The organism is Marinomonas sp. THO17 (assembly GCF_040436405.1).
Lineage (GTDB): Bacteria > Pseudomonadota > Gammaproteobacteria > Pseudomonadales > Marinomonadaceae > Marinomonas.
In genome coordinates, this window is the sequence record NZ_AP031575.1 from 3768187 (window position 1) to 3883529 (window position 115343).

The 115343-nt window shown below is 43.6% G+C and carries 120 protein-coding genes (2 of these 120 only partly in view); 85 read left to right on the forward strand and 35 right to left on the reverse strand.

Features of this window, described 5'->3' with window-relative positions; all coding sequences use genetic code 11:
* Both ABXS85_RS17705 and ABXS85_RS17710 read right to left on the reverse strand, forming a co-directional pair.
* Positions 1-28, reverse strand: the beginning of a protein-coding gene (locus ABXS85_RS17705) for a TRAP transporter substrate-binding protein (RefSeq protein WP_353667849.1). The gene continues 1046 nt to the left of window position 1, outside the view; 28 of the gene's 1074 nt are visible here — the first part of the coding sequence; its start codon is at positions 26-28; its stop codon lies off the left edge, out of view.
* A 526-nt stretch (positions 29-554) separates the two neighbouring features.
* Entirely contained in the window at positions 555-1445 is an 891-nt protein-coding gene (locus tag ABXS85_RS17710) for a helix-turn-helix domain-containing protein (RefSeq protein WP_353667850.1), read from the reverse strand.
* Positions 1446-1597: 152 nt separating this feature from the next.
* Here ABXS85_RS17710 and ABXS85_RS17715 point away from each other — a divergent pair, with 152 nt between their 5' ends.
* The 22 genes from ABXS85_RS17715 to arsN2 all read left to right on the forward strand — a co-directional run bounded on the left by ABXS85_RS17715 (position 1598) and on the right by arsN2 (position 20541).
* Complete coding sequence (locus tag ABXS85_RS17715; RefSeq protein ID WP_353667851.1) at positions 1598-3103, forward strand: aldehyde dehydrogenase; 1506 nt, start codon at positions 1598-1600, stop codon at positions 3101-3103.
* 71 nt (positions 3104-3174) lie between these two features.
* Complete coding sequence (locus ABXS85_RS17720; protein WP_353667852.1) at positions 3175-4467, forward strand: ABC transporter substrate-binding protein; 1293 nt, start codon at positions 3175-3177, stop codon at positions 4465-4467.
* Between the two features lie 10 nt (positions 4468-4477).
* Positions 4478-5224, forward strand: a complete 747-nt coding sequence (locus ABXS85_RS17725; protein WP_353667853.1) for an ABC transporter ATP-binding protein — start codon at positions 4478-4480, stop codon at positions 5222-5224.
* Complete coding sequence (locus ABXS85_RS17730) at positions 5211-5930, forward strand: ABC transporter ATP-binding protein (RefSeq protein WP_353667854.1); 720 nt, start codon at positions 5211-5213, stop codon at positions 5928-5930. The genes ABXS85_RS17725 and ABXS85_RS17730 overlap by 14 nt, the downstream gene beginning before the upstream one ends.
* Positions 5927-6829 carry a branched-chain amino acid ABC transporter permease gene (locus ABXS85_RS17735; protein ID WP_353667855.1) on the forward strand — a complete coding sequence of 301 codons (903 nt, stop codon included), beginning with the start codon at positions 5927-5929 and terminating at the stop codon, positions 6827-6829. The genes ABXS85_RS17730 and ABXS85_RS17735 overlap by 4 nt, the downstream gene beginning before the upstream one ends.
* A complete protein-coding gene (locus tag ABXS85_RS17740; RefSeq protein WP_353667856.1) occupies positions 6826-7851 on the forward strand; it encodes a branched-chain amino acid ABC transporter permease in 1026 nt (341 codons plus the stop codon). The genes ABXS85_RS17735 and ABXS85_RS17740 overlap by 4 nt, the downstream gene beginning before the upstream one ends.
* Positions 7851-8639 (forward strand): coniferyl-alcohol dehydrogenase, encoded by a 789-nt coding sequence (locus ABXS85_RS17745; RefSeq protein WP_353667857.1) that lies wholly within the window; start codon positions 7851-7853, stop codon positions 8637-8639. Before ABXS85_RS17740 ends, ABXS85_RS17745 begins: the two co-directional genes overlap by 1 nt.
* Positions 8640-8667: 28 nt before the next feature.
* Positions 8668-10116, forward strand: coding sequence for an aldehyde dehydrogenase (locus ABXS85_RS17750; protein ID WP_353667858.1), 1449 nt, complete (start codon positions 8668-8670; stop codon positions 10114-10116).
* A gap of 384 nt (positions 10117-10500) precedes the next feature.
* On the forward strand, positions 10501-11079 hold the full coding sequence (gene nudK / locus ABXS85_RS17755) for a GDP-mannose pyrophosphatase NudK (RefSeq protein ID WP_353667859.1): 579 nt from the start codon (positions 10501-10503) through the stop codon (positions 11077-11079).
* Between the two features lie 129 nt (positions 11080-11208).
* Entirely contained in the window at positions 11209-12024 is an 816-nt protein-coding gene (locus ABXS85_RS17760; RefSeq protein ID WP_353667860.1) for an AraC family transcriptional regulator, read from the forward strand.
* Positions 12025-12101: 77 nt separating this feature from the next.
* Entirely contained in the window at positions 12102-12662 is a 561-nt protein-coding gene (locus ABXS85_RS17765; RefSeq protein ID WP_353667861.1) for a YbhB/YbcL family Raf kinase inhibitor-like protein, read from the forward strand.
* Between the two features lie 214 nt (positions 12663-12876).
* Positions 12877-13188, forward strand: a complete 312-nt coding sequence (locus ABXS85_RS17770) for a 4a-hydroxytetrahydrobiopterin dehydratase (protein ID WP_353667862.1) — start codon at positions 12877-12879, stop codon at positions 13186-13188.
* A gap of 310 nt (positions 13189-13498) precedes the next feature.
* Positions 13499-14545: a mannose-1-phosphate guanylyltransferase/mannose-6-phosphate isomerase gene (locus ABXS85_RS17775; protein ID WP_353667863.1), complete on the forward strand. Its 1047-nt coding sequence runs from the start codon at positions 13499-13501 to the stop codon at positions 14543-14545.
* A gap of 51 nt (positions 14546-14596) precedes the next feature.
* Positions 14597-15082 (forward strand): GNAT family N-acetyltransferase, encoded by a 486-nt coding sequence (locus ABXS85_RS17780; protein WP_353667864.1) that lies wholly within the window; start codon positions 14597-14599, stop codon positions 15080-15082.
* A gap of 106 nt (positions 15083-15188) precedes the next feature.
* Positions 15189-15623 (forward strand): BLUF domain-containing protein, encoded by a 435-nt coding sequence (locus ABXS85_RS17785; RefSeq protein WP_353667865.1) that lies wholly within the window; start codon positions 15189-15191, stop codon positions 15621-15623.
* A gap of 494 nt (positions 15624-16117) precedes the next feature.
* On the forward strand, positions 16118-16534 hold the full coding sequence (locus ABXS85_RS17790) for a VOC family protein (RefSeq protein ID WP_353667866.1): 417 nt from the start codon (positions 16118-16120) through the stop codon (positions 16532-16534).
* A gap of 60 nt (positions 16535-16594) precedes the next feature.
* Entirely contained in the window at positions 16595-17065 is a 471-nt protein-coding gene (locus tag ABXS85_RS17795; protein WP_353667867.1) for a GNAT family N-acetyltransferase, read from the forward strand.
* Between the two features lie 33 nt (positions 17066-17098).
* Positions 17099-17716: a LysE family translocator gene (locus ABXS85_RS17800; RefSeq protein WP_353667868.1), complete on the forward strand. Its 618-nt coding sequence runs from the start codon at positions 17099-17101 to the stop codon at positions 17714-17716.
* A 43-nt stretch (positions 17717-17759) separates the two neighbouring features.
* Positions 17760-18227, forward strand: a complete 468-nt coding sequence (locus tag ABXS85_RS17805; protein WP_353667869.1) for a GNAT family N-acetyltransferase — start codon at positions 17760-17762, stop codon at positions 18225-18227.
* A gap of 30 nt (positions 18228-18257) precedes the next feature.
* The gene (locus ABXS85_RS17810; RefSeq protein ID WP_353667870.1) at positions 18258-18608 is read left to right on the forward strand and encodes a hypothetical protein; all 351 of its coding nucleotides are present in this window, start codon (positions 18258-18260) and stop codon (positions 18606-18608) included.
* Between the two features lie 83 nt (positions 18609-18691).
* Entirely contained in the window at positions 18692-19966 is a 1275-nt protein-coding gene (locus ABXS85_RS17815) for an aminotransferase class I/II-fold pyridoxal phosphate-dependent enzyme (protein ID WP_353667871.1), read from the forward strand.
* 143 nt (positions 19967-20109) lie between these two features.
* Positions 20110-20541: an arsenic resistance N-acetyltransferase ArsN2 gene (gene arsN2 / locus ABXS85_RS17820; protein ID WP_353667872.1), complete on the forward strand. Its 432-nt coding sequence runs from the start codon at positions 20110-20112 to the stop codon at positions 20539-20541.
* A 106-nt stretch (positions 20542-20647) separates the two neighbouring features.
* On the opposite strand, the gene ABXS85_RS17825 is transcribed toward arsN2, so the two are convergent.
* The gene (locus ABXS85_RS17825; protein ID WP_353667873.1) at positions 20648-21547 is read right to left on the reverse strand and encodes an alpha/beta hydrolase; all 900 of its coding nucleotides are present in this window, start codon (positions 21545-21547) and stop codon (positions 20648-20650) included.
* Positions 21548-21896: 349 nt separating this feature from the next.
* Here ABXS85_RS17825 and ABXS85_RS17830 point away from each other — a divergent pair, with 349 nt between their 5' ends.
* The 16 genes from ABXS85_RS17830 (at position 21897) to ABXS85_RS17905 (ending at position 35166) form a co-directional block, all read left to right on the forward strand.
* Positions 21897-23471, forward strand: coding sequence for a cytochrome ubiquinol oxidase subunit I (locus ABXS85_RS17830; protein WP_353667874.1), 1575 nt, complete (start codon positions 21897-21899; stop codon positions 23469-23471).
* A 1-nt stretch (position 23472) separates the two neighbouring features.
* Entirely contained in the window at positions 23473-24609 is a 1137-nt protein-coding gene (cydB, locus tag ABXS85_RS17835; RefSeq protein WP_353667875.1) for a cytochrome d ubiquinol oxidase subunit II, read from the forward strand.
* Between the two features lie 96 nt (positions 24610-24705).
* Positions 24706-24816 carry a cytochrome bd-I oxidase subunit CydX gene (cydX, locus tag ABXS85_RS17840; protein WP_353667876.1) on the forward strand — a complete coding sequence of 37 codons (111 nt, stop codon included), beginning with the start codon at positions 24706-24708 and terminating at the stop codon, positions 24814-24816.
* 2 nt (positions 24817-24818) lie between these two features.
* Positions 24819-26639, forward strand: a complete 1821-nt coding sequence (gene cydD / locus ABXS85_RS17845; protein ID WP_353667877.1) for a thiol reductant ABC exporter subunit CydD — start codon at positions 24819-24821, stop codon at positions 26637-26639.
* Entirely contained in the window at positions 26636-28318 is a 1683-nt protein-coding gene (locus ABXS85_RS17850) for an ATP-binding cassette domain-containing protein (RefSeq protein ID WP_353667878.1), read from the forward strand. The genes cydD and ABXS85_RS17850 overlap by 4 nt, the downstream gene beginning before the upstream one ends.
* A gap of 808 nt (positions 28319-29126) precedes the next feature.
* Positions 29127-29390, forward strand: coding sequence for a BrnT family toxin (locus tag ABXS85_RS17855; RefSeq protein ID WP_353667879.1), 264 nt, complete (start codon positions 29127-29129; stop codon positions 29388-29390).
* Positions 29380-29625: a CopG family transcriptional regulator gene (locus tag ABXS85_RS17860; protein WP_353667880.1), complete on the forward strand. Its 246-nt coding sequence runs from the start codon at positions 29380-29382 to the stop codon at positions 29623-29625. The genes ABXS85_RS17855 and ABXS85_RS17860 overlap by 11 nt, the downstream gene beginning before the upstream one ends.
* 751 nt (positions 29626-30376) lie before the next feature.
* Complete coding sequence (locus ABXS85_RS17865) at positions 30377-30685, forward strand: hypothetical protein (RefSeq protein ID WP_353667881.1); 309 nt, start codon at positions 30377-30379, stop codon at positions 30683-30685.
* Positions 30686-30793: 108 nt separating this feature from the next.
* Positions 30794-31252 carry a hypothetical protein gene (locus ABXS85_RS17870; protein WP_353667882.1) on the forward strand — a complete coding sequence of 153 codons (459 nt, stop codon included), beginning with the start codon at positions 30794-30796 and terminating at the stop codon, positions 31250-31252.
* A 293-nt stretch (positions 31253-31545) separates the two neighbouring features.
* Entirely contained in the window at positions 31546-32004 is a 459-nt protein-coding gene (locus ABXS85_RS17875; RefSeq protein WP_353667883.1) for a GNAT family N-acetyltransferase, read from the forward strand.
* Positions 32005-32058: 54 nt separating this feature from the next.
* Positions 32059-32382 carry a hypothetical protein gene (locus ABXS85_RS17880; protein WP_353667884.1) on the forward strand — a complete coding sequence of 108 codons (324 nt, stop codon included), beginning with the start codon at positions 32059-32061 and terminating at the stop codon, positions 32380-32382.
* Between the two features lie 139 nt (positions 32383-32521).
* Entirely contained in the window at positions 32522-32953 is a 432-nt protein-coding gene (locus ABXS85_RS17885; RefSeq protein ID WP_353667885.1) for a GFA family protein, read from the forward strand.
* A gap of 65 nt (positions 32954-33018) precedes the next feature.
* Positions 33019-33372, forward strand: a complete 354-nt coding sequence (locus ABXS85_RS17890; protein WP_353667886.1) for a GFA family protein — start codon at positions 33019-33021, stop codon at positions 33370-33372.
* A 139-nt stretch (positions 33373-33511) separates the two neighbouring features.
* Entirely contained in the window at positions 33512-34150 is a 639-nt protein-coding gene (locus ABXS85_RS17895; RefSeq protein WP_353667887.1) for a LysE family translocator, read from the forward strand.
* A 139-nt stretch (positions 34151-34289) separates the two neighbouring features.
* Complete coding sequence (locus tag ABXS85_RS17900) at positions 34290-34643, forward strand: hypothetical protein (RefSeq protein WP_353667888.1); 354 nt, start codon at positions 34290-34292, stop codon at positions 34641-34643.
* A 151-nt stretch (positions 34644-34794) separates the two neighbouring features.
* Positions 34795-35166: a DoxX family protein gene (locus ABXS85_RS17905; RefSeq protein ID WP_353667889.1), complete on the forward strand. Its 372-nt coding sequence runs from the start codon at positions 34795-34797 to the stop codon at positions 35164-35166.
* Between the two features lie 188 nt (positions 35167-35354).
* On the opposite strand, the gene ABXS85_RS17910 is transcribed toward ABXS85_RS17905, so the two are convergent.
* Entirely contained in the window at positions 35355-36458 is a 1104-nt protein-coding gene (locus ABXS85_RS17910) for an MbnH family di-heme enzyme (RefSeq protein ID WP_353667890.1), read from the reverse strand.
* 309 nt (positions 36459-36767) lie between these two features.
* On the opposite strand from ABXS85_RS17910, the gene ABXS85_RS17915 reads away from it, so the two are divergent.
* From ABXS85_RS17915 to ABXS85_RS17980, 14 genes are all read left to right on the forward strand, one after another.
* Entirely contained in the window at positions 36768-37148 is a 381-nt protein-coding gene (locus ABXS85_RS17915) for a DUF4430 domain-containing protein (protein WP_353667891.1), read from the forward strand.
* Between the two features lie 154 nt (positions 37149-37302).
* Positions 37303-37614, forward strand: coding sequence for a putative quinol monooxygenase (locus ABXS85_RS17920; protein WP_353667892.1), 312 nt, complete (start codon positions 37303-37305; stop codon positions 37612-37614).
* 11 nt (positions 37615-37625) lie between these two features.
* Positions 37626-38081 (forward strand): GNAT family N-acetyltransferase, encoded by a 456-nt coding sequence (locus ABXS85_RS17925; protein WP_353667893.1) that lies wholly within the window; start codon positions 37626-37628, stop codon positions 38079-38081.
* Between the two features lie 440 nt (positions 38082-38521).
* On the forward strand, positions 38522-40144 hold the full coding sequence (locus ABXS85_RS17930; RefSeq protein ID WP_353667894.1) for a Na/Pi cotransporter family protein: 1623 nt from the start codon (positions 38522-38524) through the stop codon (positions 40142-40144).
* A 209-nt stretch (positions 40145-40353) separates the two neighbouring features.
* Positions 40354-40800: a pyridoxamine 5'-phosphate oxidase family protein gene (locus ABXS85_RS17935; protein ID WP_353667895.1), complete on the forward strand. Its 447-nt coding sequence runs from the start codon at positions 40354-40356 to the stop codon at positions 40798-40800.
* Positions 40790-40924, forward strand: coding sequence for a hypothetical protein (locus ABXS85_RS17940; protein ID WP_353667896.1), 135 nt, complete (start codon positions 40790-40792; stop codon positions 40922-40924). Before ABXS85_RS17935 ends, ABXS85_RS17940 begins: the two co-directional genes overlap by 11 nt.
* A 97-nt stretch (positions 40925-41021) precedes the next feature.
* On the forward strand, positions 41022-41342 hold the full coding sequence (locus ABXS85_RS17945) for a DUF2834 domain-containing protein (protein WP_353667897.1): 321 nt from the start codon (positions 41022-41024) through the stop codon (positions 41340-41342).
* A 226-nt stretch (positions 41343-41568) separates the two neighbouring features.
* Entirely contained in the window at positions 41569-42000 is a 432-nt protein-coding gene (locus tag ABXS85_RS17950; RefSeq protein ID WP_353667898.1) for a GNAT family N-acetyltransferase, read from the forward strand.
* Positions 42001-42283: 283 nt separating this feature from the next.
* Complete coding sequence (locus ABXS85_RS17955; protein ID WP_353667899.1) at positions 42284-42931, forward strand: hypothetical protein; 648 nt, start codon at positions 42284-42286, stop codon at positions 42929-42931.
* A gap of 289 nt (positions 42932-43220) precedes the next feature.
* Positions 43221-43520 carry a DUF6765 family protein gene (locus ABXS85_RS17960; protein WP_353667900.1) on the forward strand — a complete coding sequence of 100 codons (300 nt, stop codon included), beginning with the start codon at positions 43221-43223 and terminating at the stop codon, positions 43518-43520.
* Positions 43468-43659: a hypothetical protein gene (locus ABXS85_RS17965; RefSeq protein ID WP_353669795.1), complete on the forward strand. Its 192-nt coding sequence runs from the start codon at positions 43468-43470 to the stop codon at positions 43657-43659. Before ABXS85_RS17960 ends, ABXS85_RS17965 begins: the two co-directional genes overlap by 53 nt.
* Positions 43660-43850: 191 nt before the next feature.
* The gene (locus ABXS85_RS17970) at positions 43851-44033 is read left to right on the forward strand and encodes a hypothetical protein (protein WP_353667901.1); all 183 of its coding nucleotides are present in this window, start codon (positions 43851-43853) and stop codon (positions 44031-44033) included.
* Positions 44030-44434: a GFA family protein gene (locus tag ABXS85_RS17975; protein ID WP_353667902.1), complete on the forward strand. Its 405-nt coding sequence runs from the start codon at positions 44030-44032 to the stop codon at positions 44432-44434. The genes ABXS85_RS17970 and ABXS85_RS17975 overlap by 4 nt, the downstream gene beginning before the upstream one ends.
* Positions 44435-44547: 113 nt before the next feature.
* The gene (locus tag ABXS85_RS17980) at positions 44548-45207 is read left to right on the forward strand and encodes an NAD(P)H-dependent oxidoreductase (protein ID WP_353669792.1); all 660 of its coding nucleotides are present in this window, start codon (positions 44548-44550) and stop codon (positions 45205-45207) included.
* Between the two features lie 59 nt (positions 45208-45266).
* Here the strand turns inward: ABXS85_RS17980 and ABXS85_RS17985 are convergent, their stop codons facing one another.
* Complete coding sequence (locus ABXS85_RS17985) at positions 45267-46214, reverse strand: AraC family transcriptional regulator (protein WP_353667903.1); 948 nt, start codon at positions 46212-46214, stop codon at positions 45267-45269.
* 147 nt (positions 46215-46361) lie between these two features.
* Between ABXS85_RS17985 and ABXS85_RS17990 the strand changes: the two genes are divergently transcribed.
* Positions 46362-47576, forward strand: a complete 1215-nt coding sequence (locus tag ABXS85_RS17990) for an FAD-dependent monooxygenase (protein WP_353667904.1) — start codon at positions 46362-46364, stop codon at positions 47574-47576.
* Positions 47577-47806: 230 nt separating this feature from the next.
* Here the strand turns inward: ABXS85_RS17990 and ABXS85_RS17995 are convergent, their stop codons facing one another.
* From ABXS85_RS17995 to rnt, 3 genes are all read right to left on the reverse strand, one after another.
* Complete coding sequence (locus tag ABXS85_RS17995; protein WP_353667905.1) at positions 47807-48067, reverse strand: DUF465 domain-containing protein; 261 nt, start codon at positions 48065-48067, stop codon at positions 47807-47809.
* A 471-nt stretch (positions 48068-48538) separates the two neighbouring features.
* Positions 48539-48919, reverse strand: a complete 381-nt coding sequence (locus ABXS85_RS18000) for a YbaN family protein (protein ID WP_353667906.1) — start codon at positions 48917-48919, stop codon at positions 48539-48541.
* Positions 48920-48982: 63 nt separating this feature from the next.
* Positions 48983-49651: a ribonuclease T gene (rnt, locus tag ABXS85_RS18005; RefSeq protein ID WP_353667907.1), complete on the reverse strand. Its 669-nt coding sequence runs from the start codon at positions 49649-49651 to the stop codon at positions 48983-48985.
* Between the two features lie 56 nt (positions 49652-49707).
* On the opposite strand from rnt, the gene ABXS85_RS18010 reads away from it, so the two are divergent.
* The 5 genes from ABXS85_RS18010 to ABXS85_RS18030 all read left to right on the forward strand — a co-directional run bounded on the left by ABXS85_RS18010 (position 49708) and on the right by ABXS85_RS18030 (position 55120).
* Positions 49708-50628, forward strand: a complete 921-nt coding sequence (locus tag ABXS85_RS18010) for an OmpA family protein (protein ID WP_353667908.1) — start codon at positions 49708-49710, stop codon at positions 50626-50628.
* Positions 50629-50859: 231 nt separating this feature from the next.
* On the forward strand, positions 50860-52089 hold the full coding sequence (locus ABXS85_RS18015; protein ID WP_353667909.1) for an argininosuccinate synthase: 1230 nt from the start codon (positions 50860-50862) through the stop codon (positions 52087-52089).
* Positions 52090-52288: 199 nt separating this feature from the next.
* Complete coding sequence (locus ABXS85_RS18020; RefSeq protein ID WP_353667910.1) at positions 52289-53185, forward strand: ribokinase; 897 nt, start codon at positions 52289-52291, stop codon at positions 53183-53185.
* 31 nt (positions 53186-53216) lie between these two features.
* Positions 53217-54158, forward strand: a complete 942-nt coding sequence (locus ABXS85_RS18025) for a nucleoside hydrolase (protein ID WP_353667911.1) — start codon at positions 53217-53219, stop codon at positions 54156-54158.
* 131 nt (positions 54159-54289) lie between these two features.
* Complete coding sequence (locus ABXS85_RS18030) at positions 54290-55120, forward strand: hypothetical protein (protein WP_353667912.1); 831 nt, start codon at positions 54290-54292, stop codon at positions 55118-55120.
* Between the two features lie 77 nt (positions 55121-55197).
* Here ABXS85_RS18030 and ABXS85_RS18035 read toward each other — a convergent pair whose 3' ends face one another.
* Both ABXS85_RS18035 and ABXS85_RS18040 read right to left on the reverse strand, forming a co-directional pair.
* Positions 55198-55524 carry a hypothetical protein gene (locus ABXS85_RS18035; RefSeq protein ID WP_353667913.1) on the reverse strand — a complete coding sequence of 109 codons (327 nt, stop codon included), beginning with the start codon at positions 55522-55524 and terminating at the stop codon, positions 55198-55200.
* A gap of 146 nt (positions 55525-55670) precedes the next feature.
* A complete protein-coding gene (locus ABXS85_RS18040) occupies positions 55671-57008 on the reverse strand; it encodes an aspartate aminotransferase family protein (RefSeq protein WP_353667914.1) in 1338 nt (445 codons plus the stop codon).
* Between the two features lie 536 nt (positions 57009-57544).
* Here ABXS85_RS18040 and cqsA point away from each other — a divergent pair.
* On the forward strand, positions 57545-58768 hold the full coding sequence (gene cqsA, locus ABXS85_RS18045; protein WP_353667915.1) for an alpha-hydroxyketone-type quorum-sensing autoinducer synthase: 1224 nt from the start codon (positions 57545-57547) through the stop codon (positions 58766-58768).
* A gap of 75 nt (positions 58769-58843) precedes the next feature.
* Here cqsA and ABXS85_RS18050 read toward each other — a convergent pair whose 3' ends face one another.
* The 10 genes from ABXS85_RS18050 to metG form a co-directional block, all read right to left on the reverse strand.
* A complete protein-coding gene (locus ABXS85_RS18050) occupies positions 58844-59830 on the reverse strand; it encodes a DNA-binding response regulator (protein WP_353667916.1) in 987 nt (328 codons plus the stop codon).
* Positions 59831-59860: 30 nt separating this feature from the next.
* Positions 59861-61174, reverse strand: coding sequence for a HAMP domain-containing sensor histidine kinase (locus ABXS85_RS18055; protein ID WP_353667917.1), 1314 nt, complete (start codon positions 61172-61174; stop codon positions 59861-59863).
* Between the two features lie 250 nt (positions 61175-61424).
* Positions 61425-62060 carry an endonuclease III gene (gene nth, locus ABXS85_RS18060; RefSeq protein WP_353667918.1) on the reverse strand — a complete coding sequence of 212 codons (636 nt, stop codon included), beginning with the start codon at positions 62058-62060 and terminating at the stop codon, positions 61425-61427.
* Between the two features lie 48 nt (positions 62061-62108).
* Positions 62109-62888, reverse strand: coding sequence for an electron transport complex subunit E (locus tag ABXS85_RS18065; protein ID WP_353667919.1), 780 nt, complete (start codon positions 62886-62888; stop codon positions 62109-62111).
* A gap of 15 nt (positions 62889-62903) precedes the next feature.
* Positions 62904-63521 (reverse strand): electron transport complex subunit RsxG, encoded by a 618-nt coding sequence (rsxG, locus tag ABXS85_RS18070; RefSeq protein ID WP_353667920.1) that lies wholly within the window; start codon positions 63519-63521, stop codon positions 62904-62906.
* Complete coding sequence (gene rsxD / locus ABXS85_RS18075) at positions 63522-64580, reverse strand: electron transport complex subunit RsxD (protein ID WP_353667921.1); 1059 nt, start codon at positions 64578-64580, stop codon at positions 63522-63524.
* Positions 64581-67697 (reverse strand): electron transport complex subunit RsxC, encoded by a 3117-nt coding sequence (gene rsxC, locus ABXS85_RS18080; RefSeq protein WP_353667922.1) that lies wholly within the window; start codon positions 67695-67697, stop codon positions 64581-64583.
* Positions 67697-68293, reverse strand: a complete 597-nt coding sequence (gene rsxB, locus ABXS85_RS18085) for an electron transport complex subunit RsxB (RefSeq protein ID WP_353667923.1) — start codon at positions 68291-68293, stop codon at positions 67697-67699. Before rsxB ends, rsxC begins: the two co-directional genes overlap by 1 nt.
* A gap of 10 nt (positions 68294-68303) precedes the next feature.
* Positions 68304-68885 carry an electron transport complex subunit RsxA gene (gene rsxA, locus ABXS85_RS18090; protein WP_353667924.1) on the reverse strand — a complete coding sequence of 194 codons (582 nt, stop codon included), beginning with the start codon at positions 68883-68885 and terminating at the stop codon, positions 68304-68306.
* A 370-nt stretch (positions 68886-69255) separates the two neighbouring features.
* On the reverse strand, positions 69256-71319 hold the full coding sequence (gene metG / locus ABXS85_RS18095; protein ID WP_353667925.1) for a methionine--tRNA ligase: 2064 nt from the start codon (positions 71317-71319) through the stop codon (positions 69256-69258).
* Positions 71320-71841: 522 nt separating this feature from the next.
* Here metG and apbC point away from each other — a divergent pair.
* The 3 genes from apbC to ABXS85_RS18110 are packed head-to-tail and all read left to right on the forward strand — an operon-like array spanning position 71842 to position 74557.
* Positions 71842-72921: an iron-sulfur cluster carrier protein ApbC gene (gene apbC / locus ABXS85_RS18100; protein WP_353667926.1), complete on the forward strand. Its 1080-nt coding sequence runs from the start codon at positions 71842-71844 to the stop codon at positions 72919-72921.
* Positions 72922-72930: 9 nt separating this feature from the next.
* The gene (gene dcd, locus ABXS85_RS18105; RefSeq protein WP_353667927.1) at positions 72931-73521 is read left to right on the forward strand and encodes a dCTP deaminase; all 591 of its coding nucleotides are present in this window, start codon (positions 72931-72933) and stop codon (positions 73519-73521) included.
* 7 nt (positions 73522-73528) lie between these two features.
* The gene (locus ABXS85_RS18110; protein WP_353667928.1) at positions 73529-74557 is read left to right on the forward strand and encodes a GTP-binding protein; all 1029 of its coding nucleotides are present in this window, start codon (positions 73529-73531) and stop codon (positions 74555-74557) included.
* Here the strand turns inward: ABXS85_RS18110 and ABXS85_RS18115 are convergent.
* Both ABXS85_RS18115 and ABXS85_RS18120 read right to left on the reverse strand, forming a co-directional pair.
* Positions 74535-76265 carry a transporter substrate-binding domain-containing protein gene (locus tag ABXS85_RS18115; protein WP_353667929.1) on the reverse strand — a complete coding sequence of 577 codons (1731 nt, stop codon included), beginning with the start codon at positions 76263-76265 and terminating at the stop codon, positions 74535-74537. The genes ABXS85_RS18110 and ABXS85_RS18115 overlap by 23 nt on opposite strands.
* Positions 76266-76637: 372 nt before the next feature.
* Positions 76638-77243: a nitroreductase family protein gene (locus ABXS85_RS18120; RefSeq protein ID WP_353667930.1), complete on the reverse strand. Its 606-nt coding sequence runs from the start codon at positions 77241-77243 to the stop codon at positions 76638-76640.
* A gap of 137 nt (positions 77244-77380) precedes the next feature.
* Here ABXS85_RS18120 and ABXS85_RS18125 point away from each other — a divergent pair, with 137 nt between their 5' ends.
* The 4 genes from ABXS85_RS18125 (at position 77381) to ABXS85_RS18140 (ending at position 81533) form a co-directional block, all read left to right on the forward strand.
* Entirely contained in the window at positions 77381-78283 is a 903-nt protein-coding gene (locus tag ABXS85_RS18125) for a LysR family transcriptional regulator (RefSeq protein ID WP_353667931.1), read from the forward strand.
* Positions 78284-78623: 340 nt separating this feature from the next.
* Positions 78624-80462, forward strand: coding sequence for an NAD nucleotidase (gene nadN, locus ABXS85_RS18130; RefSeq protein WP_353667932.1), 1839 nt, complete (start codon positions 78624-78626; stop codon positions 80460-80462).
* A 132-nt stretch (positions 80463-80594) separates the two neighbouring features.
* Positions 80595-81014, forward strand: a complete 420-nt coding sequence (locus tag ABXS85_RS18135) for a GNAT family acetyltransferase (protein ID WP_353667933.1) — start codon at positions 80595-80597, stop codon at positions 81012-81014.
* Positions 81015-81029: 15 nt separating this feature from the next.
* Positions 81030-81533, forward strand: coding sequence for an ASCH domain-containing protein (locus tag ABXS85_RS18140; RefSeq protein ID WP_353667934.1), 504 nt, complete (start codon positions 81030-81032; stop codon positions 81531-81533).
* On the opposite strand, the gene ABXS85_RS18145 is transcribed toward ABXS85_RS18140, so the two are convergent.
* Entirely contained in the window at positions 81505-82530 is a 1026-nt protein-coding gene (locus ABXS85_RS18145; RefSeq protein WP_353667935.1) for an AraC family transcriptional regulator, read from the reverse strand. The two genes, ABXS85_RS18140 and ABXS85_RS18145, sit on opposite strands and share 29 nt — an antisense overlap.
* Positions 82531-82681: 151 nt before the next feature.
* Between ABXS85_RS18145 and ABXS85_RS18150 the strand changes: the two genes are divergently transcribed.
* Positions 82682-83518, forward strand: a complete 837-nt coding sequence (locus ABXS85_RS18150) for an NAD(P)H-binding protein (protein ID WP_353667936.1) — start codon at positions 82682-82684, stop codon at positions 83516-83518.
* Positions 83518-83973, forward strand: coding sequence for an anthrone oxygenase family protein (locus ABXS85_RS18155; protein WP_353667937.1), 456 nt, complete (start codon positions 83518-83520; stop codon positions 83971-83973). The genes ABXS85_RS18150 and ABXS85_RS18155 overlap by 1 nt, the downstream gene beginning before the upstream one ends.
* A gap of 89 nt (positions 83974-84062) precedes the next feature.
* On the opposite strand, the gene ABXS85_RS18160 is transcribed toward ABXS85_RS18155, so the two are convergent.
* Positions 84063-84953 carry a nuclear transport factor 2 family protein gene (locus tag ABXS85_RS18160; protein WP_353667938.1) on the reverse strand — a complete coding sequence of 297 codons (891 nt, stop codon included), beginning with the start codon at positions 84951-84953 and terminating at the stop codon, positions 84063-84065.
* Positions 84954-85077: 124 nt separating this feature from the next.
* Positions 85078-85977 (reverse strand): helix-turn-helix transcriptional regulator, encoded by a 900-nt coding sequence (locus tag ABXS85_RS18165; RefSeq protein ID WP_353667939.1) that lies wholly within the window; start codon positions 85975-85977, stop codon positions 85078-85080.
* A 196-nt stretch (positions 85978-86173) separates the two neighbouring features.
* On the opposite strand from ABXS85_RS18165, the gene ABXS85_RS18170 reads away from it, so the two are divergent.
* The 3 genes from ABXS85_RS18170 (at position 86174) to ABXS85_RS18180 (ending at position 88114) form a co-directional block, all read left to right on the forward strand.
* The gene (locus tag ABXS85_RS18170) at positions 86174-86566 is read left to right on the forward strand and encodes a DUF1499 domain-containing protein (protein ID WP_353667940.1); all 393 of its coding nucleotides are present in this window, start codon (positions 86174-86176) and stop codon (positions 86564-86566) included.
* A gap of 27 nt (positions 86567-86593) precedes the next feature.
* The gene (locus tag ABXS85_RS18175) at positions 86594-86881 is read left to right on the forward strand and encodes a DUF1294 domain-containing protein (protein WP_353667941.1); all 288 of its coding nucleotides are present in this window, start codon (positions 86594-86596) and stop codon (positions 86879-86881) included.
* Between the two features lie 234 nt (positions 86882-87115).
* A complete protein-coding gene (locus tag ABXS85_RS18180; protein WP_353667942.1) occupies positions 87116-88114 on the forward strand; it encodes a branched-chain amino acid aminotransferase in 999 nt (332 codons plus the stop codon).
* Positions 88115-88194: 80 nt separating this feature from the next.
* Here ABXS85_RS18180 and ABXS85_RS18185 read toward each other — a convergent pair whose 3' ends face one another.
* Entirely contained in the window at positions 88195-88737 is a 543-nt protein-coding gene (locus ABXS85_RS18185) for a hypothetical protein (protein WP_353667943.1), read from the reverse strand.
* 198 nt (positions 88738-88935) lie between these two features.
* Here ABXS85_RS18185 and ABXS85_RS18190 point away from each other — a divergent pair, with 198 nt between their 5' ends.
* On the forward strand, positions 88936-89214 hold the full coding sequence (locus ABXS85_RS18190; protein ID WP_353667944.1) for a hypothetical protein: 279 nt from the start codon (positions 88936-88938) through the stop codon (positions 89212-89214).
* Between the two features lie 65 nt (positions 89215-89279).
* Here the strand turns inward: ABXS85_RS18190 and ABXS85_RS18195 are convergent, their stop codons facing one another.
* Positions 89280-89786 carry a CpxP family protein gene (locus ABXS85_RS18195; protein WP_353667945.1) on the reverse strand — a complete coding sequence of 169 codons (507 nt, stop codon included), beginning with the start codon at positions 89784-89786 and terminating at the stop codon, positions 89280-89282.
* A 180-nt stretch (positions 89787-89966) separates the two neighbouring features.
* Between ABXS85_RS18195 and ABXS85_RS18200 the strand changes: the two genes are divergently transcribed.
* Both ABXS85_RS18200 and cpxA read left to right on the forward strand, forming a co-directional pair.
* Positions 89967-90662: a response regulator gene (locus tag ABXS85_RS18200; RefSeq protein WP_353667946.1), complete on the forward strand. Its 696-nt coding sequence runs from the start codon at positions 89967-89969 to the stop codon at positions 90660-90662.
* The gene (cpxA, locus tag ABXS85_RS18205; protein WP_353667947.1) at positions 90662-92047 is read left to right on the forward strand and encodes an envelope stress sensor histidine kinase CpxA; all 1386 of its coding nucleotides are present in this window, start codon (positions 90662-90664) and stop codon (positions 92045-92047) included. Before ABXS85_RS18200 ends, cpxA begins: the two co-directional genes overlap by 1 nt.
* 90 nt (positions 92048-92137) lie before the next feature.
* On the opposite strand, the gene ABXS85_RS18210 is transcribed toward cpxA, so the two are convergent.
* The 4 genes from ABXS85_RS18210 to ABXS85_RS18225 all read right to left on the reverse strand — a co-directional run bounded on the left by ABXS85_RS18210 (position 92138) and on the right by ABXS85_RS18225 (position 96186).
* Positions 92138-93430, reverse strand: coding sequence for an NCS2 family permease (locus tag ABXS85_RS18210; RefSeq protein WP_353667948.1), 1293 nt, complete (start codon positions 93428-93430; stop codon positions 92138-92140).
* Positions 93431-93546: 116 nt separating this feature from the next.
* Complete coding sequence (locus ABXS85_RS18215) at positions 93547-93837, reverse strand: Dabb family protein (protein ID WP_353667949.1); 291 nt, start codon at positions 93835-93837, stop codon at positions 93547-93549.
* 19 nt (positions 93838-93856) lie between these two features.
* A complete protein-coding gene (locus ABXS85_RS18220; RefSeq protein WP_353667950.1) occupies positions 93857-95209 on the reverse strand; it encodes a flavin-dependent oxidoreductase in 1353 nt (450 codons plus the stop codon).
* An 83-nt stretch (positions 95210-95292) separates the two neighbouring features.
* A complete protein-coding gene (locus ABXS85_RS18225) occupies positions 95293-96186 on the reverse strand; it encodes a TraB/GumN family protein (protein ID WP_353667951.1) in 894 nt (297 codons plus the stop codon).
* A gap of 383 nt (positions 96187-96569) precedes the next feature.
* On the opposite strand from ABXS85_RS18225, the gene ABXS85_RS18230 reads away from it, so the two are divergent.
* From ABXS85_RS18230 to ABXS85_RS18275, 10 genes are all read left to right on the forward strand, one after another.
* Positions 96570-98375: an acyl-CoA dehydrogenase C-terminal domain-containing protein gene (locus ABXS85_RS18230; RefSeq protein WP_353667952.1), complete on the forward strand. Its 1806-nt coding sequence runs from the start codon at positions 96570-96572 to the stop codon at positions 98373-98375.
* A gap of 60 nt (positions 98376-98435) precedes the next feature.
* Complete coding sequence (locus ABXS85_RS18235; RefSeq protein WP_353667953.1) at positions 98436-98750, forward strand: SCP2 sterol-binding domain-containing protein; 315 nt, start codon at positions 98436-98438, stop codon at positions 98748-98750.
* A 100-nt stretch (positions 98751-98850) separates the two neighbouring features.
* Positions 98851-100545, forward strand: coding sequence for an AMP-binding protein (locus ABXS85_RS18240; protein WP_353667954.1), 1695 nt, complete (start codon positions 98851-98853; stop codon positions 100543-100545).
* An 84-nt stretch (positions 100546-100629) separates the two neighbouring features.
* On the forward strand, positions 100630-101190 hold the full coding sequence (locus ABXS85_RS18245; RefSeq protein ID WP_353667955.1) for a DUF2889 domain-containing protein: 561 nt from the start codon (positions 100630-100632) through the stop codon (positions 101188-101190).
* Positions 101190-101942: an enoyl-CoA hydratase-related protein gene (locus ABXS85_RS18250; RefSeq protein ID WP_353667956.1), complete on the forward strand. Its 753-nt coding sequence runs from the start codon at positions 101190-101192 to the stop codon at positions 101940-101942. The genes ABXS85_RS18245 and ABXS85_RS18250 overlap by 1 nt, the downstream gene beginning before the upstream one ends.
* 253 nt (positions 101943-102195) lie before the next feature.
* The gene (locus tag ABXS85_RS18255) at positions 102196-102948 is read left to right on the forward strand and encodes an electron transfer flavoprotein subunit beta/FixA family protein (RefSeq protein ID WP_353667957.1); all 753 of its coding nucleotides are present in this window, start codon (positions 102196-102198) and stop codon (positions 102946-102948) included.
* Entirely contained in the window at positions 102945-103874 is a 930-nt protein-coding gene (locus ABXS85_RS18260) for an FAD-binding protein (protein ID WP_353667958.1), read from the forward strand. The genes ABXS85_RS18255 and ABXS85_RS18260 overlap by 4 nt, the downstream gene beginning before the upstream one ends.
* 83 nt (positions 103875-103957) lie before the next feature.
* Positions 103958-106108 (forward strand): fatty acid oxidation complex subunit alpha FadB, encoded by a 2151-nt coding sequence (gene fadB, locus ABXS85_RS18265; protein ID WP_353667959.1) that lies wholly within the window; start codon positions 103958-103960, stop codon positions 106106-106108.
* 26 nt (positions 106109-106134) lie between these two features.
* On the forward strand, positions 106135-107310 hold the full coding sequence (gene fadA, locus ABXS85_RS18270) for an acetyl-CoA C-acyltransferase FadA (RefSeq protein ID WP_353667960.1): 1176 nt from the start codon (positions 106135-106137) through the stop codon (positions 107308-107310).
* Between the two features lie 174 nt (positions 107311-107484).
* Complete coding sequence (locus tag ABXS85_RS18275; protein WP_353667961.1) at positions 107485-108450, forward strand: D-2-hydroxyacid dehydrogenase family protein; 966 nt, start codon at positions 107485-107487, stop codon at positions 108448-108450.
* Positions 108451-108457: 7 nt separating this feature from the next.
* Here ABXS85_RS18275 and ABXS85_RS18280 read toward each other — a convergent pair whose 3' ends face one another.
* The 4 genes from ABXS85_RS18280 to codB all read right to left on the reverse strand — a co-directional run bounded on the left by ABXS85_RS18280 (position 108458) and on the right by codB (position 114371).
* A complete protein-coding gene (locus ABXS85_RS18280; protein WP_353667962.1) occupies positions 108458-110494 on the reverse strand; it encodes a methyl-accepting chemotaxis protein in 2037 nt (678 codons plus the stop codon).
* A gap of 126 nt (positions 110495-110620) precedes the next feature.
* Entirely contained in the window at positions 110621-111868 is a 1248-nt protein-coding gene (gene codA, locus ABXS85_RS18285) for a cytosine deaminase (protein WP_353667963.1), read from the reverse strand.
* Positions 111869-111876: 8 nt separating this feature from the next.
* Positions 111877-113118 carry a PucR family transcriptional regulator ligand-binding domain-containing protein gene (locus ABXS85_RS18290; protein WP_353667964.1) on the reverse strand — a complete coding sequence of 414 codons (1242 nt, stop codon included), beginning with the start codon at positions 113116-113118 and terminating at the stop codon, positions 111877-111879.
* Positions 113115-114371 (reverse strand): cytosine permease, encoded by a 1257-nt coding sequence (gene codB / locus ABXS85_RS18295; RefSeq protein ID WP_353667965.1) that lies wholly within the window; start codon positions 114369-114371, stop codon positions 113115-113117. The genes ABXS85_RS18290 and codB overlap by 4 nt, the downstream gene beginning before the upstream one ends.
* Positions 114372-114748: 377 nt before the next feature.
* Here codB and katG point away from each other — a divergent pair, with 377 nt between their 5' ends.
* On the forward strand, positions 114749-115343 hold the 5' portion of the coding sequence (katG, locus tag ABXS85_RS18300; protein WP_353667966.1) for a catalase/peroxidase HPI. Its footprint extends 1607 nt past the window's final position; the window shows 595 of its 2202 coding nt (coding positions 1-595); it begins with the start codon at positions 114749-114751; its stop codon lies off the right edge, out of view.

Below are 115343 nucleotides of genomic sequence, written 5' to 3' on the forward strand. Positions count from 1 at the left end.
TTTTGATTGACGTAGTTATAGGTTGCATGACTTTACCTCGTAAGTGTACCAGTTTGAAGCTGGAAATTATTTTTATATTTTCACACTAAATTGCCATATCGATACGATATTTATCATTATTAAACATTTCCAAATAGTCAACTAAATTTTTGTTAAAATGATATGAAATGTATCGATATAATGTTTTTTCGATGCGTTTACTTTTCGTAAATATCTATGTATGCGTTTGATTTAAAATGGTTTTTAAGAAATTTTTATGATCGTTAAAGTGATACTAAGAAGTGAGAAAATTTTTGAATTTGATCTAATCTAGAAATGGATCTTGATAGTGCTGACAACAAACTTAAGTTTATGATTTGTCCCAAACAGAATGGAACTTGATGGTGATTTATGGCGAAACCATTGCGATTCGAGGATTAGGCTTTATTGCTCTTCATAGAAACCTTTGTCTACAAAATGTATAACCCTTTTCGCATCCTCTAGGGAGGGTGCGAATCAGTGTTCTTGCCTCTTTCTCTGTTTTGACACTCGGGCTCAAATGACCATTTGTATGCTTAAGGCCAGTCTGAAAAGTTGTATTCGTAATGAGATCTTTTTATAGAACCTATTGCGGCGTTGTTTTTACGGAATTGATTAGGGGATAGACCGGTTTCTTTTTTAAAGAAATGGCTAAATTGGCTGGCATCGTTATAACCCAATTGATTGGCAATCGTTTGTACCGAATCAGACGCTTTTTTTAAACGGGTAGTGGCTTCTATCAGCACACGGTTGTTGATCAAGTGTAATGGCGGTTTTTGTAGGTTGCGTTGGCAAATAGCGTGCAATCTATCATAGGTGACATTCAGTTCCTGACAGTAATAACGCACGGTTTTACGGTTTTTAAATTCGATTTCCACAAGCTGTCTAAAACGCTGTAACACCAATTCATCCGGTGAGTCATTTAGTTTAATGGATTGGATATTAGTGAGACGATAGGTGTTGATAAGCAAAATACGAATGATGGCACAAATGATGGTTTGAGAGCGGTTTTTGGTAAAGCTTATTTCCAAATTCAGCAGCTTTAACAGAGGGAAAAAAACGTCATAAATATCGCTTTTCTGACACTGGGTAAGAGTCAGTTGCTGCATTAAGATTTCTAGCTTAGTGCTATCCAATTCTGTTCCCATAACCAAATTGGTCAATTCATTGCTGTAGCCAATCAGCCAAATTTGACTGCCAGCGGGCACTAAAATTTTTGCAATGGCTTTGTGGGGCAGACAAAAGATTGAGGACTCCATGACAGAGTGTTGTTCGTCTTTATAGAGGATAGAAATATCACCTCGCTGTACCACTCCAATCAAATTAAAGTCAGTAAAATTACCAGTGCCAGCGCTAAAAGTACGAGCTTGTAATCCTGGTTGGATTTCTTCAAAGCGCACCATAGAGCCAATAATATTCGTCAGCATTTTCTAACCTTTTATGAAAAATACCCATCAATAAACCATTATTTAACAATAATAACCCATAAATTGACATTTTTATCAGAAAGATAACTGTTAGTCTTTTGTTATTAGCTCATCTACCTACAAAAAAATCTAATAATAGGGAGCATGACATTTTGAATATTGCCAGTGAAAGCTTGGGGTCTTGTTCTGTTCCTGAGGTGAATTTATTCGTTGATGGTCAGTACCAGCCAGCCATGTCTGGAAGCTATTTTGATCGCCTGGACCCAAGCAATGATTTGCTTGCTTCTCACGTGGCGGGTGGACGGCGTGAAGACGCGGAGCATATGATCGCTGTTGCAACGGCAAGTTTCCCCGTTTGGTCAGCGCTTCAGGTTGAGGAACGAGCAGCCATTTTACGACGCGCTAAATCTCTGATGCCTAAATATCGCGATCGCTTTGCTGATTGTATGTTGAGGGAGATTGGTGCAACCCATGAATGGGTAGACTTTAATATTGAAGTGGCTATTGAGGCCATTGATGCTGCTGTAGATCTTGCTGTATTCCACCAATCTAATCAATCCACAACAGAAAAAGTTTCAGTCCACTCTCAGCAGAGTGCATTTCATCAAACTCAAGACTCTTATATTGTTCGTAAACCCGCAGGCGTTTGTCTTGCCATTGCGCCATGGAATGCACCTATCGCACTTGGTATGAGAGCCGTCGTATTTCCCCTTGCCTTTGGTAATACGGTGATCTTAAAAACGTCTGAACTTTCTCCTGGTGCTCATGTGTTGTTAGCTGAGTTGCTACATGAAGCTGGTATTCCAAATGGTGTGATCGGGGCCATAACGAATGCCCCAGAACATTCCGAAGAAGTAATTACTAGCTTAATTTCAAATCCATCGATACGTCGAGTGAACTTTACGGGTTCCACTCGAGTGGGAAAAATCATTGCCGGTATTGCTGCCAAATATCTCAAACGTTGCCTTTTAGAACTGGGAGGCAAGTCGCCTTTAATTGTATTGAAAGATGCCAATTTAGCTTTGGCTGCGAAAGAGGCTGCCTACGGAGCTTTTCTCAATCAAGGTCAAATTTGTATGGCAACGGACAGAATCATAGTCGAGCAAAGTATCGCCGATGAATTTATTAGCCTATTGACTGATATCGCTGCTCAATTAGTGGCTGGAGATCCACGTCGTAAAGGAGTAAGGCTTGGTCCTGTTGCCAGCCCTTATGTTGTCTCGCGGTTATCTGCGCTGATTGACGATGCCATAGATAAAGGCGCTAGCTTACTAACAGGAGCGTCCCGTCGTGGGCAATTCATAGATGCGACGCTACTTGATCATATCACCCCCATGATGCGCATTTATTCAGAGGAAAGCTTTGGTCCCATTGCAGGTATCTATCGCGTTGATTCTCCAGAAGAAGCCATTACGGTAGCAAATGATTGTGAGTATGGCTTAACGGCAGCAATTTTTACCAATGACTTGGCATTAGCTGAAAGGTTAGTGGATCAGCTTGAATCTGGCATCTGTCATATTAATGGTGCCACGGTAAAAGATGATCCTTACATGCCGTTCGGTGGACTTAAGTCGAGCGGTTATGGTCGTTTTGGCGGCGACGCCTGTGTTGATGAGTTTACCGAGGTGCGCTGGATTACAGTGAACCGACAGGCTTAATTGTGGTGTTTTAAGAGCATGGAATTAAGTCAATAAAAATACCTTAACTAAAAAAATAACAAGAGGTTTTTATGAAAACTAATAAACGAAATTGTCTTAAGACTGGATTGTCCAAGTTACTGACTTCGGCATTAGTGGCTACTGGCTTGATTTTATCTAGTCATGTCGCAGCGGCAGACGACAATACCATTAATATAGGTTTTATTAGTCCAAGGACAGGGCCGCTTGCTAGCTTTGGTAAAACCGATGGTTTTATTTTGGAGCAAGCTCGTAAAGCTTTGGAAGATGGTATGACCATTCAAGGAAAGCATTACAAGATCAATATTCTTGATCGTGATAGCCAATCGGATCCGGCACGAGCAGGTCAATTAGCGAAGGAACTGATTAACCAAGGAGTGGATTTGATGCTGGCGGTTTCAACCCCAGAAGTTATTAACCCAGTGGCCGATGCTGGTGAAGCCGCTGGGGTTCCTACCTTATCCACAGTGATGCCATGGGAAGCTTGGTATTACGGTCGTGGTGCGAAACCGGGTGAACCTAGTCCGTTTAAATGGACTTATCATTTTGGCTTTGGAACGGATGAATTCTACAGAGCCTATATGTCTCAATGGTCATTACTCGATACCAATAAAAAACTGGGTGTAATGTACCCAAATGATGCGGATGGCAGTGCGATTCGTAGGGCTTTAGTGCCACGCTTTAAAGAAGCGGGCTATACGGTCATAGACCCGGGTGCCTACGAAACAGGGACAACAGACTTTTCCAGTCAGATTGCAAAATTCAAAGCAGAAAAAGTTGAAATTATTAATACTTTCCCAATTCCACCGGATTTTGCGGCTTTCTGGCGTCAGGCTGCACAACAGGGGCTTAATCGTCAGGTAAAGATTATCCAAGTGGCTAAGACGGGATTGTTTCCTGCAGACATTGAAGTGCTAGGGTCATTAGGGCTAAAAATTGCTTCTGCTGCCTATTGGCATAAAAGCTTTCCATACACTTCGACATTAACCGGCCAAAATGGTACGCAGCTGGCGGATTTATGGGAGCAAGAGACAGGTGAGCAATGGACTCAACAGCTAGGAGCAACCTTATCCTTATTGGATGCCGCCACGGAAGCCTTAAAGCGCGCTAAAAACCCCAAATCACATGCGGATATTCGCGATGCGATTGCCACATTAAACGTGACAACCATAGGCGGAAAGGTCGATTTTACCTCTGGCCCCGTGCCTAATGTATCGCCTGGTCCAATTTTGGGGGCGCAATGGGTGAAAGGGACAGGAAAACATAAATTGGATTATGTGATTACTGAAAATGCAACAGATACAAATGTACCTGTTAGTCACAAACTTCTCCCTTATAACCGTTAGGGAGTATTCCGTGGAAAATATCTCTTATTCACAACTACAAGCGACAGGACTTCATAAGTCGTTCGGTCGAGTGCAAGTGTTGAATGGAATTGATTTCGCTATGGACACCAACGATGCCATTGGCATCGTTGGGCCTAATGGGGCAGGAAAGTCTACCTTGTTGAGTGTTTTGTCGGGAGCCCAGGCCCCAAGTAAAGGCGAGATTATTCTTAATAATCAAAACATTACCCATTCTCCAGCTCGTCAACGGGCGAAGCAGGGATTGGTTAGAACACATCAAATTCCCAAGCCCTTTTCGGGCATTACTGTGTTTGAAAATGTTTTTGTCGCGGCGATTCATGCGGCGACAAAAAATCGTGAAGAGGCTTACGACATAGCGTTAGAGTCAATCAAGTTATGCGGTATGTTGCACCTTGCTAATCGGGATGCAGACAGCATAGGTCTGTTAGATCGTAAGCGGTTGGAATTAGCTCGTGCTTTGGCCACGCAACCTAAGCTTTTGTTTTTGGATGAAATTGGTGGCGGTCTCACTGAGGCCGAAGCCCTCGCATTAGTGGATACCATTTTGATCTTAAAAGAGCGCGGTATTGGCATAGTGTGGATTGAACACATTGTGCATATTTTGCTGCGCGTCGTTAAACGTCTCATTTGCATGGATAACGGCCAGATCATTGCGCAAGGTGATCCTCAAGCTGTGATGTCTGATCAAGCCGTAATAAAAGCTTACATGGGGGGGAGCATTGATGTTGTCGGTTAAAGACTTAGATGTACGTTATGGGCAATTTAGAGCAGTGCGCGGGGTATCCTTAGATGTTAAGCAGGGCGAAAAAATTGCGCTGATCGGTGCCAATGGTGCCGGTAAATCTACTATGTTACGAGCCATTGCTGGCGCTTTACCGATTCACTCCGGAACCTTGTCTTTTAAAGATCAGCCCATTACGCACTTGCCTTCTTGTGATCGAGTCAAACAAGGATTATCACTGGTGCCGGAAGGGCGTCGTTTGTTTGCTGAGATGACCATAGAAGAGAATTTATTATTAGGAAAGTCCACCAATAGAACAGGGGACTGGGATCTCGAACGTATATTTGCAACCTTTCCTAATTTAGTCAAACGGCGTCATGCCAAAGCGGGCAGTTTATCGGGAGGCGAGCAACAAGCTACCGCCATTGGTCGTTCTTTGATGTCCAACCCAGAACTGCTGATTTTAGATGAGGTGAGTCTAGGTTTATCTCCCTTAGTGGTTGATCAAGTGTATGCCTCAATAGAAAAACTGCGTGGTAGCGGCACCACGATTATCCTAGTAGAGCAAGCATTAGATAGGGCAATAAGCTTTGCTGAACGAGCTGTTTGTATGCTGGAAGGTCGAATTGTGTTGGATAAACTCACGGAAGAAACCAATCGCAATGAAATTACTCAGGCCTATTTTGGTTTGCAAAATAATGCGACGCAGGAGGCCTCATGATTCATAGTCTGGTACAAGCGATTTTGTTAGGTGGCTATTATGCGCTGATTGCCTGTGGTCTGGCCTTTATGTTTCAAGTCATGCGCATCATTAATTTAGCGCACGGCTCACTGGCCATTTTAAGTGCTTATCTGGTGTGGATAATTACCGATGCCCAAGCCTTATCCCCTTTTATTTCTCTATTAATAGTATTGCCCATCATGGCGATGATTGGTTGGTTATTACAGCGCGCTATTTTAGAGCGTGCTACTAAGGGGGGAGAACTATTGCCGGTGTTGAGTACCTTTGGTCTCTCGATTGTTATTGATAACTTATTATTCCAACACTTTGGCGCCAACACTCGTACCCTAGCATCTTATGTCGGCGACTTAAGTTGGGAATCCTATCAATTGTTTGACCTATGGATTGGCAAGCTGCCCGTGATCATTTTTGTTACTGCGATTATCGTGATTGGCGGATTGGATTTTGTGTTGCGTTTTACTTCTCTTGGGCGACAAATTCGAGCGACGGCGTTTGATTCTGATACCGCGGGACTGGTCGGTATTGATGCTCGTAAAACGGCAGCGATTGCCGCAGCGATTGCCATGATGACAGTGGCTATTTCGGGGAGTGCGTTAGGGTTAAGAGGGACTTTTGATGCCTATGCTGGTGCGCCACAGCTCTTATTTGCGTTTGAAGCAACCATTATCGGCGGTGTGAGGTCTCTATGGGGAGTATTTCTTGGCGGCATTGTATTGGCGATAGCGCAAAGTATTGGTGCTTTGATCCATCCTCAAGGCTTTCTCTTAGGCGGTCATTTTGTTTTCTTACTGTTTTTATTCGTCAGAATTTACCTCAATCGTGACTTTTTTAATTTAGGACATTGGCTCGGCAAAAAGAGTAAGGGTGAATCGCAATGATTATTAAACGCTCAAATGCCTATTCAAAGGTGACTATTATCACTGTCATGCTGTTATTAATGGTACTAATCATTACTCCCTTTATGGCATCAGATAATGTCTTAGAACGACTTACTGTACTGTTTATTTACATCATAATGGCGGCCATGTGGAATACCTTAGCGGGTTTTGGGGGCTTGGTATCAATTGGCCAGCAATTATTTTTTGGCTTAGGGGCCTACGCCACTATCCGTTTAGCTCATCTGGGGATGCCTCCTTTTACTGCCGTATTCATGGCAGCGGTTCTGGTCGGTTTGCTTAGTTGGCCAATTTCTAAGTTTATGTTGCGCTTAAAAGCGGCTGAATTTGGTATTGGCATGTGGGTATTAGCTTCGGTTGGACATTTGTTGGTGAATCTTGATCCCTTAATACAAGGGGAAACGGGCACCTCATTGATTTCCCTGAATGTTTATCAAATAGAAACGCGTCGTGTGTTGATTTATCTTGCTGCGTTAATCTGCATGTCTGGGTTGTTAATTGGACTTTTTTATCTACTACGTTCAAAAGCTGGCATCGCGATGCAAGCTATTCGTGATAATGAGGAAGCGGCTGACTCGATTGGTGTCGATGCCCAAACCGTCAAAAAGTGGTTCTTTATTTTTGCCGCCTTTGGTACGGCATTGGCTGGAGCCTTATGGTTAGCACAAGCACTATCTTTCCAACCTAAAACCTATTTTTCCGTGCAATGGACCGCTTACATGATTTTCATGGTGCTTGTCGGTGGCATTGGACGTTTTGAAGGTGCGATTCTTGGCGCTTTATTGTTTTTTGCCGTAGAAACATGGTTTGCCGATACGGGCGTTTGGTATCTGGTGGGCTTGGGTGGGGTTGCTGTTCTCTGCTCTTTATTTTTTCCAAAAGGGCTGTGGGGAGCGATTGAGTCACGTTGGGGGCTACGTCTTGTTTCAGTAGGCTACCAAGTAACAGAGGAAACATTAAACCAATTAAGCCCTAAAAATAAAATAACAAGTAGGAGTGAGTGATGATGTTATTCGGTAAAACCATTGTCATAACAGGCGTCTCCAGTGGTATTGGCCGACGCACCGCAGAGCTTGCTGCACAAATGGGAGCTGAGGTGATTGGCATTGATCTGGTGAAGCCAGAGCAAGTCATCGGGCGTTTTATAGAGGCTGATATCTCTTCGCAAGAGGGAGTAGATCAACTGATTCTGCAACTACCTGCTGACCTTGATGCCTTGTGTAATATCGCTGGTGTGTCTGGTCAATCAGGTGCAGCTAAGACACTGGCGATTAATTTTTTTGGCCTGAAGGCATTGTCAGAAGGTCTGATTTCGAAACTTCGAACGGGTGGTTGCATAGTCAATGTCGCGTCGATAGCAGGTTTTGGCTGGAGAGAAAGCAGTCAAGGTGCCAGTGCTATTGCTAAGTTGTCCGGTTTCCCTGATGCCCATCAGGTGGTGAAAGATTTCAATATTCCAAATGAAGCTGGCTACCCAATTTCAAAAGAGGTTCTTTTAGTGTGGACCATGTTGGCTTGCCAACAGGAATCTTTTAGATCTCGTCACATTCGTGTCAATGCGGTATCTCCTGGTCCAGTAGAAACCCCCATATTGACTCAATTTCGTCAAGTACTAGGTGATGAGAGAGTGAATTCCGATGTTGAGCGTGTAGGGCGTGCTGGTAAGGTTGGGGACATTGCCCCGGCCATTCTCTTTCTATGCTCTGATGCTGCGCGCTGGATTAATGGCAATAATCTTGCCACTGACGGCGGCTTAGAAGCCTCGTTAACTATTGAACAATTTAACCTATAACCTTTAATACCTAGAAAGGAGTCACGTAATGACAACCGTTTTATTAAGCATTGGTGGTAAAGACAGTTTGGCAAGCAATGCAAAGACTTATACCCGTTTGGATCCAGTTACCAGAGAGGTGGCGTCTGTCTGTGCGGCTGCTTCATTAGAAGATGTGGCGAGTGTTGCCAAAGCGGCAGATGAAGCTTTTACCAACTGGTCAACAGTTGCTCCTGCTGAGCGTCGAGCTTTGTTAAATAAAGCCGCAGATATTTTGCAATCAAGAACAGATGATTTTATCAGTGCAATGCTCACTGAAACTGGAGCAACCGGCCCTTGGGCAGGCTTTAATGTCAAACTTGCGGCAGACCATATTCGTGAAGCAGCAGCATTAACGACACAAGTAGGGGGCGAGGTGATTCCAGCCAATAAACCGGGAACCCTAGCCATGTCAGTAAACAAACCCAAGGGTGTGTGTTTGGCTATAGCGCCTTGGAATGCACCCGTTATTCTGGGTGCCCGTGCGATTGCCACACCGCTGGCCTGTGGTAATACCGTTATTCTTAAAAGCTCGGAGTGTTGTCCACAGACCCACAGATTAATCATTGATTGCTTTATCGAAGCCGGTTTTCCTGCTGGGGTGGTTAATTTGCTATCAAATGATCCAAGTGATGCAGCAGAGATAGTGAAGGCATTGATTGAGGCACCAGAAGTGCGCCATGTGAACTTTACTGGATCCAGCTCAGTAGGGCGTGTAATTGGTCGCTTAGCGGGAGAAAACTTAAAACCTGCTTTGCTTGAATTAGGCGGTAAAGCGCCATTGGTTGTATTGTCCGATGCGGACATTGAGGGCGCAGTGAACGCTGCAATCTTTGGGGCTTTTATGAACCAAGGACAAATTTGTATGTCGACGGAACGACTTATTGTGGATGACAGCATCGCAGATGAGTTTGTTGCTTTGCTGGTGGAAAAAGCGTCGAAATTACCTTGGGGGAACCCTCGTGATCAGGTTGTTCTTGGTTCTCTGGTAAACCCTGAGTCGGCAGATAAAATGCGCCACTTGATAGACGATGCTCTAGCAAAAGGGGCTAAGTTAGTTTGTGGCGGAGAAAATGATGGTGCGATTTTCTCAGCGACTCTATTGGATGGTGTAAATGATCAAATGCGCATTTACAGTGAAGAAAGTTTTGGTCCAGTGAAGTCGATTATACGTGTCAATGGCGATGCAGAAGCCATTAAAGTAGCTAATGATAGTGAGTATGGCTTATCGGCGGCTCTGTTCTCGCAAAACATAAATCGAGCGCTGGCTTGTGCTAATGCGATAAAAAGCGGTATCTGTCACATTAATGGACCAACTTTGGCTGATGAACCACAAATGCCGTTTGGAGGCGTTGGTGATTCGGGCTATGGTTGTTTTGGTGGCAAAGCAGGGATTGCCGAATTCACGGATCTTCGTTGGATTACTATTGAAGATCCAGCACAGCATTATCCTTTCTAAGGATTAATTTGGTGGTCAAGTGAAACAGTTTTATTGAACACTTCACTTTGACCACCTTACTCTTCATGTGTATTTGGGTCTCTAAATAAGAGTTCTACCAAATCTAGTCTCGCTGCCAAGAAAAACCGCTGGTTAGCAAAAAAAGACGGTCAGATTAACAGCGCCAGAAGAAGCAATTGGGCTTTGTCTGGATAGTCACAAATTATGTGACTTTTGCTTCCTTGTTGATGTGTCTAAAAATGAGCGAAAGCTCTGACAAAGTGGGGTTGGAAAACCTTATCTCCCGTTATGGAGAAAGAGGAATGTGACTTAATTGCCGTGGGGCTGTTAAGAAATTGCTGTTTTTCGTTAGAATGGCAATGACCTCATAAACAGGAGACGGCGATGAGCGGTAAGATAAGAAATGTGGAAAAAACCTTGTTATCCGATAACTGGTATACCCTAAATAAATATTCTTATGACTACCAGAACCCAAAAGGAGAATGGGAGCGCCATGAAAGAGAAGCTTATGATAGAGGCAATGGCTCAACCATCTTGCTGTATCATCCTCAAAAACGCACGGTTATTTTAACCCGTCAATTTCGTTTACCCAGCTATGTGAATGGCAATTCTGATGGCATGTTGATCGAAACCTGTGCTGGTTTGCTGGACGAAGATAACCCAGAAGAATGCATTCGCAAAGAAGCGGAAGAAGAAACAGGATTTCGCCTTGAGAAGGTGAAAAAAGTCTATGAAGCTTATATGTCACCGGGTTCGGTGACCGAGGTACTGCATTTTTTTGTTGCTGAATACCATGATGCCATGAAAGTGTCGGCAGGTGGTGGCCTAGACGAAGAGCAAGAACACATTGAAGTATTGGAACTTGAATTGACCAAAGCACTTGAAATGGTAGCGGCAGGGGAAATCAAAGACGGAAAAACCATTATGTTACTGCAATATGCACAATTACAGGGGCTTTGTTAAGTCATTTTAAGTGCATAGTAATTTAAGTGCATAGTAATCTTTGTTATTTTTGCACTATGGTTTCAAGGTTTGGGTGTTCTAATTATAAAAGCGTCATTTTTATGATGCTTTAATCAAGATGTTCTTGTCATGCAGAAACTTATTGAAGTCACAAAAAGTGTGTTAGAGGAAAGGGCAGATTTGCCTTTTTCTGTTTATTCCTCATCAGCAGAACAATTTATGCTGAATGTTCCTGTGGCTAAGCCGCTGTTAATTTTTGTCCTATCTGGCAATAAAACACTGGGGGTAAAGAATGAAATAGATTGCCCTTCAGGAAGTTTTGTTTTTCTTTCCAATACACCCAATATTGCGATGAGAAATGTACCTAATGATGTGGAGTACTTCGCTATATTAATTGAGTTTTCCTATGCGGATTTTGAAGGAATCAGACAAAACAGAGATAGCTCAGAAGCGTATTTTAAAGGGCCAATTGAGCCTCGGCTGAGGCAAACATTACAGCAGTTTATTGAGTGGTCAGCTTTTGCTCCCAAGGAATTATGGCATCTTAGACGTCAAGAAATACTGCATGTTTTGCTTTCACTGGATTTTGATCAGGTACGATCCATTGTGGAGCCACCGACCTTAAGTCATAAGGTGCACACTATTATCAGTGATGATCTGTCAAACGATTTGAGTGCTGAGACTCTCTCTTCCATGTTGGCGATGAGTGAGTCTACCCTAAGACGCAAATTGCTGGCCGAAGGGGCGAGCTTGCAACAGATTAAGGACAGAGCAAGGCTAGGCTATGGCTTGCACTTGGTACAGACCAGTTTTGAGCCCATTGGATTGATCGCGGAAAAGTGCGGCTATGCATCCCAATCACGTTTTACCGACAAATTTAAACAACTTTTTGATATTACTCCGACCGCATTAAGAAAGACCAGATTGACGGTTTTGGGCGAATAAATGGACTAATAAGGACTAAAGTTAAAGGGCAAGTAAGACTAGGATAATGTCTTTAAATCAGCTTAAAGGAAATACAGATGAATATGAAAGCCGTTAAATTGCGTTGTTATTTTTGGTCCATCATGCTTATGTCAGGTTCGGTATTGGCGGAGTCATTTACCCTAAACAGTGCCGACATAGAACATGGCTCCTTTATGGGAAAAGCTCAAGAATTTGAAGGTTTTGGGTGCAGTGGAGGCAATCAGTCGCCACAGCTCTCATGGAGTGGTGCACCAGAAGGCACCAAAGCATTTGCGATCACTGTTTATGACCCTGATGCGCCAACGGGAAGTGGTTGGTGGCATTGGCAGGTGGTAAATATTCCGAGCAATGTTGCTAGCTTGCCATCTGGAGCAGGCAATGCCAATAACCGTTTCATACCTAAAGGCAGCAGACAAATCAGTAATGATTACGGTGTGACTGGTTTTGGTGGCGCTTGTCCTCCACCAGGTGATGGTGCACACCGTTACCAATTTACCGTCCATGCACTATCACAGACATTGGATTTGCCTGAGGATCCTTCAGGTGCATTGACGGGGTACATGATTAATGCCTATTCATTAGACTCAGCGACACTGGAAGCCCTTTATAAGCGTTAAGCTGATCTTGGTAAGGTATGAATGGGGTTTTTGAACCCTGTTCATATCTTTTCTGGATAGTATAGGTCTGGATAGCACACTTTTGGATTGTACATTTTTGGATTGTACATTTTTGGATTGTACATTTTTGGATAGTACACTTTGTTTTTTTTATGATAGCCTCAGTAGAAGGATTCTTTGCCTATAATTGATAAGTGAATTGCAAGGAGGGGTTATGCAAGTAGAACAATATGAACAAGCTGACATCCAGTTGCTTATTGAAGAATTGAACGCAGGCAGTGATGGCTGGTCTCTAGAGGAGGGAAAACTCACTAAGCAGTTCGTGTTCAGCGATTTTGCCTCAGCCTTTGGTTTTATGTCTATGGCAGCCCTGTATGCGGAAAAAATAAATCATCACCCAGAATGGTTTAATGTTTACAACAGGGTCAAAGTCCAACTCATGACCCATGATGTTTCTGGTATCTCCCTCAAAGATGAAGACATGGCAAAGCAAATGGATGCTTATGCCAAGGCGTTTATTAAATAATAGTCACGCTACATATCACGCATCACATCTTGATTGTTACAGGGTTACTTTGGCCTAAAAAAATCCCTCAATGAAGGTCATAAAAGAAACTGACCATCCATTTCTCCCAATTCGGTTAGCTCATCAGGGTTATTATGAATTACGCACAGTGCTAAAAGATCTGACTAAGTGAGACTTTTGCTTGGCAAGAGAATAGGCGTGATGTGAGCGGTTGAGAGTGTTTAAAATGGGGGAAGATGGAACAAAAAACGAAGGGTAATCTGTTAGACTTAGGCGTTTTTCGTATTTAGACCCTATGCAGGACATTGCGGTGAAAATTATACCTATTCTTTTATCTGGCGGTGTTGGTCGCCGTCTCTGGCCTCTTTCCCGTGAAGCATTACCTAAACAATGTTTGCCCTTGGTTGATCAAGAACTCAGTCTCTTTCAACAGACCTTGCTTCGTACCAAGGCACTTGAGGTAGCCGACCCCATTGTGGTGTGCAATGAAGATCATAGATTTTTGATCGCTCAGCAATTACAAGCCATAGGGGTAAAAAAATCGACTATCTTGCTAGAGCCTGAAGGTCGCAATACGGCACCTGCTATTGCATTAGCGGCTTTGGAAGTGCAACAGAAATACCCTGCGGATGCGCTGATGCTGGTTCTGCCGGTCGATCATTTAATGACAGATACAGCGGCTTTTGCTGCCAGTGTATATAAAGCCACAGAGTTTGCTAATCAAGGAGCCCTAGTGACTTTTGGCGTGTCGCCAACTCGTGCGGAAACGGGGTATGGTTACATTCGCTCAGCCGCGGATCATCAAGTCATAGACTTTGTTGAAAAGCCCAATTTAGCCAGCGCTGAAGCGTTTCTTGCTGCTGGGAATTATCTGTGGAACAGTGGTATGTTTTTATTCCAAGCAAACGCCTATCTCGGAGAATTATCCACTTATCAACCCGCCATTGCAGATGCCGTTTTAGCTGCCTATGAAGAACGCAATGAAGATAGGGATTTTGTCCGAATTGATGCTCAATGCTTTGCGCAGTGTCCTGAAGCATCGATTGACTGTGCTGTGATGGAGTTAACTAATAAAGCCAAAGTGGTTCCTTATAAGGGTGATTGGAGTGATATTGGTGCTTGGGACGCAGTGTATGAGTATTCAGTCAAGGACGCCCATCAAAATGTCTTATGTGGTGAGGTATTAGTGAAGGCGACCCGCAACAGCTTGATTCGCTCGGAATCTCGATTAGTTGCTGTGGTTGGCGTGGATAATTTGGTCGTTGTAGAAACGGCTGACGCTGTACTGGTAATGGATAAGAATCAAGCGCAAGAGGTTAAAAATTTGCTGACCGATTGGCAAGATGATAGCTTGTGACTTATTAACAGGTCTTAATCTGGTTGCTAGGGTTATTTGGAGAGAAGTATTGTGATTCGAGAAATGACAAAGTCTGATTTTGACGCCTTTTGGCCCACTTTTGCTGAGATAGTGGCAGCGCAAGAAACCTACGCGTTTGATCCTAATATGACTCAGCAAGAGGCCTATGCACTTTGGTGCGAGTCACCAATGGCAACCTATGTACTGGTTGAAAATGATGTGATTCTGGGCAGTTTTTATATCAAACCTAATGCTATGGGGCCGAGTCGTCACATTAGTAACTGCGGCTATATGGTGTCCGCCCATGCAAGAGGAAAAGGCGTGGCGCGTCGTATGTGTGAACACTCTCAGCAAGTCGCGAGGACGTTGGGTTTTGAGGCAATGCAGTTTAATAGTGTGGTCTCTACCAATGAAGTCGCTGTTCGGCTTTGGGAAAAGCTGGGTTTTACTATTATTGGCACCATTCCCAAAGCATACCAACATAAGCAATTGGGCTATGTTGATAGTTATATTATGTTTAAATGGCTCCTTGATTAAATGGCTCCTGTCTTAATTGACTAGTCGTATTCTTGCACTCTCATAATGTTGAGCTAAATTATTACAAAAAGAAAAGTTCATAATTTAGCGAATATTAAGGGTGGTTATGAGTCTAGTTTGTTTGCTTTATGCTAGTACAATCAGTGAAAACTTTTCCCCAGATGACATAAAACAAATTTTGTCATCCGCCGAACGCAATAATGGTAAGCAGCATGTGACAGGGATGCTGACCTTTGATCGGCGATATTTTCTTCAGTGCCTTGAAGGGGGCCGAGAAAATGTCAATCAGGTCTATCACCGTATCGCTCGTGATCCTCGCCATCAGCGGCTTGAAATTCTGGATTATCAATGTGTGCCCCATCGAGCCTTTGCTAATTGGAACATGGGGTATTTGCAAAATACACAAACCTTAATTGAACTCTTTTATAAATACAGTCCCAGTAACCAGTTTGATCCTTATCAAATGTCTCCAGAGGGGGCCTTTATGCTCTTGCTTGATATCAAACAGGAGATACAGCAAGCGCTGCAATCAGAATCGTGAGTTGAAGGTATTTGTTGACCAAGAGAGTAGCAAGATGGGCTTGTCTTCTTGGTTTAGCAAGATCCTGAGTCTGCTCAAAAATAGGGTTCGTGCTATTGTCTAACTGAGTGTCTAATTAAGGGTGTGACGTCACTGCTTTGGGGTCAAAACCGATTAAGGCTATCATGCCATAACGAATTAAAGTGATATGTCAATTTCTCAGAGGAAGTACATTGATCCTCATTCTACTCTGCTATCTATCACCCTCATTGGATGTTGCAAAAATGATTACTCACTCTGCCTAAGGTTAAATAGCTTTATATCTGTGTGTGGTCTTTTGGGTCCAGATTTGTGTTTTTTGGTGTGATATATTTTGTTGCCTATAATTCACTTTAAAAAAGATTCTGTACCATTATTTTTAACATTTTCTTTATGTAAGATGAATGAGTGAAGGATATTCGAATTCATTATAAAAACCTGTTTATGTTAGTATGCTTTTGTCAAAGGGGAGTTTTGTGAAGCAAAATATTGTGCACATTTCACTGGTTGTGAAAGACTATGATGAAGCCATTGATTTTTATGTGAACAAACTCAAGTTTGAATTAATTGAAGATACGTATCAGCCTGAACAGGACAAACGTTGGGTGGTTGTGGCGCCACCGAATTCTCATGGTGTGACACTCTTATTGGCTCGAGCATCAAAGCCAGAGCAATTTGATTTCATTGGCAATCAAGCGGGTGGGCGCGTCTTTCTGTTTTTAAATACCGATGATTTTTGGCGTGATTACGAACGTATGAAAGCCATTGGTATTCATTTTGTACGAGAGCCCCAGCAACAGGATTATGGCACAGTGGCTGTTTTCGCTGATTTATATGGCAACTTATGGGATCTTCTGCAGTTGAATCCAGATCATCCTATGGCGAATCGATAGCTTTGAGTTTCATTGCGAGTGCATTTTAAGAAATGGGATGAATAGGGAGTAGGAGGTGGAATGCAAATTCGACAAATGGCATATCAAGACAGGGCTGTTTGGGCGCAAATGCGTTCTGCCTTATGGCCAGAATACGATGAAGACCATTTACCTGAGTTGGACAAGTATTTTGATGGAAAAAGTAAGGATATCCTAGTTGCTTATATTGCCGAACAGGATGACAAGGCTTTAGGCTTTATTGAACTCAATATACGCTCCTTCGTGGAGGGCAGTCACCAAGATGCCGTGCCTTTCATTGAAGCCTGGTTTGTAACGTCAGAATATCGTGGTCGAGGCGTAGGCAAGGCGCTGATGTTAACAGCACAAGAATGGGCCTTGAGTTTGGGGTATTCTGAACTGGGCAGTGATACAAATGAATCCAATACATTAAGTATTCGTTTGCATCAAGAGTTTGGTTTTGAGGAGACGGCACGAGTCGTGTGTTTTCTGAAAAAGTTATCGGCGCAGGATACGTCAGATAAAATATCATAAACTGTTTATATATTTACAAGGAGGTTATGGTTAATGAGCTACTTTGTGTTTGTTTGTTTTTGCTTGGTGGCCACTTTTACACCGGGACCAGCGGTACTCTTAGTGGTTAAGAATTCGGCAAAATTTGGTTTTAAAAAGGCCTTGCTGGGCATTTCTGGAAATGTGGCGGCAGTAATGACATTGGCGATCTTATCCGTCATAGGTCTAAGCGCTGTGATATTGGCATCGGAGTCGGCTTTTGTCATTATGAAGTTGCTCGGTGGGGGTTATCTTATTTATCTTGGTCTGAATGCGTGGCGATCAAAAAACCATTTTGTGGTTATTTCGTCGGAAAAAAAACCTCTTGTTTCTTCCCGAACCTTGTTTATTGAAGCTTATGTCACAGGGATATCGAATCCAAAAGCCTTGGCATTTTATACAGCTGTTTTTCCCCAGTTTATTTCGCTCCAAGAAAGTGCTTTTGCCCAGTTTAGTCTCTTGGCGTTGACCTTTGCGATTTGTTCTTTTGTCGCGTTATCTGCATATGCTTGGTTTGCCTTGTTGGGCAGCAAACATTTAGCAAAAGAGGTTGTGGTGACCTGGTTTCATCGACTCACAGGTGGCTTATTCATTGGTTTTGGTAGTGCATTATTGTTGAGTAACAGAACATAAAAATAGCAAAGGAAATAGGTAAGTAGAGTGAAGGAGCAAGTGTTTGGCAACGGTAATTAGAAGGGCTGAGTTAACCGATACAAAGGCGGTAACGGATTGCGTTAAAGCGGCATTCGAGCACTATATTGAAAGAATAGGGAGACCGCCGGGCCCTATGATGGAAGATTATTATCGGGTCATTTATCAGCATAGAGTGTTTGTTATTTTAGTCGATGATGACTTGGTTGGCGTACTGGTGTTGAAAGAGCGTGAATCCAGTATGTTGTTGGATAATATTGCGATTCGACCAGATCAACAGGGCAAAGGTTATGGCATGCAATTGCTTAATTTAGCCGAAATAGAAGCCTTGAAAGCGGAGTTTCCTAGGCTGACCTTGTCGACTCATGTCAATATGCATGAAAGTATTCAACTGTATCAATCTCTTGGATATGTTGAGACAGAGCGTAAGAATAACGATGGCTACCAACGTGTTTTTATGAAGAAAGATTTGTTATCACTAAAGGCCACTTAACCAATAAGATGAATTATCGAAGTGAATAACATGATGACAGAAAAAACGGATGAAGAAATTTATCGTATTGGCAAACCTATGATTGACGAGGTGATTGCAGGCTCAAATAGCAAAGATTGGGCATTATTCTCGAAGTACCAAACGGACGAAGAGCGATACGACCCGAATAACAGAAAGAATGTTGAGGCACAATGGCAAGACAATGCATTCTTAACCAGCTTAAACCCGGAGTGGCCACTATTGACCATAATACGTCGTGGTGAAGTGGCAATGTTAGTGTGGAAGCAAACCAGTACCCTGATGGCAGGAGAGGTGCTGGCTTGCTATTCCATCCAACAATTCGGTGACGAGGTAAAAGAGGTAGGTTTTCGCATTCTCTAATTTGATTCTTGTCATGTTACTTTATCTGCTGACTCTGGTTGAGTATTATTCTCATCTCAAAAAACAACAATGGGCAATAAAGCATGAAGTTAGAATCCCTTGCACTTCACCACGGTTATAAGTCTGAAGAAACCACCAAAGCAGCTGCCGTACCAATTTACCAAACCACTTCTTATACTTTTGATGATACTCAACATGGTGCGGATCTGTTTGATCTTAAGGTTCAAGGCAATATTTACACTCGCATCATGAACCCAACCACAGATGTGTTGGAACAGCGAGTAGCGGCTATGGAGGGAGGTATTGCTGCCTTGGCGGTTTCCTCTGGAATGGCGGCCATTACTTATGCACTGGAATGTATCTGTGATGCAGGTAGCAATTTTGTCAGTACCAGTCAATTGTATGGCGGCACCTATAATTTATTTGCGCACAGTTTTCCGCGACGAGGCATCGAAGCACGTATGGTGTCTGCGGATGATTTTGCTGGTTTTGAAGCGGCAATCGATGACAATACCCGTGCGATTTTCTGTGAGTCCATTGGTAATCCCGCTGGTAATATTGTAGATATTGAAGCCTTAGCAAAAATTGCAAATAAACATGGCATTCCTCTTATCGTCGATAATACCGTCGCCACGCCATTTTTATGCCGTCCGTTTGAATTAGGCGCCCATATTGTTGTGCATTCTTTGACCAAGTACATTGGTGGCCATGGCACAACGGTTGGCGGCATCATTGTTGATTCTGGTGAGTTTGATTGGGTAGCAAATAAAGCTCGTTTTCCTATGTTGAACGAACCAGATCCGTCTTATCATGATGTGATTTATACAGAAGCCTTAGGTGCGGCAGCTTATATAGGTCGTTGTCGAGTGGTGCCGCTGCGTAATACTGGCTCAGCATTATCGCCACACAGCGCGTTTTTGATTATGCAAGGTTTGGAGACCTTAGGCTTACGTATGGAACGTCACTGTTCCAATGCCCAACAGTTAGCTGAGTTCCTGCAGTCCCATAACAAAGTAAGTTGGGTAAATTACGCAGGTTTGGCCGACAACTCATACCATGCTATGAGTCAACGTATTACCAAGGGTAAAGCATCGGGCGTATTGAGCTTTGGTATTAAAGGTGGCTTGCAAGCGGGCACACAATTTATCGATGCCTTGCAAATGATTTTGCGTCTGGTGAACATTGGTGATGCGAAATCCTTGGCTTGTCATCCGGCTTCAACCACCCACCGCCAGTTAAATGATGAAGAATTGGCCAAAGCGGGAGTCAGTCGAGATTTGGTGCGTATCTCGGTTGGTATTGAAAATATCGAAGACATCATTGCCGATGTAAGCCAAGCGTTGGATGCAGTAAGTTAAATTAGTCTTCTTGGACTCTGATGATATTGCAATGAGCGGGCAACGGATGGCGCGCTTTTTATATCATTCGAAGATGCTGGTTGATTAAGATAAGTGGTAGCAAGTGTGGCTTGTGTACCCAAAGTAACCTGTTTGGAGAGCCCATGAAAATATTACCAATGCTTTTTAATTCGGATGTTGAGGCCTTGTTGATCCAGCATGGATTACCTTATGAGGATTTATCTGGTGCAACGCAAGTGACCCTATTTGGTATCAAAGAAGGAGAGGACTTGGTGGCTATGATAGGTGTTGAAGCCTATCAAGAAGAAGGGCTGATTCGTTCTTTGGCCGTCAATAAAGCCCATCAAGGTTCCGCTTTAGGGCGAGCATTGGTTCAACATGCAGAGAATTGGGCAAACAATGAAGGCATCAAAGCTTTGTATCTTTTAACCACCACCGCGAAAGAGTATTTTTCACTGCTGGGTTATCAGGTTATCAGTAGACAAGAAGCCCCTACTAGCATAGGGAATACAGAACAATTTTCGTCCTTGTGCCCCGCATCCGCCAGCTTTATGAAAAAAGCACTCATTGAATAGCAAAGGCATTCTTTGCTTTTTATCCGTGACAGCACTGAATCAGTCACAGCACGAATATGTGACAGTGCCAAGTGAACGAGCCATAAACACTCTTTCACAACACTCTTTATAAGCGGCTGTGAAGATTAATGGCTTGAATTGCGCGCATGACTTGTTCAGGGTATTGCTGATACGGAGCTTGCTCCGAATCTTCGATCAAGGTTAGATGAATATCCGCTTGTTGAAATAAATTTTTTGCTAGACGCATATAAGAGCCCGGATGAGCGGAACTGGCATCAACACTTTGCAGCCAAGCAACGGGTTGAGTGAGTTGAGCAAAGGCTTGCTGCGTTTGCGTGAGTTTGCCTTGCAGATCGGCTTGTTCTTGTTGTGTCTGATACCAGTGTGTGGGCAATAAAAAGGAGGGCAACCAGGTTAACGCGGGGGCAAACCAATCGGAATGCAGTCGATCTTGGGTAATACTGGCGTTAATTAATACTATGCCTCGGATAAATTTAGGGTACTTTACCGCCAACAAAGGCGCCAGCGCACCACCGTAACCATTGCCAACTAAAATGAGTTTTTGCTGACCGTTTCTTTGCCAAATGTTTTCAAGCACAGGCAACAACATTTCCGCCTGTAATTCAATATCGGCAGGATAATCATCCGGATAACCTGAGCTGCCCCAACCGGGACGATCAATGGCAATCAGACGGTAATCCTGTTTGATCTGAGCGGTTTGAAAATACCTTTGAAAACTGGTCGCGTTGCTATCGGTATCGTGAATAAAGACCAAAGTGTCTCGTGGTGTAAGACTCGGATCACTGCTGGCATAGTGGAGTTTGAAGTCACCGCTTGGGCCTTCCATGTAGAGAACATGATTTTGCACCAGCCCTAACACATCATTGGTTGCAGCAAAGGATTGCGGATCGGATGAAGACGTATCACAGGCTGCTAAAAGCCCAACCAAACTTGTTACCATTAGAAGGCGAAAAGGATAAGCAAATACATTAGCGAGCGAATTCATGGTGTAACTTCCGTACTGAGATGCCAAATAAAAAAGCGCATCCTCTGCTTTTTATAATGAACTGAGATTGTACATGATTGTGATCAATAGTCATTCCTCTAACCGAATAAAGGCAAAGATTGCGTTTGGTGGGTTAGGGTTTTCCTTGTCACAATCTGACAATATCTTTTCACTATCATTCTATTGATCTATAGCAATGTTTCAAAATCCAACTGCACTCATAATCCATTCTTATAGTAATCCCTGATCTTAGATTTGGGGTTTCGGTGGGCGTTGGATAAAAAGAACACTGTGCCAGAATGTGTCGACAAACGCCTTTTTCTCAATCAAATGAATGGGTTGAAGTCATATGATTAACGAAGCTGTAGTGGATCTATCGCGGTTTCAGTTTGCTCTTACTGCTCTGTACCACTTTTTGTTTGTCCCTTTGACATTGGGGATGGCTTTTTTACTTGCGATCATGGAGTCTGTCTATGTGATCACAGGTAAACAAATTTACAAGGACATGGTGAAGTTTTGGGGCAAGTTGTTTGGTATTAACTTTGCCTTGGGGGTCACAACCGGTTTGACCATGGAGTTCCAATTCGGCACCAACTGGTCTTATTACTCTCATTACGTGGGTGACATTTTCGGTGCGCCACTGGCCATTGAGGGCTTGATGGCCTTCTTCTTGGAATCCACTTTAGTGGGCCTGTTCTTCTTCGGTTGGGATCGTATGAGCAAGGTCAAACACTTGATGGTGACCTGGCTGGTGGCACTGGGCTCAAACCTATCGGCGTTATGGATTCTGATCGCCAACGGTTGGATGCAAAACCCAGTGGGCTCTGAGTTCAACTACGAAACCATGCGCATGGAACTAGTGGATTTTGGTGCCTTGCTTTTGAACCCAGTGGCGCAAGTGAAATTCGTTCACACTGTGTCAGCAGGTTACACAACTGGTGCGGTATTTGTTCTGGCCATCTCCAGCTACTACCTACTAAAAGGTCGTGACCTTGCTTTTGCGCGTCGCTCTTTTGCTATCGCCTCCGCGTTTGGTTTGGCGTCAGTATTGAGTGTGATCATCCTAGGTGACGAGTCTGGTTACGAGTTAGGGGAAGTGCAAAAAGTGAAATTGGCCGCGGTTGAAGCCGAATGGGAAACCCATGAAGCACCAGCGCCTTTTACTGTTATTGGCTTTCCGAATCAAGAGCTTGAGGAGACCGAATACGCCTTACGCATACCGGGCTTGATGGGCTTGATTGCCACACGTTCTTTAGACGAAGAAGTGATGGGCATCAAGGAGCTGAAAGAGCATAACCGTCAGCGCATTATTAACGGTATCTATGCCAATCAGCTATTGGAAGAATTGCGTTCTGGTAATGACGACCCATTGGTAAAAGAGAACTTTGAAAAGGTAAAAGACGACCTTGGCTATGGTTTACTGGTGACCGCCTTCAATGAAAACATCAACCGAGTGACTCCTCAGGACATTGACATGGCGGTTGACTACTCGATTCCGCAAGTGGCGCCTCTGTTCTTCTCCTTCCGCATCATGGTGGCCTGTGGCTTCCTGATGTTGCTGATGTTTGCTGTGGCCTTCTATCAAAATGCACGTCGTCGTATTGGTCAGAACCGGACTTTGCTTAAGCTGTTTGTATTGAGCTTGCCCTTGCCTTGGATTGCCTGTGAAACTGGTTGGTTCGTCGCCGAATACGGTCGTCAACCTTGGGCGATTGGTGAGGTATTACCGATTCACGTCGCTGTTTCCAATCTCACTGCGGGAGAAATTTGGCTTACCATCATAGGTTTCACTCTACTTTACACCGCTTTCTTAGTGGCCGAGATGTACTTAATGATTCGTTTTGCCAAGCAAGGGCCTTCCAGCTTACACACCGGACGTTACGCCCTTGAACAAGAAGCCAATCAATTAAAGCAGGGGGTATAAGATGGATTACGAATTATTAAAAATCATATGGTGGGTGTTGGTTGGCGTCTTGCTGATCGGCTTCTCCGTGACCGACGGCTTTGATATGGGCGTGGGTAGCTTGTTAAAAGTGATCGGTGGTAACGATGCGGAACGTCGCATCATGATCAACTCCATTGCGCCGCATTGGGACGGTAATCAGGTTTGGTTCATCACCGCAGGTGGCGCCTTATTTGCGGCTTGGCCTGTGGTCTACGCAACGTCTTTTTCTGGTTTTTACTTTGCCATGATGTTGGTGTTGGCGGCTTTATTCTTCCGTCCAATTGGCTTTGATTATCGCTCTAAATTGGAAAACGACAAATGGCGTAACACGTGGGATTGGGGCATCGTATTTGGCTCGGCTGTGCCACCGATTATTTTCGGTGTGGCGTTCGGTAACCTGTTGCAAGGTGTGCCTTTCCAGTTCGACGAGTACCTACGAGTCACTTACACCGGGTCCTTCTTCGCCTTATTGAACCCATTTGCCATTCTGTGTGGTTTGGTGAGTTTGATGATGCTGGTCACTCAAGGTGGTGCTTGGTTGCTGATGAAAACCGAAGGTGACTTATTGCGCAAAGCCGGTGTCGCCACTTCGATCACAGGTTTATTGGCCGCTGTGTTCTTCATATTGGCTGGGGTCTGGTTGGCCTTTGGTATTGATGGTTATGTCATCACCAGTACATTCAATGGTAACCAAGTCATGACACCACTGATGAAAACCGCGGAAGTTCAGCCCGGTGCTTGGTTGCAGAACTACACTAAAGTCCCTGCGCTCATGTTAGCACCTGCTATTGGTATTCTGGGCATGTTGATGGCAGCGATTGCAGGCATCAAGCGTAAAGGGGGCTTGGCTTTCTTGAGTTCCTCATTGGGGATTGCTGGCATCATAGTGACAGCAGGTGGCTCCATGTTCCCATTCTTGATGCCGTCTTCAAGCTTCCCAAGCATGAGTTTGACTATGTGGGATGCGACCTCCAGCGAAAATACCATGATGATAATGTTTGTGGTGGCGTGCATCTTTGTGCCTATCGTATTGGGCTACACCTTGTGGAGCTACATTGTGATGTACGGTCGTTTGAACAAAGCACACATCGAAGCGAACAAACATTCATTGTATTGAGTCGAGATTCACAAGACTGAGACTTAGACAAAATTGACGAAAGATCGGCTGAGGATTGACTCTCAGTCGATCAATAAATAAATAGGAGAATGAATCATGTGGTATTTTGCTTGGATTCTGGGCGTTTTATTGGCTTGCTCTTTCGGTATCATCAACGCGGTATGGTTAGAGTTCAAAGGCTATGAAGGTGAAGAGGAGCAATTCTAAGCATGATGGCAGGAAGTAAAGCGGCCTCTACAGGGGGAACGAAACGCATCAAAACCCCCGAAGCTGTTTTTCTAGACGAGCTGGCGGCACAACAATCCGCTCAGTACCGTTTAGCACAGGGCTTTGGTGTCTTGTTTGCGATGGCCTTGGTGTTGCAAGCTTGGGCATTCGCCAATGTGTTTTCCGACATGGTGTTGCAACAGGCTTTTTCGCTTTCCTTGCTGTTTCTTGCTGTATTTGCTTTGCTATTGCGCGCGCTTGCCAACTTTGGTCGCGAGCGCGTTTGCGCGTCTGCCAGTCGACACATACGTTACGGCTTGCGACACAAATTGATTGCTCAACTTACTCAGTTGGGTCCAGCGCGGTTGCGCATAGAAGAAGATGCGGCGTTATCGACACGCGTTTACGAACAAGTAGATGCCTTGGACGATTACTTCAGCCGCTACAAACCGCAAGTCTTCATGGTCACCCTGATTCCTTGTGTGATTTTATTATCGGTCGCTCCCGTGTCCTGGATTGCCTTTTGGGTGTTTATGCTCACGGCGCCTTTGGTAATCGTCTTCATGATTTTTGTGGGTTACAAAGCCGCGCAGGCGAATCGTCGTCAATTTAATGTGCTGGCCATGCTGTCCAACCAGTTTATGGATCTCAGCCAAGGTCTAGCAGAATTGAAACGCCTTGGTCGAACACAAGCCGCGCGTGAGCGTTTATCACACAGTGCCAAGGCGTATCAAAAAACCACCATGAGTGTGTTACTGCTGGCCTTTTTATCCACTGCCACATTGGAATTGTTTGCCTCCATTGCCATTGCCATGATTGCCTTGTACTTGGGATTGGGCTTGTTGGAAGTCTTGCCTTGGCAAGTGGGCAGCGCACCAGTGACCTTAACACAAGCCATGTTTTTATTATTGCTTGCCCCCGAGTTTTATTTACCTCTGCGTCAGCTGGGTAACGACTATCACGCCAAACAAAAAGCCGAAGCGGCGGCGACGGATTTATTGTCAATTTTACAAACCCAGTCACCTCAAACCACCAAAGCACAAGCTGAGGCCAAGAAGCCGATAACGGACTCGCCAGAAGCGTTTTACAGCATCGGCCAACAAACCTATTTGTCTTTTGCTCAACTGGCTTGGCAGGATGCGGGAAGACAGCGTCTGGCCCCCATCACAGGGAATATTAAGCAAGCCGAGCGGGTTTGGCTGAGTGGCGAATCCGGCGTGGGGAAATCCAGCTTATTGCATTTATTACTGGGCTTTGAGGAAGCGTACCAAGGTCAGCTTTACATCAAGGGCAAGGCCTTTGCTCAGCTCAACCTGCAAGACTGGCGCAACAAACTGGCTTGGTTGCCACAAACCCCTGAATGGGTGAATGGCAGCATTCGTCGCAACCTCTTATTGGGCATTGCTGAGCCGAGTGAAAAGCGCATTCAACAAGCCTTACACGACAGTCAATGTGCTGACTTTATTGCCGCTTTGCCCAATGGCTTGGAGACGCCCTTAAGCGAACTGGGCAGTGGTTTATCGGGTGGGCAGATGCAGCGTTTGTCCATTGCCAGAGCTTTATTATCCAACGCCGAGGTTTGGCTTTTGGACGAACCTTGCTCTGGTTTGGACAGTGACACCGCCGAGGCGGTATTAAACACCTTAGAAAAGGTTTCTCGTGGCAAAACCTTACTCATTGTCAGTCACGATACCCATCCCATACATTGGGCAGACAAACACTGGCAACTCAATCCATTTGGATTGGCAGAAAGCAAAGCCAGAACAGCAGAAAGCAAAGCTAGAATAGAAAAGAGCAAAGAAGTACAAAGGAGGGCCGGATGAACAAAACAAACCAACAGTCTTTAGCTCGGCTTTCTTTAGCAAAACTACTATTGGCCAACCCTTGGGGCTTTCTTGTGCCTGTGTTAACCGGGGTGGCGTCCAGTGTGGCGGGGGTGGCGTTATTAGGCGTGTCGGGCTGGTTCATCTCCGCGGCGGGATTAGCAACGGCCTTGGGCACCGCCTTGGTCTTTAACTACCTCACCCCGGGGGCCATTGTTCGAGGCTTGGCGATCCTTCGAACGGCAGGGCGTTATGGCGAGCAAGTCACGGCGCACAATCATTTATTGGGCTTATTGCGCACCTTGCGACTTTGGCTATGGGATCAGCGTGTTGCCAAGCCGATTGCCGACCTAGATAAACAAAGCCGGGGCGACTTATTACAACGCTTAGTAAGCGATCTGGATCAGATCATTCGTTGGCCGCTGGTGGTGTTTTTACCTTGGCTTTATGCCTTGCTTGGCTATGTGGGCGTGGGTATTTTTGCCTATTTTATCGATCCAATTTTACTTTGGCCCCTTGCTATCGCCGCGGTTTGTCATTTACTGATTTTGCCTTATGCGTGTGGTCGTTTCGCTTCCCGTGCCGTTCACGTAGGACAGAGTCTTGGGGTGCACAGACGAGGGCGTTTTGTGAGTTTGTTTTCTGCCTTGATTACCCTAACCATACGCGGACATTGGCAAGATTACGCGGCACGTCTTGAACAATTAGACAAGCGACAACAACGCATGGAAGTGAGAATTCAACAGGCCATCCGTTGGGGGCGTTTGTTGGCGTACTTAGTCACCATCGGCTTGTTGGTAAGCGTCTTTCTTTTATTGGGTGACTCAAGTAATGGGTATGAAAAAGGTGCCATGAGTTGGCAACTCAAAACGTCCGTGTCAGGGACTTGGTTGGTGGGCTTAGTGTTGGCCTTGCTGGCGGTGAATGAGCTGGTGTTACCATTGGTTCAATCCTTTGTGGCACAAGGCCAGTCGCAAGTGGGCTTGCGCCGTTTGAACCAGATTCAACAAGCGCTTCCTCTCTTAGCAAAGCAACCAGTAGGCAGGCTTAACCAGCTTTCATTGCAAGATTGGCGTGGTTACCACCTAGGGAGCGGCTTGGGCAATCAGCCAATACATCTTGAGATACAGAGTGGTGACACAGTGTGGCTGCGTGGTGCCAGCGGCACAGGAAAATCCACCTTATTGGCCTCCATTGCCGGAGATTGTTTAGCCACGGGCAAGGCGCAGGTGAATCACCAAGCCTGCGACCTATACGACAACCCGGACTTTCAAGGTCAACTTAGCTACTTACCCCAATCGCCTTATGTGTTCCAACAAAGCATTGCAGCCAACCTAATGCTAGGTAAAGCCGATGCCAGCGACGAAGAAATGTGGGCCGTATTGGAAGCTGTCGCATTGACCGATTGGGTCAGAGGATTAGAAAAAGGACTGAGCACCTTACTTAGCTCACAAGGCCGCGACCTTTCTGGCGGACAACGCAAACGCCTCGCCTTAGCAAGACTGCTCCTGCGCCGCGCTCCTTTATTGCTGCTAGACGAACCTTTTGACGGTCTAGACAAAGCCACCATCGAACGCATTTGTCATGCTTTGAGTAATGACTATCAACCTGACATGCTGATCTTGGTGAGTCACATTGAGAGTCCATTGTCGGAGCAAGCAAGAGTCATTGAGTTATAAATTTCTTCCCCTTATCAAGGGGGGGTTATTGATCCTGAGAGTTTTTGGTTTTCCTCGGATTGGCTTTGGTTGGGGCGCTTTTTTCCGCCCTGCTAGGCGGGTAACTTTTGCCAATCGATGCAAAAGTAACCAAAAAATCTTTTGAGTCCTTTCGCACATTCAGGAACGTGTCGAGCATTTTTTGCTAACAGGCTCGTTGCCTCTTTTTACGTTTAAGACATTTCGCACATTCCGCCAGCTTTGGCGCCTAGGTGTTACAAAAAGGCAATTTAAAATACAACTTTGGTTTACAGTAAAAGTTGTATTTTGGTTTTTATTGAACAAGTTTATTTTTATTGTGCCTGAGGGTTTTTGGTTTTCCTCTGATTGGCTTTGGTTGGGGAGCATTATTTTATACTGCCCGAGACTTCGATGTTTACTTCTGATTGGCTTTGGTTGGGGCGCTTTTTTCCGCCCTGCTAGGCGGGTAACTTTTGCCAAACGATGCAAAAGTAACCAAAAAATCTTTTGAGTCCTTTCGCACATTCAGGAACGTGTCGAGCATTTTTTGCTAACAGGCTCATTGCTTCTTTTTACGTTTAAAAGTGTTTCACACTTTATGAAATCTCATGTTCCCTCCCCTTATGTCTTTAAGGGAAGGGCTAGGGTGGGGTTAGTCCAGCAGCCTCAGACAAATTCAGAGTAAACCGCGATAAAAGTAGGTCTTATAAGCGCAGCGCCATCAGACAGGCTAAATCAAACAAGATTAATTCCATCAAACCAAATGCCGTTTCTTGCAGGATGAGTAAAAAAAGCATATTTTTTACTCATGCATGTATTTGAATTTGACCAACTAAAAAGTGATGCGAATTTAGCTAAACATGGAATCGACTTCAATGAAGCTCAGAGACTGTGGGATGATTCAATGTTGCTCGAAATTCCCGCCAAAACAGAAGATGAAGAAAGGTATGTTGTCATTGGCCGTATGGATGATAAGCATTGGACCGCTGTTATCACATACAGGAACAACAATATAAGGATCATATCAGTGCGGCGCGCAAGAAAATCAGAGGTAATCTTATATGAAAGCTAAAGAATTTGATGACAAATTTGATACAGGAGAAGACTTGCTAGAGCAGCTTGATGTGTCAAAAGCCCAGCGTCCTTTACAGAAGCAAAAGAGAATCAACGTAGACATTCCAGAATGGATGATAGACTCGCTTGATAAAGAAGCTCGTCGAATCGGAGTGACTCGTCAGTCCATCATAAAAGTCTGGTTGGCCGAAAGGCTAGAACAGTCAGAATCCTTGGATCGCATCGACCGTTAAACAGGGTAGCGTAAATTACGATCTGTAGGTTTGATAAGCGCAGCACCATCAGACACACATAAATGTTTAATCTGCCTTAGATTTCTTAGTTTTTCTCTCATTGGTTTTGGTTGGGGAGCATTTTTCCGCCTTTTAACTCTGGGAAAGGCTAAGCGGGTAACTTCTTTTCTTGAATTCAGGAGTAGCGCCACAAAACACTCTTTTCAAAAGTAACCAAAAAGTCGCTTTATTCCTTTCGCGCATTCCGTTACTGGATTAAAAAGTGTGTCGAGCATTTTTTGCTAACAGGCTCATTGCTTCTTTTTACGTTTAAAGCGTTTTGTACTTCCCGAGGTTTATATATGTGCTCCTCTTTGGCTTTGGCTTTGGCTTTGGCTTTGGCTTTGGCTTTGGCTTTGGTCGGGGAGCATTTTTCTGTCTTTTAACTCTGGGAAAGGCTAAGCGGGTAACGTCTTTTCTTGAATTCAGGAGTAGCGCCATAAAGTGCCTAAGTGCGTAGGTTGTCTATCTTCTTGCCACTTAGCTTGGAAAGAGGTAAAACTACAAAGATAAGTGAGAAAAAAGGCTCAAAGTAGAGTGCTCAGTAAGATGTAACCGCGAAAGCGCTTAAAAACGAACCGCAAAAAATACAGGGAAGTCATATCATGAAAAAGCAAATTCCCTATATAAAGCGGCGGCCGCTCAACAGATGGTTATAACTACGAGTGCGTCGTACTATAACTCTTAATTGTTAAGTGTCAAAGGAGTTCATGTGCAAGATCATGTTGCGCTAGCTAAGAAAGTCCTTTCCCAAAATACAAAGGTGCTTTATGGAATATTTGGCATTATTGATACATCTGGTTATTTTCCGCCACGAGGCTTCCTGAATGAGTTTTTGTTGAGAGGAAGTGATCCTTGCGATCAAGATGGAAGAATGGAGGAATGGATACCATTTGAGTTAAGTTCAGAGGAATACAACTTAATACTGTTGTGGTGGCAGTCAAAATACCCTGGAACAGTTGTAGATAGCTTGAACTCAGAAAATTGGAATGATTGGGTTCAAGAAATCCTAGAAAATTAGTATGTTAATTTATCAAAAACACTTAACAAGCAAAGGCAGCAACGCCCACTGCGGCCGCAGCTTTAGGCGTAAGGATAAAACCGAGACTGAAAGAGCTGATAATTTAAAATGGAAAAGAAACCGCTATATAGAAAAGTAAACACCAGGGCTAGAGGTGTATATCATCACAAAGGTGGTGATTACAGACATCAGAGAAATTCGAAAAATCCTGATAGAGTTGGTATGAAACAGAGTGTTGAGAGGGGGCTCGATTATACACCTCTTTTTAAATTTCTTTTGTCAAAAGTTGGTTCCGTTTGGAGCGAAGTTCATTCGGAGGCTGTTTCACGATTAGATAAGGAAGCTCCTATATACTGGATGGTCTCCGAAAATAAAGATTCTGCTGAGGAATATATTAGGGCAGGCGAAAATTCTTATTATAGCGGGCTTTACGTGGATGCTGGTGGTATTTTACGAGTTACGGAGCCAGAAATCGGTCCAGAAACTCTAGATCCCTGCTGTAAATGCTGTACGCATACTTTTAACGGAGTTGTATTTACTAAAAAATATCAACCCAAAAGAAAATAATTAGGAATAATTAGGGTCAGAGTAAAATTAAATATTATTCTACTTTGGCCCCTTTTAATTTGAAGTGCCAACTTTTGTCTCGTTTTTTCTAAAAAATAATCACAGTATGACGTGTTGTGCTTACCTAAAAGAAAAGTGAAATAACGCGCATGCTGGTTTTTCCAGATTTGGATTTTGTTAATAGGTTTTTTTAAAGTATTACTTTTCAATTGCTTGTAAAGGTATTGGCGAAATTTTTGAATTGTCTAAACGCGCATGCGTACTATTAAAATGTTAAGTTCCTCGGAGAGAACGTGAATATTCGGAAGATTGAAGAGTCGGATGTTGAAGCTGTAAGTGCAATTTGTATGGCTTCATTTTCAGAGTCAGTTGCAAGCAGTTTGTCTGAGGAAGGGATTTCTACTTTTTCAAAAATTGCTGCGAGTGACGCCTTTCTTCAAAGAACAAGAGAAGATAATTTAATCCTTGTCTCAGAGAGTGGCGGAAAAATCTTAGGAATAGTAGAGTTAAAAGAGGGTCGTCACATTGCCATGCTTTTTGTCTCCCCCGAGTTCCAAAAGAAAGGTATTGGAAGGGAGTTGCTTTTATCAGCACTGAGCTTTGCGAGAGTCGATATTGTAACTGTGAGAGCTTCTCTATCCTCAGTTCCTGCGTATATAAAGTATGGTTTCGAGTGCAAAGGAGAGGTTGGAGAGGCAGCAGGGTTAGTTTATCAGCCAATGGAAATCGAACTTAATAAGCGCGTCAATTAGGATGCTCGCAAGCTCGCGCCTATTACGCGAGCGTTATATGTATATGGGAGATAAATGAAATTTAATCATTTAGGTATACCAACAAAAGATAGGTTTAAAGGAGAGATCGATCTTCCTCATTTAAAAATGACGGTATCCGATCATGAAAACAATCCTTATGGTATACAGTGGCAAAGGTACTGGGATGATGCACCTTATCCAGAACTTGTTAAAACCGTTCCGCATGTTGCTTTTGAAGTCGATGATTTGCAAAAAGCAATAGAAGGTAAAAATGTAATTATTAAGCCTAACTCTCCTAGTAAAGGGTTGCTGGTAGCATTTATTGAGGAGAACGGAGCTCCAGTAGAGCTAATGCAGTATGAAGACAAAAACATATAACAAGGCTTTCAAGCAGACCCTCAAAGCTGTGTTCTGTTTTGCAATGGCTTTGCCATTTTACAGCAAAACTCCACTCCACTTTAAGGGCTGCTTAACGCTGCGTTATACTCCTTTGGAAATTTGAGTCTTCGGAGACAATATGAATGGTTCGTGTAATTGCAGTGCTGTCAGTTTTGTAGTTAATGCTAAAATCAATGGCCTATACCAGTGCCATTGTAAGCTATGTCAAAAGCAATCTGGTTCTACTTCAAATACGGCAGTTATCGTGCCATCTTCAACTTTTACTTGGGTGTCAGGCCAAGACTCTATTAGTCGCTGGGAAAAAGACTCTGGTTTTACAAGCCACTTTTGCAAAATCTGCGGGTGTCCAGTTCCAAACAAACTAAAAGGCACTGATTTCTACTGGATCCCAATGGGCCTTGTTAGTAATTTTGAAGTTAGTGTGACGACTCATATTTGCTGCCATTCCAAGGCAAGCTGGGATGTCATTCCTAAAACTGGTGAGCACTTTGAGGGTATGCCTGAAGATTTAGACTCATTTATCAGTGGTTTTCAAAATGGTGAGGTGTAAAGCGCATAGTAAGCGGCAGCATCTCGCACTCTTCGTGTGCTGGACATTAACCATCTGGAGTGTGTATGACTGACAAGGAATATTCTGGTAGCTGCCATTGTGGTGAAGTTCAATTTAAAATTCTCACAGACTTCCCTGAATTGACCACTTGTGATTGCTCTATTTGCGTTCGTAAAAATGCGCTTATGGTCAAGGTTCATGAGAGCAAATTTACCCTCATTAAGGGGGAAAACTTTTTAACGGAATATCAATTTCATACCAAAACGGCTCGACACTATTTTTGCAAAAAATGTGGTATTTACCCGTTTCATCGAAAACGTGTTACTCCTGATTATTTTGGCATTAATGTATATTGTTTAGACAATTTCAGTCCTGAAGGTATTCGTGTTAGGGCAACAATAGGTGCGGGCATGGCGTAATGGTGAACAAGGCAAGGTTGTAACTTGTCCCGCTAAGAAGCGCTAACACGGCGGACCAAGGGGTCGCTTCTTCGTCGCTCAGCCCAGAGCTGAATGTGAGCAGTCTGCTCAACCTTCATTGCATTTTTAAGGAGAAAACATGGATTTAAACAACATCATTACCTTCATTGCGGTTGCAGCACTTTTGGTAATATCACCCGGTCCAAATGGTTTCCTTATAGCAAAAACGGTTCCTCTTTCAGGCCAAAAAGCTGGCTTTGCAAACGTTGGAGGATTTGTCGCTGCATTTTATGTGCATGGCTCTCTTTCTATATTTGGTATTTCCATTCTTTTGGTCCAATCAGCAATTGCTTTCACGGTTTTTAAAATGCTTGGCGCAGTTTACTTAATCTGGATAGGCATTAAGGCAATACGAAGTGCTTTTAACCAGACAGTATCACCATCAGTCAAGTTGCCAGTAGAGAATCGCAATAAAGTTTCTATTCGTAACGCGTTCTTGGAAGGCTTTGTTACAAACGTTCTTAACCCAAAAGTGTCAATGTTCTATCTAGCAGCCTTTCCTCAATTTATTTCACTAGAAGGCAGTGCATTTAGTGCTTATGCGCTTGTCACAGCTCATTCAATGGTCAATCTCATTTGGTTCTCTATCATGGTACTGGCTTTTTCACGGATAAAAAGCGCGGCAAACCATCCAAAGTTCAAAACCTGGTTAAATTCAATCACAGGGGTTGTCTTTATTGGTTTTGGGGCGAAATTGGCTTTAATGCGAAGCAGCTAGTAAGGTGCTTAACTTGTTCCCTTCGGTCACTATGGCACAAATGACGCTTAAACAAGTGAATAAATGAAGTCCCCATGACGCCGCCGTACTAGTGATTATTGAAATGTTATGCCTTGCGGATACCTTTGAGGACAGAAGTATGGAATATGCTCCAATTAAAGACGAAATTACCTTTGATGATTTCGCAAAAATTGATGTTCGTGTTGGTTTAATTGTCGAAGTGTTAGAAGTAGCAAAGTCGGACAAACTCATGAAGCTAAGGGTCGACTTTGGTGATCATCAGCGTTCCATTTTGGCTGGTATCAAACAAGAGCGTGAAAACCCGCAAGAAATTGAGGGTAAGCAAGCCTTATTTGTGGTCAATTTACCTGAAAGAAAGATGGCAGGTGAGGTGTCTCAAGGCATGTTGTTTGACATCGGTTATGAAGATAAATTAAAGCCATGTCTAGCTTGCCCAGAAACACACATGCCTAATGGTGCAAGGGTAGGCTAATGTGCTCAGTTCACAGTACAGATTAGCACTGCGCAAACTGCTGAAACACTTAGTTAGGGCGGTTGTGTATTTTCGCTTCATGTATTTGTGTGTTAGCTTTACCTTGTGGTCGCACTAAATTCTGACCTTCATACCATTAAAGGAGAATAATATGAATTTCTTGGATAAATACACGGAACAAGCTTACGCTGCTTTTAGAATCGTTGCGGGCTTTCTTTTTCTTTGGCATGGCACTCAAAAACTGTTTGGTTTTCCAATCGCATTTCCATATCCCTTAAACACATTGAGTACAAGTGCTGCGGTTATTGAGTTAGTTACTGGTATTCTCATTATCGTCGGCTTTTATTCAAGGTATGCTGCTTTTCTCGCCAGTGGCACAATGGCGGTCGCTTATTGGCTGGTGCATGGGCTTAATAATCCGTTCCCTATCGCTAATGGTGGTGAACTCGCGGCCTTCTACTGCTTTGCATTTCTCTACATTGCAGCAAAAGGCCCTGGTATCTGGAGTATAAACAACAAGTAATAACACCATAACAAGGCCACCCAGAGGGGCAGTCAAACCGCCTAGTGTTTGGTTGCCCCTCTTATGTTTTCGCCTTTGGTACTTACTTTAATGAAGGCGTTTTTAATAGATAAGTGCTTATAGATAAGTGATTCTAGATAAACTCTTATGAATAGATAATCAGTTTGCTTATTAGGCTTGCGACCTTTCTACTGAAAGGGAGCGTTATTCAATTGTTCCTCGATGAAGCTGGTGTCGGTTAGGCTTTTTAAGAATGCAATTAAATAATTCATTTCGTCATGGGTCAGCTCAAAGCCCTTAATTCTTGAGTCGCGCAGTGGAGAAGGTTCGCCATTTATGGCAGATTGGCCTCCGGCGGCATAGTGTTGAATCACTTCTTCAAGGCTGTTTAAAGAACCATCGTGCATGTAAGGCCCTGAGACTTCTATGTTTCTAAGTGTCGGAGTACGAAATTTGCCTTTGTCTGCATCGAGTTTAGTCACTTCATAAAGCCCTTGATTTCCTTCGGGGTAACTGCCTTTTTTGTCTAGATTATAAAGCCCCGTATTGTGGAAACTTGGTTGCACTGTGGCATCGCTAAAATGGCGACCAGAATGGCAACTGGAACACCCCAATTTTTCGCTAAAGAATAAGGCTTCGCCCTTTTTGGCCTCAACACTGATGGCGTCTTTTTGGCCATAAAAGCGATATTGGTCATATGGTGAGTTAACGCTGATTAAAGTACGCTGAAAAGCACCAATGGCCATGAAGACTTGTTCAAAATCAATCCTGCTACGGTTTGGGAAAGCGGTTTTAAATTGAGCAGGGTAAAGTGGGTGTTCAGCAAGAAAGTTCAATACTTTGTTTTCATAACCCTTTGTTCCCATTTCGATAGGATGTGTCCCAAACATGGGTATTTTTGCTTGATCTTCAAAAAATCTGGTGTTTGGGTCTGCCCAAGTCAAGGTGGTCATGTAAGCTGTATTGACAAGAGACATGGCGTTGCGAGGATGAAACTCGCCAGTAATGCCGACGGAGACGGGTCTAGTTTCGGCATAGGATTTTTGCGGTAAATGACAGGTGGCACAGGAAACATACCCGGCACCTGATAGATTCAAATCAAAGAAAAGTTGCCTGCCCAGCTCAACTTTGGTTTTGCTCATTGGGTTATTTTTAGGCACCAGAGGTGGAGGCACATCCGAGGGAAGGCGCCACTGCCATTTGTCTTTATCCAATCCCCGCTCAGCATGGCTAAGCGGGGCAATCAGAAGAGAACATAATGACATGGTAGACAAGAATAGCCTTGTACGCATCTGACTCTCCCAAAACCTAGCTATTTTTTATTATAGTCAAAAGGGGCTCAAGGCCAATTCTCCCTGTAGAAGGCATTCAATATTTTTAATCTATAATCATAGTCATCTTGCTAATTCTTAAGACAGGGGAGCAAAGCGTTTTAATCCCTTTAATGTTTATGCTGGAATTCCTTTGTGTTGTTCGTTTTGCTATGGCTAAACAAATAATACAGTTCTCCAGCGGCTTATAGCGTTGTTGGGCTGATCAGTATGTCCCTTTGATAAGTCTATTGGTAATCCAAATAGGGACTGGAAATGGAGAAAACGGATATGTCTGATACCGCAAATTTGTTTATTGATTGGCAAGCACAGTGGCACTCGCCACCATGGCAAGCATGTGACTTTCTTCCAATCGTCCCGAATCAATCGACAGTAAAAACTCTTTTAGATGATGCGAAATCATGTGATCCAAGTGTTACCTATGTATCAACTGGATCTGGTGATAGTGCCTATCTTATTTCTATTGACGGAGTGGAAAATAATCAGGGAAATAACGGTTATTATTGGGTGTATTTTGTCAATGGGCAGATGCCTTCTGTTGGTTTTGGTGCATATAAATTGTCTCCAGGAGATAGTGTTGCATGGGATTATAAACATTTCAGTTCTGGACTGCGTCAGGTGAATCAGCCTGATCATCCGGCAAATAAATAATGCATTTAATCAAGTCCTTTTAGCAGCTGCGACGGCGACTGCTAAAAGGCTGGGTTAGGAATGCTGTGAAAATAGTACCAATACTAAATTTGAGTGCAGATGAAAAATTGTTTATTTATATTCATTGATAAGTTGCAAAATGGATAGAGCGAGTATGAAAGCAAAAGTGGCTGTTTTTGGCATATTGAGATTTCCGCCAGACAATATCAGTGATGTGTTGCCTCATTTAAAAGAGTTTGTTGATCAGACTCAAAAGCATGATGCTTGTATTTTGTATGAGGTCGCAGAAGATCTCACTGATCCTGGGCTATTGCGATTTTCTGAAATTTGGCCGGATCGTGCCAGTTTGGAAAAACATTTAGTGGCACCTCATATAAAACCTTGGCGAGAGCAAGCCAAACAATATGGATTACTGGAAAGGTCGTTCGATTCCTATGACATCTCATCCACTGCTATATCGGTATAAGTAGTATTTTGATGATCCAAGTAAGAATCGCAAATGTCATCGATTTAGAAGCAATTGAGTCTCTTGTCGCTCAATATCATGAGTTTGAAGGCATTGAGTCCTCTGCTGAGATGCGTCGCGCAGCGCTCTTGGAACTGGTGGCGTCAAACAAGCAGCATGGGTTTATTGTGGTCGCCACCTCGGATGAAAACATCATAGGTTATGCCGCAATCTGTTATGGCTTTTCGATTGAGTTTGGTGGTCGGGACGCTTTTTTAGATGAAGTGTTTGTTGCTGCGTCATTTCGCCGTAATGGTATTGGAGACACCCTGATAAGATTCGCAGAGGAAATCGCTAAAAAGGATAAAATACAAGCCTTGCATTTAGAAGTGTCAAAATCCAACGAAAAGGCGAGGAGCTTGTATTCTGGCCTTGGTTTTGAAAACAGAGAGGCATTTCATTTGATGTCTAAGAGGCTAAATGATTGATTAGCATACATAAACTTAGTTGGTCATTCGCAACTTCCCTAAACAGCCTAGAGGCAAATGCATCCAAAAAGCTCTCTATCTTGATTACTTTCTCTAATTATCTATTCCTTTAATTGCCTATTCCTTTATTTGTCTATAGGCATAGTTGGACTAGGACGTTGTCTACAAAGATTCGTCCCTTTTTACAATGAAGTGTATTGTCTCATGACTTGTCTGGTTGGCTATAAAGGTACCTTTTATGGTTATTTTTTGCGTTATTTGCGTAACAAAAAATTCATTTGATCTGTTTTGATAGTCTTTGTGTCGTTAAGGGGCAAATTCCCCGAGAATATTTTCGCGCTTTTTTGCTACAGTAAACTGGTAAGGATTTTTTGGAAGGGAAAAGATAAACACCTCGATTTAATCCATCTCATTTCCCGCGTTATTTAGATGTAGAGCATATGAACGAACTGATTCAATTAGCGGGTGCCATTACCTTATTGCTGTGGGGCATTCGAATGGTTCGAACTGGCTTTGAGCGAGCCTACAAAAGCCGCTTGGAACATGCTATTCGAGTCATGACAAAGCGCCGTATACAAGCGGCGGCACTGGGTGCGATAGCGGCGGCGGCTTTTCAATCTGGAACCGCTGTGGTGTTGCTGGCCGCTGGTTTTGTGGCAACCGGTGCCCTTGGCTTGCTTCCCGCCCTGTCGTTGGCCGTAGGAGCAGAAGTGGGCTCCAGTTTAATGGCCATGTTACTCAGCCTCGACTTATCTTTACTCTCACCTGTGCTCTTGTTCTTTGGTTACATCACTTTTCAACGGTCGAACAAGCGTAAACACAGATATTGGGGCCGTATTTTAATGGGGTTAGGCTTGTTATTGCTGTCCCTTTCATTGGTGGCCGACACCACTGCAACGATGCGTTCAGGTGAAGGCATGGCCTTCCTAACCAATATTCTGGCTCATGATCTGCTTTTAACCTTATTCATCTTGGCTCTCTTTACCTGGCTGGTTCATTCCAGTCTTGCGGTGATTTTAATGGTGAGTCATCTCGCCATCGATGGTTCTTTACCACTGGATACCGCCATGATTATGGTATTAGGGGCCAACATTGGTGGTGCGTTACCGGCCCTGAGTTCGGGCTGGGGGGTAAGTGCTAAAGGGCGTTTGGTTATCATAGGAAACCTTCTTATCCGCTCTTTGGCTGTGATGATAGGTTTCGTCATATACTTTTTCTACAAGAGTGGTTGGTTGCCACTTGAAGCTTGGAATTTAACCTCTCCAATGCTCTTTCATGTGGCGATCAATGTGTTTAATGCTGTCCTGTTTTTATCTTGTTTGCGGTTTTGGGCTAGGGTGTTGAAGAAATACATTTCACCTAATGCGTCTCAAGCCAGTTCGGAACACAAACCACTGTCTTCAGTTTATTTATCACAGGACGACATCAATCACCCTGTTCGGGCTATGGCCAATGTAACCAATGAAACCTTGCGCGTGGCGGATCTGGCTTATCAAATGCTTGAAAATACGCCACGTATGTTTCGCAATCGTAAACACATTAATCGAATTAAAGATCTGGATGACGACATCGATCATATTCATAGGGAAGTGACCTATTATTTGTCCGCCATTAAGAATATTAAAACGGCTTCTGAAGACCATATGAAATGGCAAGACGCGTTCAATTTTGTCACCAACATAGAACACGTAGGCGACATTATAGAAGCCAGTTTAATACCATTAGCTCGCAAAAAGCATAAGAATGGGATCAAGTTTTCAGCGCAAGGGGAAGGGGAGCTACGGGAGCTTTTTATTGAGCTCTTGGAAATCTTTCGCTTGGCTCAAGCTGTGTATGTATCAAAAAGCCCGGAACTGGCTGCGGAATTGATTGATGCCAAACAAGCTTATCGAGACAAACTGGCCATTTACCGAGAAGAGCACACAGGTAGGATTCGCCAGCAAGAGATAGAGTCCCTGTCTTCTACTCAAATCCATATGGACATATTGAGAGACTTGCAACGTATTTGCTCTCTGCTCATATCAACGGGCTATCCAATATTAAAACGTCACCAAGTGTCGTAAAGAGCATAGTAAAGGCTTTGCTGGAAAAAGAGGCGCAGCGAAAGGGCTTGTCTCTCATATTCCTTTGTTTCGCCTAAATTTCTGTCAATTCCCCCGCTGCAAATTTGCAGCATGGAGGAATTTCATTATCCGCTTGGTATGGTCGCCTTGGTCTTTTTGGCTTGTTATGATGGTTTGACAACAAACCAAAAGTAGGAGAGGGCGTCGAAATGCTTACCGATGAAGTGAAAAAATCCATTGAAGAAAGTGTTCTGTGTTGGCTTGCTACAGCGGATAGCTCTGGGGAACCTAATTGCTCTCCTAAAGAGGTATTTACTCATCATGACTCGAATACATTACTCATTGCCCACATTGCATCACCTGAGAGCGTCAAAAACATTCAGTCTAATGCCAAGGTATGTGTGAGTTTTGTCCATGTTCTAAAACAAAAAGGATTTAAGCTTAAGGGTCACGCAACTTACATAGATGCATCAGAAAGTCATTATCCCGAACTCTATAAACTCATCCAGCCTGTGGCATACGGTTTTCCTGTAAAAGGGATTATTCAAGTTAAAATAACCCGTGTTTCTCCTATCTTGGCCCCCAGTTATTATTTGCTACCAGGAACCACAGAAGAAAGCCAAATAGCGAGTGCAAGGCAAGCTTATGGCATCTAATGATGAACAATACCGTCAGGACTCTCTTAAAGATCCAGATTGCATCGCCGCCTTTCAGTATGCAGAAGACACCAAGTGTATTCTCAGTTATGAGCCTAGTTTCTTTAAACCTGTGTTTGGATAACCTCTTGGCAAAGCAAGTTATGACAGTCGGCTTGGTGCTGAGGTGGTTTTCGCTTATTTTTATTTTGCCTTTAAAAAATGCTTAAGAAGGAGGGATCATGGTGGCGTTTTTTTATCTACTAATGTGCATTTTAGGAACGGTTTTTCCTTATTGGGCATTTTTGCCTTGGTTTTTTGAAAACGGTTTAAACATTCACCTGTTACTAACGGAGGCCAGTCCAGCCATAGCCGCCTTTGCATGGTTAGACGTGGTGATTTCGGCACTCGTTTTATTGGTGTTTATTTGGGTGGATGGAAAGCGCAACAAAATGAGCATGCTTTGGCTTCCTACTCTTGGAACCTTAGTCGTTGGGGTCTCACTCGGTTTGCCTTTGTTCCTGTTGATGAGGGAATGGCAAATGTCCAGCAGCGAACGTTAGACTGCTAGCTTGAGGAGGAGGTCTAGATGGATTTAGGGCATTAGGGCATTAGGACATTAGGACATTAGGACATTAGGACATTAGGACATTAGGACATTAGGACATTAGGACATTAGGACATTAGGACATTAGGACATTAGGACATTAGGGCAGGAGCAGGTTGCCCTAGTCAGTGGACTTGTTCGTAGCTTTCCCAAATGCTGATTTAATTATGAGGGTAAAAACCGTGTTTTTTGAGATTTTTCCAGCCAGCTTAAAGCATTCTGATGACATCACTAATTTAACGCAAACGTTAGGCTATGACGCTAATCGAGAAGAAACCGCACACTGGTTGAACGCCTTGATTCATTCACCTTTACATCATGTCTTTGTGGTCGTGTGTGAGGATAAGGTGTCCGCTTGGTTGGTGGTTGAAAAACGCTTGTTTCTTGAATCAGGTTTTAAAGCTGAAATTACGGGGTTAGTGGTGGGTGAAAACTATCGTCGTCATGGCCTTGCTAAGGCATTAGTGTCAGCGGCTGAGGGTTGGGCAAAACAACAGGGTTTAGCAAAATTAGTCGTGAGATCAAACATATCACGAGAAGCTTCTCATCTTTTCTACCCTGCCATGGGGTTCCATTGCTCAAAAACCTCTCATGTCTATGTCAAAGCGGTTTAAGCAGCTTTGCTGGTGGGATTTGTTGATAGACTGCTCCAGATTCTTTAAGTCATAAAATTTTCTACTTAAAAAAAACATTATTTTTCAAGGGGATTACAGAGTCTTAAATACAAAGAGTAAAAAATATGCAAGTTCACCCTTGATTCGACAACTACCTTGAAAAGCCCAAATTTGCGTCTAGTCTTTCATTGCGTTTGAATTATTTCATAATTTTTATGCTTTCAAACGGACTAAAACTAGCTAAAAAAACATAAGTTCTCAAGAAGAGGACAAGGAGATAAAAATGAATTTAAGCAATGTCAGCCTATTGGCCTTCCTTACACTCGGTTATTCCACTATGTCGTTTGCCGCGGGAAGCGGCGTAGACGCCGGCAGCATTCCCAGTATCTATGAGGGTGTCATCCTAGAAAAAGGTGAAGAAACAGAACCAACATGGGTACAAATGAGTGGGAATGGATCACAGTGGTACGCAACCGATGGTGCAATCGTAGGATTCGAACTTGGAGAAAATACCCAAGGTGATCAAGCGGTTGAGGCATTTAAAGCACACGGTTATAGTAATGTCCTTTTTACTTGGGATGACTACGCATCGCATAAAACAGTACAAATTGATGATAAAGGTGGCCTCAAAAATTTCTACTGCGATTTCCAATATCTCATGACCGAAGTCTATTATGATGAATCAGGTTCTGATCGAAGCATTGAAGCGTTTCGTTGCCGTAAGATAAAAGACGATTATAAGGTTTCCTATCAGCTCTCTGTACGTTTTGATTCGCCTGATGGTAGAGCCGTTTGTCGAGACTGGACAGAAGAAGGATATGTTGCTGAATCATTTTCAAAAAGAATGTATCTCAATGGTATTCGCTATTCAGATACCGGTGACAACCAAATCACAACACTTTATTGCGTTATTCTTGAAAAAAATGATTAACCATTAAACTCGTAAGAAAATAACGCAACAATCCCTAGTTGTACTAGCTCAAACTTGATCTAACAGTTACCTGTTTTTCAGGTACAGTTGTGAGATTAGATTTGAGCTAGATTCTTCTTTGTCCAATCCTGCTTCTCCATTAATTAATGTTTCCAGTGGAATCATTGATAGAACATCCATACTAAGCTGCTATTGCTTTTATATTTTAATTTTTTGCTTCTTAAGATGAGTGCCCTGTTAAGCGTCGCTAGGGCATGGTGCGGCAGTCACTTTTCCGGATCGTCCGTATTTGGAGTGGCGCTTTTATTATGAAGATGGCACCGATTCTGGTTGGCATAAAAATCCACAAACCTATTTAGAGTTTGCAGAAAAAATACACCGCTACTTTACCTCCATAGCCAATAATAATCCTGACTTAGCGGATTTCACGCAGTATCAAGATTGGCAGCAATTGGCCCCAAAAGTTTCCTCCATATTGAACAAACAAGGTAAAAAACAACAGCGAATAAAGGCTTGGCAAGAGGCCGCTAAAGTTGATGGATTTTTTATATCCCCCCGAAACCATTCCTCAATATCGAGACTGGAATGAAGGTTTCCAGAATTTATCCTTAGGGAACAGTCAAGATGCAATGAAACATCCTATTTATGGCTTTTATCAAGCTGCTTCCTATCATCGCTGGTATGTATTAAGAGATTTACTGCCTAAGCATGGTTTGATGGTAGCGTGAAAGTAGCTTTATTTAAGATGATGCCGTGTTTAAGAGGATTTTCTAATATCTGCATTGAGAGTAATACAATATGAGGTTAGTGGTGAGCCGGTTTGGCATCGTCATGAGAATGAAGACGAATTATTTTGGTGTTTAAAGGTCATCTTACGTTGAAACTAAGAGACACCAATATTTAGCTTGAGCCAAGCGAAATGTTTGTTGTACCAAAAGGGGGCGAGCATTGTCCCTTGGCTTTTCCTGATACCAAATTTATGATGATTGAATCGGCTAGTAGAGCACATACTGGTGAGTTGGAGTCTGATGTTACTGTTTCAGCAGAGCAACAAGAATGGATACAAGGTGAGATTGAATTCCTAGGAGAAATAGTGAAATGAGCAATCAATATCTAGCGTCGTGTTTGTGTGCCGGTGTTACTTTTTCTGCCCAAGGTTTTGGTGACTTGGTTGCAAATTGCCACTGTGCAATGTGTCGAAAATTTCATGGGGCGGCATTTGCAACCTTAGTTGAGGTTAAGGGACTAAAGTGGTTGTCCGGCCAGGATTTATTAAAAAACTATCGTGCCGCAAATGGAACGGTGAGAACCTTTTGTGGTTGTTGTGGCGCAAGCATTGGTTTTCGAAGTAAAGATGCTGCGATGGATGATATGGAAATAGCCATTTCACTGTTTGATCAAGCGATACCTGTAAGGGTTGATGCTGAGATATATACTCATTATAAGGCGAATTGGTGTGTACTTTTGGAAGATGTACCAGCGTATCCTGAAGGGCGAGATTAGTCATACAATAGTCGTTATAATGATTTTCAGTATTATTGATAATCACTTTACAAGACTATTTGGCAACGAAAAAATTCTCTAGCTTGTTGTTGTTTACTTAATGGAGTTCCATGATGAAGTTTTTGGTGTTTCTTGGCAGTGTTCGTAACAGTACACCACCCAAACCTGCACGCTTGGGTGAGCGTGTTGCAAAGGCCTGTTTAGACTGTTTTGCTGAGCGTTTTGCCGAGCATGATATAGAACTCATTGATGCGCTAGATTATCCCATGGAGCCCGTCTTTAAACCGCATTTTGCTTATGCGAAGGGCAAGGCACCAACAGCACTCGATGCTTTGGCGGAAAAGATTGCCGCAGCCGATGGTTATATTATGGTTAGCCCGGAATACAACCATTCTATGAGTCCTGCTTTAGCGAATTTGTTGAATCATTTTGGTAGTTCGATATTTTCTTATAAGCCAAGCGCAATCGTTACTTACTCTGCTGGTCAGTGGGGTGGGATGCGAGCCGCAGTTGGCATGCGAAACTTTTTAGCCGAATTGGGTTGTTTGTCTGTCTCGGCAATGATTCATGTGCCTAAGGCGCAGGAAGTGTTCCATGAAGACGGCGCATTGCAAGCAGGTGAAGAGCAAAGTGCATGGTTTGATTACTTTGGCCGCAGCTTTTACCAATTGGTTTGGTGGGCGGAAGCAACCAAACAACAACGCAGTGTAGAAGACCCTTTTACCCATGCTAAGGTGTTTAAAACCACTCCATCACAACGCAATGCGCCATGATGTACGTATCATTTTAAATGAGAACATCCATCAAACTCTAAAGAGGGTGAAAGCTATCCTTATGCTTTACGTTGTGACTGTCGAAATGATAGAGGCGAAATTCTAAAGTGTTTTTTGAAGACACTTCTTAATACACGATCCGATCCAAAGCCAACCTTTTCGGCGATGACATTGATAGAAAGCTCGCTATTTTTTAATAATACTTGTGCATTTTCTGCTCTTATTAAATTCAAATACGACATGGGGGTCATACCGACACAAGAAAAGAATTTTGCGGCGAGTGTGCTTCGCGACATGGCATTTTCTTTCGCCAAACTGGACAGGGTCCATGGCTTATCGTATTCACTATACATGCTTTTTAACACCAAGCTGATTTTAGGATCTGAGAGACCTTTTAGTAATCCCGTGGAAAATTTTTGACTGCGTAATATATGGCTGCGTATGGCGCTGACCAATGTTACTTCGGCTAAGTGAAGAGCTAAGGCGTAGTAACCTTGTTCTTTGTCTTCAATTAAAAAGTCAATGGCAGTATTCATTAATTGATTGGTATGAACTGCTTGTTTTGACAAATAGATGTGTGATGGTAACTCCTTGAGAATGCCGGAAGTAGTCGTTGTGCCAATATCAAAGGCCACACCAACTAAAATAGCAGCTTGTTGTGCTTCGCCTACTTTGACCGTGACGGTTGAAGAGTATTGTCTTTGAATATCATAAGGTTGATCTCGTGTTCCTTGCCAATCCAACTGATTGATATCGATAAATTGCTGGGCGCTGGTCTGGCCTAATCGGCAATCCCCTTCTCTAAGTGCGATGAGGCTGTCTTTGGGGTTGAGAATGAATTGTTGTTCACCGTAATCCAGTTGGATTGGGGGGCCTGACACCAGAGATAAGAAGTATGCTGGGGAGAAGTCAGTCACATGAACACCGCTTTCCGCGTGTAGCTCCCATCGAGAAATAGTCGTTGAATTTATTTTTAAACCGGTGAGCAATTGGCTCAATACATCCATAGTCTCTCTCTTTTTATTATTTTTGATGCCGTTTTGATCTGGACGAATTTTCCGCTATTACGGACTTCTACATGTTTATTGTCCAATTTATAGGGGGATAATACTGTCTGTTTGCATAACTCACAATAACAATAAAGAGGTGAAAACATGATAGAAAAAGGCAAGCGCGTTGCTATTGTTGGTGCTGGACCTGGTGGTATTTCCGCTGCATTGGGCCTGCTTAAGCAAGGTTACCAAGTCACAGTGTATGAAAGTCATCCTGAGCCGAAACCTTTAGGTGGAGCGGTTTTACTGAGTGTTCCTGTTTTAGCGGTATTGCGTTATTACGGTATTGATCTAGACAATTTTGGTAAAAAAACCAAAGTCGAATTTCACAATCAGAAAGGCAAAATTCGCGCAAATTTAGCTTGGAATCCCAAGGTGGAAAAAGCATTTGGGATAGAAGGTTGGCATTATGGTGTGTTGCGAAAAAGTGCTTTTGGACACATGTTGGCTCAGTTACCTTCGCACGTCATTCAAGCAAACAAATGCTTTTCTCATTACCGCGAAACAGAGCATGAAATTGAGCTGTATTTTGACAATGGTGACATGGCAACGGCAGACATTTTAATTGGCGCAGATGGCATTCGTTCTAAAGTCTCACAACAAGCCTTTGGCGAAGCGAACCTATTTCATGTTGGTTTGCGAGTATGGTTAGCCTGGTGTGATCCGATTGAGGGTTTACCAGATGATCGTGGTGTCATATCTCATTCCGATAAATATCAAGCAAGCTATTTTCCTATGCTTCACGATGGCAAGCCTGGGTTTGAATGGTGGTTTGTCGAAGCCAGAAAGGAGAACGCAGCTGAGCCCAAAGACCCAAAAGCCTACCTCAGCAATATAGCTAAAGACTTTGCATCTCCTATGAAACGCTTTATTGAAGCAACAGATTTTAGTCGTCAGATCTTTCCTTGGGATATCTACAATCGTCCTTCCTTGAAGCATTGGTCAAAGGGACGAGTGGTGTGTATTGGTGATGCCGTTCACCCAGTGTCACCTTATGCCGCTTATGGAATGGGTATGGCGATAGAGGATGGTTATTTTCTGGCGAAATTTCTCGGTGGGCAAGCGTTAACCGATATTAATATCGTGAAGGACGCTTTTGCTGCATTTGAGAAGCAAAGAGTGGACTATGTGAATCATCAAGTTGAATTCGCCCGAACATTAGGGAATGTGTTTCACAAACTGCCTTGGCCACTAGCAAAAGTGAGAGATTTTATTTATGACCATACTGGGTTATTAAATACGCAATTAAATAAGGATTACTTAGGAACTCAAGAAGCCATGTGTTTGTCGATGACGGACTTGCACCAGTCTAGTTAGTAAGCTAATGGATTAAATGTCTATTGCTTCTGGAGCTTAGCCGTTTCGTTGTTATGATGAAGCGGCTTTTTGAGCTGAGACAATGTCGACGACTTTGGTTTCTGTGTCAGCCAACAGCACTTTTTATAGAAATCAAACAGTGAAGTAATACCCTGAATATGACTCGACTTTTCAATAAAAAAAGCGAGCAATTGAACTCGCTTTTTTAAACCTAGTTATTGTAAACAAGGTTAGGCTTTTTCAGCAGCGGCTATGCTGGCTTTGATATAGCCTTGTAGAGTGTCTTTAAGTTGTAGGCGTTGTTTTTTTAAGCTTTCTTCCTGCTGTGTTGTCGCTGGAATAATTTCCTTTTCCATCTTTTCTATTTCGTGAGTTAAATGATTGTATTCATTATAAAGCTTTCTAAAGTGAGCATCTTCCATTTTGAGGTCATGGATATCGTCTTTATACTCGGGAAACTCATTGATTAAACTGTGGTCAGAAATTGGCATGTTATCCTCCGATGCGTGTTTACTGATTCATTATGCTCATTTATAGATTAGTCGAGACGCAGAAATAGATTTTTGATCCTTGTCAGCTTTTCTTACGTCAGTATTAATAGGGTTTCTCACTCTGTTCATCGAACTGTCGAATACTAGGTAAAATATTCATGTTTGCTTCAGCTCATCCCTATTTAATTAGGCTTTTGCTTGGCAGTAGATACCTTGAGACGGAGTTGATTAACGACGCTATATCAAAGTATAGGAGACAAGTGTCCGCTTTGCTGTGTAATCTAATAGAGATTGAGAAAATCTTCTTAGATCACAAATAACATCTATGACCTTCATATTTCAGCTATAGGGACTATTCGAATTCTGACAAACCTATTGATATCACCTCTAGTGGGGGTGTCGCGGTTTGTGATCTTGTTTGTCAAAATAGAATGCAATCAGTAACCAGAAGATAAGGCGAAGTGAGTAGATTCAGTCTTGTTGGTCTTCACGTACAGGCAATCTGAGCAGATAAATGCTGACGCATGTACCTATGGTTATTAAGCCAATGGTTGCCCAAAAACGATAAACAATGAGCATGGAAATGCTCATTCCCACCCACATGAAAAGAATGGCGCGGTTGCGTGAACGTCTAGGAATACCGTCTTCGGACTGCCAATCTCGCACGATAGGGCCAAAAAATTTGTGATTGAGTAACCAGTTGTGAAAGCGCTCAGACGATTTCGAAAAGCACCAAGCGGCCAGTAAAACCAAGGGTGTGGTGGGCAATAAAGGCAAATAAATACCAATAATGCCGGTGATCAGAGAAAACCAGCCCAGCGCGAGATAAAAATACTTTTTGGCTGGCATCATAGCAAACACCTTAATGGCAATAGGCAGTTCATAATATACTGCTTGTCCTTATTATTATGGGACTTATTGACCGGAATGGAAAATGGCCGACATGTCTTCCTCTGGAGTATTTTCAATGCATGGCCAGCCGCCTAGTCGTTTCCAACGATTAACCATTTCACAGAAGAGCTCAGCGGTTTTTTCTGTGTCGTATTTTGCTGAGTGTGCTTCAGAATTACTAAAGGGAATTGCCGCCGCCTCGCAGGCTTTGGCCAATACCGTTTGACCAAAAACCAACCCAGCTAAACTGGCGGTATCGAAGCTAGAGAATGGATGGAAAGGATTGCGTTTTATTTCAGCACGCTCAATAGCGGCATTTAAAAAACCATGATCAAAGGCGGCATTATGACCTACCAAGATAGCGCGTTTACAACCTACTGATTTCAATTCTTTGCGCACTTTGGAGAACATTTGTGTGATGGCTTCACCTTCTGATACATCGTCTCGGCCAGGCTCAAAAGGATCAATTCCAGTGAAGTCGAGAGCGGCTTTTTCAAGATTAGCGCCTTCGAATGGCTTGATCAGGAAACCTATGGTTTCATGTATATAAAGATCACCGTTTTCATCCATTCTTAGAATGCTGGCAGCTATTTCTAATAACGCATCGGTTTTTTGATTAAAGCCTGCGGTTTCTACGTCGATAACAACGGGTAGGAAACCTCGGAATCGATCTTTGATTTCATGGTTTGACAAATGAGGGTCCTTAATTCTGCCGCGTATTTGAGAATATCGGTATACAATAGGATGTGATGATAACACAATTGAATATGCTTGAACGAGATGTCTCAATGGGAATCGCCCAACAACTTTTAATTCGCTCTGCGTTTTGTTTTGCCGCTTGTTTGCCTGTGACGCAAGTGCAAGCCTTAACGCATTATCAGTCTGGTATTACCGATTCAAAATGGTTGCTGTCTGGGGACATCTTCTCGTGTAGTTTGACGCATCCTGTTGCGCATTATGGTGAAGGTCAGTTTATCAAGGAAGCGGGCGAACCTATGAAGTTTGTGTTGCAACCTCGTAATGAAAAGCTTGGCCCTGGCCAAGTGTATATTATCTCCCAAGCACCACAATGGTCACCAGGTGTTAAGCCAGAAACCCTCGAAATTTTGCCTTACCCGGGTTATGGATTAACGGTAGAAGTCGGCGGTAAAGTGGCGGAGCGTATGTTGACCAGTTTGGATAGAGGTCGTCATCCGATTGTTGCTGGGCGTGCGTGGGAAGACAGTCGTGAGACAGTGGAAGTAAGCTTATCAAACATCAATTTTGCTCCAGCTTATAATGAGTTTCGTCGTTGTTTATCAACCTTATTGCCGGTGAATTATGATCAGATTGCCCGTACGGCGGCCTTGTTTCCAATTAATGGTGTGAATTTGACAGACCGTATTAAAGCGCGTTTGGATTTGGTGGCTCTGTATGTATCATCTGATCCAACGGTGGAATACATTTATATTGATGGTCACACCGACAATATAGGTTCTCGTCGCGATAACCGTGAATTGTCTAAATTGCGAGCGGAAAAAGTAACGGCGTATTTATTGGAAAAAGGCGTGCCCGCAGGGAAAATTATTTCCCGTTACCATGGTGAGCGTTACCCATCGACCACCAATAATAATCCGCAAGGGCGAGAGCGTAACCGTCGTGTGACCATTCGGTTAGAAAAAAGTGAGTAGGCTTCAGCCAGTTATTAATATCGAGTTGGCTTAAATATTTTACAACAGATATACCCGCGTTTTTGGAAGCTCCATTCGATCACAAAATATCGGTGAGAATGGGGCTTTTTACTTGCTAAGCCAGTAGTGAAAATTTAAACTTAGCTCCCTTTTTTAATTTATTTGCGCCGCCCTGTACTGGTTTAAAAGCATTGGCGTGGGAGCGCGAGCTCGTTGAGGAGAATAGAAATAATGTCTGACGTGAAGAAGGTAGTGCTTGCTTATTCAGGCGGCCTTGATACTTCTGTGATCGTGAAGTGGCTTCAAGAAGAGTATAACTGTGAAGTGGTGACCTTTACCGCTGACCTAGGACAGGGTGAAGAGGTTGAACCAGCTCGCGCGAAAGCTCAAGCGTTGGGTATTAAAGAAATCTACATCGAAGATTTGCGCGAAGAATTTGTGCGTGATTTCGTTTTCCCTATGTTCCGAGCGAACACCATTTACGAAGGTGAGTACCTATTGGGTACTTCTATCGCACGTCCTTTGATCGCCAAGCGTTTGATTGAAATCGCTAACGAAACTGGAGCGGATGCGATTGCACATGGTGCGACTGGTAAAGGTAACGATCAAGTACGTTTTGAATTGGGTGCATACGCCCTAAAACCTGGTGTAAAAGTCATTGCGCCTTGGCGTGAGTGGGATTTAACGTCTCGTGAAACCCTCATGGCATACTGTGAAAAGCATCAGATCCCAGTGGACTTCTCTAACAAGAAGAAAAAATCTCCTTATTCTATGGATGCCAACTTACTTCATATCTCTTATGAAGGAGACTTGTTGGAAGACCCTTGGACAGAAGCGGAAGCCGATATGTGGCGTTGGTCTGTGTCTCCTGAAGAAGCACCAAATGAGCCGACGTATCTTGAAATCGGTTATGAAAAAGGCGATCCAGTTTCCATCAATGGTGAAGTCATGTCGCCTGCTACCATCTTGGCAACCTTGAACAAGATTGGTGGTGAGAATGGTATTGGTCGTGTGGACATAGTTGAAAACCGTTTCGTTGGCATGAAAGCCCGTGGTTGTTACGAAACACCTGGTGGCACCATCATGATGAAAGCCCACCGTGCGATTGAGTCCATCACTTTAGACCGTGAAGCGGCGCACTTGAAAGATGAAATCATGCCGCGTTATGCAAAAATCATTTACAACGGGTTCTGGTGGTCTGAAGAACGTCGTATGATGCAAGCTTTGATCGATGCGTCACAAGAACACGTAAAGGGTACGGTTCGTTTGAAATTGTACAAAGGCAATGTAGAAGTGGTTGGTCGTCAATCGCCAAACAGCTTGTTTGATAGCTCGGTTGCTACTTTTGAAGACGATGCCGGTGCTTACGATCAGAAAGATGCTGCTGGTTTCATTAAATTGAACGCTTTGCGTATGCGTATTGCGGCGCAAAAAGGCCGTGGTTTCTTAGACAAAAAATAAGGCAGTAGTGAGACCTTGCCAAGGGTCTCATGCCAAATCAAATAACGCTCCATACTTTTCAGTTCGGAGCGTTTTTCTTTTTTTGTCCAATTGGTCAGAATTTGCTAACGTATGGCATACTTAAATTGAAGAATGTGGCTGCATGTTTAATGACATTGAGTTAACACTCTGCTAGATGCCTCGCTAAAGGAAACATCCTATGACGATTTACAATGTTGGCTCGATCAATCTCGATCATGTTTATCAGCTTGATCATTTTGTACGTCCTGGTGAAACCATGGCCTCGGATGACTATCAATGTCTGTTAGGCGGTAAAGGTGCCAATCAATCGGTTGCTTTGGCCAAGGCGGGCGCGGATGTGAAGCATGTAGGGGCGATTCATCATTCGAATCAAGCGATTCTCAGTCAGTTGCAATCCCTTGGGGTTGATACCCAGTTGATTAACACGACAGAGGTGCCTACTGGACATGCCATTATTCAGTTAACCAAGCAGGCTGAAAACGCGATTATTTTGTATCAAGGTGCTAATCATGCGTTGACTGAGCAGCAAATTGATGACGTATTACAAAATGCTCAGGCAGGCGATTGGGTGCTGTTGCAAAACGAAACCAATTTGATTGAGTACGTGATGCAAAAAGCCAAACAATGCGAGGTTAAAGTGGCGTTTAATCCAGCGCCAATGGATGCAGAATTGACCAAGCAAGTCTTGGGGCTTGTGGATTTGCTGATTGTCAACGAAGTTGAAGCCATGGATCTCATAGGGACGCAAGACATTGCTTCCACCATTAAAGCATTTCCCCAAGCTTACCCAGATTTAGAAGTCTTGATGACCTTGGGGAAAGATGGCGTGTGCTACTTTAATGGCAAAGAGCATTTGCAAGTTGAGGCATTTTCCGTGCAAGCCGTGGACACCACGGCTGCAGGAGATACTTTTATTGGCTTTTGCTTATCCGCCCTGATGGCGGGGGAGCCAGTGACTAAAGCTATTCGCCGCGCTTGTGCGGCATCCGCATTGTGTGTTACCCGCTTAGGTGCGGCAGCTTCCATACCAACGCAGCAAGAAGTTACGGATTTTCTTGCTTTGCAAAATGATTAGCAAAGCCAAATTAACAGAGGAACAAGCTAGTATGGCTCGTAAAATTATTATCGATACGGATCCGGGCATTGATGATGCGATGGCGATTTTTTTTGCTTTCCAAGCCCCACAAATTGACGTATTAGGCTTGACCACTACCTTTGGTAATGTGTCGGTCGATCTTGCCACGCAAAATGCCATTACCTTGACGGAAATTGCCAAAGTTGAGGTGCCTGTTGCCAAAGGGGTGGACGTGCCTAGTGTGATTGCACCTCGTCCTCATCCTGATTTTGTTCACGGTAAAGACGGTTTTGGTAATATCAATTGGCCAGCGCCGCAAGGTCAGGCGGTTGACAAAAGTGCGGCGCAATTTATTGTCGATACTGTTCGAGAATACCCTGGTGAAGTCACTATTGTTGCCTTGGGGCCGTTGGGAAACTTAGCGAAAGCGCTGGAAATGGATCCTGAGGTGGCGAACTTGGTGGATGAAGTGGTATTGATGGGCGGTACTGCCATCGAATATGGTAACGTTTCGCCAGTAGCCGAAGCCAATATTATGAACGATCCGCATGCGGCGGATAAAGTCTTTACCGCCCCTTGGCAAGTTACCATGATAGGTTTAGACGTGACCCATCAAGTATTATTGGACAACAGTGTGCTTGAACGTATTCGTGCAGCCAACCCTGAGCAGGGTGGTTTCTTATACGATTGTGCGCAACACTATATTCATTTCTACAGTAGTCGTTTTGATATGGATGGTTGTTATTTCCATGACGCTTCTACCATAGCCTATGTTATGGACCCAAGTATCTTTGGTGTCGAAACCGGTGCCATTCGTGTGGCTTGTGAAGGCATTGGCATTGGGCAAACCATCTTTGCACCAGAGGGTATGACTTTCCCTGAACCTCATTGGACAGATGTTCCTATGACGCAAGTTTGCATGGAAGTGGACAGTGATAAGCTGCTGAAGCTGTTTGAGACCACCTTGTCTTAAGCACTTGCTGCATACAAATATAAAGGCATAAAGGCGTACGTCTTTATGCCTTTATTATTTTTAGTCTTTATAATAAGCCGATACTATTTTTCAACGCCTAAAATGTTTATTGAATTAAGGCCTAGGACCCTATGACAAACACTGACATGAGTCTGTTAAAGACACTTCTTCTTAGTTCGTCTTATCAGCGAGCAACTCATCTGGCGATTCGCTCGGACGAACTTAGTCAGTCTTTACAGGCTGAAGCTGAGTGGGCTGCACATAATAAATGGGCTGGGGTAGGCCATGCTTTACTGGTGGTATTGCTCGGTGTCGTGGCTGGTCAATTGCTTGTCACCCTGTTGGGGGAGATGAACATTTACCAATATGTTTCTAAATTAACCTATTTCTTTTTGTTGGTAATGGGTTACCTATTGTCTATTGTTGGTTCCTGCTATGTGTTGTTTAAAAGCTTTAAAGTCTATCAAAATAGAAGGCTGTCTTTGCTCTCTGCGCATCTAACCCAGAAGGGGTTGGTATTTGATAAAAATATCAAACTGATGACGGTTGAAGGATTGATCAATTTGGAAGAGAACCTTGTTCTAGCGCAGCAAGGGGACAGTAATGCCTTGTTGCAATTGTCATTGGCCATATTGGAAGGGCGCTATCTAAAGGCGAATGTTAACATGGCAATGGCTCTGGCTGCGGTCGCCGCTGATCTTAATAACAGTCGTGCTGCGTATTTGGTTGCACAGGCTTTTGACGCCAATCTTGATGTAAAATTGTCGGCACAAGAGGCCGAAATAGCGGCGTTGAAAGAAGAGCAAAGTCATTTGTTTTGGCTGCAAAGAGCGGCGGAATTAGGGTCATACAAAGCCAAATCCGATTTGGCGAGAAAAGCAGCGCCTGATTCTTTGGTTACGAAATCAAAAGCCGCGAAATCGACTCAAGACTTGGTAGAGGCAGCAGTGCTAGAAGAGTAATCTTGCCGACTAAATCAAGAAACGAAACAGGTCATTGAACATCTAGTGAAACGGTTATGGCGCAGTAGGTAAGGTTATTAGCTGTGGTAATCCACGTATTGTTTAATAAATTCCACATCACTTTTGGCTATGGTGTGGAATTTGAATTTTAAATAATGCTTATTGTGCTCGTTGAGTATATCCAACTCTGGGTCACATAACACCTTGATCAACTTACGTCTGCCTTCGTGCATGGCTTTTAATTCAAGTTTCACCATTTTTGAGCCTTCTATCCCTGATGGAGCCTCCACTTCAATCATTTTAGTGGATATATTTGTGCAATGGATGGGCATGACTTTACCATTAATCAGAAACAAAGAGCCCGTCCAATAACATCGAACATAAGGGGATTGAGTGGTAGACATAATGCGTTCCTTTCTCGCGTTAGCTGTCAGTATGTGGCGACGCAACAGTATAATGTAAGTTTTTTAGTGTGGAAAGAAAAGAAAGGCAATAGGTTGAACCTCTATTTTTTAATTCAACCTATTGATTTAAATATGTATTTTTTATTTTAGCAGATGGATCTAATGCTTTCGCCGAGGGCGTCAATCAAACTGCTTATTTCGTGCTCTTCTGTGGTAAAAGGTGGCGCTAACTGAATGGTATCGCCTCCATAACGCACGTAATAACCCTTATCCCACATGGACATGGCAATTTGGAAAGGACGTTTTGCCGCTTCTCCATCCACTGCGGCTAAGCTGAAACCGGCAGCAAATCCGTAATTACGAATATCAGTGATAGCGTCACTGACTCCTTTTAAAGAGTGAACATAGTTTTCCCATGTACTACTCATGTTTTTAACTCGGTCAATTAAACCTTCAGAGCGGAGGGTTTCTAAGGAAGCTAATCCAGCAGCGCAGGCAATAGGATGAGCGGAGTAGGTATATCCATGCGGCACTTCTAACATATAATCTGGACCACCCGTTGCCATAAAGGTGTCGTATATTTCCTGTTTAAACACAGTTGCCCCCATTGGGATAACACCATTGGTAACTTGTTTCGCCATAGTAATGATGTCTGGGGTGACGCCAAAGGCTTCTGAGCCTGTTTTCGCGCCCATGCGACCAAATGCCGTAATCACCTCATCAAAAATCAACAAAATATTATGTTGATCGCAAATCTCTCTTAAACGTTGCAAATAGCCTTGCGGTGGTACTATCACACCGGCGGAGCCAGACATGGGCTCTACTATCACTGCGGCGATGTTTGATGCATCGTGCAGAGTGATTAAATTGAGCAATTCTTCAGCACGTTCTTTGCCTTGTGCGGCCATGCCTTTACTGAACTCTGCACCTGGAACCTGTGTATGTGGCAAATGATAAGCTTCTAAACCTTGTCCATAGAGAGTTCTGTTTGCTGGAATACCGCCTACACTGAAACCAGAAATACCTGCTCCATGGTAGCCTTTTGCGCGACCAATGAACTTGGTTTTGCTGCCCATGCCTTTTTTGCGCCAGTAAGCACGCGAAATTTTCAACGCAGTATCAACGGATTCGGAACCTGAACCGGTAAAAAAAACTCGATTAAGGCCTTCTGGCATAAATTCACTGATCTGTTCTGCCAGTTGGAAAGATTTATCATGACCAAATTGAAATGCAGGTGCATAATCTAGCTGCTTAACTTGTTTGCTGACCGCTTCCACTATGCTAGGAACGGCATGTCCTAAACCACAGGTCCACAATCCGGATAAACCGTCAAAAATCTGACGACCATCCGCATCTGTGTAGTAATGACCATTCGCCGCAGTGAGAATACGAGGGTCTTTCTTGAATTGACGGTTTCCTGTGTAAGCCATCCAGTGGGCGTCAAGCTGAGCTTGTGACAGGTTGGTTTTAGTAGTTTGGCTCATGGCATTCTCTCTATCAGAATAGCAAATAATAGGATCATCATGCCGTGCTTGAATGGTTTAGTAAATTGGTAATTATTTAATCTTACGTAATCTTTTAGTTACTTTAATATTGATTTATTTTTCTATAAAAATGGATTTTATTATTTCAATTGTTTGTTCATTTCTTTTAGCCGACTTTCTTTTAAATAAGGATTATCGTCTTTGTAACACTTCTACTGATTGATTTTATTTATTCCTCCTTACAATGGGAATTGATCCCTAATGGTTGGGGATCATATTCACCTCGGAAAATTGGAAAGAAGCAGTCGGATTGTCTCAGCCAGTCTTGACATATTTTCTTATCATTTTTAAGTGAAGAATGATAAGGGTGACATTGATAAAGACCTTTTTGGTAAAACAATCGGGTGAATTTATGAATTTCCCATTCCACTTAGGTCTGATGAGAAGATGTGGCAATTTGGTTGTGTCATTTAATGAAGGTTTTTTTTCTCTTTTTTGAGTTATTCAAAATGCCCAAAGGCAATAGGAGAAAATTCATGATAAATGAGACTAGGTATTATCCCAATTATTTGGCCAAAAAAGTAAACGCACATGTAGAACGCTGTGAAAAATTAGGAGGACGTAACCCTTTACATGGTCTTAATCCTACATTGACGTCACTTAAATTGATCAGTAATGATTATCTTGCATTAGCGAATCATCCGAACATCCTCGCAGCACAACGAAAAGTGTTAGATAGCATGGAAGATACTATTGTCATGTCTTCGATTTTTCTACACGGAGACAATCCTCAATTGAGGTTTGAGCAGCGTATGGCAGATTTCATGCAAGCAGATGAGACGGTACTTAGTCAGTCCGGGTATAACGCTAATATTGGTTTAGTTCAGGCGATTGTTGAGGGCGCTGAAGTGCCTATTTATGTTGATATGTTGGCGCACATGTCATTGTGGGATGGGACGCATTATAGCAAGGCTTCGGTTTATCCATTTCGTCATAACAGTGTTGAACACATGGCAGCATTGGTTAAGAAACATGGTCCGGGTCTGGTCATGGTGGATTCGGTTTACAGTTCCAATGGCAGTGTTTGTCCGTTAAAAGAATTGGTAGATACGGCGTATGATATGGGCTGCTTGTTATTAGTAGACGAATCGCACTCCCTTGGTACTCATGGACCCCAAGGTCGTGGTTTGGTGGTGGAGTATGGTTTGCAAGACAAGGTGATGTTCCGTACCGCCAGCTTGGCAAAAGCCTTTGCTGGTAGAGCTGGCATTATCAGCTGTCCTAAAGGTTTTGCGGATTATTTAAAATGTACGGCTAACCCATCCATTTTTAGTTCCGCTCTTTTGCCATATGAAATCGCTGGTTTGAATGCAACCTTGGATTTAATAATGCTTGCTGATGAGAAACGAAAACAATTGGTTTTAAATGCCAATTATTTAAGGCAATCTTTGTTGGGTTTGGGTTATAACACCACGGCTTCTAAATCGCAGATTATTGCCTTAGAGGTTGGTTCTGAATGGCTAACTACGGTATTAAAGGATGCTTTAGAGGCTAAGGATGTTTTTGGATCCGTCTTTTGTGCACCTGCCACGGCGAAAAATCGAGCCTTAATGCGTTTATCTGTTAATTCAGCTTTAACTATTAATCAATTAGATAAAGTCATTCAGGTATTCAAAGAGATTAGAGAGGATATTAGCTTAGATAAATGGCGTTCTACGAGGAAAATATCGGCTGATTTTATCGAGGCGTCAGTAGCTTAATGATTTGATTAGGAGTGGTTCTGCGAGGGGGCTTATTACCTCGCAGAACTTGCTGGTCATTATCCACTATTCACGTTAGGAGACTCTTTGTTTCGGGGTAATAATGTTACATTCTTCTATAAAAGCCGCTAAGTAGTTGTCTTCACCCTTGATTTTAACGCATGGGTAAAAGAAGTCTTGCCAGCTGTCTTCAATGTTTGGGTGATAAAAACCGTCCATACTGGGGAATAATGGGATGCTGGTAGGCTTATCCAATAATTTTAATAATCCCGATGGCGCTTTGGCGTCGATGGCGATTTCTTTGTGAACCTTGATGTCTTCTTTGGTGAGCAGTAACAAGCGGTAACGTTTTCCTGAATTATCCAAGAGTAAAAAATCAGCTGAGGATGGGCTCAATTCAGTATGTAAGTGGTATTCAACAATGTCTTTTTGCTTCATCAGAGAAAAGAAATAATCTACCACCGCAGGGTCCTCAACCAGAGGAGACTGCAATGTTAAACCCTCTCGAAGAACTCTGTTCATGTCATTGAAGTAGTCCTGCTGGTACTTCTCAATCAATTGGTTGATTTTCGGCAGAACATCTTGCACATTTTTTTTCAGATAAAAATCAATCACCTTATTATTTAGTGCTTCAATGGCAATGTGTTCGTCTGCTACACCGGTCAAGAGCACTTTTTTTATGTAAGGATTGTTAATGGCCTTACAAACATCCAAACCATTGTAATCTGAACCCGGCATAGCGTAGTCCGTTACTAGTACGGAAGGTTCTGAAAAGCGCTGTTGATTAAGGGTTTTGTGTAAGATTGACTTGCAATCGAATTTATAGTGGTAATCAGAACCGTTTAGAGACCATTGGTTGTCTTTTTCCAATGCCGGATGATGCTGCGTGTTGTCATTAATATACTGTATGGCTTGTTGCGGATGAAGAAAGCTTTGATAAATGGTATCTGCTTTTAGCGCCAATGGAATACTATCAAGAAAGGCTTGATGGTCATCCAGAAAGACCACTGTGGTGGGGTGAAAATACGCATTAATTTTTTTTTGATCAGGTTGAAGCATCATTCAAATTCCATCTTTATAGTTACTTACTTTTTATGGAGCGGGGAAGCTTAAAGTAAATTCAGTGTATTCCCCGAGCTTAGAATCGCACGTAATATCAGCATTAAAACTGGTTAACACTTTTTTGCAAAACGCCAAGCCGATGCCAGTGCCGGCCCCTTTGTCCAAATTGGCAGAGGAATAAAAACTCTCAAAAATAGATAGCCTATCTTTTAATGAGATGCCTTTGCCATTGTCCCTGAAGTATAGATAATTTTCATTGTTTGTTTTTTTTAAGTGAAGTTCAATACTGGCCTCTGAGGTTGTATTTGTAAAGACTAGAGCGTTTTTTATTAGGTTGAATATCACATGCATCATCAGGAGATCAGAGCCGAAAAACTGAAAGTCGTCACTAAGATGTGTGGTAACTATGTTTCTTTCATCTTGTGAATCAAATGGATAGCGCTCAATTGCTTGGGTCACTATATCGGCCATGGAAAAATATTCGAATTCCTCTTGGTTAATTTTTGATTTTCCCAGACTCATTAGAAGAATATCAATGACAGTATTGGAATGTTGGACTTCGTTTTTAATTTGCTCCAAAGAAGCGTTTAGAATGCTAAAAGTTTGAGATTTTATTGGCTGTTCAACCAGATTATGTTTATTTGCTAGCTCATAGACATTGAGCAATTCTGGTAGGTATCGATTTAAACCATGAGCATGGTTGTGAATGGTCATCAGAGGGGTTCTGAGCTCATGAGAAATTTCAGCCCCGATTGAGGCCAATACTTTTAGTTTTTCTTGTTTTAATCGGTATGGATAGTAAAAAATAATGCTAGTTGTTACGATCAAAAAGCTATAGATTGGGAGCTGTTCATAGTAATTGGAAAACGTAACTGTTTCTACACTAAAAACATATAATAGTATGGCTAAGGAAGCGCCGATTATTAGCATTGAAATAAACAAAATCCAATTGTATGCAAGCAATATTGATATGGCCAGTCCTCCCATCATTGACATTCCCCAAATCAGACTCCCATTATTCATTAATAGCATATAGGTAAAGAAAAAGGGTAATGAATAGGTTATGGTTATGATCCAATAAAGGTTTGTATAAGGACGCATCCAATTAGGCCAATTGTTGAGAAAGGCTATTCCTAAAAACAGTAGAGATCCTATTAAGCGCAATGTTAAGTTTTCATAGGGTTGTGGAAAGAGATAAGCCCATATCAAATAGTACAAAGGAAAACCAAATACTCCAATAAAGCTGATGTAAACAGTATGTGGGAGAAAATACTCTGCACTGTCATTTAGAGCTTGATTGAGACGAATATTTACATAGCGAAAGCATTTTCTAATCGTTTGCACTTTCTTAATCTTCCTTGTAATAATCAGCTTAAGGTATTGTTTTATCTGATTTAAATAACTCGTCTGGTAACCTTGATTTGCTGTTTGTTAGAAACAACTTTGTTTGTTAGAAGCAACATAGATTGCTTAAAGCAGGCTTTGTATTTTCATGCTATTACAGTTGGTAGAAGAGCACAATGCGTAATTGATGAAAGGTCTATTGGATAAAACTGAATGCCTTAAGCGTAACCTTGTAGAGAGCAAGTAGCATCTAACAAGAGGTTTTTTCTTTAAATTCACATAAGTCTTCAATGATGCAGGCGCCGCACTTTGGCTTGCGGGCAACGCAGATATAACGACCATGCAAAATTAACCAATGGTGGGCGTCGAGTAGGAATTCTTTTGGGACAAGGCGCAGTAGCTTTTCTTCTACTTCTAAGACGTTTTTGCCCGGTGCAATTTTGGTTCGGTTTGAGACACGGAAAATATGCGTATCCACCGCCATGGCAATTTGACGAAAGGCGGTGTTTAACACCACATTGGCTGTTTTACGACCCACCCCAGGCAGCGCTTCGAGGGCTTCGCGAGTTTCAGGTACTTGGCTGTTATGTTGTTCCACCAGAATTCGACAGGTTTTTATGGCGTTTTCGGCTTTTGCGTTAAACAAGCCTATGGTCTTAATGTAATTCTTTAGACCATCAACCCCCAAAGCCAGCATGGATTCCGGCGTATTAGCGACAGGAAAGAGCTTACGAGTGGCTTTGTTGACACTGACATCAGTGGCTTGAGCAGAAAATAAAACAGCAATTAACAGCTCGAAAGGAGAGCTGTATTCTAATTCAGTGACAGGATTAGGATTTTCTGCTCGTAATCGAGAGAATATTTGCTGTCGTTTCTCTTTATTCACCTAATGACCCTTTCTTTGCGTTGATATGCTTGTGTTGAGTTCACTGAGTTATCCAGTCACACGCACACGTTTGGATTCTGCCGGGCCTGCTTTGGCTTTGGCAGCGGCAATGCGCTGCTTTTCTTTTTCATCAAAATAGTTTTTGCCAGCAATCAACAATCCCAAACCAATAAAAGCACCCGGTGGTAAAATAGCAAACAAGACATTAGGGTAATTTTGGAAAAGGGTGATTTTCCACTGCAATGCCATGTCGCCGAACAGCAAATGCATGTCTGAGAACAAGGTGCCTTGACCAATCAATTCGCGCATGGCACCCAAGGCCACCAGAATCACCATGAAGCCCAAGCCCATCATAAAACCATCGATAGCTGAGGGCAAAATAGGGTTGCGGCTGGCAAAGGCGTCAGCACGTCCTAAGATGGCACAATTGGTCACAATCAGCGGGATAAAGATACCGAGAATTTGATACAGCTCATAGGTATAAGCTTGCATGATGAGTTCTATGCAAGTAGTAAAAGAGGCAATGATCATCACGAATGCGGGTAAGCGAACGGCATCAGAAACATAATTACGAATGATGGAGACGGCGATATTGGAGCCGACTAAGACTACCAGAGTCGCAAGGCCAAGACCTAGGGCATTGACCACAGTACTGGTGACCGCCAACATAGGACACAAGCCAAGCAACTGTACTAAAGCCGGATTGTTTTTCCAAATGCCGTTGTAGATGATTTCGGCGTAATTGGCTTTCGTCTGACTCTGAGTTGCATCAGAGTCAGATTGAATGGGTTCTTGAACGTCGTCAGTGACGGCAGTTTGTGCGCTCATTTTCATCGCCTTTTACTAACGCGCTAACAGCGCGTCCTTGTTTTGATCAAAATAAATTAATGTATTTTTCACCGCTCTGACCACGGCCCTTGGTGTAATGGTCGCGCCAGTGAATTGGTCAAAATCGCCACCGTCTTTTTTCACCGCCCAACCTGATAGCTCTGGATTGGTTAGGGATTTATTCGCAAAACTAAGAATCCATGGGGATTTTTTTAGATCTACTTTATCGCCAAGGCCAGGTGTTTCTTTGTGGCTGATGACACGACTGCCTGTCACCACGCCATCACGATTGATGGCCACCAACATATCCAAGTTACCATTGTAGCCACGAGTAGCCGTGGTTTCGAAGATGATGCCTGTGACCTCGCCATCTTTTCTGGCGATATGAATTTTCGTGCCTGTTTCACTGCCTAACAAAGGGTTGGCTGGTAAAATAGCCGTGTCCATAGTGAGGTCATTATCGTATAAATCGGCAGGAAAAATGTCATTAAAGGCAGAAATTTGTGCGTCAAGAATGTTGTCTTTAATGGTGTGATCTGTCAGTTGATGCGTCACGGCAATTAAGCCTGCGGTTAACACAGCATAAATGCCCAAACCAAGGCTATTACGTCGAATTGAAGATAGGATGTCCATTTATTTATCCTCGCCAATTTTCAGGCCTTTTTTGGCTTTATTGTGACCGTAACTTCGTGGTTGGGTGTAGTAATCAATGAGTGGTGCGGCGAAATTCATTAAGAGTACACCAAATGCCACCCCATCTGGGTAACCGCCCCAAGTACGTATGATGTAGATGAGAACACCAATGCCGAAACCGTAAATCAGTTTGCCACGATTACTGGTGCAAGAAGACACAGGGTCAGTGGCAATGAAGAAGGCCCCAAACATGGCCGCTCCCGTTGCCAAATGAAACGCAGGAGAAGCAAAGTGGCTTGGGTCAATGACATAAAATACGCCAGCCAGAGCCAATAGACCGGATAAGAAAGCCACTGGTGTATGCCAAGTGATGATACGCAACCAGAGTAACGCCAAACCGCCGATCAGGTAAGCAAGATTGATCCACAGCCATGCATTGAGACTGGCGGTTTGCAAGGCTGGAATCGTGTTAAAGGCTGCTTCACTGTCGAGCAAATCCTTGTGTTTAAAGCCGTCTAAAGGGGTCGCCATGGTGTAGCCATCAATGCTGGGCAAATGATGGAAAATAGCTTGCAGGCTTTGTAAAAATGACAGGGTTTCACCTGAGGTCGTTAGGCTAGTGTGACCAAGCCATTGACTCATTGGCACAGGAAAAGACACCAGTACGATGGCGTAGCCAACCATAGCTGGGTTGAATGGGTTATTGCCCAGACCTCCATATAATTGTTTGGCGAAAATAATCGCAAAGCCAACAGCGGTGACAGTAACCCACCAAGGTACAACAGGAGGAAGGGCGATGCCCAATAATACCGCCGTCAATAAAGCGCTGTAATCTTTTAGAAAGAAGGCCACCGAGCGTTTGCGAATCAATAAAATCAGTGCTTCGCTGGCAAGGGCGGTTAAACAGGCAATGACAAGATTGATCAAGGTGCCAAAACCGAATAACCAAGTCTGCACTAGGATACCTGGCACGGTCGCCAAGATGACCATTTGCATCACCCAAGCAGTGCGATGTCCGGCACGTTGCGCATGGGGAGATGATATTCTCAATAATGCCATTTATTGACTCTCTTGCTGTTTCATTAATTGCTCAAGCAGATGTTCCGCTTGCATTTGCTTGTCTTTAAGTTGAGCGATTTCAATTTGTACCTGCTCAGCATTGTCAGGTTCTACGCCAAGCTTTTTCGCCAATTTATTAGCTTGTGCTTTGGCCAAGGCAACGGCAATTTTTTGCTGTTTAATTTGTTCCGCCAAACTGGCTTGAGGAGCTTCTTCACTCATCTGATCATTATTGCTTTGATCTTCTACTGCTCGATCAGAGGTTGAAGCCTGAGACGATTCCAGTTGTGCCAATTTTTGTTGAGCATCCAGAAGTTTTTGAGGCCATTCGGATGCTTGGATGTCTGCTTCGTTCTTACCTTGCTCTTTCAATAAGGCAATGTTCTTCTCGGCCTTCTTGATACTGGCTTTGGCAATGGCAAGATCGACCTTGCGCTTTTTGTCTTCATCGACGCTCGTCGCAGTGGTCTGAGTTGCTTGAACTGGCGCAGTTTGAACAGACGTTGAAGCCTGAGCCGATTCCAGTTGTGCCAATTTTTGTTGAGCATCCAGAAGTTTTTGAGGCCATTCGGATGCTTGGATGTCTGCTTCGCTCTTACCTTGTTCTTTCAATAGGGCAATGTTCTTTTCGGCCTTCTTGATACTGGCTTTGGCAATGGCAAGATCGACCTTGCGCTTTTTGTCATCGTCTGCCGTGTTGGCATTGTTTTCAGCCTTTTGGGCTGGTACTTTCGGTTGCGCACTTGGGTTCGCTAAGGCTTGTTCCAATTCGTCCGCTCTTTGTTGAGCTTCTTTGAATTGCTGACGCAAGGTTTCCAGCTCAGGTGCTTGCAGTTCTTCGGCCTTTTTAAGGGCTTTTTCCACTTTTTTCACGGCAGCTTTAGCAATGGCTGCGTCGATTTTGAGTTTTTTCAATTCGTCGCTGTTCACTGCCACTTTGTCAGCACTGGTTGTGTCATTAGGATTAGTTGACTGAGTTGGCGCATCATTGCCAGCAGCGGCTTTGTCTAATTTTGCTTGAGCCGCTTGTTGCTGAGCTGCCAAATCCGCCACTTTTTGTTTTAAGTCAGCGTCATCTGGTGTTTCAGCCAATTGTTTTTGCGCTTTCTTTAGCTTTACGCCAGCGAGAGCAAGGTCGACTTTGGCTTTTTTTAATTCGTCACTGTTACCGCTTGGGGCAGCTTGTGGATTGACTTTAGCTGGTGCGGCACTTGTGGCTTGATCCAATTTGGCTTGAGCGGCTTGTTGTTGCGCTTGTAAGTCCGCTACTTTCTGCTTTAAGACTGCATCATCGGGTGTTTCGTCCAGTTGCTTTTGAGCCTTTTTCAGTTTCACGCCAACCAAGGCCAGATCCACTTTGGCCTTTTTCAACTCATCGCTAGCATTGTCTTGTGGCGCAGGATTGGCTTTAACAACAGGCGCCGCCACGGCGAGTTTGGTCATTTGCGTTTCCAAGTCTTTGACTTGGTTTGCTTGGTCCGTCACTTGCAGTTGTAAACTGTTAATGTCTTCAAGGTGCTCACTTTCTTGTGCGCTGAGCAATTGTTTTTCAAGCTTTTTCAGCTTGGTTTTGGCAATAGCCAAATCGACTTTGAGTTTCTTCGCTTCGTCGTTTGCAGCAGGTGCAGAGCTCATTGCTGCTTTTGGTGCAGCCTTGCTGGTGTCTTTGGCTGGAGCCGGTTTCTGACGAGCGAGACGCTTGGCTTCTTTCTCGGCTATTTCCGCTTCTTGACGGGCTTTGCGTGCTTCAAAGCGTTGTTTGGCAAGGTCGGCTTTTACCGCCGACTCGCGTGCTTCACGAATGGTACTCTTTGAGTGACGATAATACTGGACCAAGGGAATACTGCTTGGGCACACATAGGAGCAAGCGCCACATTCAATGCAGTCAAACAGATTGTGATGTTCGGCTTTTTCATGCTCTTGGCTTTTGCTGAACCAAAGCAATTGCTGTGGCAGCAAGCTCACAGGACAGGCCTGTTCACACATACCACAACGAATACAAGCTTGCTCTGGCGCTGGTGGCGGTAATTCTTGTTGGGTGGCCGCCAAAATACAGTTGCTGGTTTTCACCACAGGCACTTGGGTGGAATCCAGAGTAAAGCCCATCATAGGGCCTCCCATGACCAAGCGGTGCAGCTTATTATCTTGAGACTCTGCGTATTCCAAGAGGTGTGATACTGGCGTGCCTAATAATACTTCGACGTTCTGTGGGGCATTGAGGGCATCGCCAGTTAAGGTCGTAAAACGAGAGATCAAGGGTTTACCAAGATAAATGGCATCGTGCACGGCCACACAGGTGCCAACGTTTTGGCACAAAATGCCAATGTCAGCTGGATGCTGACCACTCGGTACTTCTTTGCCTGTGAGCAACTGAATTAGTTGTTTCTCACCGCCAGACGGGTATTTGGTTGGCACGACAGCAAGTTTGATGGTGCTGTTGCGTTCGTTTAACAAGTCATTCAATAACTTGATGGCCGTTGGCTTGTTGTCTTCAATGCCAATGACCACTTGGCTGGCATTGACCAGATGTTGTAACACTTCGATACCTAGGATTAATTCCAAGGTGCGTTCACGAATCAACATGTCATCCGCTGTGATGTAAGGTTCGCACTCAGCGGCGTTAATAATGAAATGAGTCAGTGGTGATTTGTTGGCCCCTTGCAGTTTTACCTGTGTAGGAAAACCTGCTCCGCCCATGCCGACTATGCCTTTTTCGGAAAGGAAGGCCAATACATCAGTACGATTTTGAAATTTCCAATCTACCAATGGCTCTAGTGCTTGCCATTCTTCCAAGCCATCTGGTTGCAGAATAATGCAAAGGTCACTTAACCCAGAAGGGTGCGCAATCAAACGTTCCTCAATGGCGGTGATGGTACCAGAGGTTGGAGCGTGTAAAAAACTGCTCAAAAAGCCATTGTTAATCGCAATAGTTTGACCTTTTAAGACCTTATCACCGACCTTGACCAAAGGGCGTGAGCTTTGACCTATATGTTGTCCAAGGGGCAAAATAAGTTCTTTTGGTAAACTTGGACGCCCCAGTGGTAATTGCAGTGACTGGGCTTTATTTTCGGGGGGATGAATGCCGCCATGAAACGAAAAAATATCGAAGGTTTGCATCAGTGCGCTGCCTCCGTCTGACGGTCGGTGGCAATAATATTCAATGAGGTGGCTGCAACACCTTGTGGCTTATCCCAAGACCAAGTTTTTGTGGTAACTCCCACTTCGACCATATCAATACAATCTACCGGACAAGGTTCTACGCACAGGTCACAGCCTGTACATTCATCGGAAATCACTGTGTGCATTTGTTTTGCCGCCCCCAAAATAGCGTCCACTGGGCAAGCTTGAATACACTTGGTACAGCCAATGCATTCGTCTTCACGAATCACCGCAACGCGCTTGGCACTTTCCGTACCGTGATCGCCATCTAATGGAATGGCTTCCACATCCAACAAGTCAGCAAGCGCTTGAATGGTTGCTTGACCACCCGGTGGGCAATGGTTGATGGCTTCACCATTAGCAATGGCTTCGGCGTAAGGGCGGCAGCCTGGGTGTCCACATTGACCACATTGGGTCTGAGGTAACAAGGCATCGATTTGATCAACAATAGGGTCGCCTTCCACATGGAAGCGTACATTGGCGTAACCTAAGATGCCGCCAAATACTAAGGCGAGTAAGACTAGGATGCCGATGGCCAGTAAAACAGTCGTCATGAGTTGGCTCCTAAATCTGCACTAGGGCGGTAAAGCCCATGAAAGCCAAGGCCATTAAACCTGCTGTGACCATACCGATAGCGGACCCTTTAAAGACCACAGGCACGTCGGCCACATTGATGCGCTCACGCATGGCGGCAAATAGAACCAATACAAAAGAAAAGCCCACTGCAGCGCCAAAGCCGTAAAGAATGGATTCAACAAAGCCGTTTTGTTTGCTGATGTTTTGCAGTGCTACACCTAATACCGCGCAGTTGGTGGTGATAAGAGGCAAGAAAATACCCAAGACGCGATACAATAAAGGGCTGGTTTTGTGTACCACCATTTCAGTGAATTGCACCACCACGGCGATCACCAGAATAAAGGAAATGGTTTGCAGGTATTCCAAGCCAAAAGGCTGCAATATGTAGGTAAACGTCAAATAACTACACAGACTGGATAGGGTCAAAACGAAGGTGGTAGCCATCGCCATGCCAATAGAGGTTTCCAGTTTGCCAGACACGCCCATAAAAGGGCAAAGTCCTAGAAACTGTACCAAGACAAAGTTGTTCACCAGAATGGTGCTGACCAGTATCAACAGATATTCTGTCATCTCACGTCCAAATAATGGGTAAATTAAACGAAATGCATTTTACTTTCCCGAGCACATCCTGCAAGGCTTGGGAAGGTGTGTTACTACTTTTAAAAAGATTGTTTTTAAAAGCGCTTTCTAAAAAGTAATTTTCTTAAAAGTAATCTTTACACTGACTATGGTTACTATACCAATGGGCTTATAACTAACAAAGCTAAAAATCCAGTATATATAGTCTGATTTAGTATATAGATAATAAGTTTCGTTTATATAATTTCGATTTATGTATCTCTAAAAATGCTATGGCTCAGCCTATTAAGAATTCTTCTCATTTAGGTTGAGCCATCACATATTTATTCTATGGGTTCGTCGTCCACTAGAAGGACAACGCTTACATCACACGCTGGCCAGGTTTAGCCCCCGCATGAGGTTCTAGAAGATAAATTTCTTCACCACCTGGGCCTGCTGCTAATACCATGCCTTCGGACAAACCAAACTTCATTTTACGTGGCGCTAAGTTCGCCACCATGACGGTGAGTTTGCCTTCTAGATCTTCTGGTTTGTAAGCCGATTTAATCCCAGAGAATACGGTGCGCGTTTCGCCGCCCAAGTCCAATGTGAGTTTTAACAACTTATTGGCTTTCTCTACATGCTCGGCTTTGGCAATCAAAGCGATGCGTAAATCGACTTTAGCAAAATCGTCAAAGTTGATTTCTTCTGCAATCGGCTCTTTGCTCAATTCTGTTTCTGCTTGGCTATTGTCTTGGCTGTTCGAAGCCGCATCTTTTGCTGCTGCTTCGGCCGCGGCTTCCGTTTTACCTTCTTCGATCATGTCATCGATTTGTTTTTGCTCAATACGGCCCATCAAGGGTTTGAACTTATTCACCTTGCTACCAAACAACAGCTCGCTACGATTGTCCCACGTCAGCTCTTTGTTTAAGAAAGCTTCTGCGTCTGCCACCATGTTTGGCATTACCGGCTTCAAGTAGGTTGCCAAAATACTGAACAGATTCAGCGCAACGCTGCAGACTTCTTGAACCTTTGGCAGTGTTGCCTCGTCTTTTGCCAGCACCCAAGGGGCTTGATCAGCAATGTAGGTATTGGCAATGTCGGCCAAGCGCATGATTTCACGAATTGCCTTACCGTATTCACGGCTTTCAAAATACTCAGCAATTAGGTCGCCCGCATCGATAAAAGATTGAATCATGTCATTTTCGCTAACGGTCGTGGCCAACTGGCCATCGAACTTTTTGCTGATGAAGCTAGCCGTACGGCTGGCGATGTTCACCACCTTACCTACTACGTCAGAATTCACCCGTTGGATGAAATCTTCCAGATTTAAATCAATATCATCGACGCTGGCATTGAGTTTTGCAGCGAAGTAGTAACGCAAGTATTGTGGGTCTAAATGATTCAAGTAAGTACGTGCCTTGATAAAGGTGCCACGGGACTTGGACATTTTAGTACCGTTTACAGTGACATAACCGTGAGCATTGACGCCGGTTGGCGTGCGGTAACCTGCACAATCCAGCATGGCTGGCCAGAACAGGGCGTGGAAGTTGATGATGTCTTTACCTATGAAGTGGTATAACTCAGCGTCCGAGTCCTTCTTCCAGTAGTCATCAAAGTGCAAGCCGTCAGTACGGTCACACAAATTTTTGAAACTGGCCATGTAACCGATTGGGGCATCCAACCAAACGTAGAAATACTTACCCGGCGCATCTGGAATTTCAAAGCCGAAGTAAGGGGCATCGCGGCTGATGTCCCACTCTTGTAAACCTGAGTCTAACCATTCCGCGAGTTTGTTAGCGACTTGGTCTTGCAAGGTGCCGCTGCGCGTCCATTCACTAAGAAAAGCTTGGAAGTCGGGCAGTTTGAAAAAGTAATGTTCAGACTCTTTTTCAATCGGTGTGGCGCCCGAATACACAGAACGTGGGTTGATCATTTCCATTGGTGTGTAGGTGGCGGCACAGACTTCACAGTTATCACCGTATTGGTCTTCGGCTTTACATTTTGGGCAAGTACCCTTGATGAAACGATCCGCTAGGAACATTTCTTTTTCTGGGTCATAGGCTTGCACAATAGAACGCACCGCAATTTTGCCGTTATCACGCAAGGCTTTGTAGATGCTGGTGGAAATCTCACGGTTTTCTTCTGAATGGGTAGAGTGGTAATTGTCGTAACCAATCAAGAAGTCATTGAAGTCTTTCATGTGCTCTTGGCGCACGCCTTCAATTAATTCTTCAGAAGTGATGCCATTTTGCTCTGCCTTGATCATGATGGCAGTACCATGGGCATCATCGGCGCAAACTGCCGTACACAAGTGCCCACGCAACTTTTGAAAACGCACCCAGATGTCGGTTTGGATGTGCTCCAGCATATGGCCTAAATGGATGGATCCATTTGCATAAGGAAGGGCGCTGGTGACGAGTATTTTACGTTGCGTTTGTGCCATTTTTGATAAGCCTACTGGATTAAAAAAAGTCGAAAATTTTATCCGTATTCTTGTTAACGATGCGATTCTAGTGCATGTCAAAAATAGGGATAATCTATTAGAAGGCGACATTATAAGTCGCCACTTATTCAATGCAAGTTAAGTGCAAGTCTCAGCCTTGTTTTTCCGCAATATTAAGTCGCTCCTTCTTATTGCGTACAAGTTGAGTGCAAGTCTTAGTCTTGTTTTTCTGCGATAAAAGCCGCCACTTGATATAGGTTGCCCCTTGTTCTGTGCAAGTCTCAGCCTTGCTTTTCTGCGATATAAGTCGCCACTTGATATAGGTTGCCCCTTCTTATTGCGTACAAGTTCAGTGCAAGTCTCAGCCTTGCTTTTCTGCGATATAAGTCGCCACTTGATATAGGTTGCCACTTCTTATTGCGTACAAGTTCAGTTCAAGTCTCAGCCTTGCTTTTCTGCAATTTGCCCCCACATTGGCAACAACTTCATTATTATTCTCGCTGCTTGCTTAGAGGAAGCTATATGTCCAACCTAGACGAATTGCACGCTAAACAACAAACCATTTTGGCAGACATGATGGACCCTAATACGCAACAGCCTTACGGGGATGTTTGGCAATTGACGGGAGATGAAGATCGCTTACATGTGCGTTTGACCTTGCCTTATCCTGCTCAGCAACAGCAAGCACAAGTTGAGCAAGCGATTGCTACAGCCTTGCAAGATACTCGTGAACTGACCCTTGAAATTGAGCATGAGATTGCCAAGTATGCTACTCAAGGTAACTTGCCCGGTTTAAATGGCGTGAAAAATGTCATTGCTGTGGCGTCGGGCAAGGGGGGCGTTGGTAAATCCACCACTACGGTCAACCTGGCTTTGGCGATGGCCCGTGAAGGTGCTCGTGTGGGTATTCTGGATGCAGACATTTATGGCCCTAGCCAAGGTATGATGTTGGGCTTTGCCGAGGGTACTCGACCTCAAGTGCGTGATGAAAAGTTTTTTCTTCCCCCCAGTGCGCACGGCGTACAAGTCATGTCGATGGCGTTTCTTACTACCAAAGACACCCCAGTGGCTTGGCGTGGTCCCATGGTGACAGGAGCTTTGATGCAAATTTTGACACAAACCGACTGGGACGATTTGGATTATTTGTTTGTTGATATGCCGCCAGGTACGGGTGACATTCAACTCACCCTATCGCAAAAAGTGCCTGTGGCCGGGTCTGTGATTGTCACGACACCGCAAGACATTGCTTTGCTGGACGCCCGTCGCGGCATTGAAATGTTCAATAAGGTGAAAATTCCCGTGTTGGGCGTGGTGGAAAATATGTCTACGCACATCTGTTCTAACTGTGGTCATCATGAAGCCATTTTTGGTGATGAGGGCGGTGCCAACTTGGCAAAAGAATACGGAGTGAAGGTATTGGGCAAACTGCCATTGAGTTTGTCTATTCGAGAACAGAGTGATTTGGGTAAGCCGATTGTGGTACATTCCCCCGACGGTGAAGTGACGGGCATTTATCAGTCGATTGCTCGTCAGTTGGCTGCGACCCTTGCCCGCCAAGAACAGACATTTGTCATGCCAACCATTGGTATGAGCGACGATTGAGGAAGAAAAATGCGTTTGTGTGACCGAGATATCATCAAAGCCCTAGACCAAGGCGACATAGTCATTGATCCACGACCAGATAATAGCGTGATCAGTGGGGTGTCGGTGGATTTGCGTTTGGGCAACTCATTTCGCGTATTTCAAGGTCACCCAGCGCCTTATCTTGATCTGAGCAGTTCCAAAGACGACCTAAGTAAAGTCATTGAATCTGTTATGAGCGGTGAAATTCTAGTCGATGATGGCAAGCCGTTTTTCATCCATCCGGGGGAATTGGTGTTGGGTGTGACCAAAGAGTCGGTGACTTTACCGGATGACTTGGTGGGCTGGTTAGACGGTCGTTCTTCTTTGGCCCGATTAGGCTTGATGGTGCATGTGACAGCGCATCGAATTGATCCCGGTTGGAGTGGCGGTATCGTACTTGAGTTCCTTAATGGCGGGAAATTGCCGATTGCTTTGAGTCCTGGTATGACCATTGGTGCGATTAACTTTGAAACCTTGTCAGGCCCAGCAGAGCGTCCTTACAACAAGCGTGATAATGCCAAGTATAAGGATCAAAAGTCGGCGATAGGCAGTCGTATCAGTGGTGATAAAGCAGAATAATTTGCTTATGTATCAAAACATTCCTGTCAATGTCATCAGTGGGTTTTTAGGTTCTGGTAAAACCACCTTGATTCGTAATCTGTTGAGTAAGGTGCCTGCTGGTGAAAAATGGGCCGTCTTGGTTAATGAGTTCGGTGAAGTAGGTATAGACGGTGCATTGTTGGCAGACACTGGGGCCAGTATTAAAGAAGTGCCCGGTGGTTGCTTGTGTTGTGTGACCTCTGCGGCTTTTAGTACGGGCTTGAACGGGTTAATTAAACAGGTGAATCCTGATCGTATCCTGATTGAACCAACAGGTATTGGCCATCCTGCCGAGATCATGGCGCAATTGCAGTCCGAACATTATCAAGGGGTGTTGGATGTAAAAGCGTCCGTGTGTCTATTAGATGTTCGTAATTTACAAGACCCAAGATACTTAGGGCATCCTGCGTTTTTTGATCAGATTGACCAAGCGGATGTACTCATTGCCTCAAAAGCGGATCAATACACAGAGGGGCAGCAAGATGAGTTTCTTGCTTTTGTCGCCCAGCTTAAAGAGCCTAAAAAATACGCCTTTGCCTTTCATGGTGACATGGCTTTGGCTTGGCTTGATTATTCAAAGGCAGAAGCGTTAAGTGCTTACCATCATCAGCATTCCCACCATGAGCACTCCCATCATCATGAAGACAGTCATCAGCATGAAGACAGTCATCAGCATGGGTCTCAAACCCTGAAACTTCAGTATGATAGGGTTACTTGTTATGAGAAGCGTGACCAAGCGCTTTGTAGTCTAGGCTGGGTGATGGCAGGAGAGATGCATTTTCAGCAAGTCCGATTGGAAAAGCTTGCTGCTCAGTTACAAGATTGTTTAGGTTTCTGGCGCTTAAAAGGTCGACTTAATCTGAGTAGTGACAGGGCCATTGATTGTAATATCACTCAAACCGAGCAAGCTTTTATAACGCAAGACTCGGTTTTTCAATCCAAAATTGAGTGTCTGGTCGATGACGAAACTCAGCTTGATAAAGTAAAACGCCTTATTGAAAAGGCGTTATTTTAAGATCTTTTTCTTTCTCACTTGTCATATTCTTTATGTCAAGTACACCAGCTTCATGAGCCCATGATGCATTGTCGTATTTTTTCCCGAGCCAAATATTGGTTAACTCTTGATATTCAGGCTGTTGCTTAAAGTGTTGAATAAAGGTGTTAATTTCATGCAATAGGGAAGTATTGTGTGAAGAATAAGCGACGGCCGCGGAATAATACCAAAGTTCATTACTGATATTGCCAGGAAGGATTTCAATTTGTCCTTTCCAAGGGCTGGCTTCGCCATAACAGGCCCAATGATAAATCGGGAGATCCACGGCAAACGCATCAACAATGCCATCTACTAGGCAATTGTGTATTTGCGTTTGATCGTTGTAAGCCAAGAGATTGGCTAGTTGGATGGTGCCGCCTGGTTTTTGTCGGTTGGCTTCCCAGCGTAGTCCCAAATCCTCTAAAATTTGTATTGCCGCAGGATCGTTGATGCAACCTAATACTTTGCCGTCTAAATCTTTGACTCCCTTTATCTCATTGTCGCCATGACGTTTGGCCAATACATAGGGTAAGAAAGTATAAGGATCGGAAAATGCGATATGTTCATTTGGCATAGGGGGCATGGCACTCCACACCACATCAACTTCCTGTTCGCCACGTTCAATACCCATTTCAAGGATTTGTAAGCAACGATCCCAAGGATGCTCTATCAGTTTACAATTCACCCCAAGCCATTTAGCAAAGGCTCGGGCAGTTTCGGCATCAAACCCTTGTAATTCTTGCTCACCGGACAGTCGAAATGACAAACCGACAAAAGCGGGCTCTATCGCGATACGAATTTCACCACGTTTTTTGATCTCTGCTAAACGATCTTCTTTTGACTCTAAGCGAAGGTGTTCTTTGTCTAGCAATGGAGAAAACTGGATAGCATCTTGATCTGTGTTGAGAACAACTTCCATGTCTTCTAACAGTTTACCGCTCCAACCGCCTTTGTCGCTGACTTGTTGTTGAGCGCCTTGGCTAAGACCAATGGAAGCATCAATGATTTTGTTATTGCTTTCTATTTCACCTAAAGAAGTCGCGATTTCAGTAAGCAGTGACTGAATACTGGTTAGGGACTCGGTGACCTGCTGGGAAAGTTCCGTAAATTCTTGCTCTGTGACCGTCAGTATTTGGTTCAATTCATCGCTCAAACTGGTTAAATTCATTTGTTTATAAGCTTCTTGGGTGCTGGCTTGAGTGCGCATGGCTAAATCGCGAATTTCTCCAGCGACAACGGAAAAGCCACGTCCTGCTTCACCTGCTTGAGCCGCTTCGATGGCGGCATTAATAGACAATAATTGAACGGTTTTACCAATATCTTCAATGGATTTAATGACAGAAATTGCGTTACTAGAACGGTTACTAATAAGTGTTTGTAGGGCGTCAAATTGTTCGGAAAATTTTTGATTTGTGTTATCCAATTTTTGTTCGATGGCTTGACCGAGTGCATCTGTATTTTGGCTGCTATCACTCAAGAATGTCTTAGTATTATTCACAAAAGCATCTTGCTCTGTGGTTCTGGCTTGAATTTCACCGATAGAATCATGAACAAGCTCCTGTGCTTGGGTGCTGTGTCTAATTAAAGCTTTTAAACGTCCTATAATAAGAGACAGCTCATCTGGATTAATCGATGGATAGGGAGGAGAAAAAAGCGAAAGTTCTAGAGTTTCCTTTAGTTGAAGGGGCATTTCACTCGCTCCAAGTGATAATGCTGTTTCAATGTCTCCTTCACATAGAGCTTGCTGCCAGTTTAATGATTCCTTATCTGTTGCAGAGGATAGAAATCGACTTTTTCTCGAAAAAAACATCATATACTCCATTTTAATAAACTAGTGTTTATTTTAAAGAAAAAAAATATATTAAAAAGAAAAAAATAATCTTGAGGGGAATTTTTTATGAATTGTGTAATATTGATTCAATTAAACTTGATGGAAAAATAATCAAAATTATAAGGGGCAATTATTTTCTTTTTTGAGGAGTCGTATAAATAAAACCATGTGTGAATTGGAGAGCAGTGATCAATTGCTTTAATTTTATGTCTGCTCTCCTGTTTTTAAACTTTATGAAAATTCGTTCTCAACGATTAATTCTTCTAAGTTGATTTGCCCTCCGCGAGGCTGTGCCTCTTGTATACCTTTGCCTATGGCCAGCATCATGACGATGACATGATCTTTGGGGAGTTGGATAAGATCTGCTACCTTGTCGAATTCTAGCCCTATCATTGGGCTAGTGTTATAGCCCATGTCTTCTGCTACCAGCATGAGATTTTGCGCTGCCATGGCCCCGGAACGAATGGCTTCATCTCTTTGTAACCACTCCCTATCGCGATAGAAGTTTTCTAACATGGTGACAAGCATTTGTTGGACGTCTGGAGCAGCATTTTTCCAGTACCTTCTCGGATTATCAGACCAAGCTTGGGTGTTTGCTACAATAATGATTAATTCTGATGCGGTACTTATTTGCGCTTGGTTCCATGCGGCATTTTGGATCATTTGGCGTTGCTGCTTATCAAGAATTCGTACGAATCGCCAATGTTGAATATTAAATGAGGTAGGGGCCAAGATCGCCGCATTGATGAGTTTATTAAACTCCTCTTCCGACATTTTATGATTAGGATCGAAATGTTTAATAGATCGTCTTTTCTCGATTAAATTAAATACGCTCATGATGTACTCCTATTTTATTTGTATCGCTATGGTGTGGTTTTTTTATTAATGCATAAACCGCCTAAATCACGTTTTTATTTTTGCGTTATATGCAATAATAAAGGTGCTTTTAATAGGGATAAGCAGAGGGTAGTGTTGTGTTTGAGGCGATGGAACAGTTTGTACGAGTGGTTGAATTGGGTTCTTTTAGTAAAGCGGCGGATTCTTTTGGCAAGAAACCCAGCTCCATTACGCGAAAAATAAATCAGTTAGAACATGAGGTGAATACTAAGTTATTGATTCGGTCAACTCGTCGTTTAGAGCTGACTCCAGACGGAGAACAGTTTTACAATCAGTGCAAACAGATTCTTGCGTCTGTGCATACAGCCAAACACAGCTTTATCAAAGAGAATACAAGAGTTGAGGGACGCTTGGGGATAGCGACCTTTGATACCCTAGGTCGTGCTATTTTGGTTCCCCTTATTGCCAAATTCAGGCAAAAACACCCAAAAATTAATATTGCCATTAGTTTGGATAATAATCTTACAGATCTTCATAAAAGCCCGTTTGATTTGGCAATTCGATACGGGCGCCCTGATGATTCAAATTTGCTATTTCGCCCGTTAAGAAAAATGCCCAATGTGCTTGTTGCTTCCTCAAGTTATCTTGAGCAATCGGCCTTATTAGAATCTCCAGAGGATTTAAAAATTCATTCTTGTTTGGCTTTTTATCGATCCCGTCAGCACACTTGGTGGTATTTTCGCAAAGGTACAGAGCAGAGGAAGATACGTATTGATCCTAGCCTTTCTTCGGAAGGGGGAACACCTTTGTTGATGTGGGCCAAAGCACATCAGGGCATTGCTTTGGTGAGCAAATATTTCATTGAAAAAGACCTGGCAACAGGGGATTTGGTTGAGGTGTTACCAGATTGGCAAGCTTCACTGACAGAACAGGATAATGCCATCTTGTATCTGGTTTGGAAGTCGTCATCTGCACAAAAGCCGATTGTCCGAGCCATGATTAATGATATTGTTGCTGAGCTAGGCGATGCTCATATTTAAGACAGTATAAGTTATGAATTATGCCCATTTGAACTATCTTTTAATGGATAGGCTATTCATTAAAAACTCAGCAGTTGTTGTCGTGATCGGGCTGGCTTTGAAGGTTTAACCGAATGACTTAAAAAAGTGACTTAAAAAAGTGACTTGAAAAAGGCCTGCAAGCCGTTTCCACGCAACTTTTACTGAGACATTCTTGTTTATAAGCGACTTTTCGAAGATTTTTTTAACATTTTTGGCATAAAAGCGTGATACTTTTTTCTTGCAGAGTTATAACATTAGATGATGAGTCCGTGTTTACATTGTCGCTAATCTATTATCCCGTAGAATAAAGGAAGCTAATATGCTTAGAAAAACCTTTGTGATGGCCGCTGCCAGCTCGTTGATATTAACTGGTTGTCAGTCGCTTACATCCTCAGATGAATCTGAAAAATCATTGGATTTAAAAATAGTACACATTAATGATCATCACTCACATTTGAATGCCGATACTGGTGTTGATTTGATGCTAGGTGGCGATAAAACGCGAGTGGCTGTAGGTGGTTTTCCATCTGTTGTGGCTGAAATTAAAGCCTTGACCAATACGGATCAGCCTGTGGTGAAAATCCATGCTGGTGACGCCATGACAGGCGATCTGTTTTATACCCTGTTTCAAGGGGAAGCGGATGCCGCGCTTATGAACGAAGCTTGTTTTGACATCTTTACTCTGGGTAACCATGAGTTTGATGATGGTGACGCAGGATTAGTGCAATTTTTAGACTGGTTAAACGCGGATGAAAATTGCACCACCGATGTTATCTCAGCCAATGTTAAGCCTGAAGTGGGTGTCTCTCCTCTTACTATGAAAACCGCTGAAGATTACTTTACGCCTTACACCATTAAAGAGTTTAACGGTGTAAAAGTGGGCTTCATTGGTATTGATATTGCGAATAAAACCAAAAACTCGTCTAGTCCAGATAAAACCACTGTGTTTTTAGATGAAGCGGAAACTTCACAGCAATACATAGATGAATTAGAAGCTATGGGTATTAATAAAATTGTATTGGTGACCCATTATCAGTACCAGAATGACTTAAGCCTAGCCTCTAAGTTAAAAGGGGTTGATGTTATTATCGGTGGGGATTCTCACACCTTGTTGGGTGATTTCTCAGCTGTTGGTCTAGACGCGGCAGGGCCATATCCGACCAAAGTAACGGATGCCGAGGGTAATTTAGTATGTGTTGCGCAAGCGTGGCAATATTCTGCTGTAGTGGGTGAACTGGATGTCGCTTGGAATAAAGACGGTGTTGTGACCAACTGTTCTGGAACTCCTCATTTATTATTGGCTGACAGTTTTAAACGCAAAAACTCTGATGGTAAACGCGTTGAGTTAGTCGGTGCTGCTAGAGAAGCAGTTTATAAGGATATTACTGCGTTAGACAATGTATCCATTGTTGAGCCTGATCCATCTGCTGTGGCCACCTTGGCGAAATTCTCCGCGCAAGTGGATGCCATGAAAGGCGAGGTTATTGGTCAATCTGCAACCACTTTGTGTTTAGAGCGTATTCCAGGTCAAGGGCGTTCTAAGTTATGTGATCGTTCAATGACAGCCAGTCATGGTGCCGATATTTCTAATATCGTGGCGAAAGCGTTTCGTGATATGAGTAAGACGTCGGATATTGCCATTCAAAATGGTGGTGGCGTACGAGTTGATATTGCTGAAGGCGATTTAACCATTGGCGATGCTTATACCTTGTTGCCATTTGCTAATACGATTGTTGAATTGGATATGACAGGTGAGGAAATCCACCAAGTATTGGAGGAAGCGTTTGATTATGCGACCGTAGAAGGTGGTTCAACAGGTGCTTATCCTTATGCTTCTGGCTTGCGTTGGAAAGTGGATGCCTCTAAACCAAAAGGCCAACGCTTCTATGATTTAGAGGTCATGAAAAAAGGTGGAAGCTGGCAAGCTTTAAATCCAACAATGACCTATAAGGTGGCGACAAATGACTACATTGCTGGTGGTAAAGACGGTTATCTTACCTTTGGTAAAGTCGTGAAAGAGGGCCGAGTCGTCGATACTTATTTGGATTATGCACAGAGTTTCGTAGATTACGTTCGTAAAGTCGGTACTTTGAACAAACTGCCTTTATCTGAATATTCTACTCAGGTCTTTATCAATAAAGATGGTGTGAAACAGTAATTACTGAATAACACTGTTTTCTATTCTTGTCTCATGGTGGCAATGTCCATTTGCCATCATGAGCACATGTCTTTTTTGTCTGTTAGTCTTCATTTCTATTGAAATTTTATTTGTCTTAAGTAATGAGGTGGTATGCAAATTCAGGAATTTTCGGAAGAATTTCGTGAGCAGGTCATTCAACTTTGGCAAGCGTGTCAACTCACTGCCCCTTGGAATGACCCAAATAAGGACATAGATCGCAAGCTATTGGTCAACCCGGAATTGTTTCTGCTGGGCGTATTAGATGATGAACTAGTTGCTACTGTGATGGGTGGATACGAGGGACATCGTGGTTGGGCAAACTATCTTGCAGTCAAACAGAGATATCGAAAACATGGTTTTGGACGTCAGATGATGACAGAACTGGAAGCAAGATTAACTGCGATTGGTTGTCCTAAGATAAACCTACAAGTTAGGGATGCAAATCTTCAAGTGATAGCCTTCTATGAAGCATTAGGTTATGGCAATGATCATGTTGTTGGCTTAGGTAAACGCTTAATAAAAGACGATTAAAGGCTTTATTTAGAGATGATGAATCTTAATCAGTTTCCCGAAGAAATGTCTGTCGTTTGTCAGACCTATCTAGCAGATTATCTAAAGAGCTTACCCAAATTTAAAGCTGAGCAATATTCTTCGTTTAGTGCGGACTATTTTTGTGCGGATGAGGTTAACGCTAACCTTTGCGCTGAACTGATTTTGTTAGGCGAAAAGCGTGCTTCTTGTAGTATGGCCCATTGGTATTATCAGGAAAATGAAGTCTATCCCCAAGTTGGGCATCTACAAGTGGTCACCAACTGGCAAGGTCAACCTGTGTGCATTATTGAAATTACTCAGGTATTAGAGTGCCCTTTTAATCAGATATCTGCTGAGTTTGCTGCGGCCGAAGGCGAGGGAGATAAATCTCTAGGCTGGTGGCGAGCAGCTCATTGGGACTTCTTTTCAAAGGAGTGTAATGAGCTTGGTATTACACCTAAGCATGATATGATGCTGGTGCTAGAGCGTTTTAAAGCTGTTTATCCTGAGCTTGATTGAAGGACTTTTTGCGCCGTAACGGTGGTTCACCTAAGACTCGCTTGTAAGCTCTGGAAAAGGCTGCTTCAGACTGATATCCCAATTCTTCGGCAAGATCCGTTAATGTGACGGATGTGTGTTGTATCTTATTTCTCGCCAAATTCATTCGCCATTCGGTGAGGTAATGTTTTACCGAGGTGCCTATAACTTGCGTAAAATGCGCCGAGAATCCCGAGCGCGACATACCTGCTAATTTAGCCAATTTATCTACAGTCCAAGCTTGTTGCGGTTGCGTATGAATGGCCGATAAGGCTTTGGTTAATTTGGGGTCTTGCAGAGCGCGAAGCCATCCACTGGTTGCGCTGTTATTTTGGCTAATCCAATTGCGAATGGCTTGGATTACTATGATATCCGCTAGATGGGTCATAATGGTTTCGCCGCCTGGTGCAAGAGCGGCTGCTTCTTGCTCCAATGTGTGTATCATGCTTTGCAGGGATAAAGACAAGTTGTCCTTTGCAAGATGAATGACTTCTGGTAGCTGAGCAATGAGCTTTTGGCCAGCAATATGATCAAAGCTTAATACTCCACAGATGAGTCGAGTCATCTGTGTTTGGTCTGGTTTGTCTTTGTGGCTTTTTTCTTTTTTTTCACCTTCACCTTCGCTCCCTGTGCCTCCATAACGAAGAAATTCATATCGCTCTGAAAGTTTGGTAACGGGAATGTCAAAGAATGGCTCACATGCCTGTCCCTTGTCATGACTAATGCTATGACCCAAGCCTTTTGGCACCAAGGCCAGTTCCCCTGGTTGTAAAAAATGGCTCTGTCCGTTCTCAAAACTTAGCCAACAACTGCCTTGTGTCACGATATGAAACATCATTTTACCCGCTAAAGGCGGCATTGCTATTCCCCACGGGGCTGTTAATTCGGAATTGGCATAGATCAAGCCATTTAATCTAAGAGAGTAAAGGGTTTCACCCAAGGTATCAGAATAGGTGGGGATATCGCGAGGTGGAATCATGTTGGTAACCATAAATAAGTATATCGATCATTTTGGATAAACTGCAAAAAAGTATGGATGTTAAAGCATTAAACATCAAGCTCTGTCTCCTTACACTGTGTCTTAGGTTAGTAATGAGTTGCTAAGGTTTAACAAACAGAGAGGACATAAAATGAAAAGTGACATGATTGCCGTAATAGGTGCGCAGGGTAAAACCGGAACAAGAGTGATGGCTAGGTTGAAGGCAAAAGGCATGAGTACACGTGGCTTATCTCGCCATAGTGAAGTGGTATTTGACTGGGCAAACCCTAGTACTTGGGCCCCCGCTTTGTCTGGTGTGAAAGCCATTTATGTAACTTATTATCCCGATTTGGCCGTGCCACAAGCCACCGAGGATATGACGACATTTGTCGAAGTAGCAAAGCAGGTTGGCATTGAACATCTGGTGTTGTTATCGGGTCGAGGAGAAGAAGGCGCACAGCGAGCTGAGCAAGTGGTGATGAAGAGTGGTTTAAAATGGAATGTGGTACGTGCCAGTTGGTTTATGCAAAACTTCCGAGAAAGTTTTATGGCGCAAGGTATTGCCTCAGGTGACTTGATCTTGCCTAAGCCGAACGCGATGGAGCCTTTTATTGATGTAGAGGACATTGCCGATGTGGTGGTTGCAGCGTTAACTCAAGCTCATTTACAAGATCAATTGCTGGAAGTGACAGGGCCAGAGTTACTGAGTTTTGCCACTTGCGTAGAGAAAATCAGCAAGATCACCGGACGAACTATAGGTTTCACTCCTGTACCAGTGGAGGCCTATTTGGCGGGCGCTAAGCAACAAGGTTTGCCGGATGAAATGGCCTGGCTGATCAAGGAATTGTTCGTCAATGTGTTGGATGGTCGCAATGAATCTACGACTGACACAGTAAGGCAAGTATTGGGTCGACCAGCGCGCAATTTTGATCAATACCTCGCCGCGCAACAGGATACGTCCATATGGTGGGAGCAAGGAGAGCCATAATGACGGGCGTGTTGATTGTTTTACTGGGCATCATGACAGGGATTTATTTCGCCTTTTCGGTTTTTGTGATGGGTGCATTAAATCGTCTGATGGCAAAAGAGGCCATTAATGTCATGAACAGCATAAACCAACTGATTTTACGTAGCGGTTTTATGCCTGTTTTCTTCGCTACCAGTCTATGCTTGTTTGGGGCTTTCATATGGCATGTGTTTCACTGGCAGAGCAATGTTTCATGGCTTTGGATCACGTCAGCCCTGATCTATTTGCTGGGTATGTTTGCGATAACCTTGTTTGGCAATGTGCCATTAAATGAGTGGTTAAAGCGGACCCAAGAGGATGCAGATACATCACACAATCAGGCTCGTTGGCGTGAATATTCAGTAAAATGGACCATGTTGAATCACTTAAGGGTTCTCAGTAGCGGTGTGGCTTGCTATCTACTTACTTGGCTGTAAAGCATCATTCTTGATGCGAGTAAATCCTAAGCGAATGACATTTTACTCTGTGTCATTCGCTTTTTTGCTGGATGCCTTGCTAATTTAGCTTAAAGCGCGGTACTTGGAAAATTAAACATGCCATTGTCATTCTTTCTCGCTTCTTTAGGCGGTACTGCTTGAAGAACGTCCCAATGTTCTACGACCTTACCATTTTCGACTCGGAATAGATCGTAAAAGGCCATGTGTGTGCCATTGAATTCTCCTTCGCTGACGGCGAGAACAAAATTCCCTTCCCCTAAAACCGCATGTAAGGTTTCATATCGTATGGTTTGACCTTGTGCAATCATGGCCTTGAAACCTTCTAGTAAAGTGTTGAGACCGTCACCAAACCATGGGTTATGTTGTAAATAGGTTTTCTCGCTAATAAACTGGTTGGCCTTATTAAACTCGCCTTTTAAAAACAGAGTCTCGACCATTTCTTTTACCAACTTTTTGTTGTTTTCCGTTAGTGCCAAATCGGTAATTTTCGTTGTGCCATCATACATGGTACGGCCACTGGCATTAGGTTTAGCACTGGGTTGGATAGCGTCCCAATGTTCTACAATCAACCCCTCTTCAAAGCGAAAAATATCAAATACAACCCCATTAAAGCTTTTTACATAAGAGTGCGTAACAACATAATCACCATCGGAAAATGCGCGAACTATGCTTGATTCTTTTTGCTCAACTGTTGGCATTTTATCTAAGAAATCCAAAAGACCGGATTTGCCTGTTGCTACGGATTGATTGTGTTGTATGTATTTTTCATCACTTATGTAGCTAAGTGGAGACAAATCTGTTGTACCAAGACTGTCTAGTACGGCAACCGCTTTTTGTTGATTGCTAAGTTCTGGGTGAGAATGGTTTGTACTGCATGCGCTAAGGAACAAAGCTGACCCCATCAATAAGCTGGTCAGAGTGATGTTTTTTGAATGGGGACTTTTTGAGAGTGGGAACATAAGGTTTACCTCTTACTGAAAGTATTGTTTCAAAACAACTGGATTGATGTTTTTCAATAGCAGTATTGTTTCTTACAAAAGCCATGGAATAAAAGGTAATACTGTGTCTTTTTAGGGTTAATCCCTAACCTTTAGAAAGATAAAGCAACCTAAATTGATGCGGAGTGTAGCCTATTTGTCGTTTAAAAAATTTATTGAAATTAGTGCTTTCTTGAAAGCCAAGCGATAGCGCTATGTAAAATAATGGTTTTTCTTCAGTTAATAATAGACGTTTGGCTTCTAGCGTAACAAAGTCGTCGATCAGTGCTTTGGCTGTTTGCTGGGTAAATGTCTTACACAGATTGTTGAGTGTTTTATAGCTGATGCCTAGTCGTTTCGCATAATGTTTGGCGTCACGTGTTTGATGAAATTCATTTTCAAGAAAGTGTCTAAAGTTGAGGTAGGTTTGTGTGGATTGTTCCGACTGAGTGGCATGTAGCTTAGGCCAGCTTTGAAATACTAAATTGAGCAGGGCGGAAAGTAGTAAATAGGGGAATCTGACCGATTCTTTGGTGCGATTTTGTTCCGTGGCTAATATTTCTACTAGGTTAAGACAGTTTTTAAAATCTTCTGTTTCAAGGGTGTGCATGGGCTCATAGAGTGTCCCCCAATGGCGTATTCGTGATTCTACCAATTCAGGCCAGACCTCTTCAGAAAGAAATAATAAGTAGCCTTTGGCGTTGCTGGTGTGCTTTTTAAAAGCATGTACTTGATTTTTATGAATCATCATAGTGTGTTGTGCAGAAAGAGAAATGTCTTTGCCATCGTATTGGTGGCGAAATTCACCTTCGGTGATAAGAAACAAAAGGTGGAAATTTAATCTATGAGGCTGGGTAGGAGAGGCTTGTTCAGATACTTTAGAGGTGGATATAGGAATTTTAGATAATAAATCCTCAAGCTTAGTTACTTCAAAATGGCGAGTTTGTTGCTTTGTTTTATGGAATTCAACTTTAGGCAGATCTCTCGATTCAATGGCATGCTTCATTAAAGATAATCGCTCTTTTTTATTTAGGGCAGCGCGGAAGCACCTTACAGCGCGGAAGCACCTTACCTTAGTACGTTAACCTGAAATTCATAGTAAGCAGCATAAAATATCCTTTTTAGATGGTAAACTCTGCCTTACTCTTGTTTAAAACAAAATTTAATAATACGAGTGTCCGTGGTTTAAGTTGGAGAGTAACATGGCAAAACTGGGTGTAAATCAGGGTCAATTAGCGGCCTGTTCGAATAAACCAAATTGTGTCAGTAGCCAAGCGCAAGATAGAGAGCACTACATTGATCCCTTATTGTTTCCAGGTCAGCTTCATCAAGCATATGAAGCCATAGAAACCATCCTAAAGGAAACAAAACGCGTGACTGTGGTGGCCAAGGAAACGAATTATCTGCGTGCGGAATTTAGATCCGCTTTGTTTCGGTTTGTCGATGACGTGGAATTTTATTTTGTAGAAGAGTCGCCAAATTTGACCACGATTCATATTCGTTCCGCTTCCAGAGTAGGGTATTCAGATTTGGGTGTGAATCGTAAACGAATGGAGACTGTTCGTACAATCTTGGTAGCACACTCTACTTCTTAATTTAGTGCTTAAAGGAATCCATGCAGTATGCTGTTTGACTTTCTTTTGTATTGGTATATTGCATTGAGTTTGCTGACCTTTGTAGCTTATGGGTTGGATAAATATGCCGCGATGCGTCAGCAATGGCGCGTTCAGGAATCCAGTTTGCACTTGTTGTCTTTATTTGGTGGCTGGATTGGCGCTTTACTTGGGCAAAAAGTATTTCGTCACAAAATCAGAAAAAAGCCTTTTCTATTGATCTTTTGGTTGACTGTGTTTATGAATTTACTCTTATTTGTATTAGCGGTCAGTACGGATTGGGGAAGGTTGGAATAAGCCCACCAACAAAGCCCCAACCTTGATCTTAACTGTTCGGGCGAATTAAATAGGGCAGTGTTCGGAAAAATCGACAGTCATTCGCTAAATAGGAGGGAGATTAAGATTTTATTGGCTTTTCCGCTTGGATTCTCTTCCTTCAAACCCTGTTCCGTTTTACTATTTATCAATTGAAAGAGCAGTTACTAATAATGGCTCCTTCTGTCTTTATTTAACTCAATTTAGGAAACACTAATGGCGGCTTTTGGTAGCGTTTTTATGCCCAAGATGGCAGTGGCGACATTCGAGAATAATCAGTGGAGTAAAGCAGAAATAGTTGCAGCGGATAGTATTCAAATGCATCCAGGCGCTCACGTCTTGCATTATTCCAGTACCTGCTTTGAAGGTTTGAAGGCATTTCGCCATGAAGACGGCAGTGTGCATGTGTTTCGAATGGACCAAAACGTCAAACGTCTCGCTCAAAGTAGCCGTTTATTATCCTTGCCAGAATTAGATGAAGCGCAAGTATCGCAAATGATTTTGGATGTGGTGGCCGAATTTGCCGATGAGGTACCAGCGCCTCCTGGTTCTATGTACATTCGTCCTACTCATATTGGTACGGAAGCGGCTATTGGTAAAGCAGCTGCCCCGACTGCGTCTTCCATGGTTTATGTTTTATTGTCTCCAGTAGGGGATTATTTTACTGGCGGAGCAAAAGCGTTACGCGTGTTATTGGACGAAGAAGGCATGCGTTGTGCTCCGCATATGGGCATGGTGAAAAGTGGTGGTAACTACGCCAGCGCTTTAGGACCTTTTACAAAAGCTCATCAAGAAGTGCAAGCAGACCAAATTTTGTTCTGTCCGAATGGGGATGTACAAGAAACTGGGGCAGCGAACTTCTTATTGATTGATGGTAATGAAATCATCACTAAAGGATTAGATACCAGCTTCTTGCATGGGGTGACACGCTCTTCTATTTTGACCATTGCCAAAGAGTTAGGCATGACGGTATCTGAGCGTGATGTTAGCGTAGATGAACTTTTAGAGCGCGCTGCGAAACCCGAAACAGAAGCAGTATTGTCTGGCACGGCTGCGGTATTGACGTCAGTAGGTACCTTTATTTATCGAGGTAAAGATCACAGTGTAGGCAGCGGTGAACCAGGACCCATTGCACAAAAACTACGTCAAGCATTGAATGATATTCAATGGGGTAAGACAGAAGACAAGCACAACTGGTTAACGAAAGTCGTTTAAATAGGTTTGTTGTCTATTAAAAAGCGCTTGAGGCTTATCTTGTTAGAAGGCCTCAAGCGCTTTTTTTGTTTGATAAGGCGTTAGAAGTTTAAACGTAATGATGCGAACATGGCATCATAGTTGCGATTTGCTATTTCAGCACTGTCGAAGTTAGCAGCCACAGAAAAGTTTTTCGTGACATAGTAGCGTGCAGCTACTGCAAAGCTGGAATCCGTTTCAGAAAATACATCGTCGTATTTGAGTTTACCTTCTAATTCGACTCGGTCAGAAATGGTGGTTCGTAAGCCTGCGCTTAGGCGGTAACCTGTGTCATCAGAGCGTCCAAAATCCACTTCAATATATTGCAGCTGGACAAAAATGTTAGACTGTCTTCCAACATTAGAATACAAGCCTGCGCCCACAGCCATAACGTCGATACTGCCATATTCTGTTGATTCGAATGCGATATAAGAGCTACCAGAAAGATCAAAAGCACCGGAAAGAGAGGTGTATTCATCATCAGAAGAGTCAACGTCTACGGTGCCTTTACCATAATCGAGAAAGGTAAAAATTGACTCTGCTTGTGTCACATTAGATAGGGTGAATGCAGCAGTCGCACATCCGACTAATAGCAGTTTGTTCATCTTCTTCTCCATTTCAATAAGGTCGCTTCTCTGCGGAAGCTGTTTTGTTTTCTATTAAGGAAGACTTATTCGTACCTTCCTTAAGTTTGTCGACTCTTTTTGTTTAAAGTTTAAGTAGTTGGCGTTTTATTTTGATGGCAAAAGGTTTTTTCGTTATAAATGAAACACTAACAGTGAACTAAGAAGTTGGATAAAAGGATGAAAGCTTTACTAAAACAGATTTGTACTCCTATTCTAAAACCCTTTGAGAATGGTACAGGGGAATTTGACTACAAACCTTCCCATCGTAAGGTCTTGTTGTTTCTTGGCATTTTGTGTTTAGTGATTGCCGCAATTTCCGTTTATGTTGCCTTATTAACGGGCCAAGTAGCTGGCATCATTCCAGTTATCTTGTTTGGTGTGACCGGTCTGGTGTGTGAAGTGGTTGGGTTATTGGGCAGTGATCGAGCCGTAGCGCGCATTTGGAAACGTCATTAGAAGAGTAATATTGCAATATTTGCAGAAAGGCAGCCTATGCTGCCTTTCTGTTTTTGCTGAAGATCTTAGTGGCGCTTGCCTTTACCTGGCTTGTCACAATCTCTCGCGCGTTCTTGTTGCAATTCAAAGAACTTAGTTTTTTGCTCCGGCGTTAATATGCTTAGCATTTTATGTTGTTGACTCAACATATTCACTTGGCGTTCAATACGTTTTTCGCTCATTTCTTTAGCCAATTCAATGGCCTTAGCTGAGTCAAAAGTGTCTGCCATCATTAGCTCTTTTAATTGGTTCATATGTGCTTCACGAGCGGCCGTGTCTGGCTTCGGTGCCTTTTCAAACTTGGCTTTCATTGCATCGCGATGAGCTTTGCGCAGTTCTTTTAATTGCTCTTTTTGATTATCGGTTAGGGCTAATTCCTTCATCATGCCACGATCAAAATCGCCCATACGGCATTCTTGTTGTGGCCCACGTGGGCCTTTGTGACCTTTGTTATCATACGCAAAACTGGTGCTTGCACCCAATGTTAAAGGTAGAACAAGGGAAGCGATGATAAGTTGCTTAGTAAATTTCATTGTCTGATCCTCAATATAATGACAGATTAGTTTTTTGGGCAGCGTTCGAATGCATGAGAATTAGATTAGGATTTGCTGGGTAAATCGCGGTCTGAGCATGGTAAAGTATCGTAAAATGTAAAAATCAAGCGCTATTTCAACGTAAAATAGGTTGCAGGTTCAGAAAGGTTTGAGAAGAAGATGACACATATTTTAATCATTGATGATGATAATGAGTTGAGTGATTTGCTTAAGGAAGTTTTGTCGTTTGAAAACTTTCAAGTGTCGACTGCCTACGATGGTGAGGCTGGTTTACTTGCAATGAGTGATACTGTGGATTTGGTTCTGTTGGATGTGATGATGCCCAGATTGAATGGGTTCGATACGTTAAAACGACTGAGAGAAAAATGGTCTGTCCCAGTGCTGATGTTGACCGCAAAAGGCGACGAAATTGATCGTGTGGTGGGGTTAGAGTTAGGCGCAGACGATTATCTACCTAAGCCTTTTAGTGAAAGAGAATTATTGGCGCGTATTCGCGCTATTTTGCGTCGAACCCAAGCGCCAGTGGTCAGCGAAAAAGAAAAGCTGTCAGACGGCTTTGAGTATTACGATCTGAAATTGTTCCCGGGAAGATTAGAAGCCTATTGCCAAGGGACATTATTGGATTTAACCAGCACGGAATTTGCCTTGCTATATTATTTCTTACAACGTCCAGGGCAGGTATTGAGGAAAGAAGATTTGAGTCTTGAGGTGTTGGGTAAACGTCTCTCAGCATTCGATAGAGCCGTGGACATGCACGTCTCCAATTTACGAAAAAAGTTGCCTAATTGGGATAATGGTAAGGTGCGAATCAAAACCTTACGTGGCCGGGGGTATTTATTGGTCGAGGGGAGCTGATGAGATTGCCCAAAATCACCAGTTTGTATGGTCGAATATTCGCTATTTTCTGGTTTACTATGTTCCTTATCGTGATGGCTGTGCTTACCCTACCACATCTTGATCCTCGTAAAAGTCGTGCGATTTCACCTCATCATTATGGGGTGATGCTCAAGATTCGTGATCGATTGGAAGATCGCTTTGCCGATGCGCAAAGCATTGAACCTGTTATTAAGCTATTGGAAGGTCGTCCACAGCGTCAAAAAGATAAAGATGATCGTCGTATGAGTTTGTTTTTAACGGACCTCGATGGCAATGTATTGACCTTGCTAGAACGTCCTGACTTTATTGACCGTTCTTTACGTAACTTTGTTTCTAGTATAAATAACCCAGAAATACCGCGTCAGCGTCTGTATGGAAAAATGATGTTTTCTGGGCCTATTCCTATTTATCTTGCTCATCAAGATTTATATCTGATCATTGCCAATCGTTGGAATGAACCGCCGCATTTTTTATTGCAATTGTTTGATCATCCATTGCGCTTGTTATTGCTTGTGATGTTGGTCAGTACGCCATTTTTATTGTGGCTTGCGTGGGCATTAAGTCAGCCTGCTAGGCGTTTAGAGAAGGCCGCAAAACGTGTGTCACAAGGTGTGTTTGAAACCGATCCGACATTGGAAAAAGGGCCGCAGGAATTTCGACAGGCGGGTGCCAGCTTCAATCAAATGGTAGAAGCTGTGAATATGATGATCAGCCGCCAACAAAGGTTGTTATCGGATATCTCACATGAACTTAGATCTCCGCTCACTCGCTTGCGTATGGCACAAGCTTTGGCGTCTCGTAAACAAGGAGATAGTCTTGAACTTGAGCGAATTGATCTTGAAGCGCAGCGACTGGAACAAATGATTTTCAAATTATTGGAATTGTCCAGCTTACAAGTTGACAGTCATCTGATTCGTGAACGCCAGCCCTTATCTAGTGTATTTGAAGAGATGTTTGCAGACAGTAAGTTTGAAGCAGAACAAATGCACAAAGTGTTGGAGTTACCGGACATTCCGAATCGCGATATTCTGTGTCATCTACAATTATTAATGAGTGCATTAGAAAACATTATACGTAACGCCATTTATTACAGCAAAAGTACCGTAAAAGTGTCTTTGACATTGCAGGCGAATCGTCTTTTGGTGGGGGTTGAAGACGATGGTGATGGTGTTCCTGAGAAAGAACTGGAATCTATTTTTCGACCTTTCTATCGAGTATCCACGGCTCGAGATCGCCATTCTGGTGGCACAGGGTTAGGCTTGGCCATTTCAGAAAATGCGATTCGTCAGCACAATGGCAGCATACAAGCTAAGAAAAGCTCCCTTGGAGGATTATTGGTTGAGGTGGTTTTGCCCTTGTCTTAACGAGGAAGGTGGTCTTTGATCATTAACAGGGTCGAAAGATGAAAAATGGGAAGCCAATTGGCTTCCCATTTTTATTGGTTGTTTTTTGTCCTATACAAAAACAAAAAACTTTGCGATAAACAAGGCCGCCAAAGCGTAAACAGCAAGGCTAACTTGTTTGCCTTGTCCTGAAAGAAGCTTGATGACGGCATAGCTGATGAATGACAAGGCGATGCCATCGGCAATGGAGTAGGTCAACGGCATGGTAAATGCGGCGATTAACACCGGTGCCGCTTCAGAGATGTCATCCCATTCAACCCGTGCCAGGCTACTGGTCATCAAGACAGCGACATACAAAAGTGCGCCAGCGGTTGCATAAGCTGGGATAGAGCCTGCTAATGGAGCAAAGAACAAGCTCAGCAAAAATAAGACTGCAACCACTACAGCGGTAAGGCCAGTGCGACCACCTGCTGCCACGCCCGATGCACTTTCAATGTAGCTGGTGGTAGAAGAGGTGCCCAAAGCGGCACCAGCAACGGTCGCAGTTGAATCCGCTAATAGCGCTTTTTTCAAGCGGGGTAGGTTGCCATTCTTATCCAATAAACCACCACGTTGGCCCACGCCGATTAAGGTGCCAGAGGTATCAAATAGGTCGACGAAGAAGAAAGCGAATACCACACTGATCATGGATATTTGGAAAGCGCCTTCAATGTCCATGGCCAAGAAAGTGGGGGCAATAGAAGGTGGCATAGACATCAAACCACCAAATTGACTTTGGCCTAACACCATAGACAAGAGTGTAATGATTAAAATACCAATCATTACTGCACCAGTGACGTTAAGGTAGGCTAGAGCACAAATAATGAAAAAGCCCATGAGACCGAAAATAGCGGAAGGAGAAGACAGGTCTCCTAGGGCCACTATGGTGGCAGGATTTTTGATGATGATGCCAGCGTTTTGCAAAGCGATCATGGCCAAGAATAAACCAATACCAGCAGCAATACCTAACTTCAAAGAAGACGGAATGGCATTAATAACCCATTCACGAATACGGAACACACTGATCAGGATAAACAAGATACCGGATAAGAATACCGCGCCTAACGCTTGCTCCCAAGAATAGCCCATGCCCAATACCACACCATAGGTGAAAAAAGCATTGAGGCCCATACCTGGAGCCATTGCAATAGGATAATTAGCGTACAATCCCATGATGAAACAGCCGATTGCTGCTGCGAGACAGGTGGCAACAAATACTGCGCCTGAATCCATGCCCGCTTGAGACAAAATAGAAGGGTTTACGAAAATGATGTAAGCCATGGTTAGGAAGGTGGTAATACCGCCAACCACTTCGTTGCGCACATTGGTATTATGTGCTTTTAGTTGAAATAAACGTTCAAGCATTGAATTGCCTTAATTGTGGTTTAGTTTTAAGGGTTAAAAAAACGGCGTAAGTATAAAAAAATAAGTGCACTTTGTGCAGACAATATTGCAAAAAATTGACTGCACAAAGAGGAGGGTTATTTATGAAAGTCGATGGCGCCTACATCTGCTACATGAGGGCTGTTAAAGGCCATGGCAGCTTGGTGTTCAGGATGACTTTGATAGTGTCTTAAATCCTCAAGGGAATCAAACTGCATATCCAAGATGAGATCCCAGCTGCGATTTTCTTTTAACTCATCTCGGCCAATGTGCAGTGCTTTTATTTCTACAATGCTGTGTCTCAAGGCCTGCATTTTTTCAATAAAAGAATTAATGTGTGCACCCGGGACATTGTCCTGATACTTAATAAAGACATAATGTTGTAGCATGGTATTCCTTCAAATCAATCTAAGAGGCCTTACGTTTTTGGCTTTGAGTTGGTGTGGCTACGTCTACCGTTGGGGAAGCGTTATTAAGCGCCTCCATTGCATAACCTGCTGCGGCTTTGTACTTAGCCATTAAGTCTTGACGTTCTTGAGCGGGGAAAACGGCCTCAATATCGTCAAAGACACCACCGCAACGTTTGTCCAGTTCGTTCAAAATCACAAAGGGTCCAGCACCTCGATTGCGTAAGACAACGGCAGAAATATCCTCACACAAGGTGTTATTGAATTCATTGAGGGCGGTTTGGGTTGCACCGAATTTGAGTATGGCTGCCCCAAGTACGCGAGCATCGACAATTGCTTGACTGGCACCATTGGAACCTGTCGGATACATAATGTGAGCAGCGTCTCCCATCAATGCTACATTACCTTCTACCCAGCTTGGCACCGGGTCTCTGTCTATCATTGGGTATTCAAAGACTTCTTGCGCACCTCTTAACAAGCCTTGAATGTCGACCCAGTCATAATTCCAATCGTCGAAATGATGGATGAAATCCTCTAACTCGACTTTTTTATTCCAGTCGCCACTGGTCCAACCTGCTGAATTGTCCATGGTGACTTCGGCAATCCAATTAATGGTAGCGAGACCTGTTTGGGGATCGGCTGGTGTAATTGGATAGAAGACAATTCTGTGATGGTGTGTGCCTAAGCCGACGAATGAAGCACCTGTGCGAATGGGCTTGGCTTGAGTCGTGCCTCGCCACATCACTGCACCACCCCAATGAATAGGCGGTTGCTGAGGGTACATTTGGGCACGTACCGCGGAGTGAAGTCCGTCGGCCGCAATCAGTAAGGATCCTTCTAATTGAATTTCTTCCCCGTTTGTTAAGCTGACAGTGGCGATCACGCCATCTGCCGTATTTTGGTAATGAGTGATTTTATGACCGGTTTTAATCTTGTCGTTACCAAGACGTTCTAAAGCAGTGCGATACAGTAGCATTTGTAACTCACCACGATGCACGGAATATTGTGGCCAGTGATATCCCGCGTCTATGCCTCGCGGCTCACTGTACACCTCTTTGCCGTTGAGTCCTACTAAGGTCCATTCTTTGGTTTGAATACCAATGGTATCGAGATAGCTTTGGCCTAAGCCAAGATCATACAATTCCCGCACGGCGTTAGGTTGGATATTGATACCAACGCCAAGGGGTTTTAATTCCGCAACGGATTCCAATACTAGACAAGGTTGGCCGATTTGATGAAGTGTTAAGGCTAGTGCCAATCCACCAATACCACCACCAGCGATCAGGATAGGTTTTTTGTTATTAGAGGTCGTGTTGCTATTTTTGTTATTAGAGGTCATGTAGCTAGAGGTCATAGTTGAGAGGATCCACAGTTTTATCTTTAAACGGTTATTATCCCTAACACTGTCTCCCTATACAATCGCGTATTTGTCCACTATCACCATTGTTCGATGCGATAGCCTTGTTCAGACAATGTCCTTAAGACGCTGTCTGGGCCAGCCAAGTGTAAAGCACCAACCATAATGAACTCTATTTGAGGAGTATTGAGCATTTGTTTTATTTGGGGCGCCCATTGCGCATTGCGTTGGGTGAGGAGGGCATAATAAACGTCGGGATAATCCGTTTTAAACTCCATTATTTCATTCTCATTTAATGCCTCTAACTTCCCAGAGCGCCAGCTTTTTTTAATTTTAGTCATAGTGCTAGGGAGGTCGTTGATGTCGTCTAAAGTATAGTGAATTATGGTGTTTGCCCCTATGTGGTTAAGACTATTGAGCAGGGCAATTTGCTCTTCTGGTGTCTCCAGCCAGAGCTGCGTTTTGCCATCTTGTTGGGCTTTTTTAGCAAAGTGAAGATCGACCCCTTCCTGAGTCATACCAAATTCATTGAGTGCCTGTAAGGTTAAAAAGAATGATAAAGCAGCAGGTGTGAAGTTTTCGACTCGGCTGTAAGGAATTTGGTGACGAGCTAAGTAGTCACTGAGTCGCATAAAGGTGATTTTATCCAAATACTGATGAAGTTTGTCATCATTTGGAAGCATCATTACCGATTGAAGTTGGCGTTGAAAACGGCCTTGGTTTAAGGCATTAAGGTTGGTTTCAAAAACGACAACATCCGCACTTTGATAAGCCTGATCATAAGCTGAGGGTAAAGGATAATCCTCTGGACTCAACACATGTATGGTTCCTCCTAAGAAGATATGACTGTTATCACTTGATATCTTCCATACCGATGCGCCATGAGCGGGTAAGACTAAACTGGTGATTAGCGTGATTAGGCATTTAATTGAGCTCTTCATCATGACTTCGTCTATATTAGAAACTGATGTCATGCAGAGTATCAATAAGAGGGAACTAGGAACAAGTATATGGCGATTTTTAGGAGGGCAAACATCATTTTGCTTGATGATCTTTGTTAGTCTGCTGTTTTGTCAAAAGGATTTAGATGCTTTTGCTTCGAATTGGTTTTGTACCATGATGCTTTTTTATAGGGTGCTGAATATATTAGCTTTATTGAGTTTTAAAAATACTTTTAGGGTGTTATTGGGGCATCTTGAATCAAGCATAAATCCCAGTGTTTTTGGCTCTGGTGTATTTTGTCATTAACTTTGGCATCTTTTGTTATTGAGAGAATGGGCTTTATAGACGAATCTTTCTAGTATCGAAAGGGTTCGTTCTGGAACGCTTCCACAAAAACAATAAGAGGTTATAGGCCATGCCTGAATACAAAGCGCCTTTGCGCGATATTAAATTTGTCACAGAAGAAGTTCTGGATATTTACGGTCATTACGCAAAGTTACCTGGTGCAGAAGAAGCCACACCAGATATGGTGTCTGCGATTCTAGAAGAAGGTGCCAAGTTTGCTGAGCGTGTTCTTTCTCCTCTAAACCGTATAGGCGATCAGCAAGGTTGCCAATTCAACGACGGTGTCGTCACAACACCTGAAGGTTTTAAAGAAGCTTACCAGCAATACGTTGAAGGTGGTTGGCCGTCTTTGTCTCACCCTGAAGAAATGGGTGGACAGGGTTTACCAGATTCGCTTGGTATGTTGGTCACCGAAATGATCTCCACATCTAACTGGTCTTGGGGTATGTACCCAGGTTTGAGTCATGGCGCAATGAACACCATTGAACAACATGGTACGGATGAGCAGAAACAAACTTACCTGACTAAACTCGTGTCTGGTGAGTGGACAGGTACCATGTGTTTGACAGAACCACATTGCGGTACGGATTTGGGCATGTTGAAAACCAAGGCTGAGCCGCAAGAAGATGGCAGTTACGCTATTACAGGTACGAAAATCTTTATCTCTGCTGGTGAACATGATATGGCAGAGAACATAGTTCACATTGTATTGGCGCGATTGCCAGATGCACCAGCGGGTACCAAAGGCATCTCATTGTTTATCGTCCCTAAGTTTAACGTGGATGACGCAGGTGAAAAAGCCGATCGTAATCAATTGGCGTGTGGTTCCATCGAACATAAGATGGGCATCCATGGTAACGCAACTTGTGTGATGAATTTTGATGGTGCTAAAGGCTTCTTGATTGGACCACCAAACCGTGGCTTGAACTGCATGTTTACCTTTATGAATGCGGCGCGTTTGGGTACGGCAATGCAAGGTTTGGCGCATTCTGAGTGGGCGCTACAAAACTCGGTTGCTTACGCCAAAGACCGTTTGCAAATGCGTGCTCTATCTGGTGCTAAAGCGCCTGAAAAAGCCGCAGATCCAATTATCGTTCACCCAGATGTGCGTCGTATGCTGCTGACGCAAAAAGCCTTCGCTGAAGGTGGTCGTGCGATGATCCATTACTGCTCAATGTTGGTTGATAGCACCAAACACGGCAGCAAAGAAGAGAAAGAAGAAGCAGAAGAGTTGATGTCCTTGTTGACGCCAATTGCCAAAGCCTTCTTGACAGAAACCGGCTTCGAAGCGGCCAACCACGGTTTGCAGGTTTTCGGTGGTCACGGTTTCATTGCTGAATGGGGTATGGAACAAAACGTACGTGATTGTCGTATTGCTATGTTGTATGAAGGTACAACGGGCATTCAGGCTCTTGATCTATTGGGTCGTAAAGTGCTGATGACGCAAGGTGCAACCCTACGTCGCTTCACTAAGATTGTTCATAAGTTCTGTAAAGAGCACAAAGGTGACAAGCGCTTCAAGTCTTACATCTCCGCACTGGATAAATTGAACAGCGAGTGGGGCGATGTGACCATGAAAATTGGCATGAAAGCCATGCGCAACAAAGAAGAAGTGGGTGCTGCGTCGGTGGATTACCTTATGTTCTCAGGTTATGTTGTCTTGGCTTACTTCTGGGCTCGTATGGCAATTACGGCGAAAAACAAGCTAGACGAAGGAACAAATGAAGTCGGTTTCTACACTGCTAAGCTGCAGACAGCTACTTTCTACTATGATCGTATTTTGCCGCGTACCAAAGCGCATGTAGAAGCCATGTTGTCTGGTGCTGATAATTTACTGGATATGGACGAAGATAACTTCCTATTCCTAAATGCTTAACAGTAAAAATAGCTGCCCTGATATCAGGGCAGCAAAAGACAGAATAAAACGAGGTGTGTTATGAGCGATGCTAAAGCTGTTTTTGATTCTATGTTAAATCGTTTCGATGCTGACGAAGCGGATGACATGGAAGCGGTTTTTCAATTTGATTTAGATGATGCTGATAGTTATTACCTAAGCATTGATGAAGGTAAATGCGACATGGGCGAAGGAGAGCATGATGATCCTACTGTTACTCTCAGCATGGATCTTGCGACATTGAAAGACGTAATGAGTGGTGAATTAGATGGCATGCAAGCCTTCATGCAAGGTAAAATCCGTGCAGATGGAGACATCATGCTAGCAACAAAGTTGACGCAAATTTTCCCCCAGTAAAAAGAAAATTGCAGAAAACTTTTCAGCTCAACTGCTAAACTTGCGGTTGGGCTTTTGTATTTGATTCTCTCCAACATAAAAAAAACAACTGGAGCTTTTTATGACAATGGATACTTCTCCTCATAACAACGCAGATAACGAGAAAATGCCAGGAAGCTATTTACCAGATTCGCTCAATCCTAGTGGCTATCAATGTCTAACGGATGTACTGGCTAATGCGGTAGATAAATATTCCGATTTGCCCGCTTATACCAGTGTGGGTCGTACCCTCACATACCGTGAACTGAATGAAAAATCTGATGAGTTCGCAGCTTACTTACAAAACGAAACCGATTTGTTACCCGGTGATCGTATTGCCATTCAATTACCTAATATCATCCAGTATCCGATTGTACTTTTTGGTGCCATGAAAGCGGGTATGGTGGTGGTCAATACCAATCCACTTTATACCCCGAAAGAGCTGGAGCACCAGTTTAATGATGCCAATGTAAAAGCCTTGGTGGTGTTCGCCAATATGGCGAGTAACGTGGAAAAAATTCTGGCTCAAACCAGCATTCAGCACGTTATTATCACGCAGATTGCTGATCTACATTCACCCGTAAAACGTTTGTTGGTGAATTCGGTGGTCAAATACGTCAAGAAGATGGTACCACCATATCACATTCAAGGAGCGCTAACCCTTAATCAAGCCTTGGCCAAAGGGCGTGGTAAAAGTGTCAAAACCGTCTCACTTAAACCCGCTGAGATTGCCGTGTTGCAATATACCGGTGGTACGACTGGGGTGGCCAAAGGCGCCATGCTGACAAACGCTAACTTGTTAGCCAATATGTATCAATTAAGTTCGCGCTTAGAGACCATCATTGAAGAACGAACAGAAACCTACATCGCACCTTTACCCTTGTATCATATCTATGCTTTCTTGATTCATGGCTTAACCTTGCTTGAACGCGGTGCGCACAGTATTTTGATCCCGAATCCACGAGATTTACCTGGGTTTGTTAGCGAATTGAAAAAGTGGAAGTTCACCGGTTTTGTTGGCCTGAATACCTTATTTGTTGGGCTTTGCAACCGTGAAGATTTCCGCGCTTTGGATTTTTCCGGCTTGAAGTTGACTTGTTCTGGTGGCATGCCTTTGACTCATGCTGCAGCAGATGAGTGGAAGCGTATTACGGGTTGCCAAGTGGTTGAAGGCTATGGTCTTACCGAAACGTCACCTGTGGTGTCTTTCAATCCAATAGGTAAAGAACGCATTGGTACCATTGGTTTGCCTGTGGGTGAAACCGACATCAAGATTCAAGGTGATAATGGTGAGGCATTGCCACAAGGCGAATCCGGTATGTTGTGTGTGCGTGGCCCGCAAGTGATGAAGGGCTATTGGAATCGTGAGGATGCGACCCGTGAGGTCATGACCGAAGATGGTTTCCTCATCACGGGTGACATCGCCATGCAGCATGAAGATGGTTATTTGCAAATCGTTGATCGCGCTAAAGATATGATCATAGTGTCTGGTTTCAATGTATATCCAACAGAAGTGGAAGATTGCATTTCCTCCCATCCTTCGATTCTTGAATCGGCTGCCATCGGCGTGCCGGATGATAAAACAGGTGAAGCGGTAAAAGCTTTCGTCGTGATGAAAGCGGATGAAACCATTGATATAGAAACACTGAGAGCATTTTGTAAGGAGCATTTGGCTGCCTACAAGGTGCCCAAGCACATTGAAGTACGTACTGAACTGCCTAAGACGAATGTCGGTAAAGTATTACGTCGTGCTTTGCGCGAAGAAATGGCAGGCTAAGCGCATTTTTTATTTCTGTGAGACAGCAGCTAACTTGCTTGTCTCACAGTCCCCCTTTCTACACGCCTTTCCTAGGAGAGAATGATGACGCAAGTGAAACGTCAGTTGCTGCATCGTCGTCGTATTGAGTCATATGGTTTCTTGCGTGACGACGGTTTGTGGGAAGTCGAAGCCACTATGCAAGACCTTAAAGCTCATGATGTTCATCGGGAATACGATGGCAGCCTGGTACCTAAAGACACGCCTTTTCATGATATGTATGTGCGTTTAACCCTGGATGATCACTTTCTAATAAAAGACATTGAAGTTTCTATGGATGCCTTTCCTTTTCCTGGTTGTGGTAGTGCGGTGCCGTCTTTTGATGTGGTGAAAGGGACACGTATTGGTCCCGGTTGGAATCGTTGGTTAAAGGAAACCTTTGCCGATAAGTCTGGTTGTACTCATGTGCTGGAGTTATTGCCAGTCGCGGCCACCACAGCATTTCAGACCATGTGGCAGCCGTTAAGCGAAAAATACCCGCAGCAAGTGCCTATGGCGATTGGCAAGTTGGTGAATACTTGTCGAGGCTGGGCTGACGATGGTCCTATGGTGAAAAAGTTGTTAGATGAGCAAGTATTAACATTGCCAGTAGGGGAGACCTCCTAATGAGTGAATTTGTAACGGAAAAAATCGAAGCGGGAGTGCAATACATTTGCCTCAACCGCACAGATAAAAAAAATGCGATTACCTTAGAAATGTATCAGGCATTAACTGAGTTATTGCATTTTGCTGAACAGAACTCTGAGGTAAAGGCCAGTATGATCTTTGGTGCTGGAGACGACTTCTCTTCGGGTAATGACATCAAAGAGTTTATACAAATCGCTCAAACACCTGAGAAAATGGAATCCATCATGGCATTTTTGCAAATGCTCAGTGGCTATAAAAAACCTCTGTTAGCGGGTGTGGAAGGTCGTGCTGTTGGAGTTGGTGCAACTATGCTATTGCATTGTGACATGGTGGTGGCGTCACGCAGTGCCAAATTGCAATTTCCGTTTGTGCAACTTGGTGTTGTGCCTGAAGCGGCATCCAGTCACCTTTTACCGCAATTGGTAGGTCATCAAAAAGCTTTTGAAATGCTTATTTTAGGTGATTTTATTGACGCAAAAGAAGCCCATGATATGAAAATGCTTAATCATTTGTGTGAACCGGGTGAGGCATTTCAGGTGGCACAAATGTACGCTCAGAAAATAGCTGCTTTACCCGTGGAAGCGGTGGCATTGAGCAAGGATTTATTAAAGTATCGTGAGCAAGACGATGTACAAATGGCGTTGATGCGTGAAGGACGTATCTTCAAGGACAGATTAAAATCCCAAGAAGCCTATCAGGCCTTTGCTGCTTTTTTATCGCGAAATAAATAAAGTAATGCTTGATATCCAAAGCCTCATCACAGATGGGGCTTTTTTGTTGCGTGCAGAATAAATTTTGTTTTCAACATACACTGCGTTTTTTTCCATAAATTGCGGCTACACTCAAAAGAAGAAAGAGCATGAGATAAACTAACAAAATCCATCCATGATTATTTTTGTTAGTTAACTGGCGCTTTTTTGTTATTGATGAAAATCGCTCTCAAACTAATATAGACTGCAAGAAAATAATAAATACGAGGGACTTATGAAAATCCTAGTTTCTGTTAAACGCGTTATTGATTATAACGTCAAAGTTCGTGTCAAAGCCGACCAGACTGCGGTCGATCTTACGAATGTTAAAATGTCTATGAATCCCTTCTGTGAAATCGCTGTAGAAGAGGCTATTCGCCTGAAAGAAAAAGGCATAGCGTCGGAAGTGGTGGCGGTTTCCATCGGTTCTAAAGCTTGCCAAGAAACCTTGCGTACGGCGCTTGCTTTGGGTGCTGATCGTGCCATTCAAGTAGAAGCAGAAGATGATGTGGATTCCCTTTCAGTAGCGAAATTGTTAGCAAAAGTAGCGCAAGAAGAAGCCGCAGATTTGATTATTATGGGGAAACAGGCGATCGATTCTGATAATAATCAGACGGGTCAAATGCTGGCCGCATTATTAGATTATCCTCAGGCGACATTTGCTTCTGAAGTGGTGATTGAAAATGGTGAAGCGCAAGTGACTCGTGAAATTGACGGTGGACTACAAACCCTTGCGGTGACTTTGCCAGCGGTAGTCACAACGGATCTACGTTTGAATGAGCCGCGTTTTGCTTCCTTGCCAAACATAATGAAAGCTAAAAGAAAGCCTCTGGATGTGAAAACACCTGCAGACTTAGGGGTAGAAATTCGCTCTAACGTAAGTGTGGTGTCGGTTACGCCACCGCCTGAACGTGCTGGTGGCATCAAAGTAGGCTCAGTCACTGAGTTGGTAGACAAACTTAAAAATGAAGCGAAGGTGGTGTCATGAGTATTTTAGTCATTGCTGAACACGATAATAAGTCTCTTAAACCTGCCACGCTAAACACAGTGACGGCTGCGTCACAAATTGGTGGTGATATTCATTTGTTGGTGTCGGGCTTTGAGTGCCAAACGGTTGTTGAACAAGCGTCTTCGGTTGCTGGGGTGGCGAAAGTATTGGTTGCCGATCATCAAGCATACGAACATCAGTTGGCCGAAAACACGTCTAAGCTGATTCTAGATGTGGCAGAAGGTTACACACACATTCTAGCGCCGGCGACAACAACGGGCAAAAACCTTTTACCACGCGTTGCCGCCTTGTTAGACGTTGCACAATTGTCTGACGTGATCAAAGTAGAAGCGGCAGATACCTTTGTTCGTCCTATCTACGCTGGTAATGCCATTGCTACGGTGAAATCATCGGATGCAGTAAAGGTGATGACGGTGCGTGCTACAGGCTTTGATGCTGCTGCAAGCGAAGGCGGTAGTGCAGAGCGTGAAGTGCTAACACAAGCTATTGTGGCGGATAAGAGCCGTTTTGTGAAAGAAGAATTGGCGGAATCGGATCGTCCAGAGTTAACGGCAGCGAAAGTGGTGGTGTCTGGTGGCCGAGGTATGGGTAATGGCGACAATTTCAAATTACTCGAAGGTGTGGCGGACAAACTGGGAGCTGCCGTTGGTGCTTCTCGTGCTGCAGTCGACGCGGGTTTTGTGCCGAACGATTGGCAAGTCGGTCAAACAGGGAAAACCGTTGCGCCAGATTTGTATATTGCGGTTGGTATTTCCGGTGCCATTCAACATTTGGCGGGTATGAAGGATTCCAAAGTTATTGTGGCGATCAACAAAGATGAAGAAGCGCCTATTTTCCAAGTGGCTGATTACGGTCTGGTAGCGGACTTGTTCGAAGCCGTACCAGAACTGGAAGGCAATCTATAAGCACCCTTTAGGGAAAACGATCTAATCTGTGCCCAGTTTATGTGTATTGAACTGGGTCATAATAAAAATAATTGGAGACCAGCATGATTTTCGAAGGACAAGCAGTCAAGGTTGCAGTCGATGATGCCGGTGTGGCAACCGTCACTCTGGATTTGGCTGGTGAGTCAGTTAACAAGTTTAACAGTCTTACCTTAAGCGAGCTGTCAAAGGCCGTTGATACTCTAAAGCAAACTGACGATCTAAAAGGCGTTGTCTTTGCCAGTGCAAAAGACGTGTTTGTTGTCGGTGCCGACATCACCGAGTTTATGACTTGGTTTAAGCTCTCTGATGAAGAGTTAACAGATAAATTGCGCGATGCACACAACATTTTTAACGATATTTCTAACTTACCATGTCCAACGGTTGCAGCCATTAACGGTATTGCATTAGGCGGTGGGATGGAATTGGTGTTGTCTTGTGATTATCGTGTGATGGCCGATTCAGCGAAAATTGGTCTTCCTGAAACCCAGTTAGGTATCTATCCAGGTTGGGGGGGGACGGTGCGTCTACCTCGCCTCATTGGTGTGGACAATGCCTGTGAATGGATTTGTGGCGGCGCACAAAAACGCAGTGCGGATGCTATGAAAGACGGCGCGGTCGATGCCGTTGTTGCCCTAGACAAAGTTCAAGACTCTGCACGTCATCTCATTCAACAAGTGATGGATGGCAAACTGGATTACAAAGCTCGCCGTGATGAATTGCGTGCTCCGATGGTGTTCACACCGATTGAGAAAATGATGATTTTCGAATCGGTTCGTGGTGTGGTTGGAGCGAAAGCGGGCAAACATTACCCTGCTCCAATGGCAGCCATCAAAACCATGGAAAAAGGCATTAGCCAGTCAATGGACAAAGCCATTGAGACGGAAATTAAAGGTTTCATCAAGTTGGCTAAAGGGCCGGTTGCGAAATCTTTGGTTAATCTCTTCTTAAGTGATCAAGCTATTAAGAAAACCGCAGGCAAGTTATCAAAAGGCGCTACACCAGTAACACAAGCTGCCGTTTTGGGGGCCGGTATCATGGGGGGCGGTGTGGCTTATCAGTCCGCTTCGAAAGGCACGCCTATCATCATGAAAGACATTCGCCAAGACGCTTTAGATCTTGGTTTGAGTGAAGCGAACAAATTGTTTAATGGACAAGTTGAGCGTGGTCGTTTGACCACAGACAAAGCGTTAAAAGCCATGAATGGCATTACACCAGCCTTGAGCTACGGCGAGTTTGATCATGTAGATCTTGTGGTGGAAGCGGTTGTTGAGAACGTGAATATCAAAAAATCGGTTTTGGCTGAAGTAGAAGACAAGATTGCAGAGGATGCTATTCTTACTTCGAACACTTCCACTATTTCCATCACCGAACTGGCCAAAGCGCTAAAACGTCCAGAAAACTTCTGTGGTATGCACTTCTTTAACCCTGTGCATCGCATGCCTTTGGTAGAAGTTATCCGCGGTGAAAAGACCAGTGATGAAGCCATTGCTAAGACCGTGGCTTACGCGCAAGCCATGGGCAAAACGCCAGTGGTGGTGAATGATTGCCCTGGTTTCTTGGTAAACCGAGTTCTCTTCCCTTACTTCGCAGGTTTCTCTTTGATGATGCAAGAAGGGGCGGATTTCCAAGTAGTTGATAAGACTATGGAGCGTTTCGGCTGGCCAATGGGTCCGGCTTACTTGCTTGACGTAGTGGGTGTGGATACAGCTTATCACGCCGATCAGGTGATGGCAGATGGCTTCCCAGATCGCATGAAGCACGAAGGCAAAAATGCCGTTGACCGTTTGTTTGAATTAGAGCGTTTTGGTCAGAAAAATGGTAAGGGCTTCTACACTTATGAGCCAGATCGTAAGGGTAAGCCGAAGAAAATTTTCAATGAAGAAATCAATGAGCTGCTTGCTCCCGTTGTGACCTCTAAAACGGAATTAAGCGAAGAGGATATTATCGCTCGTATGATGATTCCATTGTGTATTGAGACAGTACGCTGTTTGGAAGAGAAGATTGTTTCTTCTGCCGCTGAAGCGGACATGGGCTTGATTTACGGTATCGGTTTCCCTCCTTACTTGGGCGGTGCTCTTCATTACTTGGATCAGATGGGACTGCAAGCATTTTGTGACCTTGCAGATAAATACAGCCACTTAGGTAAGTTGTACGAGCCAACCGCGAAGATGCGTGAAATGGCGAAAAACAACGAAACTTACTACAGCGCTTAATTGCCCAAAGGAAGAGGAGAATCTCCATGAAACTGAATCCAAATGATGTCGTAATCATCGACGCAGTTCGCTCACCTATGGGTAAATCCAAAAATGGTGTGTTTCGTAACGTGCGCGCAGAAAACTTATCTGCAGGTCTAGTTAAGGCCTTGTTCAAGCGTAATCCAAATGTTGATCCTAATGAGGTTGAAGACTTGATCTGGGGTTGTGTGAACCAAACCCTAGAGCAAGGTTTCAACATGGCCCGTGCGGTTTCTTTATTGGCTGGTTTGCCAATCACTTCAGCTGCACAAACGGTAAACCGTCTTTGTGGTTCTTCCATGTCTGCGATTCATACCGCAGCGCAAGCCATTATGACAGGTCAGGGTGATGTGTTTGTGGTAGGTGGTGTTGAGCACATGGGCCACGTTGGCATGATGCATGGCGTGGATGTGAACCCGGCCTTGTCTAAGCATATGGCAAAAGCGTCCATGATGATGGGGGTAACGGCTGAAATGTTGGGCAAGATGCACGGTGTTAGCCGTGAAGCTCAAGATGAATTTGCAGTGCGTTCTCATCGTCTTGCTCATGAAGCTACGTTGCAAGGTCGTTTCGCTAACGAAATCGTTGCCCTAGAAGGTCATGATGCGGATGGCAATAAGGTGCTAGTTGAGGTGGATGAAGTTATTCGTCCAGAAACCTCTATGGAATCCTTAGCTGGGTTGAAACCTGTCTTCATGCCAAAAGTAGGTACGGTAACCGCTGGTACCTCTTCTGCTTTGTCTGACGGTGCTTCGGCTATGTTGATGATGTCAGCACAAAAAGCGCAGGACCTTGGTCTAACACCAATGGCTAAAGTTCGCAGTATGGCGGTTGCTGGTTGTGATCCAGCCATCATGGGTTACGGCCCAGTACCTGCCACTAAAAAAGCATTGAAACGCGCTGGCTTGACCATTGATGATATCGATATGGTGGAAGTAAACGAAGCTTTCGCGGCGCAATCTATTCCTGTGTTGAAAGACTTGAAACTATTGGATTTGGTCGATCAGAAAGTGAATTTAAACGGTGGCGCAATCGCCCTAGGACACCCATTAGGTTGTTCAGGTACGCGTATTTCCACCACTCTGCTTAACGTGATGCGTGATAAAGACGCAACACTCGGGCTTGCTACCATGTGCATCGGCATGGGGCAGGGCATTGCAACCGTATTTGAACGAGTGTGATGCTGATAACTTATCGAATGCTACTTCGATAAGCTCTATCTCTAACTTCTGTCTTTTGCCCCACCTTGTGTGGGGCTTTTTTGCTTCTTGCTTTGTTCACTGTCGTGACACAGTGACGATTCTATATCATGATAGTGACCCAGCGAATTTCACAATGGTATGAAGGAGTTGAGTGTGAAGATTGCCGTATTGGACGATTATCAAGACAGTGTGAAACATTTGGCCAGCTTTGCTTTGTTAAAAGATTATCAGGTGGTGGTGTTCAACCAAACTTTGAGCGAGGATGAGTTGGTTGAGAAGTTGAGCGATGTGGATATCTTGGTGCTGATCCGTGAACGTACTGCTATTACCAAAAGCCTGTTACAGCGCTTGCCAAATCTCAAACTCATTAGTCAAACAGGTAAAGTCAGTAATCATTTGGACCCTGCATTGTGCCACCAATATGGTGTTGAAGTTGCAGAAGGCGTTGGTTCTCCTGTGGCACCCGCTGAGTTTTGCTGGGCTTTGATCATGGCCGCAAGTCGTCATATCCCAACTTATGTCAATCAGCTACAAAAGGGAGAGTGGCAATCGTCCAAAGCACTTGGTTTGGGGCGCACACTTAATGGTCAATTATTAGGGATTTGGGGCTATGGAAAAATCGGTCAGCGTATCGCTCAATTTGCTAAAGTGTTTGGTATGCAGGTGATGGTATGGGGCAGTGAGGCTTCACGTCAAAAGGCTTTGGCGGATGGCTTCTTGGTCGCTGAGTCTAAGTCCCACTTTTTCCAGGCGGCCGACATAGTATCTTTGCATTTGCGCCTCAACGAAGCAACCAAACGCTGTGTGACAAAAGCTGATCTAGCACTGATGAAAGCCGACTCTTTGTTCGTCAACATCAGTCGTGCTGAACTGGTTGAATCGGCCGCCTTGTTTGACGAATTAAGTCGCGTGCCAAGTAAACGCGCTGCGGTGGATGTGTATGAAAATGAGCCTGCCAATGCACAAAATGAACCTTTGTTAGGCTTGCCTAATGTCTTGTGTTCACCACATCTTGGCTATGTTGAGCACAATAGCTATGAGTTGTATTTTAAGGCGGCCTTTGAAAACGCTGTGGCTTTTGCAAAGGGCAAGCCACAGCAACTTGTTGCTAAGAAATAGCCAAATACTAAACTTTAAAACTGCCGACTTGTTTATTAAGTCCTTGATAAAGTTTTGAAATTTGGTCTGATTGGTTGCTGATGAGTGAGGATACTTCTTCTGCCCCGTCCGTTTGTTCTTTGAGAGAGGCCAAGTTTTCATTAATGCTATTGGAAACGCTAGATTGTTCTTGCGTGGCTTGAGCGGTTTGAGCAGCCATATTTTGCACCTTCTCAAAGGATGCTTTTAGAGAGTCGAAGGTGCGAATCACCTCATCAAAGTTAGCGGCGGTATGGTTTACATTAGTGCGGCTGCTTTGTGTCGCATTTAATGATTTCTTCACGTTGGCTTTTAGTCGATCAATCATGGTTTCTATTTCATCTGTACTGTCTTGCGTTCGTGTAGCAAGCGTACGGACCTCATCCGCCACGACCGCAAAACCTCTACCTTGTTCACCGGCTCGTGCTGCTTCTATGGCGGCATTCAAGGCCAAAAGATTAGTCTGTTCTGCAATATTACGTATCACTTCTAATACCGAGGCAATGGCTTCTGAACTTTCTTCTAATTCTTTGGCTCTTGTTAACGATTCTTCTATATCATCAATCAAACTCGAAATAGCATCGTGAGACGTTTTCACCGCTTCAATTCCCTGTTGTGTCAGGTTTGTCGAGGTGGTTGCTTCAGCTGCGGTTTCTGAGGCGGCACTTTCCATTTGCTGATTTGCCATATTCATTTCATGGCCTGCACTTACAATGGAATCCGAAACTGTGCCTAAGGCTTCGGTGATCTGGGTGGTGTTCACAGAAGCATTTTTTAATTCATGGGTCATTTTACCTAATGACGTTGATTGCTTGTGAATACTAGCGATGATGAGACGAAGCTGTTCTACAAAGCCATCAAACTCTTTTGCTAAATCGCCTAATTCGTCTTTTGAGGTGGAATGAATTTTCTGAGTTAAATCGCCATCGCCCTCTGCAATCTCCTTGATACGTTTGGTCATACTTTTCACCTCTTTGGTCAGTTTAAGAGGAATAAAGTAGCCAAATGCCATGGCAATTAGAAAAGCGATGACAATGATAACCATAGCCATTTCCTGATAGGACCTGACTTTGTCTTGGGTGAGTTGTTCAATCTCCCGAGAATAATTTCTTACGGTTTCGCCTGCGACGTCCAACATATTCCGAATGTCGCCAAAGGCTTTATCCGCTATGATAAAACTTTCCGAAAGCTGGATTTTATTTTCAATATTGGGTGAGTTGATAAAGGATTCGCTTTCTTGTAGCCACTCATTAAATAAGGTATCAAATTCTCTATATGGGTCGGTTAGAAAAGGTTCTGAAACCAAAAGACTACGATAGGTATGAAAACGTTGTAATGCTTGCTGAGTATTTTCTTGGAATAATTGCTTATTCTCCTCAAAGTTGCCAATACCGTTGATGATTTCTTGTTGCGCCAGTCTAGCTTGGTATAGATCCCTATCAGCATTGAGTACTTCAGCGATGGCTTCAATATAATTCTGTAAATCTAAATCAGAGCCGTATTCTTCTTCCATTTTATGGGTATGATCTCTTAACTTTTCTCCGGCCTCATCGAGCATGTTTCGAATGACGATAAATTTTTCATCGAGGTTTTGAAACTCTTGTGAAATAGTGACTTGAGCTTTTGAAGTAATAACTAACTGGTTACTTGCCGAAAGCCATTGATTATAAAGTTCTTCAAATGTGTCGAATGGCTCTGTTAATTGACTTGGTTCTCCCTCAAGGTGTCCTAGATATAATTGAAAACGGTCATAAACTTGTTGGGCGTTTTCCTCGTAATCTTGAAGATTTTGCTCTCTATCACCATCGTTTGCGTATAATTTTTCCTGTGCTAGTCGAGCTTGATAGATATCGCGATCTGCGTTGAGAACTTCTGAAATGGCTTCAAAATAATGTTCTGTTTGTATACTCATTGAACGTTTTTGCAAATTGCTCATAAACATCATGAAAACAAAGAGAGCCACTAAAATGAGAGCGAGAGATATGATCGGCATCATAACTTTTAAGCGAATGGAGTGAATACGCATTGTGCTTCCCTTTACCTAGTATTGTTGGTTGTTCAAAAAATAGTCTAGGTAAGGGGAGGTGATAATGCCAAAGCCATATCCATTTAATTCGTAAACTTTAGTAACAATAATAACAGCTTAGGGGTTTTACTCTTGCAGGTTTAGCGTATTTAGTATTTTCGATGCTTGACGTTGCATTATGATCTCGCCAGCTCGTATTGACAGCAGTACTTCGCCTTGACGACGAATGACGCTGTAATCGTCTTCGCCTTCCAATAAAATGCAGTTTGCTGTTTTGCCCACTTCAATGCCGTAATCTTCTATACACAGAGTTTTAGCACTGTTGTCGGTAATAAGATCCAAGGCCTGTCGATAGTCTTGATAGCCCATCATTTGACAGATATGCAGGGCAAAATCTAATGTTCTCAATAGCTTGCCATTACCCAAGGAGTACCAAGGATCAAAAATTGAGTCCTGTCCCAAGCACACATTCATACCCGCTTCTAAGAGTTCTTTAACTCGAGTCACTCCACGGCGTTTAGGGAAGGTGTCAAAGCGGCCTTGTAGATGAATGCTCTCAGTTGGGCAAGAAATGAAATGGATGTTTGAGTTTTTTAGTAAGCGAAAAAGCTTAGAGCAATAGGCATTATCGTAAGAATGCATAGCGGTTGTATGACTGGCGGTGACCTTGTGGCCCATATCGAATTTAAGGGCTTCGTAGGCTAGAAATTCTAAGAAACGTGAGTTGGGGTCGTCAATTTCATCACAATGTACATCCACCAAGCGATCGTATTTTCGCGCTAAGCCAATCAAGGTTTTGATGGATTCTTCGCCGATTTCTCTGGTGTATTCGAAATGGGGGATACCACCGACCACATCGGCACCTATTTCCAGCGCTTGTTCCATCAAACTCAATCCGTTTGGGTAAGACAGCATGCCATCTTGAGGGAAAGCGACTACTTGGATATGGATTTTATCTTTCAATTCATCGCGAATGGCGCACAATGTCTTTATGCCGATTAAACTTGGATCGGTAGTATCTGCGTGAGTACGAATAGCCTGTACACCATTTTGCACCAGTAATTTGATGGTGGAGATGACTCGGCGACGGATATCCGCTTCATCCAGCATGGGTTTGCGTTGACGCCAGCGTTCGATACCTTCGAATAGGGTACCGCTTTGATTCCACTCTGGTTCTCCAGCGGTCAGTGCGGCATCCAAGTGTATATGGGGTTCCACAAAAGGCGCACAAAGTAGATTTTGTTGCGCGTCTAGTTGTTTTTCTGTGGCATGCATAACTTGAGTTTGTAATGTGATTTTGGCGAACTTGCTGTGTTCAATATCGATTGTGAAAAGTTCGTTTTGGTGACGTAAACGGGCGTTAATAATTTGCATAAGTGTCCTTAATCCTCGGCCAAAATTCGACTTTGACCATCCAAATTATGATGATGAAATAAAATTTGCTCGATCAACAGAGCGTTTTGTAGATTGAGCCGACTGAAAGGGTCTTGTAAGGAATAGCCGAGCTTTTGCTCAATACGCCCTAAACGATAGCTCAAGGTATTACGATGAATGTCCATGGCATCGGCGGTTTGTTGTAAATGCCCAAAGTGATTGAAATAGTGCTCTAGGGTATTTTTCATTTCTAAACTGGCAGCGTCACGGCAAAAGCACAAATTTCCTAGATGCTGTTTGCAAAACTCGGCGAGCATATTGCGTTGTGGGATGGCTGCAAATAATTGGGCTATGCCCAGTTGTTCATAGAAAAAGAGTTTTTGATGTGGGTGTTTTATCGCAAATTGCAAAGCTTGTCTGGCTTCTTCAACCGCTTCAGATAAATCTTCCAAGCCTTGTTTTTGACTGCTCACCCCCATACTCAAAGCCAGATCTGGAAAGTGAATTTGTAGACGTTCACGCAGTTGCGCTAGGTCCTCATAGAGTTCGGTAATTTCATTTTTTTGTGTTGGCCAAACTGCTAATAAGCCTTTCTCGTCGGACAAGACTGGCCACTCGATATGGCGGCGTTTTAACAGGGCTTCTAACGCTTGTTCAATGTGCTGATGTTGTTGAAGCTGCGTGTTGGCAGAAGGGACTTGTGTGTCATCCTTCAGACGATAACTCAAACATAAACTAACAAAGGCTGAATGACTGCTGATACCAAGATCCTTGGCTCTTAGATGAATCAGCTCAGGCGCTTGTTGAAAGCCGTTAATGAGTTTGCTTAAAAACAAGCGAACAGATTTTCCTAGTAAGTTATCTTGCACAATGGCGTTACTGATGATTTCTGTCACCACCACCATTTTTAAATTGTAAGGTTGTTCAAATAAAGGTATCTGATAATGATTGGCTAATTCCAATACGGACTTAGGAATTTTTTGAATAAACTCAGGGCCAGTTAAGATGACCATACCGGCCACATGACTTTGCGCCGCCTCATGAATAAGCTGACACAGGTTGGTTTCGTCACGGGTATGATTGATACCAGTAACAAATACCAATTCACCACCGCTAACCCATGCTTGAATGGATTCGTTTTCTGCGACATAAGGCCAACGCACTATGCGTTGGCCTCCGGTTAACCCTGCTCGAAAGGTGATGCTTTCAAGGCCAGGTAGTTTAGGTATATCGGCACAACTGATGCTCATGAATGCTTAATGGCTGTCTTAGGTTGGTTTTGAGTAATCATAGTCAATACAGCATAGATCAGGACGGCAGAGATTACCCCCACAATAGGTGGCATTACTGGTGACGCGTATGCGGCGGCTGAGGCGATAACATAGGTTATTAATCCAGGCCAATGGAAAGCAGGGAGTTGACTGGATGCAAGACTTGGGTACTGACCCTTATGACGTACCCAGAAATCCGCCATGATAATGCCACCAATAGGTGGGATAAAGGTTCCGAGTAAGATCAAAAAGGGAATCAAAAAGTTGTACATGCCAAAAACGGCAAGTAGGGTGCCAATGGCCGCGCCAACCAGTGTGACAGTGCGACGCTTATCGGTGCGCAACAAATTACAGCCAGCTACGGCAAAGTTGTAAATCGTGTTGTCTTGCGTTGTCCAAATGTTCATGAACAACATTAGCACTGCCAGTACCAAAAAGCCTTGCGCTAACATGACATCCACAATGTCAGCTTGTTGATAGATTAGAGTGCCGAGAGCACCAGTCAGTACCATCAGACCATTGCCAATGAAAAAGGCCGCCATAGTAGCGATAATGGCAACCTTACCACTGCTGGCAAAACGGCTCCAGTTGGTGGCTTGCGTGCCGCCACTGATAAAAGTACCAATTACTATGGTAACCGCAGCGGTGAAGCTCAGGCTCTCTGAAGTTTCTATGTTTAGTAGACCAGCCATACCGCCCACATCCACTAAGCCTGTATAGAGGCTGATTAAAATAAAGATCAGCATTAAAGGCACGGCAAAACGCGATAAGATGTCCATGCCTTTGAAACCTATCATGGCAGTAATACAGAAGGCCATACCAAATAGTATCATCAAAGGTGTTTGCCAGCTTTCGCTGATACCGGTGACTTTAACCAGTACAATAGCAAGGGTAGCGGTTCCCCAAGCGTACCAACCTATTTGAGTGAAGCCCAACACGAAGTCCGACAGCTTACTACCGACTTCGCCAAAGCAATAACGCCCCATCAGCACGCTATTTAAACCACTTTTAAAGGCAATATAAGCAAGCACAGAGGCGTAAGCGCCAAGTAAGAAATTGCCTAGCAATATCACCCACAAGAGCTCTGAGAAAGAAAAAGCTTTACCTAAGCTTCCTCCAGCCCACATGGTGGCGGTGAAAAAGGTAAAACCCAGCAACACAAACGCCATAGGCAATAAGCCACGACGTGCACTTTGTGGCACTTCAGATAACGGATAATCAGATTGGTTCATTACACTCTCCTAATGCATCTTATTGATACTTACAGATTATTGATAAGCAACTTATGAACCAGTTTTAAAAATGAATAGAAGATGGAAAGATTTTTGGCAATATGACCAATAAATGTGCAATCATCTTAGGCAATCTAGACAACTTCCTTCTATCTTGCTTTATAGCTATGAAAAAATCAGTCGCTTAATGCACCGATTTATGACGTTAATTGGAGCAAGCCTATCACATCGTTAGTTTTTATTTATTAGATGTTGTTAGCTAATAGTCCTATAAATATTAGAACGATGTGGAGTAATCCACTTGCATCCATTTTATTGCCGTTATCCTGAGTAAGTTCAGTCACCAACTTAGGAAAATAAAAAAGTAGGAGAAGGTTATGTCTAATGAAAGCAAATGCCCATTTCCCCATGGGGCTGGAATGGCAACACAAACCGCAAGCCGTGGTACCACTAATAAAGATTGGTGGCCCAATCAGCTGAACCTTAAAATTCTGCACCAACACTCGCAAGAGTCGAACCCAATGGGGGGCGACTTTGATTATGCTGAAGCTTTTAACAGTTTGGATTTAGAGGCAGTGCGACAAGATCTGTATGCCTTGATGACGGACTCACAAGATTGGTGGCCTGCAGATTATGGACATTATGGTCCTTTCTTTATTCGTATGGCTTGGCACAGTGCCGGTACTTATCGAACCGCAGATGGTCGTGGTGGCGCCAGTTCTGGCACCCAGCGTTTCGCACCACTTAATAGCTGGCCGGATAATGTTAACCTAGACAAAGCGCGTCGCCTTTTATGGCCAATTAAACAAAAATACGGTCGTAAGATTTCCTGGGCAGACTTAATGATTCTTGCGGGCAATTGCGCGTTGGAGTCAATGGGCTTTAAAACCTTTGGCTTCGCGGGTGGCCGTGTGGATGTATGGGAACCAGAAGACGATATTTATTGGGGAACGGAAACTACTTGGTTAGATG

Bases quoted from the DNA above. Each gene is read 5' to 3' on its own strand.
- ABXS85_RS18050 (WP_353667916.1), bottom strand. From the start codon at position 59,830: ATGATGCTTCAACCTGATCAAAAAAAAATTAATGCGTATTTTCACCCC.
- ABXS85_RS17900 (WP_353667888.1), top strand. From the start codon at position 34,290: ATGGAATATGCTCCAATTAAAGACGAAATTACCTTTGATGATTTCGCA.
- ABXS85_RS17795 (WP_353667867.1), top strand. From the start codon at position 16,595: ATGCAAATTCGACAAATGGCATATCAAGACAGGGCTGTTTGGGCGCAA.
- ABXS85_RS17855 (WP_353667879.1), top strand. From the start codon at position 29,127: ATGCATGTATTTGAATTTGACCAACTAAAAAGTGATGCGAATTTAGCT.
- cydB (WP_353667875.1), top strand. From the start codon at position 23,473: ATGGATTACGAATTATTAAAAATCATATGGTGGGTGTTGGTTGGCGTC.
- ABXS85_RS18245 (WP_353667955.1), top strand. From the start codon at position 100,630: ATGACGCAAGTGAAACGTCAGTTGCTGCATCGTCGTCGTATTGAGTCA.
- ABXS85_RS18260 (WP_353667958.1), top strand. From the start codon at position 102,945: ATGAGTATTTTAGTCATTGCTGAACACGATAATAAGTCTCTTAAACCT.
- codB (WP_353667965.1), bottom strand. From the start codon at position 114,371: ATGAACCAATCTGATTATCCGTTATCTGAAGTGCCACAAAGTGCACGT.
- ABXS85_RS18175 (WP_353667941.1), top strand. From the start codon at position 86,594: ATGCTGTTTGACTTTCTTTTGTATTGGTATATTGCATTGAGTTTGCTG.
- ABXS85_RS18115 (WP_353667929.1), bottom strand. From the start codon at position 76,265: ATGCCCCTTCAACTAAAGGAAACTCTAGAACTTTCGCTTTTTTCTCCT.
- ABXS85_RS17785 (WP_353667865.1), top strand. From the start codon at position 15,189: ATGAGTCTAGTTTGTTTGCTTTATGCTAGTACAATCAGTGAAAACTTT.
- ABXS85_RS18035 (WP_353667913.1), bottom strand. From the start codon at position 55,524: ATGTCTACCACTCAATCCCCTTATGTTCGATGTTATTGGACGGGCTCT.
- ABXS85_RS17745 (WP_353667857.1), top strand. From the start codon at position 7,851: ATGATGTTATTCGGTAAAACCATTGTCATAACAGGCGTCTCCAGTGGT.
- ABXS85_RS17880 (WP_353667884.1), top strand. From the start codon at position 32,059: ATGAAATTTAATCATTTAGGTATACCAACAAAAGATAGGTTTAAAGGA.
- cydX (WP_353667876.1), top strand. From the start codon at position 24,706: ATGTGGTATTTTGCTTGGATTCTGGGCGTTTTATTGGCTTGCTCTTTC.
- ABXS85_RS18065 (WP_353667919.1), bottom strand. From the start codon at position 62,888: ATGAGCGCACAAACTGCCGTCACTGACGACGTTCAAGAACCCATTCAA.
- ABXS85_RS17730 (WP_353667854.1), top strand. From the start codon at position 5,211: ATGTTGTCGGTTAAAGACTTAGATGTACGTTATGGGCAATTTAGAGCA.
- metG (WP_353667925.1), bottom strand. From the start codon at position 71,319: ATGGCACAAACGCAACGTAAAATACTCGTCACCAGCGCCCTTCCTTAT.
- ABXS85_RS18010 (WP_353667908.1), top strand. From the start codon at position 49,708: ATGATAACACAATTGAATATGCTTGAACGAGATGTCTCAATGGGAATC.
- rsxB (WP_353667923.1), bottom strand. From the start codon at position 68,293: ATGACGACTGTTTTACTGGCCATCGGCATCCTAGTCTTACTCGCCTTA.
- ABXS85_RS18145 (WP_353667935.1), bottom strand. From the start codon at position 82,530: ATGATTCCACCTCGCGATATCCCCACCTATTCTGATACCTTGGGTGAA.
- ABXS85_RS18185 (WP_353667943.1), bottom strand. From the start codon at position 88,737: ATGAACAAACTGCTATTAGTCGGATGTGCGACTGCTGCATTCACCCTA.
- ABXS85_RS18120 (WP_353667930.1), bottom strand. From the start codon at position 77,243: ATGAGCGTATTTAATTTAATCGAGAAAAGACGATCTATTAAACATTTC.
- rsxD (WP_353667921.1), bottom strand. From the start codon at position 64,580: ATGGCATTATTGAGAATATCATCTCCCCATGCGCAACGTGCCGGACAT.
- ABXS85_RS17980 (WP_353669792.1), top strand. From the start codon at position 44,548: ATGAAGTTTTTGGTGTTTCTTGGCAGTGTTCGTAACAGTACACCACCC.
- ABXS85_RS18040 (WP_353667914.1), bottom strand. From the start codon at position 57,008: ATGAGCCAAACTACTAAAACCAACCTGTCACAAGCTCAGCTTGACGCC.
- ABXS85_RS17815 (WP_353667871.1), top strand. From the start codon at position 18,692: ATGAAGTTAGAATCCCTTGCACTTCACCACGGTTATAAGTCTGAAGAA.
- ABXS85_RS18250 (WP_353667956.1), top strand. From the start codon at position 101,190: ATGAGTGAATTTGTAACGGAAAAAATCGAAGCGGGAGTGCAATACATT.
- ABXS85_RS17995 (WP_353667905.1), bottom strand. From the start codon at position 48,067: ATGCCAATTTCTGACCACAGTTTAATCAATGAGTTTCCCGAGTATAAA.
- ABXS85_RS17945 (WP_353667897.1), top strand. From the start codon at position 41,022: ATGGTGGCGTTTTTTTATCTACTAATGTGCATTTTAGGAACGGTTTTT.
- ABXS85_RS18240 (WP_353667954.1), top strand. From the start codon at position 98,851: ATGACAATGGATACTTCTCCTCATAACAACGCAGATAACGAGAAAATG.
- ABXS85_RS18225 (WP_353667951.1), bottom strand. From the start codon at position 96,186: ATGACATCAGTTTCTAATATAGACGAAGTCATGATGAAGAGCTCAATT.
- ABXS85_RS17850 (WP_353667878.1), top strand. From the start codon at position 26,636: ATGAACAAAACAAACCAACAGTCTTTAGCTCGGCTTTCTTTAGCAAAA.
- ABXS85_RS17905 (WP_353667889.1), top strand. From the start codon at position 34,795: ATGAATTTCTTGGATAAATACACGGAACAAGCTTACGCTGCTTTTAGA.
- codA (WP_353667963.1), bottom strand. From the start codon at position 111,868: ATGCAAATTATTAACGCCCGTTTACGTCACCAAAACGAACTTTTCACA.
- nadN (WP_353667932.1), top strand. From the start codon at position 78,624: ATGCTTAGAAAAACCTTTGTGATGGCCGCTGCCAGCTCGTTGATATTA.
- ABXS85_RS18110 (WP_353667928.1), top strand. From the start codon at position 73,529: ATGTATCAAAACATTCCTGTCAATGTCATCAGTGGGTTTTTAGGTTCT.
- ABXS85_RS18235 (WP_353667953.1), top strand. From the start codon at position 98,436: ATGAGCGATGCTAAAGCTGTTTTTGATTCTATGTTAAATCGTTTCGAT.
- arsN2 (WP_353667872.1), top strand. From the start codon at position 20,110: ATGAAAATATTACCAATGCTTTTTAATTCGGATGTTGAGGCCTTGTTG.
- ABXS85_RS18190 (WP_353667944.1), top strand. From the start codon at position 88,936: ATGAAAGCTTTACTAAAACAGATTTGTACTCCTATTCTAAAACCCTTT.
- ABXS85_RS17800 (WP_353667868.1), top strand. From the start codon at position 17,099: ATGAGCTACTTTGTGTTTGTTTGTTTTTGCTTGGTGGCCACTTTTACA.
- ABXS85_RS17735 (WP_353667855.1), top strand. From the start codon at position 5,927: ATGATTCATAGTCTGGTACAAGCGATTTTGTTAGGTGGCTATTATGCG.
- ABXS85_RS18210 (WP_353667948.1), bottom strand. From the start codon at position 93,430: ATGCTTGAACGTTTATTTCAACTAAAAGCACATAATACCAATGTGCGC.
- ABXS85_RS17720 (WP_353667852.1), top strand. From the start codon at position 3,175: ATGAAAACTAATAAACGAAATTGTCTTAAGACTGGATTGTCCAAGTTA.
- cpxA (WP_353667947.1), top strand. From the start codon at position 90,662: ATGAGATTGCCCAAAATCACCAGTTTGTATGGTCGAATATTCGCTATT.
- ABXS85_RS18195 (WP_353667945.1), bottom strand. From the start codon at position 89,786: ATGAAATTTACTAAGCAACTTATCATCGCTTCCCTTGTTCTACCTTTA.
- cydD (WP_353667877.1), top strand. From the start codon at position 24,819: ATGATGGCAGGAAGTAAAGCGGCCTCTACAGGGGGAACGAAACGCATC.
- ABXS85_RS18165 (WP_353667939.1), bottom strand. From the start codon at position 85,977: ATGAAGCATGCCATTGAATCGAGAGATCTGCCTAAAGTTGAATTCCAT.
- ABXS85_RS17750 (WP_353667858.1), top strand. From the start codon at position 8,668: ATGACAACCGTTTTATTAAGCATTGGTGGTAAAGACAGTTTGGCAAGC.
- ABXS85_RS18215 (WP_353667949.1), bottom strand. From the start codon at position 93,837: ATGCTACAACATTATGTCTTTATTAAGTATCAGGACAATGTCCCGGGT.
- ABXS85_RS18200 (WP_353667946.1), top strand. From the start codon at position 89,967: ATGACACATATTTTAATCATTGATGATGATAATGAGTTGAGTGATTTG.
- ABXS85_RS17915 (WP_353667891.1), top strand. From the start codon at position 36,768: ATGTCTGATACCGCAAATTTGTTTATTGATTGGCAAGCACAGTGGCAC.
- cqsA (WP_353667915.1), top strand. From the start codon at position 57,545: ATGATAAATGAGACTAGGTATTATCCCAATTATTTGGCCAAAAAAGTA.
- dcd (WP_353667927.1), top strand. From the start codon at position 72,931: ATGCGTTTGTGTGACCGAGATATCATCAAAGCCCTAGACCAAGGCGAC.
- ABXS85_RS17885 (WP_353667885.1), top strand. From the start codon at position 32,522: ATGAATGGTTCGTGTAATTGCAGTGCTGTCAGTTTTGTAGTTAATGCT.
- nudK (WP_353667859.1), top strand. From the start codon at position 10,501: ATGAGCGGTAAGATAAGAAATGTGGAAAAAACCTTGTTATCCGATAAC.
- ABXS85_RS17740 (WP_353667856.1), top strand. From the start codon at position 6,826: ATGATTATTAAACGCTCAAATGCCTATTCAAAGGTGACTATTATCACT.
- ABXS85_RS17765 (WP_353667861.1), top strand. From the start codon at position 12,102: ATGAATATGAAAGCCGTTAAATTGCGTTGTTATTTTTGGTCCATCATG.
- ABXS85_RS17965 (WP_353669795.1), top strand. From the start codon at position 43,468: ATGGATTTTTTATATCCCCCCGAAACCATTCCTCAATATCGAGACTGG.
- ABXS85_RS17955 (WP_353667899.1), top strand. From the start codon at position 42,284: ATGAATTTAAGCAATGTCAGCCTATTGGCCTTCCTTACACTCGGTTAT.
- ABXS85_RS17985 (WP_353667903.1), bottom strand. From the start codon at position 46,214: ATGGATGTATTGAGCCAATTGCTCACCGGTTTAAAAATAAATTCAACG.
- ABXS85_RS17895 (WP_353667887.1), top strand. From the start codon at position 33,512: ATGGATTTAAACAACATCATTACCTTCATTGCGGTTGCAGCACTTTTG.
- ABXS85_RS17990 (WP_353667904.1), top strand. From the start codon at position 46,362: ATGATAGAAAAAGGCAAGCGCGTTGCTATTGTTGGTGCTGGACCTGGT.
- ABXS85_RS18015 (WP_353667909.1), top strand. From the start codon at position 50,860: ATGTCTGACGTGAAGAAGGTAGTGCTTGCTTATTCAGGCGGCCTTGAT.
- rsxG (WP_353667920.1), bottom strand. From the start codon at position 63,521: ATGGACATCCTATCTTCAATTCGACGTAATAGCCTTGGTTTGGGCATT.
- ABXS85_RS18255 (WP_353667957.1), top strand. From the start codon at position 102,196: ATGAAAATCCTAGTTTCTGTTAAACGCGTTATTGATTATAACGTCAAA.
- ABXS85_RS17925 (WP_353667893.1), top strand. From the start codon at position 37,626: ATGATCCAAGTAAGAATCGCAAATGTCATCGATTTAGAAGCAATTGAG.
- ABXS85_RS17940 (WP_353667896.1), top strand. From the start codon at position 40,790: ATGGCATCTAATGATGAACAATACCGTCAGGACTCTCTTAAAGATCCA.
- rsxA (WP_353667924.1), bottom strand. From the start codon at position 68,885: ATGACAGAATATCTGTTGATACTGGTCAGCACCATTCTGGTGAACAAC.
- ABXS85_RS17810 (WP_353667870.1), top strand. From the start codon at position 18,258: ATGATGACAGAAAAAACGGATGAAGAAATTTATCGTATTGGCAAACCT.
- apbC (WP_353667926.1), top strand. From the start codon at position 71,842: ATGTCCAACCTAGACGAATTGCACGCTAAACAACAAACCATTTTGGCA.
- rsxC (WP_353667922.1), bottom strand. From the start codon at position 67,697: ATGCAAACCTTCGATATTTTTTCGTTTCATGGCGGCATTCATCCCCCC.
- ABXS85_RS17710 (WP_353667850.1), bottom strand. From the start codon at position 1,445: ATGCTGACGAATATTATTGGCTCTATGGTGCGCTTTGAAGAAATCCAA.
- ABXS85_RS18220 (WP_353667950.1), bottom strand. From the start codon at position 95,209: ATGACCTCTAGCTACATGACCTCTAATAACAAAAATAGCAACACGACC.
- ABXS85_RS18160 (WP_353667938.1), bottom strand. From the start codon at position 84,953: ATGTTCCCACTCTCAAAAAGTCCCCATTCAAAAAACATCACTCTGACC.
- fadA (WP_353667960.1), top strand. From the start codon at position 106,135: ATGAAACTGAATCCAAATGATGTCGTAATCATCGACGCAGTTCGCTCA.
- ABXS85_RS17825 (WP_353667873.1), bottom strand. From the start codon at position 21,547: ATGAATTCGCTCGCTAATGTATTTGCTTATCCTTTTCGCCTTCTAATG.
- ABXS85_RS18150 (WP_353667936.1), top strand. From the start codon at position 82,682: ATGAAAAGTGACATGATTGCCGTAATAGGTGCGCAGGGTAAAACCGGA.
- ABXS85_RS17910 (WP_353667890.1), bottom strand. From the start codon at position 36,458: ATGCGTACAAGGCTATTCTTGTCTACCATGTCATTATGTTCTCTTCTG.
- ABXS85_RS18030 (WP_353667912.1), top strand. From the start codon at position 54,290: ATGACAAACACTGACATGAGTCTGTTAAAGACACTTCTTCTTAGTTCG.
- ABXS85_RS17975 (WP_353667902.1), top strand. From the start codon at position 44,030: ATGAGCAATCAATATCTAGCGTCGTGTTTGTGTGCCGGTGTTACTTTT.
- ABXS85_RS18000 (WP_353667906.1), bottom strand. From the start codon at position 48,919: ATGATGCCAGCCAAAAAGTATTTTTATCTCGCGCTGGGCTGGTTTTCT.
- ABXS85_RS17890 (WP_353667886.1), top strand. From the start codon at position 33,019: ATGACTGACAAGGAATATTCTGGTAGCTGCCATTGTGGTGAAGTTCAA.
- ABXS85_RS18170 (WP_353667940.1), top strand. From the start codon at position 86,174: ATGGCAAAACTGGGTGTAAATCAGGGTCAATTAGCGGCCTGTTCGAAT.
- ABXS85_RS17760 (WP_353667860.1), top strand. From the start codon at position 11,209: ATGCAGAAACTTATTGAAGTCACAAAAAGTGTGTTAGAGGAAAGGGCA.
- ABXS85_RS17830 (WP_353667874.1), top strand. From the start codon at position 21,897: ATGATTAACGAAGCTGTAGTGGATCTATCGCGGTTTCAGTTTGCTCTT.
- ABXS85_RS18280 (WP_353667962.1), bottom strand. From the start codon at position 110,494: ATGCGTATTCACTCCATTCGCTTAAAAGTTATGATGCCGATCATATCT.
- ABXS85_RS18025 (WP_353667911.1), top strand. From the start codon at position 53,217: ATGGCTCGTAAAATTATTATCGATACGGATCCGGGCATTGATGATGCG.
- ABXS85_RS18155 (WP_353667937.1), top strand. From the start codon at position 83,518: ATGACGGGCGTGTTGATTGTTTTACTGGGCATCATGACAGGGATTTAT.
- ABXS85_RS18290 (WP_353667964.1), bottom strand. From the start codon at position 113,118: ATGAGCATCAGTTGTGCCGATATACCTAAACTACCTGGCCTTGAAAGC.
- ABXS85_RS18140 (WP_353667934.1), top strand. From the start codon at position 81,030: ATGATGAATCTTAATCAGTTTCCCGAAGAAATGTCTGTCGTTTGTCAG.
- ABXS85_RS17860 (WP_353667880.1), top strand. From the start codon at position 29,380: ATGAAAGCTAAAGAATTTGATGACAAATTTGATACAGGAGAAGACTTG.
- ABXS85_RS17935 (WP_353667895.1), top strand. From the start codon at position 40,354: ATGCTTACCGATGAAGTGAAAAAATCCATTGAAGAAAGTGTTCTGTGT.
- ABXS85_RS17930 (WP_353667894.1), top strand. From the start codon at position 38,522: ATGAACGAACTGATTCAATTAGCGGGTGCCATTACCTTATTGCTGTGG.
- ABXS85_RS18180 (WP_353667942.1), top strand. From the start codon at position 87,116: ATGGCGGCTTTTGGTAGCGTTTTTATGCCCAAGATGGCAGTGGCGACA.
- ABXS85_RS18135 (WP_353667933.1), top strand. From the start codon at position 80,595: ATGCAAATTCAGGAATTTTCGGAAGAATTTCGTGAGCAGGTCATTCAA.
- fadB (WP_353667959.1), top strand. From the start codon at position 103,958: ATGATTTTCGAAGGACAAGCAGTCAAGGTTGCAGTCGATGATGCCGGT.
- ABXS85_RS18020 (WP_353667910.1), top strand. From the start codon at position 52,289: ATGACGATTTACAATGTTGGCTCGATCAATCTCGATCATGTTTATCAG.
- ABXS85_RS18230 (WP_353667952.1), top strand. From the start codon at position 96,570: ATGCCTGAATACAAAGCGCCTTTGCGCGATATTAAATTTGTCACAGAA.
- ABXS85_RS17970 (WP_353667901.1), top strand. From the start codon at position 43,851: ATGTTTGTTGTACCAAAAGGGGGCGAGCATTGTCCCTTGGCTTTTCCT.
- ABXS85_RS17920 (WP_353667892.1), top strand. From the start codon at position 37,303: ATGAAAGCAAAAGTGGCTGTTTTTGGCATATTGAGATTTCCGCCAGAC.
- ABXS85_RS17770 (WP_353667862.1), top strand. From the start codon at position 12,877: ATGCAAGTAGAACAATATGAACAAGCTGACATCCAGTTGCTTATTGAA.
- ABXS85_RS17870 (WP_353667882.1), top strand. From the start codon at position 30,794: ATGGAAAAGAAACCGCTATATAGAAAAGTAAACACCAGGGCTAGAGGT.